The organism is Pararhodobacter marinus (assembly GCF_003122215.1).
Classification (GTDB): Bacteria; Pseudomonadota; Alphaproteobacteria; order Rhodobacterales; family Rhodobacteraceae; genus Pararhodobacter; species Pararhodobacter marinus.
In genome coordinates this window covers 282677-395114 of the sequence record NZ_QEYD01000003.1, presented here as the reverse complement: position 1 = coordinate 395114, position 112438 = coordinate 282677, and the positions used below count along the sequence as shown (strand labels likewise).

Annotated in this window: 109 protein-coding genes and 1 tRNA gene (2 of these 110 cut by a window edge); 49 read left to right on the top strand and 61 right to left on the bottom strand. The window is 67.0% G+C overall.

Going from position 1 to position 112438, the window contains the following annotated elements; translation table 11 throughout:
- The 4 genes in view from C4N9_RS06795 to C4N9_RS06780 are tightly spaced (each overlapping or abutting the next) and all read right to left on the bottom strand, a layout consistent with a single transcriptional unit that may run on beyond the window.
- On the bottom strand, positions 1-242 hold the 5' portion of the coding sequence (locus tag C4N9_RS06795; protein ID WP_109532528.1) for a MoaD/ThiS family protein. Its footprint begins 4 nt before the window's first position; only the first 242 of its 246 coding nucleotides appear in the window; it begins with the start codon at positions 240-242; its stop codon lies beyond the left edge, outside the window.
- Positions 242-2488 carry a xanthine dehydrogenase family protein molybdopterin-binding subunit gene (locus C4N9_RS06790; protein ID WP_109532527.1) on the bottom strand — a complete coding sequence of 749 codons (2247 nt, stop codon included), beginning with the start codon at positions 2486-2488 and terminating at the stop codon, positions 242-244. The genes C4N9_RS06795 and C4N9_RS06790 overlap by 1 nt, the downstream gene beginning before the upstream one ends.
- Positions 2488-2967 (bottom strand): (2Fe-2S)-binding protein, encoded by a 480-nt coding sequence (locus C4N9_RS06785; RefSeq protein ID WP_109532526.1) that lies wholly within the window; start codon positions 2965-2967, stop codon positions 2488-2490. The genes C4N9_RS06790 and C4N9_RS06785 overlap by 1 nt, the downstream gene beginning before the upstream one ends.
- The gene (locus C4N9_RS06780; protein ID WP_109532525.1) at positions 2964-3821 is read right to left on the bottom strand and encodes an FAD binding domain-containing protein; all 858 of its coding nucleotides are present in this window, start codon (positions 3819-3821) and stop codon (positions 2964-2966) included. The genes C4N9_RS06785 and C4N9_RS06780 overlap by 4 nt, the downstream gene beginning before the upstream one ends.
- A gap of 163 nt (positions 3822-3984) precedes the next feature.
- On the opposite strand from C4N9_RS06780, the gene C4N9_RS06775 reads away from it, so the two are divergent.
- The 8 genes from C4N9_RS06775 (at position 3985) to cybH (ending at position 14504) form a co-directional block, all read left to right on the top strand.
- The gene (locus C4N9_RS06775; RefSeq protein ID WP_109532582.1) at positions 3985-5319 is read left to right on the top strand and encodes a sensor histidine kinase; all 1335 of its coding nucleotides are present in this window, start codon (positions 3985-3987) and stop codon (positions 5317-5319) included.
- Positions 5316-6308, top strand: a complete 993-nt coding sequence (locus tag C4N9_RS06770; protein WP_109532524.1) for an NADH-quinone oxidoreductase subunit B family protein — start codon at positions 5316-5318, stop codon at positions 6306-6308. Before C4N9_RS06775 ends, C4N9_RS06770 begins: the two co-directional genes overlap by 4 nt.
- Entirely contained in the window at positions 6305-7732 is a 1428-nt protein-coding gene (locus C4N9_RS06765; RefSeq protein ID WP_245902479.1) for a nickel-dependent hydrogenase large subunit, read from the top strand. Before C4N9_RS06770 ends, C4N9_RS06765 begins: the two co-directional genes overlap by 4 nt.
- A 77-nt stretch (positions 7733-7809) precedes the next feature.
- Positions 7810-10029, top strand: a complete 2220-nt coding sequence (hypF, locus tag C4N9_RS06760; protein WP_109532522.1) for a carbamoyltransferase HypF — start codon at positions 7810-7812, stop codon at positions 10027-10029.
- A 213-nt stretch (positions 10030-10242) separates the two neighbouring features.
- Positions 10243-11343 (top strand): hydrogenase small subunit, encoded by a 1101-nt coding sequence (locus C4N9_RS06755; protein WP_109532521.1) that lies wholly within the window; start codon positions 10243-10245, stop codon positions 11341-11343.
- 3 nt (positions 11344-11346) lie between these two features.
- On the top strand, positions 11347-13140 hold the full coding sequence (locus C4N9_RS06750; RefSeq protein WP_109532520.1) for a nickel-dependent hydrogenase large subunit: 1794 nt from the start codon (positions 11347-11349) through the stop codon (positions 13138-13140).
- A gap of 13 nt (positions 13141-13153) precedes the next feature.
- Entirely contained in the window at positions 13154-13723 is a 570-nt protein-coding gene (locus tag C4N9_RS06745) for a HupE/UreJ family protein (protein ID WP_109532519.1), read from the top strand.
- 4 nt (positions 13724-13727) lie between these two features.
- The gene (gene cybH / locus C4N9_RS06740; RefSeq protein WP_109532581.1) at positions 13728-14504 is read left to right on the top strand and encodes a Ni/Fe-hydrogenase, b-type cytochrome subunit; all 777 of its coding nucleotides are present in this window, start codon (positions 13728-13730) and stop codon (positions 14502-14504) included.
- A gap of 59 nt (positions 14505-14563) precedes the next feature.
- On the opposite strand, the gene C4N9_RS21825 is transcribed toward cybH, so the two are convergent.
- Positions 14564-14716: a hypothetical protein gene (locus C4N9_RS21825; protein WP_168192140.1), complete on the bottom strand. Its 153-nt coding sequence runs from the start codon at positions 14714-14716 to the stop codon at positions 14564-14566.
- A gap of 112 nt (positions 14717-14828) precedes the next feature.
- A complete protein-coding gene (locus C4N9_RS06735; protein WP_109532518.1) occupies positions 14829-15110 on the bottom strand; it encodes a Cif family virulence factor in 282 nt (93 codons plus the stop codon).
- 418 nt (positions 15111-15528) lie between these two features.
- On the opposite strand from C4N9_RS06735, the gene C4N9_RS06730 reads away from it, so the two are divergent.
- Genes C4N9_RS06730 through hypE form a run of 12 tightly spaced genes read left to right on the top strand, consistent with a single transcriptional unit; the run spans position 15529 to position 25246 of the window.
- Positions 15529-16149 (top strand): HyaD/HybD family hydrogenase maturation endopeptidase, encoded by a 621-nt coding sequence (locus tag C4N9_RS06730; protein ID WP_109532517.1) that lies wholly within the window; start codon positions 15529-15531, stop codon positions 16147-16149.
- Between the two features lie 3 nt (positions 16150-16152).
- Complete coding sequence (gene hypC / locus C4N9_RS06725; RefSeq protein ID WP_109532516.1) at positions 16153-16464, top strand: HypC/HybG/HupF family hydrogenase formation chaperone; 312 nt, start codon at positions 16153-16155, stop codon at positions 16462-16464.
- A gap of 9 nt (positions 16465-16473) precedes the next feature.
- Entirely contained in the window at positions 16474-16863 is a 390-nt protein-coding gene (locus C4N9_RS06720; protein WP_109532515.1) for a thioredoxin domain-containing protein, read from the top strand.
- Between the two features lie 11 nt (positions 16864-16874).
- On the top strand, positions 16875-17702 hold the full coding sequence (locus tag C4N9_RS06715; protein ID WP_109532514.1) for a hydrogenase expression/formation protein: 828 nt from the start codon (positions 16875-16877) through the stop codon (positions 17700-17702).
- Positions 17699-18499: a [NiFe]-hydrogenase assembly chaperone HybE gene (gene hybE, locus C4N9_RS06710; RefSeq protein WP_109532513.1), complete on the top strand. Its 801-nt coding sequence runs from the start codon at positions 17699-17701 to the stop codon at positions 18497-18499. Before C4N9_RS06715 ends, hybE begins: the two co-directional genes overlap by 4 nt.
- A gap of 7 nt (positions 18500-18506) precedes the next feature.
- Entirely contained in the window at positions 18507-19910 is a 1404-nt protein-coding gene (locus C4N9_RS21820; protein WP_168192139.1) for a hypothetical protein, read from the top strand.
- Entirely contained in the window at positions 19903-20244 is a 342-nt protein-coding gene (gene hypA / locus C4N9_RS06700; protein WP_109532512.1) for a hydrogenase maturation nickel metallochaperone HypA, read from the top strand. Before C4N9_RS21820 ends, hypA begins: the two co-directional genes overlap by 8 nt.
- Positions 20244-21302: a hydrogenase nickel incorporation protein HypB gene (hypB, locus tag C4N9_RS22230; RefSeq protein ID WP_109532511.1), complete on the top strand. Its 1059-nt coding sequence runs from the start codon at positions 20244-20246 to the stop codon at positions 21300-21302. Before hypA ends, hypB begins: the two co-directional genes overlap by 1 nt.
- On the top strand, positions 21302-22771 hold the full coding sequence (locus tag C4N9_RS06690) for a sigma-54-dependent transcriptional regulator (protein ID WP_109532510.1): 1470 nt from the start codon (positions 21302-21304) through the stop codon (positions 22769-22771). Before hypB ends, C4N9_RS06690 begins: the two co-directional genes overlap by 1 nt.
- Before the next feature lie 2 nt (positions 22772-22773).
- Entirely contained in the window at positions 22774-23061 is a 288-nt protein-coding gene (locus C4N9_RS06685; protein WP_109532509.1) for a HypC/HybG/HupF family hydrogenase formation chaperone, read from the top strand.
- Entirely contained in the window at positions 23058-24212 is a 1155-nt protein-coding gene (gene hypD, locus C4N9_RS06680; protein WP_109532508.1) for a hydrogenase formation protein HypD, read from the top strand. Before C4N9_RS06685 ends, hypD begins: the two co-directional genes overlap by 4 nt.
- A gap of 11 nt (positions 24213-24223) precedes the next feature.
- Positions 24224-25246, top strand: coding sequence for a hydrogenase expression/formation protein HypE (gene hypE, locus C4N9_RS06675; protein ID WP_109532507.1), 1023 nt, complete (start codon positions 24224-24226; stop codon positions 25244-25246).
- 198 nt (positions 25247-25444) lie between these two features.
- Here the strand turns inward: hypE and C4N9_RS06670 are convergent, their stop codons facing one another.
- Entirely contained in the window at positions 25445-25717 is a 273-nt protein-coding gene (locus C4N9_RS06670) for a putative quinol monooxygenase (RefSeq protein ID WP_109532506.1), read from the bottom strand.
- Between the two features lie 105 nt (positions 25718-25822).
- On the opposite strand from C4N9_RS06670, the gene C4N9_RS06665 reads away from it, so the two are divergent.
- The gene (locus C4N9_RS06665) at positions 25823-27967 is read left to right on the top strand and encodes an esterase-like activity of phytase family protein (protein ID WP_109532505.1); all 2145 of its coding nucleotides are present in this window, start codon (positions 25823-25825) and stop codon (positions 27965-27967) included.
- Here the strand turns inward: C4N9_RS06665 and C4N9_RS06660 are convergent.
- Both C4N9_RS06660 and guaA read right to left on the bottom strand, forming a co-directional pair.
- A complete protein-coding gene (locus C4N9_RS06660; RefSeq protein WP_109532504.1) occupies positions 27948-28817 on the bottom strand; it encodes an endonuclease NucS domain-containing protein in 870 nt (289 codons plus the stop codon). The two genes, C4N9_RS06665 and C4N9_RS06660, sit on opposite strands and share 20 nt — an antisense overlap.
- Positions 28818-28885: 68 nt before the next feature.
- Entirely contained in the window at positions 28886-30469 is a 1584-nt protein-coding gene (gene guaA / locus C4N9_RS06655) for a glutamine-hydrolyzing GMP synthase (protein WP_109532503.1), read from the bottom strand.
- Between the two features lie 182 nt (positions 30470-30651).
- Here guaA and C4N9_RS06650 point away from each other — a divergent pair, with 182 nt between their 5' ends.
- Both C4N9_RS06650 and C4N9_RS06645 read left to right on the top strand, forming a co-directional pair.
- Positions 30652-30909, top strand: coding sequence for a hypothetical protein (locus C4N9_RS06650; protein ID WP_109532502.1), 258 nt, complete (start codon positions 30652-30654; stop codon positions 30907-30909).
- A 164-nt stretch (positions 30910-31073) separates the two neighbouring features.
- Positions 31074-32618, top strand: a complete 1545-nt coding sequence (locus C4N9_RS06645; protein ID WP_109532501.1) for a trimethylamine methyltransferase family protein — start codon at positions 31074-31076, stop codon at positions 32616-32618.
- Between the two features lie 132 nt (positions 32619-32750).
- On the opposite strand, the gene trpE is transcribed toward C4N9_RS06645, so the two are convergent.
- Positions 32751-34271 (bottom strand): anthranilate synthase component I, encoded by a 1521-nt coding sequence (trpE, locus tag C4N9_RS06640; RefSeq protein WP_245902478.1) that lies wholly within the window; start codon positions 34269-34271, stop codon positions 32751-32753.
- Positions 34272-34311: 40 nt separating this feature from the next.
- Positions 34312-36171 (bottom strand): SurA N-terminal domain-containing protein, encoded by a 1860-nt coding sequence (locus C4N9_RS06635; protein ID WP_109532500.1) that lies wholly within the window; start codon positions 36169-36171, stop codon positions 34312-34314.
- 164 nt (positions 36172-36335) lie between these two features.
- Between C4N9_RS06635 and xth the strand changes: the two genes are divergently transcribed.
- Positions 36336-37112 (top strand): exodeoxyribonuclease III, encoded by a 777-nt coding sequence (gene xth / locus C4N9_RS06630; protein ID WP_109532499.1) that lies wholly within the window; start codon positions 36336-36338, stop codon positions 37110-37112.
- Positions 37113-37146: 34 nt separating this feature from the next.
- Here the strand turns inward: xth and yghU are convergent, their stop codons facing one another.
- Positions 37147-37980 (bottom strand): glutathione-dependent disulfide-bond oxidoreductase, encoded by an 834-nt coding sequence (gene yghU, locus C4N9_RS06625; RefSeq protein ID WP_109532498.1) that lies wholly within the window; start codon positions 37978-37980, stop codon positions 37147-37149.
- A 207-nt stretch (positions 37981-38187) separates the two neighbouring features.
- Complete coding sequence (locus C4N9_RS06620; RefSeq protein WP_109532497.1) at positions 38188-39225, bottom strand: extracellular solute-binding protein; 1038 nt, start codon at positions 39223-39225, stop codon at positions 38188-38190.
- A 200-nt stretch (positions 39226-39425) separates the two neighbouring features.
- Between C4N9_RS06620 and C4N9_RS06615 the strand changes: the two genes are divergently transcribed.
- Positions 39426-41105 carry an ABC transporter permease gene (locus tag C4N9_RS06615; protein WP_109532496.1) on the top strand — a complete coding sequence of 560 codons (1680 nt, stop codon included), beginning with the start codon at positions 39426-39428 and terminating at the stop codon, positions 41103-41105.
- A gap of 197 nt (positions 41106-41302) precedes the next feature.
- Entirely contained in the window at positions 41303-41950 is a 648-nt protein-coding gene (locus tag C4N9_RS06610; RefSeq protein ID WP_109532495.1) for a L,D-transpeptidase, read from the top strand.
- Between the two features lie 85 nt (positions 41951-42035).
- On the opposite strand, the gene C4N9_RS06605 is transcribed toward C4N9_RS06610, so the two are convergent.
- The 6 genes from C4N9_RS06605 to C4N9_RS06580 all read right to left on the bottom strand — a co-directional run bounded on the left by C4N9_RS06605 (position 42036) and on the right by C4N9_RS06580 (position 47568).
- Positions 42036-42332, bottom strand: coding sequence for a hypothetical protein (locus C4N9_RS06605; RefSeq protein WP_109532494.1), 297 nt, complete (start codon positions 42330-42332; stop codon positions 42036-42038).
- A 235-nt stretch (positions 42333-42567) separates the two neighbouring features.
- Positions 42568-42642, bottom strand: a tRNA-Glu gene (locus C4N9_RS06600).
- 236 nt (positions 42643-42878) lie between these two features.
- The gene (gene recJ / locus C4N9_RS06595; RefSeq protein WP_109532493.1) at positions 42879-44621 is read right to left on the bottom strand and encodes a single-stranded-DNA-specific exonuclease RecJ; all 1743 of its coding nucleotides are present in this window, start codon (positions 44619-44621) and stop codon (positions 42879-42881) included.
- 10 nt (positions 44622-44631) lie between these two features.
- The gene (gene glpX / locus C4N9_RS06590) at positions 44632-45597 is read right to left on the bottom strand and encodes a class II fructose-bisphosphatase (protein WP_109532579.1); all 966 of its coding nucleotides are present in this window, start codon (positions 45595-45597) and stop codon (positions 44632-44634) included.
- A gap of 222 nt (positions 45598-45819) precedes the next feature.
- Positions 45820-47118 (bottom strand): homoserine dehydrogenase, encoded by a 1299-nt coding sequence (locus C4N9_RS06585; RefSeq protein WP_109532492.1) that lies wholly within the window; start codon positions 47116-47118, stop codon positions 45820-45822.
- Between the two features lie 141 nt (positions 47119-47259).
- The gene (locus C4N9_RS06580) at positions 47260-47568 is read right to left on the bottom strand and encodes a hypothetical protein (protein ID WP_109532491.1); all 309 of its coding nucleotides are present in this window, start codon (positions 47566-47568) and stop codon (positions 47260-47262) included.
- A gap of 119 nt (positions 47569-47687) precedes the next feature.
- Here C4N9_RS06580 and C4N9_RS06575 point away from each other — a divergent pair, with 119 nt between their 5' ends.
- Positions 47688-48281 (top strand): TetR/AcrR family transcriptional regulator, encoded by a 594-nt coding sequence (locus C4N9_RS06575; RefSeq protein WP_109532490.1) that lies wholly within the window; start codon positions 47688-47690, stop codon positions 48279-48281.
- Positions 48282-48317: 36 nt separating this feature from the next.
- Here C4N9_RS06575 and C4N9_RS06570 read toward each other — a convergent pair whose 3' ends face one another.
- The 4 genes from C4N9_RS06570 to rsmA form a co-directional block, all read right to left on the bottom strand.
- Complete coding sequence (locus tag C4N9_RS06570; RefSeq protein ID WP_146195131.1) at positions 48318-50162, bottom strand: TadE/TadG family type IV pilus assembly protein; 1845 nt, start codon at positions 50160-50162, stop codon at positions 48318-48320.
- Between the two features lie 8 nt (positions 50163-50170).
- Positions 50171-50707 carry a TadE/TadG family type IV pilus assembly protein gene (locus C4N9_RS06565; protein ID WP_109532488.1) on the bottom strand — a complete coding sequence of 179 codons (537 nt, stop codon included), beginning with the start codon at positions 50705-50707 and terminating at the stop codon, positions 50171-50173.
- Entirely contained in the window at positions 50704-51972 is a 1269-nt protein-coding gene (locus C4N9_RS06560; protein WP_109532487.1) for a pilus assembly protein TadG-related protein, read from the bottom strand. The genes C4N9_RS06565 and C4N9_RS06560 overlap by 4 nt, the downstream gene beginning before the upstream one ends.
- A 198-nt stretch (positions 51973-52170) precedes the next feature.
- Positions 52171-53028 (bottom strand): 16S rRNA (adenine(1518)-N(6)/adenine(1519)-N(6))-dimethyltransferase RsmA, encoded by an 858-nt coding sequence (rsmA, locus tag C4N9_RS06555; protein WP_109532578.1) that lies wholly within the window; start codon positions 53026-53028, stop codon positions 52171-52173.
- Between the two features lie 93 nt (positions 53029-53121).
- Here rsmA and C4N9_RS06550 point away from each other — a divergent pair, with 93 nt between their 5' ends.
- Entirely contained in the window at positions 53122-53730 is a 609-nt protein-coding gene (locus C4N9_RS06550; RefSeq protein WP_109532486.1) for a 3'-5' exonuclease family protein, read from the top strand.
- A 3-nt stretch (positions 53731-53733) separates the two neighbouring features.
- On the opposite strand, the gene pdxA is transcribed toward C4N9_RS06550, so the two are convergent.
- From pdxA to lptF, 5 genes are all read right to left on the bottom strand, one after another.
- Complete coding sequence (pdxA, locus tag C4N9_RS06545) at positions 53734-54699, bottom strand: 4-hydroxythreonine-4-phosphate dehydrogenase PdxA (protein ID WP_109532485.1); 966 nt, start codon at positions 54697-54699, stop codon at positions 53734-53736.
- Positions 54699-55982, bottom strand: coding sequence for a peptidylprolyl isomerase (locus C4N9_RS06540; RefSeq protein ID WP_109532484.1), 1284 nt, complete (start codon positions 55980-55982; stop codon positions 54699-54701). The genes pdxA and C4N9_RS06540 overlap by 1 nt, the downstream gene beginning before the upstream one ends.
- Positions 55983-56054: 72 nt before the next feature.
- Entirely contained in the window at positions 56055-58280 is a 2226-nt protein-coding gene (locus C4N9_RS06535) for an LPS-assembly protein LptD (protein WP_109532483.1), read from the bottom strand.
- Between the two features lie 11 nt (positions 58281-58291).
- A complete protein-coding gene (gene lptG / locus C4N9_RS06530; RefSeq protein ID WP_168192138.1) occupies positions 58292-59392 on the bottom strand; it encodes an LPS export ABC transporter permease LptG in 1101 nt (366 codons plus the stop codon).
- Complete coding sequence (gene lptF, locus C4N9_RS06525; RefSeq protein ID WP_168192137.1) at positions 59389-60522, bottom strand: LPS export ABC transporter permease LptF; 1134 nt, start codon at positions 60520-60522, stop codon at positions 59389-59391. Before lptF ends, lptG begins: the two co-directional genes overlap by 4 nt.
- A 195-nt stretch (positions 60523-60717) precedes the next feature.
- On the opposite strand from lptF, the gene C4N9_RS06520 reads away from it, so the two are divergent.
- Both C4N9_RS06520 and C4N9_RS06515 read left to right on the top strand, forming a co-directional pair.
- Positions 60718-62169, top strand: coding sequence for a leucyl aminopeptidase (locus C4N9_RS06520; RefSeq protein ID WP_109532480.1), 1452 nt, complete (start codon positions 60718-60720; stop codon positions 62167-62169).
- Between the two features lie 3 nt (positions 62170-62172).
- Entirely contained in the window at positions 62173-62646 is a 474-nt protein-coding gene (locus C4N9_RS06515) for a DNA polymerase III subunit chi (RefSeq protein ID WP_109532479.1), read from the top strand.
- A gap of 48 nt (positions 62647-62694) precedes the next feature.
- On the opposite strand, the gene C4N9_RS06510 is transcribed toward C4N9_RS06515, so the two are convergent.
- Entirely contained in the window at positions 62695-63027 is a 333-nt protein-coding gene (locus C4N9_RS06510; RefSeq protein ID WP_109532478.1) for a TraR/DksA family transcriptional regulator, read from the bottom strand.
- A 143-nt stretch (positions 63028-63170) separates the two neighbouring features.
- On the opposite strand from C4N9_RS06510, the gene C4N9_RS06505 reads away from it, so the two are divergent.
- The 4 genes from C4N9_RS06505 to C4N9_RS06490 all read left to right on the top strand — a co-directional run bounded on the left by C4N9_RS06505 (position 63171) and on the right by C4N9_RS06490 (position 65499).
- Entirely contained in the window at positions 63171-64034 is an 864-nt protein-coding gene (locus C4N9_RS06505) for an MBL fold metallo-hydrolase (protein ID WP_109532477.1), read from the top strand.
- 147 nt (positions 64035-64181) lie between these two features.
- Positions 64182-64610 carry a YeeE/YedE family protein gene (locus C4N9_RS06500; protein WP_109532577.1) on the top strand — a complete coding sequence of 143 codons (429 nt, stop codon included), beginning with the start codon at positions 64182-64184 and terminating at the stop codon, positions 64608-64610.
- A complete protein-coding gene (locus C4N9_RS06495; protein ID WP_109532476.1) occupies positions 64610-65050 on the top strand; it encodes a DUF6691 family protein in 441 nt (146 codons plus the stop codon). Before C4N9_RS06500 ends, C4N9_RS06495 begins: the two co-directional genes overlap by 1 nt.
- Positions 65051-65073: 23 nt before the next feature.
- Positions 65074-65499: a protein tyrosine phosphatase family protein gene (locus C4N9_RS06490; protein WP_109532475.1), complete on the top strand. Its 426-nt coding sequence runs from the start codon at positions 65074-65076 to the stop codon at positions 65497-65499.
- An 88-nt stretch (positions 65500-65587) separates the two neighbouring features.
- Here the strand turns inward: C4N9_RS06490 and C4N9_RS06485 are convergent, their stop codons facing one another.
- Together C4N9_RS06485 and C4N9_RS06480 are read right to left on the bottom strand one after the other, a co-directional pair.
- Entirely contained in the window at positions 65588-66610 is a 1023-nt protein-coding gene (locus C4N9_RS06485; RefSeq protein ID WP_109532474.1) for a hypothetical protein, read from the bottom strand.
- Between the two features lie 173 nt (positions 66611-66783).
- On the bottom strand, positions 66784-67344 hold the full coding sequence (locus C4N9_RS06480) for an LOG family protein (RefSeq protein WP_109532473.1): 561 nt from the start codon (positions 67342-67344) through the stop codon (positions 66784-66786).
- A 136-nt stretch (positions 67345-67480) separates the two neighbouring features.
- Between C4N9_RS06480 and C4N9_RS06475 the strand changes: the two genes are divergently transcribed.
- The gene (locus C4N9_RS06475; RefSeq protein ID WP_109532472.1) at positions 67481-69628 is read left to right on the top strand and encodes a LysM peptidoglycan-binding domain-containing protein; all 2148 of its coding nucleotides are present in this window, start codon (positions 67481-67483) and stop codon (positions 69626-69628) included.
- A 148-nt stretch (positions 69629-69776) separates the two neighbouring features.
- Positions 69777-71618 (top strand): ABCB family ABC transporter ATP-binding protein/permease, encoded by a 1842-nt coding sequence (locus tag C4N9_RS06470; RefSeq protein ID WP_109532471.1) that lies wholly within the window; start codon positions 69777-69779, stop codon positions 71616-71618.
- A gap of 120 nt (positions 71619-71738) precedes the next feature.
- Here C4N9_RS06470 and C4N9_RS06465 read toward each other — a convergent pair whose 3' ends face one another.
- The 8 genes from C4N9_RS06465 to C4N9_RS06430 form a co-directional block, all read right to left on the bottom strand.
- A complete protein-coding gene (locus tag C4N9_RS06465; protein WP_109532470.1) occupies positions 71739-71945 on the bottom strand; it encodes a YgaP family membrane protein in 207 nt (68 codons plus the stop codon).
- Positions 71946-72034: 89 nt separating this feature from the next.
- The gene (locus tag C4N9_RS06460) at positions 72035-72685 is read right to left on the bottom strand and encodes a Crp/Fnr family transcriptional regulator (protein WP_109532469.1); all 651 of its coding nucleotides are present in this window, start codon (positions 72683-72685) and stop codon (positions 72035-72037) included.
- Positions 72685-73554 carry a 3-hydroxyisobutyrate dehydrogenase gene (gene mmsB / locus C4N9_RS06455; protein ID WP_109532468.1) on the bottom strand — a complete coding sequence of 290 codons (870 nt, stop codon included), beginning with the start codon at positions 73552-73554 and terminating at the stop codon, positions 72685-72687. Before mmsB ends, C4N9_RS06460 begins: the two co-directional genes overlap by 1 nt.
- Positions 73555-73591: 37 nt before the next feature.
- The gene (locus C4N9_RS06450) at positions 73592-74617 is read right to left on the bottom strand and encodes an enoyl-CoA hydratase/isomerase family protein (protein ID WP_109532467.1); all 1026 of its coding nucleotides are present in this window, start codon (positions 74615-74617) and stop codon (positions 73592-73594) included.
- A complete protein-coding gene (locus C4N9_RS06445; RefSeq protein WP_109532466.1) occupies positions 74617-75762 on the bottom strand; it encodes an acyl-CoA dehydrogenase family protein in 1146 nt (381 codons plus the stop codon). Before C4N9_RS06445 ends, C4N9_RS06450 begins: the two co-directional genes overlap by 1 nt.
- Before the next feature lie 117 nt (positions 75763-75879).
- Positions 75880-76302 carry a hypothetical protein gene (locus C4N9_RS06440; RefSeq protein WP_109532465.1) on the bottom strand — a complete coding sequence of 141 codons (423 nt, stop codon included), beginning with the start codon at positions 76300-76302 and terminating at the stop codon, positions 75880-75882.
- A gap of 96 nt (positions 76303-76398) precedes the next feature.
- Positions 76399-76734 (bottom strand): cupredoxin domain-containing protein, encoded by a 336-nt coding sequence (locus C4N9_RS06435; protein WP_109532464.1) that lies wholly within the window; start codon positions 76732-76734, stop codon positions 76399-76401.
- Positions 76735-76929: 195 nt separating this feature from the next.
- Complete coding sequence (locus tag C4N9_RS06430) at positions 76930-78429, bottom strand: CoA-acylating methylmalonate-semialdehyde dehydrogenase (protein WP_109532463.1); 1500 nt, start codon at positions 78427-78429, stop codon at positions 76930-76932.
- A gap of 101 nt (positions 78430-78530) precedes the next feature.
- Between C4N9_RS06430 and C4N9_RS06425 the strand changes: the two genes are divergently transcribed.
- From C4N9_RS06425 to coaD, 3 genes are all read left to right on the top strand, one after another.
- Complete coding sequence (locus C4N9_RS06425; RefSeq protein WP_109532462.1) at positions 78531-79442, top strand: LysR family transcriptional regulator; 912 nt, start codon at positions 78531-78533, stop codon at positions 79440-79442.
- Positions 79443-79564: 122 nt separating this feature from the next.
- Positions 79565-79996 (top strand): CBS domain-containing protein, encoded by a 432-nt coding sequence (locus C4N9_RS06420; protein ID WP_109532461.1) that lies wholly within the window; start codon positions 79565-79567, stop codon positions 79994-79996.
- A 118-nt stretch (positions 79997-80114) separates the two neighbouring features.
- Positions 80115-80621 (top strand): pantetheine-phosphate adenylyltransferase, encoded by a 507-nt coding sequence (gene coaD, locus C4N9_RS06415; protein ID WP_109532460.1) that lies wholly within the window; start codon positions 80115-80117, stop codon positions 80619-80621.
- A gap of 6 nt (positions 80622-80627) precedes the next feature.
- Here coaD and C4N9_RS06410 read toward each other — a convergent pair whose 3' ends face one another.
- The 6 genes from C4N9_RS06410 to gap (C4N9_RS06385) form a co-directional block, all read right to left on the bottom strand.
- The gene (locus C4N9_RS06410; RefSeq protein WP_109532459.1) at positions 80628-83228 is read right to left on the bottom strand and encodes a cation:proton antiporter; all 2601 of its coding nucleotides are present in this window, start codon (positions 83226-83228) and stop codon (positions 80628-80630) included.
- 91 nt (positions 83229-83319) lie between these two features.
- Complete coding sequence (gene gap, locus C4N9_RS06405) at positions 83320-84324, bottom strand: type I glyceraldehyde-3-phosphate dehydrogenase (RefSeq protein ID WP_109532458.1); 1005 nt, start codon at positions 84322-84324, stop codon at positions 83320-83322.
- A gap of 179 nt (positions 84325-84503) precedes the next feature.
- Positions 84504-85022 (bottom strand): helix-turn-helix transcriptional regulator, encoded by a 519-nt coding sequence (locus C4N9_RS06400; RefSeq protein ID WP_109532457.1) that lies wholly within the window; start codon positions 85020-85022, stop codon positions 84504-84506.
- Complete coding sequence (locus tag C4N9_RS06395; RefSeq protein WP_109532456.1) at positions 85019-85558, bottom strand: cytochrome b/b6 domain-containing protein; 540 nt, start codon at positions 85556-85558, stop codon at positions 85019-85021. Before C4N9_RS06395 ends, C4N9_RS06400 begins: the two co-directional genes overlap by 4 nt.
- Positions 85559-85670: 112 nt before the next feature.
- Positions 85671-85919: a PepSY domain-containing protein gene (locus C4N9_RS06390; protein ID WP_109532455.1), complete on the bottom strand. Its 249-nt coding sequence runs from the start codon at positions 85917-85919 to the stop codon at positions 85671-85673.
- 229 nt (positions 85920-86148) lie between these two features.
- Positions 86149-87150 carry a type I glyceraldehyde-3-phosphate dehydrogenase gene (gene gap, locus C4N9_RS06385; protein ID WP_109532454.1) on the bottom strand — a complete coding sequence of 334 codons (1002 nt, stop codon included), beginning with the start codon at positions 87148-87150 and terminating at the stop codon, positions 86149-86151.
- A gap of 325 nt (positions 87151-87475) precedes the next feature.
- On the opposite strand from gap (C4N9_RS06385), the gene C4N9_RS06380 reads away from it, so the two are divergent.
- On the top strand, positions 87476-87760 hold the full coding sequence (locus C4N9_RS06380) for a DUF1294 domain-containing protein (RefSeq protein ID WP_168192136.1): 285 nt from the start codon (positions 87476-87478) through the stop codon (positions 87758-87760).
- Position 87761: 1 nt separating this feature from the next.
- Here C4N9_RS06380 and C4N9_RS06375 read toward each other — a convergent pair whose 3' ends face one another.
- The 5 genes from C4N9_RS06375 to C4N9_RS06355 all read right to left on the bottom strand — a co-directional run bounded on the left by C4N9_RS06375 (position 87762) and on the right by C4N9_RS06355 (position 91440).
- Positions 87762-88814 (bottom strand): threonine aldolase family protein, encoded by a 1053-nt coding sequence (locus C4N9_RS06375; protein ID WP_109532453.1) that lies wholly within the window; start codon positions 88812-88814, stop codon positions 87762-87764.
- Complete coding sequence (locus tag C4N9_RS06370) at positions 88814-89296, bottom strand: YcgN family cysteine cluster protein (protein WP_109532452.1); 483 nt, start codon at positions 89294-89296, stop codon at positions 88814-88816. The genes C4N9_RS06375 and C4N9_RS06370 overlap by 1 nt, the downstream gene beginning before the upstream one ends.
- A 40-nt stretch (positions 89297-89336) precedes the next feature.
- Entirely contained in the window at positions 89337-89918 is a 582-nt protein-coding gene (locus C4N9_RS06365) for a GNAT family N-acetyltransferase (RefSeq protein ID WP_109532451.1), read from the bottom strand.
- Positions 89919-89982: 64 nt separating this feature from the next.
- Complete coding sequence (locus C4N9_RS06360; protein WP_109532450.1) at positions 89983-90909, bottom strand: bifunctional riboflavin kinase/FAD synthetase; 927 nt, start codon at positions 90907-90909, stop codon at positions 89983-89985.
- Between the two features lie 45 nt (positions 90910-90954).
- The gene (locus C4N9_RS06355; protein ID WP_281260115.1) at positions 90955-91440 is read right to left on the bottom strand and encodes a MaoC family dehydratase; all 486 of its coding nucleotides are present in this window, start codon (positions 91438-91440) and stop codon (positions 90955-90957) included.
- Positions 91441-91674: 234 nt separating this feature from the next.
- Here C4N9_RS06355 and C4N9_RS06350 point away from each other — a divergent pair, with 234 nt between their 5' ends.
- Complete coding sequence (locus C4N9_RS06350; protein ID WP_109532449.1) at positions 91675-92883, top strand: MFS transporter; 1209 nt, start codon at positions 91675-91677, stop codon at positions 92881-92883.
- 17 nt (positions 92884-92900) lie between these two features.
- Here C4N9_RS06350 and C4N9_RS06345 read toward each other — a convergent pair whose 3' ends face one another.
- On the bottom strand, positions 92901-93464 hold the full coding sequence (locus tag C4N9_RS06345; protein WP_109532448.1) for an NADPH-dependent FMN reductase: 564 nt from the start codon (positions 93462-93464) through the stop codon (positions 92901-92903).
- A 111-nt stretch (positions 93465-93575) separates the two neighbouring features.
- Positions 93576-94457 (bottom strand): TIGR01459 family HAD-type hydrolase, encoded by an 882-nt coding sequence (locus tag C4N9_RS06340; RefSeq protein ID WP_109532447.1) that lies wholly within the window; start codon positions 94455-94457, stop codon positions 93576-93578.
- Positions 94458-94574: 117 nt separating this feature from the next.
- Between C4N9_RS06340 and C4N9_RS06335 the strand changes: the two genes are divergently transcribed.
- Positions 94575-95810 carry an aminopeptidase gene (locus C4N9_RS06335; protein ID WP_109532446.1) on the top strand — a complete coding sequence of 412 codons (1236 nt, stop codon included), beginning with the start codon at positions 94575-94577 and terminating at the stop codon, positions 95808-95810.
- Between the two features lie 164 nt (positions 95811-95974).
- Here the strand turns inward: C4N9_RS06335 and C4N9_RS06330 are convergent, their stop codons facing one another.
- Both C4N9_RS06330 and tkt read right to left on the bottom strand, forming a co-directional pair.
- Positions 95975-96433, bottom strand: coding sequence for a GNAT family N-acetyltransferase (locus tag C4N9_RS06330; RefSeq protein WP_109532445.1), 459 nt, complete (start codon positions 96431-96433; stop codon positions 95975-95977).
- Between the two features lie 171 nt (positions 96434-96604).
- Positions 96605-98617 carry a transketolase gene (tkt, locus tag C4N9_RS06325; RefSeq protein ID WP_109532444.1) on the bottom strand — a complete coding sequence of 671 codons (2013 nt, stop codon included), beginning with the start codon at positions 98615-98617 and terminating at the stop codon, positions 96605-96607.
- Positions 98618-98828: 211 nt separating this feature from the next.
- Between tkt and C4N9_RS06320 the strand changes: the two genes are divergently transcribed.
- Positions 98829-99356, top strand: coding sequence for a hypothetical protein (locus tag C4N9_RS06320; RefSeq protein ID WP_146195130.1), 528 nt, complete (start codon positions 98829-98831; stop codon positions 99354-99356).
- A 13-nt stretch (positions 99357-99369) separates the two neighbouring features.
- Positions 99370-99741 carry a cell division protein ZapA gene (locus C4N9_RS06315; protein ID WP_109532442.1) on the top strand — a complete coding sequence of 124 codons (372 nt, stop codon included), beginning with the start codon at positions 99370-99372 and terminating at the stop codon, positions 99739-99741.
- Positions 99742-99747: 6 nt separating this feature from the next.
- Here the strand turns inward: C4N9_RS06315 and C4N9_RS06310 are convergent, their stop codons facing one another.
- The 7 genes from C4N9_RS06310 to C4N9_RS06280 form a co-directional block, all read right to left on the bottom strand.
- The gene (locus tag C4N9_RS06310) at positions 99748-100437 is read right to left on the bottom strand and encodes a hypothetical protein (RefSeq protein WP_109532441.1); all 690 of its coding nucleotides are present in this window, start codon (positions 100435-100437) and stop codon (positions 99748-99750) included.
- A 140-nt stretch (positions 100438-100577) separates the two neighbouring features.
- Positions 100578-100937: a Grx4 family monothiol glutaredoxin gene (gene grxD, locus C4N9_RS06305; RefSeq protein ID WP_109532440.1), complete on the bottom strand. Its 360-nt coding sequence runs from the start codon at positions 100935-100937 to the stop codon at positions 100578-100580.
- A gap of 92 nt (positions 100938-101029) precedes the next feature.
- Positions 101030-101326 carry a hypothetical protein gene (locus C4N9_RS06300; protein WP_109532439.1) on the bottom strand — a complete coding sequence of 99 codons (297 nt, stop codon included), beginning with the start codon at positions 101324-101326 and terminating at the stop codon, positions 101030-101032.
- Between the two features lie 23 nt (positions 101327-101349).
- Positions 101350-101592, bottom strand: coding sequence for a BolA/IbaG family iron-sulfur metabolism protein (locus C4N9_RS06295; protein ID WP_109532438.1), 243 nt, complete (start codon positions 101590-101592; stop codon positions 101350-101352).
- Between the two features lie 76 nt (positions 101593-101668).
- Positions 101669-102175 carry a hypothetical protein gene (locus tag C4N9_RS06290; RefSeq protein ID WP_109532437.1) on the bottom strand — a complete coding sequence of 169 codons (507 nt, stop codon included), beginning with the start codon at positions 102173-102175 and terminating at the stop codon, positions 101669-101671.
- A gap of 151 nt (positions 102176-102326) precedes the next feature.
- Positions 102327-104489 carry a phosphoribosylformylglycinamidine synthase subunit PurL gene (purL, locus tag C4N9_RS06285; protein ID WP_109532574.1) on the bottom strand — a complete coding sequence of 721 codons (2163 nt, stop codon included), beginning with the start codon at positions 104487-104489 and terminating at the stop codon, positions 102327-102329.
- A 439-nt stretch (positions 104490-104928) separates the two neighbouring features.
- A complete protein-coding gene (locus C4N9_RS06280) occupies positions 104929-105834 on the bottom strand; it encodes a LysR family transcriptional regulator (RefSeq protein WP_109532436.1) in 906 nt (301 codons plus the stop codon).
- Between the two features lie 170 nt (positions 105835-106004).
- On the opposite strand from C4N9_RS06280, the gene C4N9_RS06275 reads away from it, so the two are divergent.
- The 5 genes from C4N9_RS06275 to C4N9_RS06255 all read left to right on the top strand — a co-directional run.
- Positions 106005-109418: an indolepyruvate ferredoxin oxidoreductase family protein gene (locus C4N9_RS06275; RefSeq protein WP_109532435.1), complete on the top strand. Its 3414-nt coding sequence runs from the start codon at positions 106005-106007 to the stop codon at positions 109416-109418.
- A 94-nt stretch (positions 109419-109512) separates the two neighbouring features.
- Positions 109513-110439, top strand: a complete 927-nt coding sequence (locus C4N9_RS06270) for a lysophospholipid acyltransferase family protein (protein WP_109532434.1) — start codon at positions 109513-109515, stop codon at positions 110437-110439.
- Positions 110440-110447: 8 nt separating this feature from the next.
- A complete protein-coding gene (locus C4N9_RS06265; protein WP_109532433.1) occupies positions 110448-111260 on the top strand; it encodes a glutamate racemase in 813 nt (270 codons plus the stop codon).
- A 95-nt stretch (positions 111261-111355) separates the two neighbouring features.
- Positions 111356-111853: a cytochrome c maturation protein CcmE gene (gene ccmE, locus C4N9_RS06260; protein ID WP_109532573.1), complete on the top strand. Its 498-nt coding sequence runs from the start codon at positions 111356-111358 to the stop codon at positions 111851-111853.
- 54 nt (positions 111854-111907) lie between these two features.
- On the top strand, positions 111908-112438 hold the 5' portion of the coding sequence (locus C4N9_RS06255; RefSeq protein WP_109532432.1) for a holin-associated N-acetylmuramidase. The gene runs 81 nt beyond the window's last position; only the first 531 of its 612 coding nucleotides appear in the window; it begins with the start codon at positions 111908-111910; its stop codon lies beyond the right edge, outside the window.

Sequence of the window (112438 nt, the reverse complement as noted above, 5' to 3'; positions counted from 1 at the left end):
CCGCCCTTGATCTGTTGCATCAGGAACACTTCGCTGTCGGGCTCGACCGGGGTGTTGCGGCCGCCGGTGATGACCTCGCCATCCACCGCGACCGAGATCCCGGACTCGATCACCGGCGCAAGCCCCGGATGGATCGCGACCAGACCGTCGAGCAATTGCCCGACGGTCCGGCCTTCGACTTCGACCACCTCGGCCCCGTCCGTGAACTTGCGCAGCCCGGACCAGAGATTGACCTCGACCATCAGGCCATGGCCTTGATCGCCGCCAGCACCGCGGGCGGGTTCATCGGCAGCGCCCGCAGGCGCGCGCCGGTTGCCGCGTGGATCGCGTTGGCGATGGCGGGCAGGGGGGGCGTGATGCCGGTCTCGCCCACGCCGCGCACGCCGAAGGGATGGCCCGGATTGGGCACTTCGACGATCACCGTGTCGATCATCGGCAGGTCCGACGCCACGGGCACCCGGTAATCCAGGAACACGCTGTTCTGCAGCTTGCCGTCCTCGCCGTAGATATAGCCTTCGTTCAGCGCCCAGCCTATGCCCTGCGCGGCGCCGCCCTGATACTGGCCTTCGACATATTGCGGATGGATCGCCCGGCCCGCATCCTGCGTGACCAGATAGCGCAGCACGGTGACGCGCCCGGTTTCGGGATCGACCTCGACATCCACCACATGCGTGCCGAATGACGGCCCCGCACCGGACGGCGTCGATTCGTGGTGGCCCGAGATCGGCCCGCCGGTCTTGCCCATCTCAGCGGCGATTTCCTTGATGCTCATCGGCTCGAACTGGCCGGCATTGTCGCCTGCGGGATGCGCCGCGCCGTCCTTCCAGGTGACGGCCTCGGGGTCGATGTCCCATTTCTGGGCAGCCCGCTTGCACATCTCCTTGATCGCCTGATTGGCGGCTTCCCACATCGCCTTGCCGCTGGCGAAGGTCGCGCGCGAGCCATGCGTGGGCTCGTTCACGCCCAGCGCGCCCGTCTCGACGATGTTCACGCGCACGTTTTCATAAGGGATGCCCAGCGTTTCGGCGGTCATCAGCGCGATCGAGGCGCGCGAGCCGCCGATATCGGGCGTGCCGACCGAGACCTGCGCCGTGCCATCCTCGGAAATCGCCAGCGAAACCGAGGTTTCGCCGCCATGGTTGAACCAGAAGCCCGACGCGACGCCGCGCCCTTGGTTCGGGCCAAGCTTGACCGCGTAATTCGGATGCGCCTTGGCCGCTTCCAGCGTCTCGGCCAGACCGATCGTCTTGAATTTCGGCCCGTAAGAGGCGCGCGAGCCTTCCTTCACGCCGTTCTTCAGCCGCACGTCGATCGGATCGAGCGACAATTCGCGGCACAGTTCGTCCACCATGCTTTCGACGGCATAGGCCGCCATGGGCGAGCCCGGCGCGCGGTAGGCCGCGCATTTCGGGCGGTTGGCCAGAACCTCGTAACCCACATGCATCAGGTTGGGGATGTCATAGCAGGCAAAGGCGCAGGACAGGGCCTCACCCACGGGCGAGGCGCCGGGGAACGGTCCGCCCTGCATGCGGAACGTCACTTCGGCGGCGGTGATCGTGCCGTCCTTCTTCATCCCCATCTTCACGTCCATCGACGCCGACGCGGTCGGCCCGGTGGCGCGCAAGACGTCCGAGCGGCTCATCACCAGCTTGACGGGACGCCCGCCCGCTTTCCTGGACAGCGCCAGCGGCAGCGGCTCCATGAAGATCGTCGTCTTGCCGCCGAAGCCGCCGCCGATTTCGGACGGCGTGACGCGCAGCTGCGCTGGATCGGTGCCCAGAACGGCCGAGCACATCTTGCGGATGAACCACTGGCCCTGCGTGCAGACCCACATCTCGCCCTTGCCGTCCGAACCCATCTGGCCCACGGCAGCATGCGGTTCGATATAGCCCTGATGCGTGGCCTCGGTGGTGTAGCTCTGCTCGTGGACGACATCGGCCTCGGCATAGCCTGCCTCCAGATCGCCGCGTCCGAACTCGATCATACGCGCCACGTTGGGGCCCATGCCTTCGGGCACGGTATGGTCGGCGCAATCGGGCAGGATGACGGGGGCGTCCTTGGCCATGGCCTTGTCCACGTCGGTGACATGCGGCAGGACTTCGTATTCCACCTCGATCAGCCTGGCGGCATCATTGGCCAGCAGCTGCGAGGTCGCGGCGACGGCGGCGACGGCGTGGCCGTCATAAAGCGCCTTTTCCCCCGCAAGCGTATTTTCCTGCAGATACAGGTCCTCGCCCGTCAGGCCGGTGGGCAGATCGGCGCGCGTCACCACCGCCTTGACGCCCTTCAGCGCCAGAGCCTTTGACGCGTCGATCTTCAGGATCTTCGCATGGGCATGGGGCGAACGGACAACGGCCGCGTACAGCATGTTGGGCAGGTTGAAATCGGCGCCATAGCGCGCGCGGCCCGTCACCTTGTCCAGCCCGTCGGGGCGGTCAGGGGTGGTGCCGATCCATTTGAAATCCTTGGTGATCTCGTCCTTCGCCATCACGCAGCCCCCCGCATTTCCGCCGCCGCGTCCTGAACGGCGCGAACGATCTTGTCATAGCCGGTGCACCGGCACAGATTGCCCGCCAGCCAATAGCGGATCTCGCTTTCGGACGGGTCCGGGTTCTTTTCCAAAAGCGCCTTCGCGGCGACCAGGAAACCCGGCGTGCAGAAGCCGCATTGCAGCGCGGCATGTTCGATGAACTTGCGCTGCAGCGGATGCAGCGCTCCCTCGGGCGCCATGCCTTCGATCGTCTCGATCGTCGCGCCGTCGGTCTCGACCCCCAGCACAAGGCACGAGGGCACCAGCCGCCCGTTCAGCATCACCGAACAGGCCCCGCAATCGCCGGTGCCGCAGCCCTCTTTCGAGCCGGTCAGGTCCAGATGGTCGCGCAGGCAGTCGAGCAGGGTCTCGCGCGGATCGGCGAGGAACTCGACCTCGTCGCCATTCACGGTGGCGGTGACATGCATCTTGCTCATTTCGCAGCCCTCTCATAGGCGATCTTCGCCGCGCGGCGGGCCAGCACGCCGGCCACCTCCACGCGGAATTCCTTGGTGCCGCGCTTGTCGCTGATCGGCTTCGCGGCCCGCGAGGCGGCCCCGGCCAGCGCGTCCAGCGCGGCGTCGTCCAGCGTCGTGCCGATGATGGCCTGCGCGCATGCCTCGTCGAGCAGCACGGTCGGCGCCACGGCGCCCAGTGCCACCCGCGCGGCGGTGATCGTGTCGCCCTCGCGCGTCAGGCTGACGGCGCAGCCCACGACGGCGATGTCCATCTCGGTCCGCGGGATGAAGCGCAGATAGGCGTCGCCGCCCTTCGTCCCGCGCGGCGGCAGGGTGATCGCGGTGATGATCTCGCCCGGCTCCAGCACCGTCTTGCCGGGCTTCACCGGCACCTGTTCCACCGGCACCTCGCGCGATCCGTTCGGTCCCAGGATCGTCACGGTCGCACCCGCCGCGACAAGGCCGGGCACGGAATCGGCGGCCGGAGAGCCGTTGCACAGATTGCCCGTCAGCGTGGCGCGCCCTTGCACCTGCGTCGATCCGACCAGCTCCATCCCCTCGACCACGCCGGGCCAGTCCGCGACCAGCTGTGCATGCGCGCCCAGCATCGCCCCAGAAACGGCGATGCCGATCCGCCAGCCGCCATCGGGCAGGGCGGTAATCTCATGCGTGCCGGGGATTTTCTTCAGGTCGATCAGATCGTCGGGCGTCACCGATCCCGCGCGCAATTGCACGAGAACATCGGTGCCGCCGGCCAGAAAGCGGGTCACGCCGCTTGCGGCTGCGGCGATGGAGACGGCTTCGTCGAATGTTGCCGGGGCGTGGTAGCGCATAAGGCCTCCTCTTCGCCAATCAGGTGCGCCCGAAGGTAACGGCCTTTTCGGGATTGTCGATGCCCGAATGCGCGTCGCGGGCTCGCCGGTCTGTCGGGGTCCAACGCGGCGGCTTTCGCCCTTCGCCCGGCTGCGCTATCGTGGCGCCGGAGGCGAAAGCGACATGACCGGCACCGCAGATCTGCCCAAGGATGGCCCGCAGGACGGCGACTTCTCGGATGCCGCCTGGCTCAACGTGCTGGCCGCTTATGACCGCACCTATACCGAACTGGCCAGCCATCACGAACAGCTTGAGCGCCAGAACCGCGAACTGCACCAGCTTCGCCATTTCATCGCGTCCATTCTGGGCGCGGTCAACGACATCATGGTCGTGCTGGGCCGCGATGCGCGCATCGAAGAGGCGAGCGCGTCCTTTGCGGCCTGCGTGCGCCAGCCGGTCAGCGCGCTCACCGGAACCGGCGTTACGGCGCTGTTCGACTCGGCCAGCGCCGCGCGGCTTGATACCGCGCTGGCCGATCTGCGCCTGCAGCGCAACGCCGCGCGCTTTGAAGCCAACGTGATGACCCCGGACGGGCCCGCGCCCTTCGACATCGCCGTGTCGCCGCGCGTGAACGACCGGGGGCGGATGATCGGCGCGGTGCTGATCGGGCGCCCCTTGGGCGAATTGCGCGCGGCCTATTCCGATCTGGAAGCCAGCCACAAGCAGCTCAAGGACGCCCAGACCCAGCTTGTGCGCAACGAGAAACTCGCCTCGCTGGGCCGGCTTCTGGCGGGCGTGGCGCACGAGCTCAACAACCCGATCAGCTTCGTCTATGCCTCGACCCATGCGCTGGAACGCTATGTCGGCCGGTTCGAAACCTATTTCGAGCGCGTGCAGGCCGGGGCGTCGCGCGATGAGCTGGTGGCGCTCCGCGCCGAGCTGAAGCTCGAACGCGATCTGAAGAACCTGCGCGAAGCGATCGTCGGCGCGCGCGACGGCGCCGAGCGGGTGCGCGACATCGTGGCCGACCTGCGGCGCCTTTCTGCCTCAGGGACGGGCGAGCGCGTGGTCTTCGACCTGGTCGATACCGCCCGCATTGCCGCCCGTTGGGTCGAGCGCGGCTCGAAAAGCGGGATCGAGACGCAGTTCGCGGGACTTCCCAGCCTGTCGGTGCGCGGCGTGCCCGGGCATGTCCAGCAGATCGTGATGAACCTTGTCCAGAACGCCATGGACGCGATGCAGGGGCAGGACGGCGCCCGGCTTGTCATCCGCATCGAGCGCGAGGGCGACCGCGCGGTGCTGAGCGTCGCCGATACCGGGCCCGGCGTGCCCGAGGATCAGGCGGCCTCGATCTTCGATCCGTTCTATACGACCAAGCCCGTCGGGCAGGGCACCGGGCTGGGCCTGTCGATCAGCCACAAGATCGCCGAAGAACATGGCGGGCGGCTGTCGCTGTGCCCGCCCACCGAAACCGGCGCCTGTTTCCGTCTCGAACTGCCGATGGATGATCCGCAATGAACCTTCTCTGGCTGCAATCGGCGGGCTGCGGCGGCTGCACGATGTCGCTTTTGTGTGCCGAGGATCCCAATGTCTTCGACCTGATGGCCGATGGCGGGATCGAAGTCCTGTGGCATCCCTCGTTCTCGGAAGCCACCGGCGCCGAGGTCACGCGCCTTCTGGCCGCGATCGAGGCGGGCGAACAGACGCTCGACGTGCTGGCCGTCGAAGGCTCGATCGTCACCGGCCCCAAGGGTACCGGGCGTTTCCACATGCTCGCAGGCACCGGGCGCTCGATGCTCGACTGGGTGCGCGCGCTTGCACCGCTTGCGCGCGACGTGGTCGCGGTGGGCACCTGCGCGGCCTATGGCGGGATTACCTCGGCGGGCGGCAACCCCGCCGGCGCCACCGGCCTGCAATTCGAGGGCCAGTTGGCGGGCGGCGCGCTGGCGCCCAGTTTCCGCGCGCGGTCGGGCCGTCCGGTGATCAATATCGCCGGCTGCCCCACGCATCCCGGCTGGGTGGCCGAGACCCTCCTCCTGATGGCCGAGGACCGGCTGGGCGAGGCCGATCTCGACGATTTCGGCCGCCCTCGGCTTTATACCGACCACCTTGTCCACCATGCCTGCACCAAGAACGAGTTCTATGAATACAAGGCCTCGGCCACCCGGCTCTCCGAGATGGGCTGCATGATGGAGCATCTGGGCTGCGTCGGCACGCAGGCAGTGGGCGATTGCAACATCCGGGGTTGGAACGGCGAAGGCTCGTGCACCCGCGCGGGCTATCCCTGCATTGCCTGCACGGCGCCCGAATTCGAAGAGCCCAACCACCCTTTCACCGAAACGCCCACGATCGCCGGCATCCCCATCGGCCTGCCCTCGGACATGCCCAAGGCATGGTTCATGGCGCTGGCCTCGCTGTCCAAGGCGGCCACGCCCCGGCGCATCGGCGTCAATGCGGTGTCGGATCGCATCCGCGTGCCGCCCGGCGCCAAAAGGAACGCGAAGTGACGCGCAAGCTGCTGGTCGGACCCTTCAACCGGGTCGAGGGCGATCTGGAGATCCGGCTCGATATCCGCGATGGCGCTGTCGCCTCGGCGCAGGTGAACTCGCCGCTGTTTCGCGGTTTCGAGATGATGCTGGCGGGCAAGGATCCGCGCGACGCGCTGACCATCGTGCCGCGCATCTGCGGGATCTGCTCGATCAGCCAGTCCGCCGCCGCCGCGCTGGCGCTGGGTCAGGCGGCGGGTGTCACGCCGACGCCGCAGGGGGCGCTCGCCACCGCGATCCTGCACGCGGTTGAAAATCTCGCCGATCACGTCACCCATTTCGCGCTGTTCTTCATGCCCGATTTCGCCCGTCCCGCCTATGCCGGGCGCGATTGGCACGGACAGGCTCTCGAACGGTTCACCGCCATGCAGGGCTCGGCTGCGCGGCAGTTGACCGAGGGGCGTGCGCAACTCTTGCACATCACCGGGATGCTGGCGGGGAAATGGCCGCATACGCTGGCCATCCAGCCCGGCGGCGTGACCAAGGCGCCCGATGCCCGCGACCGGGTGCGGATCCTGTCCACCCTGCGCAGCTTCCGCCGCACGCTGGAGGCCACGATCTTCGGCGCGAAGCTGGAAGAGTATGCGGCGCTGGCCACGCTGTCGGACCTTGACGGCTGGCAAACCGGCGACGCGGCCCTTTTCCTGCGCATCGCCGCCGATCTGGGACTTGCCGCCAGCGGACAGGGTCCGCGCCGCTATCTGTCGGCCGGGGCCTATCCGCTGGGCGCGCAGCGTCTGACGCGCGCCGGGCTGCTCGATCGCGGCACGCTCAAACCCTTCGATCCGGCCCAGATCACCGAGGATCTGAGCCACGCCTGGATGCTGGGCGACACCGCCCATCCCGCGCAGGGACAGACCGTCCCCGACGAGGACATGCGCGAGGCCGCCTATTCCTGGTGCAAGGCGCCGCGTCTCGGCGGGCAGGTCGTGGAATGCGGCGCGCTGGCGCGGCAGGCGGTCGACGGCCACCCGCTGGCATTGGCCTTGGCCGATGAGGGCGGCGTGCGTGCCCGCGTCGCTGCGCGGCTTCTGGAAATCGCGCGCACGCAGATCTGGCTGGAAGAGGCGGCGCAAGCGCTCGATCCCGCCGCCACCTTTCTCGAACCCTTCACGCTGCCGAAAAACGGGCAGGGGGTGGGGCTTGTCGAAGCCGCGCGCGGCACGCTGGGCCATTGGCTCAGGATCGAGAAGGGACGCATCGCCTCGTACCAGATCGTTGCGCCCACCACCTGGAACTTCTCGCCCCGCGACGCGCAGGGCGTGCCCGGCGCGCTGGAAGCCGCGCTGGTCGGCGCGCCCGTGGCCGAGGGCGAGGAGACGCCGCTTTCCGTCCAGCATATCGTGCGCAGCTTCGATCCCTGCATGGTCTGCACCGTGCATTGAGTGGGGGAGGGAGAGGATGCGCAACGCTGTAGGGTGCGTGATCTCACGCACCATTCCCCGCCGATGAGGGCCCGCCGATGACGGCCCGCCGTATCCGCATTAGGGGGCAGGTGCAGGGCGTCGGCTTCCGGCCTTTCGTCTGGCAACTCGCCCAGCGCTTCGGCCTGACGGGCGAGGTGCGCAACGATGCCGAAGGGGTGCTGATCCTCGCCGCCGGGCCCGATCTCGACGCGTTCGAGGCGGCCCTACTGGCCGAGGCCCCGCCGCTCTCTCGCATCGACGCGCTGGAAAGCGAGGCCACGACGCTCGACGCCACCGCCTTCATCATCGCCGCCTCGGGTGCCAAGGGCGCCGAGACCCGCGTCACTCCCGATGCCGCCACCTGTGCGGCCTGCGCCGATGAAATCCGCGCGCCCGGGCGGCGGCAGGGCTACGCCTTCACCAATTGCACGCATTGCGGCCCGCGCTTCACCATCCTGACCGGTCTGCCCTATGACCGCGCACAGACGACGATGGCGCCCTTCACGCTATGCGCCGAGTGTCGCGCGGAATACGAGAACCCCGCCGACCGCCGCTTCCACGCCCAGCCGGTCGCCTGTCCGGCCTGCGGCCCCCGGCTATGGATCGAACCCGAAGCGCCTGATCCGATTGCCGAAGCCGCGCGCCGTCTGCTTGCGGGCGACATTCTTGCCGTCAAAGGGCTGGGCGGTTTCCATCTGGCCTGCGACGCAACCAATCCTCGCGCCATCGACACCCTGCGCCAGCGCAAGCACCGCCCGGCCAAGCCTTTCGCGCTGATGGCCCCGCTCTCCCTGATCCGCCGCCACGCGGCGCTCAGCCCCGGGGCGGAGGCCCTGCTCACCGATCCCGCGGCGCCCATCGTGCTGTTGCCCGCGCGCGGAACGCTGCCCGACAGCCTCGCCCCCGGGCAGTCGACGCTCGGTTGGATGCTGCCCTACACGCCGCTTCACCACTTGCTGCTCGACGCCGTGCAGCGCCCCTTGGTGATGACCTCGGGCAACCTGTCGGGTGAGCCGCAGGTCATCGACAATGACGAGGCGCGCGCGAAACTCGGCCCCTTCGCCGACGCTTTCGTGATGCATGACCGCGCCATCGCCCGGCGTCTCGATGACAGCGTCGAGCGCGCCGATCCGCCGATGATCCTGCGCCGCGCGCGGGGACGGGTGCCCGGCACGCTGCCCTTGCCCGATGGCTTCGCGGATCGTCAGGTCGTGGCCTATGGCGGGCAGATGAAAGCGGCGATCTGTCTCGTGAAGAACCGGCAGGCGCTTCTGGGCCACCATCTGGGCGAGCTGGACGAGGCCCTCACCTGGCAGGCCTTCCTGCAGGCCGACGCGGATTACGCAGCGCTTTTCGACCATGCGCCCGAGGCCGTCGCGACCGACCTTCACCCCGACTACCGCGCCACGCGCCACGGCACGGAACGCGCCCGCCGCGACGGCCTGCGCGGGATCCCGGTCCAGCATCACCACGCCCATCTCGCCGCCTGTCTGGGGGAAAACCTCTGGCCCCGCGACGGCGGCGCGGTGGCGGGGATCATCCTCGACGGGACCGGGCTGGGCAGTGACGGTACGCTCTGGGGCGGAGAGATCCTCCTGGGCGATTACGACGGTTTCCAACGTCACGCCCACCTGACGCCGGGGCCGCTGATCGGCGGCGACCGGGCCGCGCGCGAACCGTGGCGCAACGCGCTGGTGCGGCTCGACGCGGCGGGGCAGGGCCCGCGTGCCGAACGGCTCTTTCCCGACGCGCCGCTGGCCATGGCCCGGATGGCCGCCGAGCGGGGACTCAACGCGCCCCTGTCCTCCAGCGCCGGGCGGCTCTTCGACGCCGTGGCGGCGATCCTTGGCCTTTGCCCGCAGGCGCAAAGCTATGAAGGCGAGGCGGCGATGCGGCTCGAAGCGCTGGCGTCCGCCGCGCAGGATGACGGTCATCCGGGCTATCCCTTCGGCCCCGGCCTGGACGCGGTCCCGCTGATCACCGCGCTTTGCGACGATCTCGACGCTTCGACGCCCGCGCCGCAGATCGCGCGGCGCTTCCATCGTGGCCTTGCCCGCGCCTTTGCCGCGCAGGCCACGGCGCTTGTGGAAGGCGGACAGGCGCGCGCCGTCGCGCTGTCGGGCGGATGCTACCAGAACCCCCTGTTGCTGGCCGAAACGCGGGCCGCGATCCCCTCGGCGATCCCCGTCCTGACGCAGCGGATCACGCCCGCCAATGATGGCGGGCTGGCGCTGGGACAGGCGCTGATCGCGCTGGCCGCGCTGGAAAGCGGGTGATCACCGCGCAACCGGGCTGGGTGGGAAGCTTCCGTTCGCAGCCGCAGAAACTGATCCGACGCTGCGTTTAGTGCTCTGATCTGAAAAGACAATCGTGATGCCGCGCAGCCGTGTCGCTTTTTCGGGCGAATACCGCGGCATACCGTCATCTTGGGACGCAGAGGGTGCGGGCCCGACTCCCGCACGGGTTTCCAGCGACGGGAGGGACGGACCTTGAGCCAGATCGAAACCTTTTATGAGGTCATGCGCAAACAGGGGATCACCCGGCGCAGCTTCATGAAATACTGCTCGCTGACGGCGGCGGCTTTGGGCCTTGGCCCCGCATTCGTGCCGCGCATCGCCAAGGCGATGGAGGAAATGCCCCGCACGCCCGTGATCTGGGTGCACGGGCTCGAATGCACCTGCTGCTCGGAGAGCTTCATCCGCTCGGCCCATCCGCTGGCCGGCGACGTGGTGCTGTCGATGATCTCGCTCGATTACGACGATACGCTGATGGCCGCCGCCGGGCATCAGGCCGAGGAAGCGATGCGCGACACGATCGAGCGCTACCGCGGCAACTACATCCTGGCCGTCGAGGGCAACCCGCCGCTGAACGAAGACGGCATGTACTGCATCGTCGGCGGCAAGCCCTTCGTCGATCAGCTGCGCGAGGCGGCGGAACACGCCAAGGCGATCATCTCGTGGGGGGCGTGCGCGTCCTATGGCTGCGTGCAGGCCGCGCATCCCAACCCGACCCGCGCCGTCCCGGTTCATCAGGTCATCACCGACAAGCCGATCATCCGTGTTCCGGGCTGCCCGCCCATCGCCGAAGTGATGACCGGCGTCATCACCTACATGCTGACCTTCGACCGCCTGCCCGAGCTGGACCGCCAGGGCCGCCCGGCGATGTTCTACGGCCAGCGCATCCACGACAAATGCTACCGCCGTCCGCATTTCGACGCGGGCCAGTTCGTTGAGGCCTGGGACGATGAGAACGCGCGCCGGGGCTATTGCCTGTACAAGATGGGCTGCAAGGGGCCGACCACCTACAACGCCTGCTCGACCGTGCGCTGGAACGAGGGTGTCTCGTTCCCCATCCAGTCGGGCCATGGCTGCATCGGCTGTTCGGAAGACGGCTTCTGGGATCAGGGCAGCTTCTATGACCGCGTGACCGACCTGACGCAATTCGGGGTCGAGGCCAATGCCGACCAGATCGGCGGCGTGGCGGCCGGGGCCGTGGCGGGCGGCATCGCGCTTCATACGGCGATCACCGCCCTGCGCTCGGCGCAGAAAAAGGTTCAGGACCGCCCCACAGCTGAGAAAGAGGAGGCGTAAGCCATGGTCATCCAGACCCCCAACGGCTTCGAGCTGGACAATTCCGGCCGCCGCATCGTCGTCGATCCCGTGACGCGGATCGAGGGGCACATGCGCTGCGAGGTCAATGTCGACGAGAACGGCGTCATTCGCAACGCGGTCTCCACAGGCACGATGTGGCGCGGGCTCGAGGTCATCCTGCGCGGCCGCGACCCGCGCGACGCCTGGGCCTTTACCGAGCGGATCTGCGGTGTCTGCACCGGCACCCACGCACTGACGAGCGTGCGCGCGGTCGAGGATGCGCTGGGGATCACCATCCCCGACAATGCCAACTCGATCCGCAACATGATGCAGCTGAACCTGCAGATCCACGATCACGTCGTGCATTTCTACCACCTGCATGCGCTCGACTGGGTCAACCCGATCAACGCGCTGAACGCCGATCCGCGCGCCACGTCGGAACTGCAGCAGATGGTGTCGCCCTCGCATCCGATGTCCTCGCCGGGCTATTTCCGCGACGTGCAGTCGCGCCTGCGCGGTTTCGTGGAATCGGGGCAGCTGGGTCTGTTCAAGAACGGCTACTGGGACAATCCCGCCTATAAACTGCCGCCCGAAGCCGACCTGATGGCGACGGTCCATTACCTTGAAGCGCTGGATCTGCAAAAGGAAATCGTCAAGGTCCACACGATCTTCGGCGGCAAGAACCCGCATCCCAACTGGCTGGTCGGTGGTGTGCCGTGCCCGATCAACGTCCATTCCACGGGCGCGGTCGGGGCGATCAATATGGAGCGGCTGAACCTCGTCTCGTCGATCATCCAGAAGTGCCAGGACTTCGTGAACAACGTCTATATCCCGGACGTCGTGGCGATCGGCGGCTTCTACAAGGACTGGCTCTATGGCGGCGGTCTGTCGTCGCAGGCCTGTCTGGCCTATGGCGACATCCCCGAGCATCCGAACAATTTCGATGCCAGCCAGCTTTACCTGCCGCGCGGCGCGATCATCGACGGCGACCTGACCCGCGTGCACGATGTCGACCCGCGCGATCCCGAGCAGATCCAGGAATTCGTGGACCATTCGTGGTACGAATACGGCCAGCCGGGGCAGGGCCTGCATCCGTGGGAGGGCGAGACAAGCCCGCGCTATGAACTGGGACCGAACGCGCGGGGCACGCGGACGAATATTGAAGCGCTGGACGAGGCCGCGAAATATTCGTGGATCAAGGCTCCGCGCTGGCGCGGTCACGCGATGGAGGTCGGGCCGCTCGCCCGCTACATCGTCGGCTATGCGCAGGGACACGAGGATATCTCGAACCAGGTGAACGGCTTCCTGCGGCGGATGGACCTGCCGGTCGAGGCGCTGTTCTCGACGCTGGGCCGCACCGCCGCGCGGGCGCTGGAATCCGAATATTGCGCGCGCCTGCAGCGGTATTTCTTCGACAAGCTGGTGGCCAATATCCGCAACGGCGACGAAAGCACCGCGAATGTGGCCAAATGGGACCCGTCCACATGGCCCTCGGAAGCGCGCGGCGTCGGCATGACCGAGGCCCCGCGCGGGGCGCTGGGCCACTGGATCAACATCAAGGATGCGAAGATCGAGAATTATCAATGCGTCGTGCCGACCACCTGGAACGGTTCCCCGCGCGATGCGCAGGGCAATATCGGCGCGTTCGAGGCCAGCCTGATGAACACGCCGATGGAGCGTCCCGACGAGCCGGTCGAGATCCTGCGCACACTGCACAGCTTCGATCCGTGCCTTGCCTGTTCGACCCATGTCATGTCGCCCGACGGTCAGGAACTGACGACCGTCAAGGTCCGCTGAGGAAGGGAAACCCATGAAACGTCTCGCACTTTCCGGCGCTCTCGCGCTTCTCGCCGCGCCCGCCATGGCGCATACCGGCCACGGGGCCGAGGGGCTGGCCCATGGTTTGGCTCACCCGTTTCTGGGCGCTGATCACCTGCTTGCGATGGTCGCGGTCGGGCTGTGGTCGGGTCTTGTCCTGCCGCGCCGCGTCTGGGCCGGCGCGGCGGCCTTCATGACGGCCATGATCACCGGCGCCGCGCTGGGCTTTGCCGGGGCCGCGCTGCCGATGGCCGAGGGGATGATCGCGCTGTCGGTGATCGTGTTCGGCCTGCTCGTGGTGATGGCGCGGCGCGGGCAACCGCGCGCGCTGACCGCCGTCTCGCTCGCTGCCATCGCCGCCTTCGGCACCGCGCATGGCTATGCCCATGCGGTCGAGGCCACGGGCAGCGCCGCTGCCTATGTCGCGGGGTTCCTGATTGCCAGCGCGGTGCTGCACGCTTCGGGCATCCTTGCCGCGCGCGCGCTGGTTACCGGGCGGCTGGCACAGATCCTTGCGGGCGGCGCGGTTGTGGCCGCCGGCGCGCTTCTGGTCGCGGGGTGAGGCCATGACCGACGCCACCCCCTATGGCAGCCGCGATCCCGCCGCCGGGCTGGAAGCGGCGCGCCTGACGGGCGACGCGACCGAGAGCGACCTCGCCTCGGTCCGCCGCCGGACCTCGGTCTATGTCTACGAGGCGCCCGTCCGGCTCTGGCACTGGATCAACGCCCTTTGCATCCTCGTGCTGATTGCGACGGGTTATCTGATCGGCAGGCCGCTGCCCTCGATGCAGATCGCCGAGGCCACGCATCAATTCGTTTTCGGCTATATCCGCTTCGCGCATTTCACCGCCGCGATGATCCTGACCGTGGGCTTCTTCGCGCGGATCTACTGGGCCTTCGTGGGCAACCATCACGCGCGGCAGATGTTCTACCTGCCCATCCATCGCAAGGTCTGGTGGCGCGAGGTCTGGCACGAAATCCGCTGGTACGCCTTTCTCGAGCGGACGCCGAAGAAATATGTGGGTCATAACCCGCTGGCACAGATCGCGATGTTTTTCTTCATGACGCTGGGGCTGAGCTTCATGATCCTCACGGGCTTCGCGCTTTATGCCGAGGGCGTGGGGCAGGGCGGCATCCTCGATGCGATCTTCGGGCCGCTGCGCGAATGGATCGGCAACAGCCAGATCCTGCATCAGCTGCACCGGCTGGGCATGTGGGCGATCGTCGTGTTCATGCTGGTGCATATCTACGCGGCCATCCGCGAGGATATCATGTCGCGCCAATCCATGGTGTCGACGATGATCTCGGGTCACCGCACTTTCAAGGACGACCGCGCCGATTGAGGGCTGCGGCTTGCGCCAAACGGAAACGGGCCCGCGTCACAGCGGGTCCGTTTCGCGTTTCAGCATCCCATCCGTCCGGCGAACCACGCCGCCAGCCCGGCATTGTTGCGCGGGCGCCTGTCTGGCCGCTTCGTGCGCGGCACGGGATGGGTGAAATTGGCCGCGATCAGTGGTTCTTCGAGAGGGGCGCTTTCCAGCTTTGCGATTGTCATCCTGGGTCTCCTGTGGGGTCCCTTTGGCAACAAAACGCATGGGCGACTCGCTGGGTTCCGATTTTTGACCGGTCATCGGGCGCGGTGCCCCCCGGGTTCGGCGAAGCTTTGCCTATTGCGCGGCAACGCTCGAATGCCGGTGGATCATCACCCAGTCGCCCGCGCCGTCGCGGCGGTAGACCTCGGTCACCTGAAGCCGCACGGGCACCATATGGCCGGAATTGACGATCACTTCGGTGCCGGTGCGATAGCCCAGCTCGCCCGTGAACGCTTCTTCCGAGACTTCAAATATCGGGACTTCAGGCGCTTGGGCCACACGCGGGGCTGGCCGCGCCGGAAGATCGCCGGGACCCGCAGAGGGCAGGGCCGCCCCGATTTCGAATCCATCGCGCATGGCGAAACTCCTTGTTCGGATACACACGCCCAACGCGTTTGGCGCCCCGGTGGTTCCTTGTTGCGGGCGCGGGTGTCCGGCGGTTGGAGAAAAGGCGCCGACGGAACGCCAGGCAGGCCTCGTCACGCACTGTCTGTCGCGCCTGCAAAGTGCCGAACCACAGTGGGCGTCAGCGCGGCCATCGAGGGAGTTGCGGGGTGGTAAGTGATCTACCATAGGGCGGGAAAAAAGGAAGGAAGCTATTCACATTGATAGACCGCGAAAAGCAGAGAAACACACAAAACGTTGGAAAATCAGGTCTCTAAATCCTGAATCCGTACGGTGCAAAAATCGCTGACCCAAGCCTGCGAAAGCTCTATTGTCAGTCGGGCCAGCCAGCGGAAACCCGAGAGCCGCTGCGCCAGCGAGGGAGGAAGTCATGCAACACCGTGCGCTCGTACTGGGCATCGGCAATGTCCTTTGGGCCGATGAAGGCTTCGGCGTCCGCTGCGTCGAGCATCTGGCCGATACGCTGGAATTCGACGCACCCGTGACCATTCTCGACGGCGGAACGCAGGGGCTCTATCTGCTGCCCTTCCTTGAAGACCACGATCTGATGGTCGTGTTCGACGCGGTGGATTACGGGCTGGAACCCGGCACGATGAAGGTGGTCGAGGGCGATGACGTCCCCACGTTCATGGGCGCCAAGAAGATGAGCCTGCACCAGACCGGCTTTCAGGATGTCCTAGCCACCGCCCGGCTGATGGATTGTCACCCCGATCAGATCGTCCTGATCGGCTGCCAGCCCGAAGAGCTGGAGGATTACGGCGGCGGGCTGCGCGCCCCGGTGGCCGCGCGGATCCCCGAAGCCGTGGCCATCGCCGCCGACTGGCTGGCCGCGCGTGGCATAACCGCGCGTCCAGGACGCACGCTTACCAACGATCTGGCCGACAGCGCCATCCGTCAGCGCGCCTACGAGGATGGCCGCCCCTCGGAAAAGGAGGCCTGCCGCATCGGGGATGCGCGCTTCCTGCCTGGCGACCTGCAGCAGGCGGACTGAGCCATGTGCGTCGGCATCCCGCTGCAACTGACCAAAGTCGTGGGCACCAACGCGCTGGCGCATGACGGCAGTCAGATCGACCTGTCGCTGGTCGGCCCGCAGCCCGAAGGCACCTGGGTGCTGGGCTTTCTGGGCACCGCCCGCGCGGTCATCGACGCCGAAGAGGCGCATCTCATCGCCAAGGCCCTGGACGGTCTGCGCGACGTGATGACGGGCGGCGACGGGGGCGATGCGTTCGCCGATATCGACGCGCGCGGCCCGCAATTGCCCCCCCATCTGCAGGCCGCGCTGGACGCGGGCCGCATCACCGGCTGAGGAGAAAACATGGGACATCCCCTGATCGACCGCCTGACGACCGAGTTCGGATGGCCGCGCATCGCCACCGAAGACGGCTTTCGCGCCTTCGTATCTGCCCCCGGCGCGCATGTCCTGTTCGTCCCGGGCGATGCCGCGCGCAATCTGGAAACGCCCGACGTGGCGGTGATCCTGCCCGAACTGAAAGCGGCCTTTCAACACGCCTTCGACTGCGCCGTGGTCGATGATGCGATGGAGAAAGCGATCCGCGAGGAAACCAAGGTGTTCAAGACCCCCTCGCTGATCCTGTACCGCGACGGGCGCTTTCTGGGCGGCATCCCCAAGGTGCGCGACTGGTCCGATTACGTCGCCCGCCTCTCGCATTACCTCGCTTCGTCCGACACGACCGAAACCGCCTGAGGAGCCCCGCGATGGTCTCGAATTTCCACCTGCCGCCCGCAGGCTTCGGCCCCGGCTCGCAGCCCGATCCCGCCGATGGCGAGGACCTGACCTATATGGACATGCCCACCGGCATGAACACGTATTCACCCCGCATCCCCGAGATCGAGGATCCGGCGGCGCTGGCCCCGGCGCTGGCGATCCTTGACCGGGTCGCCGATGCCGCCGAGCGGGTGTCGCGCACCGGGCGACCCGAAAGCTTCGATCTGGCGGGCCTCGATGCCGCCAACCTGCATCTGGTGGCCGAGGTCCTGCGCGAGGGCGAAGTCTCGATGAAGATCCGTGGCCTGCCGGCTTTGCGGGTGCAGGAGGGGGTTTTCGCCGGCATCTGGCGCGTCCGGGGCGCGGGCGAGGACCGGATCGAGGTCGGGCCCGTCCCCGCCATCGCCGTTCACCGCGCCTTCGAGCCGCTGCGCCCGCGCCGCGATCCCGAACCGGGGCAGGGCGTGGTCAACGCCCCGCCGATCTGGTCCGAACTGGCCGACAAGAGCGCGGGTTTTGACGGGACGCTGCATGTCGTCAACCTGACGCTTCTGCCGCATACCGAATCCGACCTTGCCTGGCTTGATGCCAAGATGGGCGAAGGCTCGGCCGACATCCTGTCGCGCGGCTATGGCAATTGCCGCATCCGGGCCACCGCCCTTGCCCATGTCTGGCGCGTGCAGTTCTACAATTCGCAGGATCAGCTGATCCTCGATACATTCGAAGTGACCGACATGCCCGAAGTCGTGCTCGCCGCGCCCGAGGACCTGTCCGACAGTGCGAAACGGTTGCGCGACGTGCTGGGGGCAGTGCGATGAGCGGTTTCGAGGGCTCGTATGGCGGCCATGCCGCGCGGATCTCGGATCAGGCGGTGATGGAATGCAAGATCTGCTGGTCGGTCTATGATCCCGCGATTGGCGACCCTACCCGTCAGATTGACCCGGGCACGCCTTTTACCCTGTTGCCCGACGACTGGTCCTGCCCGACCTGCTCGGCCGAGCCGCATCAGTTCATGGTGCTGCGCGACCCGGGCGCCGAGGCGCATCTGCAGGCCCAGCGGATCAAGGCCGCGACCGGGCGGCTCGAGGCCGATTTCACCGAGGTCTGGCACGCCAAGATGCGCGACGTGCCGTTGGTCAACAAGGCGCTCAAGGTGCAGGCCGTGGGCTTTCGCGCACATGAGGGGCAGTTCCTTGGCGTGCTGATCTCGCCCTGGTTCATGAACCTGATCCTGCTGCCCGACACACAGGACTGGTCGGCGCTGGTCACGGGCGAGAAAGAGGTCGTCGATTTCCCCTCGGGCGCCTATGAATTCATCCACAACACGCGCGAGATGACCGGCGGCTACAAGGCCTGTTCGCTGTTCTCGCCGATGGGCGATTTCACCCGTCAGCAGGACGCGGTCGACGTGGCGCATGCCGTCATGCAGGCGATCTTCGACCCCGCCAACCGGGCCGAGACCGACCGCCGCGCCGATATCCGCGCCCGGCGCGAGGCGCAGATCGCCGCCGAGACCGCGCCGGACGAGGCGGACGAGACCGCCGAACCCGCCGCGCCCACCCGCCGCGCATTGATCACGGCGGGTCTCGGCGCCGATCTGCAGCCCGGACCCTGAGCCGATGATGCCCGCCGCCCGTCCCACAGCACCCCTGCGCGCCCGGATCGCCCCGCAATTGCCGGTGGCCTCGTTCCTGGTGGGGCAGCCGGTGGCACGGGTGGCGATGCTTCTGCCCCGGCTCTTCAACCTGTGTCAGGCGGCGCAGGCACAGGCGCTGGCGGTGGCGCTGGGGACCGGCGCGGCCCCGGATTGCTGCGCCGAGATCCGGCGCGATCACCTGCTCAAGCTCTTCGTGACATGGCCCGGGCATCTGGGTCTCGGCGCGCGCGCGCTGCCGAAGGACTGGGCGCAGGACGCGGACAGCGTGCGTTTGTCGCTCTTCGGCGCGCGGCAAATCCCCGCCGCGCCTGCCGATTTCGACGCCTTCTTGGCCTCCGGCCGGGGCGTCGCGCCGGTTCTGCGCGCCATCGAAAGCCGTTTTGCCCCGCACGAAGCCGCCAGCGCGCGCCTGCCCTTCGTCACGCCCGGCACGCTCTGGAGCAGGGCGCCGGTCGAGAACTCCATCGCCATGCGCCACGCCGACTCGCCAATCGTCGCGGGGATTGAGACGCGATGCGGGCGCGGTCCCCTCTGGCGGGCGGTCGCGCGGCTTCTCGATCTGGTCGCGGTGCTCGACCGCGCATTGCCCCCGGCGCTCAGCCCCGAGCCGGGCCTCGCCATCGTGCCCGCGACACGCGGCGCCTATGGATTGCGGCTCGTGGTCCGCGACGGCCACGTGGCCGTCTGTGACAGGGTCACGCCCAGCGACAGCCTGCTGGCCCCCGGCGGCGTGCTCGATCAGTCTCTCGCCAGCCTCGACGCTGCGCGTGCCGGTCTCGGACCGCTTCTGCTTGATATTCTCGATCCCTGCGTGCTGGTCACGCTCGATCCGGTGACACCAGAGACCATCCCGGATCGCAGTGCACCCTCACCTGCAAAGGCTCCGGGCCCCTCAGGGACTCGCCGCAGCCATTCTTCCGCCATCGCGCCAGAGACCGCGCCATCCGAGCAGCCCGGCAGCGCCGGCGTCACCAGCTCCGGCGCTGCTGCTGCTGGCAACCCCGATCCCACCCGGTCCGCCGCAGCCGCCGCCCCTGACGTCACTCTCCGCCGCAGCCCGGTCGGTTCCGTTGCCGTCGCCCGGTCAGATCTGGCCGCCGGCCCCGCCATCGTGGCCAGGCCTCTCGCCTCTTCTGGCGTCGTCGCCACTGCAAGGACCGAACACGACACGGCGCCCGGAAATTCGCTCGGACCCGAGGCGTCCATCCCCGCCGTGCCGGACCCTCAACTCGCCCACGACGCCGGTTCCCTGCGGCAGTCCCGCCGGGCATCGCCCGATGGCACCCCCGTTGGCCGTCTCGGAGCCGCCCGCGCTGCGCGATGCGGGCCGTGCAAGGCCCCCGCCGTCACGGAGACGGATCATGCATGAAATGTCGCTGGTCGAGGGCATGCGCCAGATCATCGAGCGCGCCACGGCGGATCCCGGCATCGCGCAGGTCACGCGCGTCCGGGTCGAGATCGGCCGTTTCGCCGGGGTCGAGACGGCGGCGCTCACCTTCGCCTGGGACGTGGTGATGCGTGGATCGAAGGCCGAGGGTGCGGTGCTGGAAATCATCGATTTGCCCGGCAGCGCGCTGTGTTACGACTGCGGCAAGATTGCCCGGATCGACTCCCGTCTCGATCCATGCCCGCATTGCGGCAGCGGCAAGGTGATGCCCGAGCAGGGCGATGAAATGCGGATCAAGGATATGGAGGTGATCTGATGTGCAGCGTTTGCGGATGCAGCGACGTGGTGACGGCGGATGGCCGCCCGGTGGGTCACGCGCACGGGCATGACCATGATCATGACCACGGGCATGATCATCACCACCATCATGGCCACGATCACGATCACCATCACGGCCACCATCACGCGCACGGCCACGATCATGCGCACACCCACCATCATGCTCACGATCACCACCACCACCATGGGGCGCCGCATTCTCACGATCACGCCAATGCCGGATTCCCGACGGATCATGTCCATGGAGATCATAAGCATGGACACAATCCCCATGGGGATCATCTCCATGAACACGATCACACCCGCCCCGATGCGCAGGGCGACGCGCATTACGGCAACGGCGCAGCCGGTGTCTCGGTCCCCGGGATGACCCAGGCGCGGCTGATCGAGGTGGAAACCGCGATCCTGTCGAAAAACGACAGCTACGCCGAGGGCAACCGCCGGGTGCTGAACGCGCTCGAAGTCTTCACGGTCAACCTCGTCTCGTCGCCCGGATCGGGCAAGACGACGCTTCTGTGCGAAACGATCCGGCGGCTTGGCGATGTCCCGCTCGCGGTGATCGAGGGCGACCAGCAGACCGCCAACGATGCCGAGCGTATCCGCGCCACCGGCGCCCGCGCGGTGCAGATCAATACCGGAAAGGGCTGCCATCTGGACGCGCATATGGTGGGCCACGCGCTGGACCGTCTGCGGCTGCGGCAGGGCTCGTTCCTGTTCATCGAGAATGTCGGCAACCTGGTCTGTCCCGCCGCCTTCGACCTGGGCGAGGATTGCAAGGTGGCGATCCTCTCGGTCACCGAGGGCGAAGACAAACCCTTGAAATACCCCGATATGTTCACAGCCTCCCGGCTCGCCATCCTGAACAAGACGGACCTTGCGCCGCATTGCGACGTCGATCTGGATCTCTATGCCGCCAATCTGAAACGCGTGAATCCCGATATCGAGATCATCGCGCTCAGCGCCCGGACCGGCGAGGGCATGGACCGCTGGATCGACTGGCTGCAGGCGCGCCGCGACGCCAAGAGGGCGGTCTGATGGCCAAGTCGCTTCCGACCGTGCTTGTCGTCGATGACGAGCCGCATTCGGTAGCCGCCATGCGCATGGCGCTCGAGGACGATTTCACCGTGCTCGAAGCGCAGGATGCCGATCAGGCCTGGGCGCTGATGGAGGATAACTGGGTCCATGTCGTGGTCAGCGACCAGCGGATGCCGGGGCGCACCGGGATCGAGCTGTTGACCGCGATCCGCGATCGCTGGCCCGAAACCGTGCGCCTGATCGTCACCGGCTATACCGAAACCAACGACATGATCGAGGCGATCAACAAGGCCGGCATTTACCAGTTCATCACGAAACCCTGGCATCCTGATCAGCTTCTGATGGCAGTGCGCAACGCGGCGCGGTTGTTCGAGCTGAACCGCGAACACGAACGCATGACGCTCGAGATGCGCTATCTCGGTTCGACCGCCTCGGCGCGGCTCGAAGAGCGGCGGCGCGTGCTGCAGGCGGGGCTGGGCTTCGACAAGCTCCTGCGCAGCCCCAGCTCCGGCCTCAACGCCACAATCGCGCTGGCCCGCCATTTCGCCGCTTTTGACGTCCCCGTCCTGATCACGGGCGAGGCGGGCACCGGCAAGACCGACCTCGCGCGGGCGATGCATTACGGTTCTCTGCGCGGCGACCGGCCGTTCTTCGAGCTCAATTGCACCGGCCTGCCCGACGAGGTGCTCCTGACCGAACTGTTCGGTCTGAAACGGGGCGCCGCGCAGGGGGTGACGCAGACAAAGATCGGCCTGCTGCAGAAAGCCGATCGCGGGACGCTCTTTCTGAACGGGGTCGACAGCCTCAGCCCGGCGCTGCAGATCGCGCTTCTGCGCGTGGTGACCGAGGGCGCGTTCCAGCCCGTCGGCGCGCGCGAGACGCTGTCCTCGGGCGCGCGGATCATCGTCGGGGCGCATCGCGACCTGATGGATCTGGTCGCCGACGGGCTGTTTCGCGCCGATCTGTATTACGCGCTGGCGGTAACCACGCTGCAGGTTCCGCCGCTGCGCGCGCGCCAGGGCGACATCGCGCTGATGGCCGAGCGCTACTTGCTCGACCTGGCCGCCGAACACGGCAAGGCTGCGCGGGGTTTTACGCAAGCGGCCCTTGATTTTCTCGAAAATTACGACTGGCCCGGCAATCTGCCCGAACTCAGGAACGAGGTCACGCGGATGCTGATCCTCGCCCAGAACGTGACCATCGGCCCCGAGATCATCTCGCGCCATATCCTGATGTCCGCGCCCGGCGAGGACAGCGCCGACCGCACCGCCACGCTGGTGGGTAACCTTGAAGGCACGCTCAAGGAACGGGTCGAGGTGATGGAAATGCGCATCCTGCGAGAGACGCTCACGCGGCTCAAATGGAACAAGAGCCGCGCCGCCGCCGAGCTGGGTCTCAGCCGCGTCGGGTTGCGCTCGAAACTGGACCGCTACGGCATTGAGCCGCATGCGATGAGCGAGGAGGATTAACCATGTGCCTGGGAATTCCCGGCCAGATCGTGGCCATCACCGACCCGGCGCGCCAGATGGCGATGGCGGATGTCTCGGGCGTGCGGCGCGAGGTCTCGCTGGCGCCGGTGGCCGACCGGCCGCTCGAGGCGCTGGTGGGCGAATGGGTGCTCATCCATGTGGGCTTTGCGATGGCGGTGATCGACGCGCAGGAAGCCGCCGACACGCTGGAGGCCCTGCGCGGGCTGGGCGAGGCGCAGGAAACCCTGGACGCGATGGCGGAGGGTGCGAAAGCGCTGGAGGAACAATGAGATACGTCGAAGAGTTCCGCGATCCGAAAGCCGCGAAAGCGTTGCTTTCCGCCATCGGCCGCGTCGCCGACCAGATCGGCGCAAAGAAGGCACGACCCGTGCATATCATGGAGGTCTGCGGCGGCCACACGCATGCGATCTTCCGGTACGGGCTGGACAAGCTGGTGCATGAGGGGATCGAGTTCATCCACGGCCCCGGCTGTCCGGTCTGCGTGCTGCCGATGTCGCGAGTCGACGATTGCGTCACCATCGCCGAGCGCGAGGGCGTGATCTTTACCACGTTCGGCGACGCGATGCGGGTGCCCGGCACGCGCAAATCGCTCTTGCAGGCCAAGGCCGACGGCGCCGATATCCGCATGGTCTATTCGCCGCTCGACGCGCTGGAACTGGCCCGGCGCAATCCGGAGCGCGAGGTCGTGTTCTTCGGCCTGGGTTTCGAGACGACAACTCCGTCGACCGCGTTGTCGATCCAGCAGGCTGCGCGCGAGGTGCTGACGAATTTCAGCGTATTCTGCAACCATATCACCGTGCCCGAGCCTATCAGGGCGCTGCTGGACGATCCGCATATGGTGCTCGACGGGTTCGTCGGGCCGGGCCATGTGTCCATGGTGATTGGTGTCCATGCTTACGATTTCATCGCGCGCGATTACGGCAAGCCGATCGTCGTCGCCGGCTTCGAGCCGATCGACCTGTTGCAATCGGTGCTGATGGTGCTGGAACAGATCCGCGACGGACGGGCCGAGGTGGAAAACCAGTATGCCCGCGTCGTGCCCGAGCACGGCAACCCCGTCAGCCTTGCCGCCATCGCCGATGTCTATGAACGCCGCCCGCGTTTCGCCTGGCGCGGGCTTGGAGAGATCGACGCCTCGGGCCTGCGGATCCGCGAGAAGTATCTCGCTTTCGACGCCGAAGAGAAATTCGGCATCGGTTACGCCGCCTCGCCCGATGACGAGCCCGAGGGCTGTGCCTGTTCGGCGGTGATGACAGGGCGCATCAAGCCGACCGCCTGCCCGCAATTCGGTCTGGGCTGCAAGCCCGAGACGCCGCTCGGTGCGCTCATGGTCTCGTCCGAAGGGGCTTGCGCGGCCTATTGGACCTATGGGGGCGCGCGGGTGCTGCCACGGGTGACGCCGGAGGTCGCGGCGCAATGAAGGATACAGTCATGACCCTGCGCGAAGAGCGCGTCACGCTCGCCCATGGCGGGGGCGGCAAGGCGATGCGCGAGTTGATCGAGAGCGTTTTCCTCAGCGTCTTCGCCCCCCCGGGCATGGAGGATCAGGCCCGCCTGACCGAGGCGGCGCTTCAGGAACCCGGCGCGCGGCTGGCCTTTACCACCGACAGTTTCGTCGTCACCCCGGTCGAGTTTCCCGGCGGCGATATCGGCAAGCTCGCCGTCTGCGGCACGGTGAACGACCTTGCCGTGGGTGGCGCAAGGCCGCTCTGGCTGTCGGCCAGTTTCATCATCGAAGAGGGCTGCGAGATCGCCCTGCTGCGCCGGCTCGTCGCCTCGATGGCGGCCGAGGCAGCGGTGGCGGGCGTGCGCATCGTCACCGGCGACACCAAGGTCGTCAATCGCGGCGCCTGCGATCAGGTCTATATCACCACCTCGGGGATCGGTGTGATCGCGCCGGGGCGTGACCTTGATGCGCGGCGGATCCGGCCCGGCGATGTGGCCCTTGTGAACGGTGTGCTGGGCGACCACGGCGCCACGATCCTGGCCGCGCGCGGCGACATGATGCTTTCGGCGGATCTGCAATCCGATTGCCAGTCGCTGGGCGCATTGATGGAAGCCGTGCTTCGGGCTGCCCCCGATACGCGGTGCGCGCGCGACGCGACGCGCGGCGGACTGGCCTCGACCCTCAACGAGCTGGCCGAGGCAGCGGGCGTGTCGGTCGAGCTCGACGAAACCGCGCTGCCGCTGCGCCCCGAGGTGAAAGGCATGTGCGAGATCCTGGGCCTCGACCCGCTTTACCTTGCCAACGAGGGCACGCTCGTCACCTTCGTCCCCGCCGATCAGGCCGAGGCCGCGCTCGCCGCAATGCGCGCGACCAAGGCCGGGCAGGGCGCCTGCATCATCGGTCGCGCGACCGAAGCGGGGGCGGTCCCCGTCACCCTGCGCACGGCGTTTGGCGGCAGCCGGATCGTCGACATGCTGGTGGGCGAACAGCTGCCGCGGATCTGCTGAACGGGGACAAGACGGGGGCTGCGGGCGCGCGGCCTCTCCGTCTGTAGCCAGCCCCGCGCGCCGCCGAAGGCGGCGCGCCCGGTCGCGCAAGACCTGCATGCCAGCGGCATGCCGGGCGAGGGCGAAACCTGCGCCGGATCGGCTAATACAGCGCTCCCGGGCGTATCAGACCACAGGTATATTAACACCGGGTTAGCGTCAGCCCTCGCGGACCTCGTATTCCCTTGCGATCCCTGCCGTCGCCTGGCCCCAGGCGCTGGCCCCGGTCCGCGCCTGATGCGCCTCGAAAGCCGCGCGGTCGGTGAAACGCTCGGTCACGTCCCAGGTCATCGCACCCGCATGGCTGACCTCGAATTCCAGGCAGCCGGGCTCGGCCAGTGTCAGCCGCACGTGCTCGGGCAGGTATTCCCGCACGATGGCCGCCTGCGCCTCGGTGGCGCAGATCAGTTTCCCCGTCAGACGAATGCTCATCACCCTCTCCCCGTCATCGTTCCGTCACCGAACCGTGACGCGGCCGTGACGAAAGCGACGTAAGCCCGCGCGGACCAGGTAACAAGTCGTCAATCGGAGCTCCCCATGTCCGCCCGCCTGCTTTCCACCAGCGCGCTTGCGCTGATCTGCGCCACGCCCGCCATCGCGCAAGACGCGCATTTCAACCGCATCGCCTCGTTCCCCGTCGCGCAGAACCTGCCCGGGGCCGAGGAAACCTCGTCCGAGATCATCGCCGCTACCGAAGACGGGATGACGCTGGTCTATACCGACAGCCCGGCGGGCGCGGTCGGCTTCATCGACATCACCGATCCCGCCACCCCCGCGCCGCTCGGCGCGCTGACGCTCGAGGGCGAGCCGACCTCGGTCGCGATCGCCGGGGCGAGCGCTTTCGTGGCCGTCAATCGCTCGGCGGATTACGTCGAGACCGCCGGGGCGCTTCTGACGCTCGACGTGGCGACCCGCAGCGTCACCGAAAGCTGCGATCTGGGCGGCCAGCCCGATTCCATCGCCATCGCCCCGGATCAGAGCTTCCTTGCCGTCGCCATCGAGAACGAACGCGACGAGGACCTGAACGAGGGCGCGCTGCCGCAGATGCCGGCGGGCTTCGTGGCGATCCTGCCGATGACCGAGGGTGCAATCGATTGCGCCGGGATGATCCGCGCCGATGTCACGGGCCTGGCCGACATCGCGTCCGACGATCCCGAGCCCGAATTCGTCGCCATCAATGCCGAGGGCGAGATCGCGCTCACGCTTCAGGAAAACAACCATATCGTCATCCTCGACCGCGCCGGCACCGTGCTGAGCCACTTCTCAGCGGGTGAGGCGACGGCCGAGGGCGTCGACACGGCCAGGGACGGCCAGCTGGTCTTCGATCAGACCGTCACCCGCCTGCGCGAGCCCGACGCGATCACCTGGCTCGACGCGGACCATGTCGCCATCGCCAATGAAGGCGACTGGAACGGCGGCAGCCGCACCTGGTCGATCTTCGCGCAGGACGGCACGCTGGTCCATGACAGCGGCGCCTCGCTGGAACATGCGATCGTCGAGATCGGCCATTATCCCGAAGGCCGGTCGGGCAAGAAGGGGACCGAGCTGGAATCCATCGTCGCCGCCACCTTCGACGGCACGCCGATGCTGTTCGTGGGCTCCGAGCGCGGCTCTGTGATCGGCGTCTATGACGCGACCGATCCGTCGGCGCCTGTCCTGCGCCAGCTTCTGCCCTCGGGCATCGGGCCGGAAGGGTTGCTGCCGATCCCGTCGCGCGGGCTTTTCGTCACCGCGAACGAGACCGATCTGGGCGCCGATGGTGCCGCGCGCTCGCATGTGATTATCTACGAATGGCAGGACGCGCCCGCCGCCTATCCGCAGCTCACCTCGGCGGGAATGGAGGCGCTGACCGGCTGGGGCGCGATCTCGGGGCTCGTCGCGGGCGAGGACGGGATGCTCTATGCCGTGAACGATTCGGCCTATGGCGCGCAGCCGACGATCTTCGTGATCGACCCGTCGCAGCAGCCCGCCCGCATCATCCGCGCGATTCGCGTCGCCCGCGATGGCGCGCCCGCCGCGCAGATGGATATGGAGGGCATCACGCTGGACGGGCAGGGCGGTTTCTGGATCGCCAATGAGGGCCGCACCGACCGCGACATCCCGCATGCGCTTTACCATGTCGACGCGTCAGGCGCGATCACCGAAGAGGTGACGTTGCCCGAGGCCCTGCTGTCGCAAGAACGCCGCTTCGGCTTCGAGGGCGTAACGATGGTTGACGGCACGCTGTGGATGGCCGTGCAGCGCGAATGGGCCGACGATCCCGAGGGGATGGTGAAGCTGGTCGCCTATACGCCCGCCACCGGCGAATGGGGCGCGGTGCATTACCCGCTGGCCGCGCATGAGCGGGGCTGGGTCGGCCTGTCCGAGATCACGGCGCATGACGGCTATCTGTATCTGGTCGAGCGCGACAACCAGCTGGGCGATCTCGCCTCGGTGAAGCAGATCACCCGCGTGGCGCTGGCCGATCTGCAGCCCGCACCGCTGGGGGGCGATCTGCCGGTGGTGACGCCGGAAGTCGTCATCGACCTGCTGCCGTATCTGACCGCGACGGGGGGCTATGTGCTGGACAAGGTCGAAAGCCTTGCCATCACGCAGGACGGCACGATGTGGATCGCCACCGACAATGACGGCGTTGATGACCATTCGGGCGAGACGATGTTCTTCAGCCTGCCGCCGATGTAAGCGCTACGTCCGGCGCCTGTCGCATCCCGGAAGCCCCCGCCACGGCGGGGGCTTCCTGCGTTTCGGGTGGGGCACGCGCGATGGTGGCGCAGCCGGAATCGCCCGGCCCGGCGGCGTCGCGTCTCATGTCGCTGAAGCCGAAGCGGATCGCGTAGCGCTTCAGATCCAGCCCGTCGATCATCCGTGCGCCCGAGACGGTAGCGGGATGAAAATCGGGCGCGATGATCAGGCCGCGCGGCCGGGCGCCGGTTTCGGCTTCGATATCGGCCATGTAGCCCGCGATCTGGCCCAGCACCTCGCGCCTTGCGCAGACGGCTTTCAGTTCGATCACCACCAGCCCGCCCGCCGCGTCGCGGGCCAGTATGTCGATCCGGCCCGAGGGGACGATTTTCTCGCCCCCTTCATCCACCGCTTCCAGCCCCGGCTCCAGATCGCCCAGCGCGTCACGCAGCGCGCGCTGCAGATCGGATTCCATCGACAGAATCCGTCCGGGCGGTTCGCCTGGTTCATCGGAAGCGTCCGGTGCCATGCGGCGCAGCGTGGCATGCGCGGCTTCGCTTTCCATATCCTGCCGGAAACGCTGATATTTCGCGACCGCGCTTTTGTAGGACGCCAGGTTGTTGCGCAGATCGCCGGTGATTTCCAACCGCGAGGGATTGGGCCGGCCCCGGCGCGCATCCTCGCTGGAATAGCTCAGCGTGTCGATCAGCGCGGCGAGTTCGTCTTCGTCGTAAAGCGCGTCGAGATCGCCATAGGCGGCTTCGACGCGCCGCAGCTCGGACAGCTTTGTGCGAAAGGTGCTGTCCGTGGGCACCGCGTCGCGCAGCCAGTCCGGGTAGTCCAGATGCATGGGGCCATCCTCTCCGTGCGGACAGGATGGCCCCGATTTGTTGCCAAAGGGTTAACGACCCCTTGGCGTCATTCCATTTCGATCGTGCCCGGCGGTTTCGAGGTGATGTCATAGAACACGCGGTTGATGCCCTGCACCTCGTTGATGATCCGGGTCGAGGTTTCGCCGAGGAAATCATGCGTGAACGGATAGTAATCCGCTGTCATCCCGTCGACCGAGGTCACGGCGCGCAAGGCCAGCGCGTAATCGTAGGTCCGCCCGTCGCCCATCACGCCGACCGTGCGCACGGGCAGGATCGCGGCGAAGGCCTGCCAGATCTCGTCATAGAGGCCGTGCTTGCGGATCTGGTCGATATAGATCGCATCCGCCTTGCGCAGGATCTCGAGCTTGTCGCGCGTGATCTCGCCGGGGCAGCGGATCGCCAGGCCCGGTCCCGGGAAGGGGTGGCGGCCGATGAAGGACGCGGGCAGGCCCAGCTCTGTCCCCAGCGCGCGGACCTCGTCCTTGAACAGTTCGCGCAGCGGCTCGACCAGCTTCAGGCCCATCTTCTCGGGCAGGCCGCCGACATTATGGTGCGACTTGATCGTGACCGAAGGGCCGCCGGAAAAGCTGACCGATTCAATGACATCGGGGTAAAGCGTGCCCTGCGCGAGGAATTCGGCGCCCTCGATCTGGTCGGCGTATTTCTGGAACACGTCGATGAACAGCTTGCCGATCGTCTTGCGCTTGACCTCGGGGTCGGTGACCCCTTCGAGCGCGCCGAGAAAGAGCTCGCTCTCATCGGCGTGGATCAGGTTCAGGTTGTAGTTCTCGCGGAACATCTGCACGACCTGCTCGGCCTCGCCCAGCCGCAGCAGGCCGTGATCGACGAAGACGCAGGTCAGCTGATCGCCGATCGCCTCGTGCAGCAGGATGCCCGTCACCGAGCTGTCCACGCCGCCCGACAGCGCGCAGATCACCTTCTTGTCGCCCACCTGCGCGCGGATCTTGGCGATCATCTCTTCGCGATAGGCGCCCATCGTCCAGTCGCCGGTGAACCCCGCGAGACGCACGAAATTCTCGTAGAGCGTGGCGCCGTTCGGGGTGTGATGCACCTCGGGGTGGAACTGCACGGCGTAGAAGCGACGCTCCAGATCGGCGGTCATGGCGAAGGGCGCGCCGGTCGAGGTGCCGTAGACCTCGAAACCCGGGGCCAGTTTGGCGACGTGGTCGCCGTGGCTCATCCAGACCTGTTCGCGGCCCGTCGGGTCCATGAACCAGCCATTGAACAGATCGGTCTTCAGCTCGGTCGGCTTCACCCAGGCGCGGCCGAATTCGGCGGTGTGGCTTTGTCCCGCTTCAACCACGCCGCCCAGGTCCTGCATCATCACCTGCTGACCGTAGCAGATGCCCAGGATCGGCACGCCGAGGCTGTAGGCGGATTGCGGCGGGCGGGGAGAGCCCTCGCGCGTCACGCTGTCCGGGCCGCCCGAGAAGATGATCGCCTTCGGGGCGAAATCCTGCAGGAAGGCGTCGGTGACGTTCTGATAGGGATGGATCTCGCAATAGACGTTCAGCTCGCGCAGGCGGCGCGCGATCAGCTGCGTCACCTGAGAGCCGAAATCGATGATGAGAAGCCGGTCGTGACGGGTGGGAGAATTGTGCTCGGTCATGCCGTCGCGTAGCGTGGGTTGACAAAAATCACAAGAGGGATCGCGCAGCGCAGCACGGCTTGCCGGCGGTTCCCGCCATGGTGGCATCCGGCGCGTCGCGGGCCTATAAGCAGAGCATACGACCGTTCCCGCAACCCCGCGCGCCCGCCTTTCCTGCAGCCGGGCGCGATCCGGAGCCCGATATGAGTGACACCCAATCTTCCGTTCCCGCGACCTGGCGCATCGTGCTGGCGGCGATCCTCGATTTCCTGACGATCTTCGCGCTGGGCGGCTACGTCATCGCGCGGCTGACCGGCAACCTGACCGAAACGGGCTTTCAGCTGTCGGGCGCACCCGCCGTCGCGCTTTTCGTGCTGATCATCGCCTATTTCGTCGTGCTGGGACGGTATATGGGCGGCACGATCTGGCAGCGGATCCTGCGCGCGCGGCGTCCCCGCTGACGACCTGACGCGGAGTGTGAAGGCGGACGCGAAACCCGCCCTTTGCGCCCCTCCTTTGCATCCGGATGTCGCCTTTGGTCGCCAAAGGACGCTTCCCGGCCATCCCCGCCCGGTCCAAGGCAATATTGCTCTGCTCCATGACCCTCAACGCGGGAGAATGAGTGATGAGCGAAGTCAGGGCCGAGCGTCGGACACGGGGAGGCGGCGGCGCCGCCCGCCGGGCGGAGCGCACCGCCGTTTCGGTCGAGACGGCCAAGTTCATCCAGCGCAATATCCCGAATTTCGAGGTCCTCAACGAGGAAGCGCTCGAAATCATCGAATACAACGCGGAAACGGTGCTGGAAGAAATCGGCGTCAATTTCGTCGAGAATCCCGAAGCGCTGCAGCGCTGGCGCGAGGCCGGGGCCGATGTGCAGGGCGAGCGCGTGCGCATCCCCCGCGGTCTGGCCCGCCAGCTTTGCGCGACGGCGCCCTCCGCGTTCACTCAGCATGCCCGCAACCCTGAGCGCAATGTCGAGATCGGTGGCCGCAACCTGGTGCTGGCGCCGGTCTATGGCCCGCCCTTCGTGCGCGACAATGAAGGCGGGCGCCGCTATGCCACGATCGAGGATTTCCGCAACTTCGTGAAGCTGGGCTACATGTCCAAATGGCTGCACCATTCGGGCGGCACGGTCTGCGAGCCCACCGATGTCGCGGTGAACAAGCGCCATCTGGACATGCTGCTGGCGCATATGACGCTGTCGGACAAGCCCTATATGGGCTCGGTCACCGAACCCGTCCGGGCCGAGGATTCGGTCCGGATGTCGAAGATCCTGTTCGGCGAGGATTTCGTCGACCAGAACACGGTGATGACCTCGCTCATCAACATCAACTCGCCGCTGACCTTCGATTCGGTGATGATGGGCGCGCTAGAAGTCTATGCGCGCAACAATCAGGCCTCGATCATCTCGCCCTTCATCGTCGGCGGCGCCATGGCGCCCGTGACGGTGGCGGGCACGCTGACGCAGGTTCTGGCCGAAGTGCTGGCGGGCGTGGCCTATAGCCAGCTCATCCGCAAGGGCGCGCCGGTGATCATGGGCGCCTTCGTGACTTCGATCGACATGAATTCGGGCGCGCCCACCTTCGGCACGCCGGAAGCCGCGCATATCACCTATGGCGTGGGCCAGCTCGCCCGCCGCCTGAACCTGCCCTACCGGTCGGGCGGCTCGTTCTGCGGCTCGAAGCTGCCCGACGCGCAGGCCGCCTACGAGACCGCGAACTCGCTCAACATGGCGTTGCTCGCGGGGGTCAACTTCATGCTTCATGCCTGCGGCTGGCTGGAAGGCGGTCTGGTGTCGAGCTACGAGAAATTCGTGCTGGATGCCGATCAGCTGGGCACGCTGCATCACCTCGCCAAGGGCGTCTATATGGACGATAACGGGCAGGCCATGGACGCGCTGCGCGAAGTGGGGCCGGGCGGTCACTTCCTCGGCTGCCAGCACACGCAGAACAACTTCAAGACCGCGTTCTGGCGCACCGAGGTGCTGGATTACAAGCCCTACGAGACCTGGGAAGAAGAAGGCGCGCGCGATTCCTCGCAGCTTGCCAATGTGCGGGTGAAGAAGCTTCTGCGCGATTATCAGGCCCCGGCCATCGATCCGGCCATCGTCGAAGCGCTGCAGGCCTTCGTCGACCAGCGCAAGGCGAGCGAACCCGACGCCTTCGGTTGAGAGGGGCAGGGCGGTGCGTGCACAGCACGCACCCTACAGCCTGGCCGCGTCTGCAAGGGCGCGGCCTTTTTCATTCCGGGTGTCAGGCGCAGCCACGCGTTCGCGACGGTGCGGACGGGGACCGTCCGGCGCTCAGCCGTTCCCGCGCACGAACAGGCCGGCGCCCTCGGCGGCGGCGCGCAGGGCCTTGGCCTTGTTGACCGTTTCCTGCCATTCGGCTTCGGGATCGCTGTCATAGACGACACCGCCGCCGGACTGGATATACATCACCCCGTCCTTCAGCACCGCGGTGCGCAGCGCGATGCAGAAATCCATCTCGCCATCGGCCGAGAAATACCCGACGCCGCCGCCATAGACGCCGCGTTTCTCGGGTTCGAGTTCGTCGATGATCTCCATCGCGCGGATCTTCGGCGCGCCCGAAACGGTGCCCGCGGGAAGCCCGGCCAGCAGCGCCGACAGCGCGTCTTCGTCGTCGCGGATCTCGCCCACCACGTTCGAGACGATATGCATGACATGGCTGTACCGCTCGATGATGAATTTCTCGGTCGGATGGACCGTGCCGATCTTCGCCACCCGGCCGACATCGTTGCGGCCCAGATCCAGCAGCATCAGATGCTCGGCCAGCTCCTTCTTGTCGGCCATCAGGTCGGCTTCGAGCGCCTTGTCGGCTTCGGGCGTGGCGCCGCGCGGGCGGGTGCCGGCAATCGGGCGGATCGTCACCTCGCGGTCGCGCACCCGCACCAGGATCTCGGGCGAGGCGCCGACGACGTGAAACCCGCCGAAGTCGAAATACAGCATGAAGGGCGACGGGTTCGTGCGCCTGAGCGAGCGGTAGAGCGCGAAGGGCGGCAGGGGGAAATCCTGTGCCCAGCGTTGCGAGGGCACGACCTGGAAGATGTCGCCCGCGCGGATGTAATCCTTGGCCTTCTCGACCGCGGCCTTGTAGCCGTCCTTGGTGAAATTCGAGCGCGGCTCGCCCACCTGCGCCATGTCTCCCAGCGCGCGCCCGCCCGAGGCGGCCTCGCGTTCGAGATCGCGCAGCGCATCCATCACCCGCTCGGCCGCCTGCGCATAGGCAGCGCGCGCGCTGAGCCCCGAGGCCACCCAGGCGGGCGACACGACCGTCACCTCGCCCTTGACCCCGTCCAGCACCGCGACGACCGAGGGCCGCATCAGCACCGCGTCGGGCAGGTCCAGCGGGTCCGGGTTGGTCTGCGGCAGATCCTCGACCAGACGGATCATGTCATAGCCCAGATAGCCGAACAGACCGGCCGAGGCGGCTGGCAGATCCTTGGGCAGCGCGATGCGGCTTTCGGCCAGAAGCGCGCGGAGTTCCTGCAGCGGATGTCCCGGCAGGTCGACAAAGGCCGCCTCGTCGAACCGCGCCTCGCGGTTCAGGCGGCTGGCATTGCCCCGGCATTGCCAGATCAGATCGGGCTTGGTGCCGATGATCGAATACCGCCCCCGCACCTCGCCGCCGGTCACCGATTCCAGCATAAAGCTGTCTTTGCGGTTGCCGACGATCTTCAGCATCAGCGAGACCGGCGTGTCCAGATCCGCCGCCAGCCGGGCATAGACGACCTGATTTTCGCCCCGGTTCCAACCGGCTTCGAACTCGGCGAACGAGGGGGTCAGAAGGGCGGAATGGGTCACGGGCGGGGCCTTTCAAGACGGGTGAGGGCCGCGACGGGCGTCAGCGGAAATTGGCGTGGACGGCGTTGATCGCGTTCTGGTCGAGCGAGATCCCCGCCTCGGCCTGCAGCGCGCGGGCGAAGTACGTATAGACGTCCTGCGCCAGGGCCTGGCCGATCTGGCTGTCGATGCTCTGCATCAGCTGCGCGGTCTGCGGGTTCTCGGGGTCGGCGTCACCCACCGGGCCGGTCAGCGCCAGCAGCGCCCGGCCATCGGCGACGTTCAGAATCGGCGTGCCCGGCTCGGCGGACATCAGCGATTCCATCATCTCGTTCGGGATCTGCGCCACGCGGTCCAGCCGCGTCACACCCTCGAAGCTTTCGGCGGCGATCTCGTGCGTCTCGGCAAAGGCTTCGACGCCGTCCGAGGCCAGCTCGGCGCTCCATTCCTGACCCAGCGCCATCAGCGCGGCCTCGACCGCCTGCTCGCGCGCGGCAGCGGCGACCGCCTCGCGAACCTCGTCGAGCGGACGCGGCGCGGGCGGGATCACCTCGTCAAGACGCAGCGCGAACAGCCCGCCATCCGACAGCCCGCCCAGTTCGGGGAAATCGTCGGCGGACACGGCAGCGGCGGCATCGGCGAATTCGGTATAGGCGGCGATGCCCTCGTTCGACTCCGCGCTCCAGGTGATCGTGCCCAGCTGCATCTCGGTCTCGTCGGCCATGTCCTCGAGCGTGGCGCCTCCGGCCAGCAGGTCGTCGAGCGCCTCGCGACGGTCGGCAATCAGGCGGCGCGCGCCATCGGCGGCCAGCTCGTCGCGCAGCTCGTCGCGGGCTTCCTCGAAGCTGACTTCCTGCGCGTTCAGGATGGCATTCATGCGATAGAGCGCCGGCCCCAGCGACGAGGGCAGGGGACCCACCACCGCACCGGCCTCATCCAGCGCGAAGACCGTCTCGCCCGCGGCACCGAGCTGAGCCTCGCTGACATCGCCCAGATCGACGTCGTCAAGCGTCAGGCCACGCGCCTCGACCAGCGCGTCGAAGCTGGTTTCGCCCGCCTCGATCCGTGCCAGCGCCTGTTGCGCCTCGTCTTCGGTGCCGAAGACCAGCCGCTCGACCAGGCGCCGCTCGGGCTGGACGTATTCGTCGATACGCTGATCGTAGAGCGTGCGGATCGCCTCGTCGGACAGCACGACCTCGTCGCGCACCATTTCCGGCGTCAGCCACGCATAGGTGATGCGGCGCATTTCGGGCGCGGTGAAGTTCTCGATATTGGCGTCGTAATAGGCCTGCACAGCCTCGTCCGAAGGCGCGGCGACCGGCTCGGGCAGCATCTCTTCGGTCAGCGTGAAGACGTCGAAGCTGTGCGGCGTGGCGTAGTAATCCATCAGCGCGGCGCGCAGATTGGCGGGGGTTTCGATCCCCGCGGCGGTCGCGGTCTGCAAGAGGCTGCGCGCGGTGTCGCGGCGCAGCTCTTCCTCGAACTGCGCGGGCGTCTGGCCACTGTTTTCCAGCCGGAAGCGATAGGTCTCGCGGTCGAAGCCGCCGGTCGGCCCCTGGAAGGCGTCGATGCCTACCAGCGCCTCCTGCACCGCCGCGTCGCCGACCGAGATGCCGATCCGCTCGGCCTCGTTATCCAGCGCGGCCTGCACGATCAGCTGCGAGCGCACGCTTTCGTCGATGCGCAACTGCTGCGCGCGGGCCAGCGTGACCGGCTCGCCGATCTGCTGGCCATAGGCGTTCATTTCCTGCTGCAGGGCGTTGGCATAGGTCTGCGCCGGGATGCTCCGATCGCCTACCTGGCCGATCGAGGTCACGCGGCTTCCCAGAAAGCTGTCGATCCCGAAGCCCCCCAGACCGGCGATCAGGAGGATCATCAGGATCCACATAACGATATTCTGCGCGCTCGATTTCTTGGCCATCGAATGGGCTCCGATTGTCAATGCTGGCTGTTGTGTATTGGCTCAGGCGGCGCGGGGCAAGCCGGTTGCGGAGGGCGCGGCACTGCAATCGCTCCGGCGCGCCCGGGCGGTTGCCGTCCCCCCGCCGCAATGCCATTCTGGCGGCCCGCGCAGCAGGAGATCGCATGAAACTCGCCACCTTCAATATCAACGGTGTCAAGGCCCGGGCCGAGGTGCTTGGCCGCTGGCTTGATACCTCCGCCCCGGACGTGGCGGTGCTGCAGGAAATCAAGTCGGTGGACGAGGCCTTTCCTCGCGCCCTGATCGAGGATCGCGGCTATCATCTGGAAACCCACGGGCAGAAGGGCTTCAACGGCGTGGCGATCCTGTCGAAGCTGCCGCTTCACGATGTCACGCGCGGCCTGCCAGGGGATGAGAGCGACGAACAGGCCCGCTATATCGAGGCCGATATCGGCGAGACGGGGCTGCGCGTCTGCGGGCTCTACCTGCCCAACGGCAACCCGGCGCCGGGGCCGAAATACGACTACAAGCTGAGCTGGATGGAGCGGCTGCGCGCACGTGCTGCGGCGCTGATCGCGCGCGAGATCCCGGTGGCTTTCGCGGGGGATTACAACGTCATCCCCCAGCCCGAGGATGCCGCCCGCCCCGACGCCTGGCGCGAGGATGCGCTGTTCCTGCCGCAAAGCCGCGCGGCCTTTCGCCGGCTCGAAACGATGGGGCTCTACGACGCGCTGCGGCTGCGCCATCCCGAACCGGGGCTCTATTCCTTCTGGGATTACCAGGCGGGCGCGCGGCCGAAGAATGACGGCATCCGCATCGATCATTGGCTGTTGTCGCCCAAGGCGGCCGACCGCCTGACCGATTGCTGGATCGAAACCGCGCCGCGCGACTGGGAGAAGCCGTCGGACCACACCCCGGTCTGGGTGGAGCTCGCGGCCTGAGGAAAGGGCGGCCACCGGGGCCGCCCTTCTGCCGTCAGTCCAGATCCGCCGCGCTGTGGCGTTCGCGGATGCCGTCCTCGGGGCTGGGCTTGTTGACCCGCTTGCCGCGCGCGACACCCGGGCGCGCCGCCATGTCGGCCGCCCAGCGGACCACGTTCTTGTATTCGTGCACCGACAGGAACTCGCCCGCGTCATAGGCCCCGCCTTCGACAAGCCGCCCGTACCACGGATAGATCGCCATGTCGGCGATGGTGTACTCGTGGCCCGCGATCCATTTGCGGTCGGCCAGATTGCGGTCCAGCACGTCGAGCTGGCGCTTCACCTCCATCGCGAAACGGTTGATCGGGTATTCGTATTTCTCGGGCGCATAGGCATAGAAATGCCCGAAGCCGCCACCCAGATAGGGCGCCGCGCCCATCTGCCAGAAGACCCAGTTCATCACCTCGGTCCGCGCGGGACCCGAGGCGGGGAGGAAGGCGCCGAATTTCTCGGCCAGGTGGAACAGGATCGAGGCCGATTCGAACACCCGCACCGGCTCAGACCCCGAGCGGTCCATCAGCGCCGGGATCTTCGAGTTCGGGTTGATATCCACGAAGTCCGAGCCGAACTGGTCGCCCTCGCCGATATTGATCAGCCAGGCATCGTATTCCGCGCCCGCATGGCCCGCCGCCAGCAGCTCTTCGAACAGGATGGTGACTTTCACGCCATTGGGCGTGCCCAGCGAATACAGCTGGAACGGATGCTCGCCGACCGGCAGCTCCTTGTCATGCGTGGGGCCGGCGATGGGCCGGTTGATCGAGGCAAAGCGCCCGCCGCTCTCCTGTTCCCAGGTCCAGACCTTCGGGGGCGTGTAGCTGTCACTCGGCATCGGGTATCCTTGGCTAAATGAGATCGTCTTGGTGAACATGCGAACGGATCGCCCGAGGTCAAGGGCGCCCCGCCTCGGGGCATGACAAAAGGGGCCCCGCAGAGGAGGCCCCTTCATCTTTGTTCCGCAAATATCCTCGGGGGGTGAGGCCGCAGGCCGAGGGGGGCAGACAGCCCCCCTGACGACCCGGTCACCCGGGGCGTCGGATTACGGGAAGCCCACGCGGTCGAAGATGTCCGTCGCCTCGCCCGCGTTCAGCCCGTAGACCGAAACGTTGACGCCCGAATTGCGGAAATCGGTGAAGGGGGCGACGGGGCCGTGGATCTCGACGCCCGGGACGATCGGGAATTCGTTGTTGGAATCCGCAAAGATCGCCTGTGCTTCATCCGACACCAGGTATTCCAGGAAGCGGATCGCGTTCTCGCGGTTCGGAGCGTGCTGGGTCACGCCCGCGCCCGAGATGTTGACATGCGCGCCGCGCCCCGGCTCGTCCTCGGTCCCCTGGTTGGGATAGAAGAACTCGACCGCCTCGGCGACGGCGACATCATCGGGGTTGTCCGACGCAGCGAGCGCGCCCCAGTAATAGGTGTTCGACACCGCGACCGAGCATTCGTCGGCCGCCAGCGCGCGCAGCTGGTCGCGGTCGCCGCCCTGCGGCTGGCGGGCGAGGTTGTTGTTCACGCCCGCGGCCCATTCCTCGGCCCCTTCGGCGCCCAGGACCTCGATCATCTCGGCCATCAGCGAGATGTTGTAGATATTCGACGAGGACCGGATGCAGATCTCGCCCTCGAGACGCGGGTCGGCGAGGTCTTCGTAATCGTTCAGCCAGTCGGGACGCTCGCCCACACGGGTGAAGATGACCCGTGCGCGCGACGACAGGCCGAACCACAGATTGTCGGGATGCTGGAAATTCTCGGGCACGCGCTGTTCCAGGATCTCGCTCTCGATGGGCTGGAACACGCCCGCTTCGACCGCGCGGTGCAGGCGGCCGCCATCGACGGTGATGTACAGATCGGCCGGCGAGGCCTCGCCTTCGGTCTGGATCCGTTCGAGCAGCTGTTCGCCGGTGCCCTCGATCAGGTTGATGCGGATTCCGGTGGCCGCGGTGAAGTTCTCGTAAAGGCGCAGGTCGGTGTCGTAATGGCGCGAGGAATACAGGTTGACTTCCTGTGCCAGCGCGGCCGGCGCGGCGGCGGTCAGCAATGCGGTGAAAGCAGTACCAAGAGCCGTCAGATTGCGAAACATAAGGTCCTCCGGACGTAAGAAAATCGCCCCGGGCGGGGCGGGCGGGGGAAGGGTCGGTTCCGACCCGGACGCCCCGAGGCATAAAGGCTCGCGGCATTCCTGACAATAACAATCGGAATATAATCCGACAATAAGAATCGGAAAACTGGACAGCCCGGCGGCCATCCGCTAGGGGAAGAGCCGGATGTGCAGGACGCCACATGGCCACGACCCACGACACCCTTTCTTCGACCGCGCGGTCGCGGCGCTTCAGGCCCGGCGGCTGGACGCTGGGTGCGCTGGTGATCGCCGCCTTCATCGCGCTGCCGATTCTGGCGGTGGTGGCTCAGGTCTTCCTGCCCTCGGACGGCGCCTGGGCGCATCTGGCCTCGACCGTGCTGCCGCTTTACCTGCGCAATTCGCTGTTTCTGGTGATGCTGACCATCGCGCTGGCGGCGGCGATGGGGGTGGGCGCGGGCTGGCTGATCGCGGGCTTCGAGTTCCGGGGCCGGGGCGTGCTGCAATGGGCGCTGATGCTGCCGATGACGATGCCGGGCTATGTCATCGCCTATGTCTATTACGAGACCTTCACCTTCGCCGGTCCCGTTCAGTCGGCCCTGCGCGCGCTGTTCGGTTGGGGGCGGCGGGATTACTGGTTTCCGGACATCGCCAGCCTGCCGGGCGCGGCGATCATGCTGGCGCTGGTGCTCTATCCCTATGTCTACCTGTTGGCCCGCGCGGCCTTTGCCACGCAGTCGCTGCACCTGATCGAGGCGGCCCGGGCGCTGGGCCAGTCGGCGCGCGGGGCCTTCTTCCGCGTGGCCCTGCCGATGGCACGCCCGGCCATCGTCGCGGGCTGCGCCTTCGTGGGGATGGAGACGCTGGCCGATTTCGGCACCGTGCAGCATCTGGGCGTGCAGACGCTGACCTCGGGCATTTTCCGCACCTGGTTCGCGCGGGGCGAGCCGGTGGCGGCGGCGCAGATCGCGGCGCTGCTGATCGGGCTCGTCGGCGTGGCGCTGGTGCTGGAGCGGCTGTTGCGCGGCTCGCGGCGCTATGTGGGCGATCCGGGCGGACAATCGGCCAGCGCGGCGGCGCGGCGTCCGCTGACCGGCTGGCGCGCGGCGATCGTGATGGGGCTGTGCGCCTTTCCCATCGTCGCGGGCTTTGTCTTTCCCTTCGCCGATCTGGCGCGCCGTGCATTCCTGGTGGGGGATCCGATGTGGGGCCCGCGTTTCTACGCCTTTGCCGGGAATTCGCTGATGCTGGCCGCCCTGGCCGCGCTCGTGCTGCTGACGCTCGGGGTTTTCCTGGCCTATGCGCGGCGGCTCGATGGCGGGCCTGCGGTGCGTGGCGCGCTGGGGGTTGCGGGGATCGGCTACGCGATGCCGGGCGCGGTGATCGCCGTGGGGATCCTGCTGCCGCTCAGCTGGGTCGATCGCAGCCTCGATGCCTGGATGCGCGAGACCTTCGACATCTCGACCGGGCTTTTGCTGACCGGCTCCTATTTCGGGCTGATCTTTGCCTATGCGGTGCGGTTCCTCGCCATTTCGCTCAACACGATCGAGGCGTCTTTGCAGCGCATTCCGCCCTCGCTGGACGAGGCCGCGCGGGGGCTTGGTTCAGGGCCCGCGCGGACGCTGGCGACGGTGCATTTCCCGCTTCTGCGCGGCGGGCTTCTGTCGGCGGCGATCTTCATCTTCGCCGATGTGCTCAAGGAACTGCCCGCGACGCTGATCGTGCGGCCCTTCAACCTCGATACGTTGGCGATTCGGACCTATCGACTGGCGTCGGACGGGCGGCTGGACGAGGCCTCGACCTCGGCCATGCTGATCGTCGCCATCGGGATCATCCCGGTAATCCTGCTCAGCCGGGCGATGGACAATCCCTCGGCGCATTGAACCTCGCGACGCGTCCGAAACACCCCAGCCGGGCCGGAAACGCCCCGAAAGCATTCCGGGTTACGCATCTGTGAGCGCGAATCTGCCCCTAACAGGCCGCAACGGGTTTGCCACGCTTGCCCGTCGGCGCATATTTTGCTTATGACCACCGATAATCTGCCGGCGCTGCTCGCCCGGCCGACAAGAGGAACAGTTCCGTGACGTCCAGACGCTCTTTCATCGCCAAAAGCGCCGCCGCTGCCCTGGCCGCGCCCTTTGTCGCTGGCCCGCGCCAGCTCTTCGCCCAGACCGCTCAGGAAAGCCAGTGGGACAGCTGGGACGCGCAGGTCACGCCCGCGGGCTACGACCCGTCCTTTTCCAACCCCTGGGATCTGCATCCGCGCTTCCTGCCGCGCCGGGTCGAGGCCAATGACGGCCTGCGCGCGGGCGACATCCATGTCGACGCGGTGGCGCGCTATCTCTACCACATCCAGGGCGACGGGACGGCAATGCGCTACGGCGTCGCCATCGGCCAGGACGACCTGTACGAAGCGGGGACCTTCCGCATCGGCCGCAAGGCGCGCTGGCCCTCCTGGACGCCCACGGCGAACATGATCCGCCGCAACCCGGAATACCAGGAATTCGCCGGCGGCATGCCGGGCGGCCCCGAGAACCCCCTGGGCGCGCGCGCGCTCTATCTCTATGTGGGCAACCGCGACACCTATCTGCGCATCCACGGCACGCCGCAGCCCTGGTCGATCGGCTCGCGTGCCAGCTCGGGCTGCGTGCGGATGGTGATGCCGCATATCATCAACCTGTACGACCAGGTCGAGGTCGGCGCCACGGCGCATCTCTACGCGGCGTGACTGCGCAGACCGACCCCGCAGACCCGACATGCAGAAGGGCGCCGCAATCGCGGCGCCCTTTGTCATTTCCCATCCCCTGCCGGCGTTACGCCGCGGGTGCCCCGGCATTGGTGCAGATCATCCGCCCGTCGCGCGTGCGCAGCGGCACGAAGGTCGTTTCGACGACATTGCTGTGACGGTACCAGTAGCAGCCATCCGAAGGCATGATGCGCACGGCGGTCAGGTCCTGGTTCGGGGCCACCACGTTCATGATGCCTTCGGGCAGCTCCGGCAGGAACTGGGATTCGTTGGTCGGGTCTGGCGCGGTGGTGCTGACGCAGCCGGCAAGAGCGACGGAAAGCACCAGCAGCGAACCCGCTGAAAGTCTGCGATAGAGTGTCATGAAACCCCCGGTTCCGAAAAGGCAGTCTGGGACAATGGTTGCGCAAGTCCCGATCGGGTCAAGCAGTACACGGTTCTTTCACAGCGGAAAATACTCTCCGGATCGCTGCGCGCCGGGGGTGCCGATCTGCAACAGCTTGCCCGGGAAGGGGGCTCGACTGCGGGTGAAGGGGGCGCACGCATACGCAAAGGAGCGCCCCGAAAGGCACTTGAAAACGTGTCTGTATAAGGAAAAGTGGCAGCCCGTAGGGGAGTCGAACCCCTCTTTCCAGGTTGAAAACCTGGCGTCCTAACCGATAGACGAACGGGCCACCTTTGCGCTTTCTGCGATGCTTGTCAGCGTTTCGCTTCCGGCGTGAGGCGGTGTTTAGGCCAGCGTCCGGGCGGGCGCAAGGGGAATTTTTCGCCTTCGTGACAACTTTTTTCGTCGTGCACGACCGAGCGTTTCGGGCCGCCTCGTTTCACGGTTGTGACAGGCATCTCAGCGCCTTGAGAGGGCACTGACGGGCGGATTTCCAAAGCGTTTCAGGCCGTCCCGGGCGCCCGGTCAGGCGGGCGCGGCGTCGTCGAGGCGAAGCTGCACGCGGTTGCGGCCGCCCCAGGAATTGATCTCGACCTTGCCGGCGAGGTGCCAAAGGCCGGGCGTGCGCCGGGCCAGCGCCGCGCCCAGCGGGCCGTCATAGGCGCCGAAGGCAATGGCCTCGAGCGAGGCGCCCGCCGGGTCGCCGAATCGCAGTTTCAGGTGGCCTGTGCCGATCTGGCGGGCATCGAGAATCGCCATCGACGGGAAGGCGAATCGCGGGGCAGGGGCACCTTGTCCGAAAGGTCCGGCCTGTTCGAGCGTTTCGACCATCCCGACCGTCGCGGCGCCCGGCATCAACAGCCCGTCGAGCCGCAGATCGCCCGCGCCGCCCTGGCCGGCTCCCTGCTTGGCCAAGAGCTCGCCCAACCGTTCCATTGCCGACTCGAGTCGGTCGCGCGTCACGGTCAGGCCCGCGGCCATCCGGTGACCGCCGCCTTTCACAAGGAGGCCCTCCAGCGCGAGCCTTTGGATCGAGGCGCCCAGATCCACCCCCGCGACCGAGCGGCCCGAGCCCTTGCCCTCGTCCCCGTCGAGCGCGATCACCACGGCGGGGCGATTGGTGGCCTCTTTCAGCCGTGCGGCGACGATGCCGATCACGCCCGGATGCCAGCCCTCGGCGGCGGCCCAGACCAGCGGGCCGTCGAGGCCCCGGAACTCGGCTTGCGCGAGCGCCTCCTCGCGCACCGCCTGTTCGATGGCGCGGCGGTCGTCGTTGAGCTGATCGAGCTGGGCCGCGATCTTTTGCGCTTCGAACGCGTTGTCGGTCGACAGAAGCCGCGCGCCCAGATCGGCCGCGCCGATCCGTCCGCCCGCATTGACGCGCGGGCCCAGAACGAAGCCCAGATGGTAGGGGGTCGGCGCCTGGTCGATACGGCCCACATCACTGAGCGCGACCAGACCGGGACGCCCGCGCTGCGCCATGACCTTGAGCCCCTGCCGCACGAAGGCGCGATTGACGCCGATCAGCGGCGCCACATCGGCCACCGTCGCCAGCGCCACAAGGTCGAGATAGCCCATCAGGTCGGGGCCCCTGACGCCGTCGTCGCGCAGCTGGCGATTGGCTTCAACCAGCAGCAGGAAGACCACGCCCGCCGCGCAGAGATGGCCCAGATCGCCCGATTCGTCCTGTCGGTTGGGGTTCACCACGGCCAGCGCCTCGGGCAGCGTCTCGCCGCCGAGGTGGTGATCGAGGATGACCACGTCGGCGCCCTTGGCCGCCGCGACGGGGCCGTGCGAGAGCGTGCCGCAATCGACGCAGACGATCAGCCCGTGGTCGCGAGCCAGCGCTTCCATCGCCGGTTCGTTGGGGCCGTAGCCTTCGTCGATACGGTCGGGAATATAAAGCGTGGCGTCGTGGCCCATGGCGCGCAGCCAGCAGAGCAGAAGCGCCGAGGACGCGCCGCCATCCACGTCGTAATCACCGAACACGGCGATCTTCTCGCGCGATTTCAGCGCGGACAGAAGGCGGGCTGCGGCTTTCTCCATGTCGCGCAGAAGCCGGGGATCGGGCAAGAGCGCGCGCAGCGAGGGCGCGAGGAAACCGGCGGCCTCGTCGGGGGGGACCTGACGATGCGCCAGAACCGAACACAGCGCCAAAGGCAGGCGCGTGGCTTGTGCCAGCGCCTCGGCCTGTCGTTCCCTCTCGGTGCCCGGGCCGACCCAGCGTCGGCCCGTCAGCGATGTTTCAACGCCAAGATAGGCAGTCATGTCACCGGGTTCATTTCACCGGGTTGCGGTAGATCATGCGCCGCACCGAGCCGGTTTTCGAGCGCATCAGCAGGGTTTCGGTTTCGATCCAGCCGGGCTCGCGCTTGATGCCCTGCACGATCGAGCCATTGGTCACGCCGGTGGCCGAGAAGATCACGTCCGCCGTCACCAGTTCGTCGCGGCTATAGACGCGGTCGAGTTCGGTGATCCCGGCCTTGGCCGCGCGCCCGCGCTCGTCATCGTTGCGGAACAGCAGCCGGCCGAACATCTGCCCGCCCATGCACTTCAGCGCGGCAGCGGCCAGAACGCCCTCGGGCGCACCGCCCGAGCCCATATACATGTCGATGCCGGTCAGGTGCGGCTCGGCGCAGTGGATCACGCCCGCGACGTCGCCATCGGTGATCAGGCGGATCGAGGCGCCAGTCGAGCGCACTTCGCGGATCAGATCCTCGTGGCGCGGACGCTCGAGGATGCAGCAGGTGATGTCGGTGGTCTCGCAGCCCTTGGCCTTGGCCAGAGCGCGCACGCGCTCGGCGGGCTCCATGTCCAGCGTCACGGTGCCCGGGGCATAGCCCGGACCGATGGCCAGCTTGTCCATGTAGACGTCGGGTGCGTGCAGCAGCGTGCCGCGCGGCGCCATGGCGATGACAGTCAGCGCGTTCGGCATGTCCTTGGCGGTCAGCGTGGTGCCTTCGAGCGGGTCGAGGGCAATATCCACCTCGGGGCCGTTCCCGTTGCCGACTTCCTCGCCGATATAGAGCATCGGCGCCTCGTCGCGCTCGCCCTCGCCGATGACCACGACGCCCTTGATGTCCAGCAGGTTAAGCTGGTTGCGCATGGCGTTGACGGCCGCCTGGTCGGCCGCCTTTTCGTCGCCGCGGCCGATCCAGTCGGCGGATTCCATCGCCGCCTGCTCGGACACGCGGGCGAGGCCCAGCGACAGCATGCGATCGTGAAACAGGGGAGAGTCGGACATGATCATTCCTTGATTGAAACCGGGCGCGGGTTGCGCGACCTGCATAGCGCGGGCGGGGGAGCGGGACAACGCTGGTGCCGCTAACGCCCGCTTGGGAGGGCAAAAGGTGTCAAAACCCATGCGCCGCGCTTCAAGCAAGAGCATGGCGCGGATGCGGCGATTCAGCGGTGAGCGAGGGAGGGGGCGGCGGCCAGCCGCCCGACCCCCTCAGGGCGGTGACGCTCAGACCTCTTCGATGCGCAGCGCCACCGGGTCGCCCACGACGACCCCGGTTTCGGCGAATTTCGCCAGCGCGAAGCTGATATCGTCCGACGAGGCCTTGTGCGTCACGATCAGCACGGGCGCGTCGGTGCCGTCATGCGAATATTGCCGCATCCGCGCGATGGAGATCCCGCTTTCGCCCAGAAGCGTGGCGATCTTGGCCAGCGCGCCGGGCTTGTCCAAGAGCGTCATGCGCAGATACCACGGCGCGCCCGCGCTGACGACGGCGGGCGGCGCGTCGGTGAGCGTCGCGGCTGGCTGGCCGAAGACCGGCAGCCGCAACCCGCGCGCGATGTCGAGCACATCGCCCATCACCGCGCTGGCGGTCGGGCCTTCGCCCGCTCCGGCGCCCCGCAGGACGATCTGGCCGACCGAGTCACCTTCGATCACCACCATGTTGGTCCCGCCCTGAAGCTGGCCCAGCGGATGCGTTTCCGGCACCAGACAGGGCGTCATGCGCTGCTCCAGCCCCCGCCCGGTCATCTGCGCCACGCCCAGAAGCTTGATCGAATAGCCCATGTCGCGCGCCAGCCGGATATCGTCGAGCGAGATCGAGCCGATCCCCTGCAGAACGACATTGTCGAAATCGACCTCGGTGCCGAAGGCGATGGCCGACAGCAGGCTCAGCTTGTGACCCGCATCGATGCCGCCCACGTCGAGATTGGGATCGGCTTCCAGATAGCCCAGCTTGAACGCCTCGTCGAAGAGCACGTTATAGCCCTGTCCGGTCGCCTCCATCCGCGTCAGGATGTAGTTGCAGGTGCCGTTCATCACGCCCATCACGCGGGTGATACGGTTGCCGGCCAGCCCCTCGGTCAGGGCCTTGATCACGGGGATGCCGCCCGCGACGGCGGCTTCGAAGCGCAGCACGCGGTCGTGGGATTCGGCCAGCCGGGCCAGTTCGGTGCCGTGGCGGGCCAGCAGGGCCTTGTTGGCGGTGACGACATCCTTGCCGTTCTTCAGCGCGGTCTCGACAAGCGCCTTGGCCGCGCCGTTCTCGCCGCCCATCAGTTCGATCACGACGTCTATGTCGTCGCGCCGGCCCAAAGCCACGGGATCGTCTTCCCACGCATAGCCCGAGATATCCGCGCCGCGTTCCTTGGTGCGCGAATTGGCGCTGACCGCGACGATCTCGATAGGCCGACCGCCCCGGCGCATGATCATCTCGGCATGGGTCTGGACGATCTTGACCACACCGATACCGACGGTCCCGAGACCGGCGATGCCCAGACGCAAGGGGGCGGAAGAAGGGGACGACATGAAAAGCTCCGGATTACCTGCCCGCGCGGGGGCGCGGGCGTCGCGCTTGGATTATCCGAGAGCCGCCAGAGGCGCAATGCGCCGATGGGCGATGCGGGCCGCGCAAGGCCCGTGGTCCTGTCGTTGCCTCGCAAAGGCGGTTCAGTTGCTGCCCGCTTGCGCGTCCGTCGCCTGTTCATCAAGCGCCAGTGCGCGGCGGCGCATCTCGGCGTAATCGGCAAAAGACAGGCCCTGATAGCGCATTTGCTGGGCGCGGGCGCGCAGGCTGGCCGCGCGGGCGTTCAGCGCCGCGCTGCTGGCCTGTGCCCGGCTGGGATCCGCGGCTCCCTGCGTGCGGGCGTCGATCACCGATTGCGGCAGCAGGGCCGGGGCATCGGCCGCAACCGTCGCACAGGCCGACAGGCCCAGCAACGCGGCAAGGGCAAGGGAAGGGACGGAGATGCGGGTCATGCGGGCCTCGGGTCAGATCGCGGCATGGTAACAACCGCCCGGTTGGGTGTGAAGCGGCAAAGCGGCGGCGAGGGGCGCATCCGGGCTTGAATTGAACGGGCGTTCAGTGAAAATGCGGCATGGCTCGAAAACCCGGATCCCGCGCCGAGATCACCGGCCCCAAACTGCGCGAGACCGCCTTGCGGCTGTTTGCGCGCGACGGCTACGCGGCGGTCTCGATGCGCCAGATCGCCGCCGAGGTGGGGGTGCAGGCCGGTGCGCTCTATCTTTACACCGCCGACAAGCAGAGCCTTCTGTTCGACGCGATGTCCGACCACATGGAAGCCTTGCTGGCCGCGTGGCGGGCCGAGGCGCCCAAGGGCGATGCGCGCGACCGGCTCGAGCATTTCGCGCGCTTCCACATCCGCTTTCACGCCGCGCGCGCGGATGCGGTCTTCATCGCCTATATGGAGTTGCGTAACCTCACCCCCGAGAATTTCGCGCGGATCGGTGCCCTGCGCTCATGCTACGAGGCCGAGCTCGAGAGCATCCTGCGCGCGGGTCAGGACGAAGGCACGCTGACCGTGCCCGACACCAAGCTTGCGACGATGGCGCTGATCGCCATGCTGACCGGGGTGAATACCTGGTTCCGCGAGGGCGGGCGGCTCAGCCGCGACCGGGTCGAGGATATCTATGTCGATATGGTGCTGAACGCGGCGGGCGCCCGGGTCTGACCCCGCGCGCCCCTGTCCCGATCCGGGTTGCCCGGCTCAGCGGTTGGTCCACTCATCGATGATCAGGTGGGCATTGCAAGCGGTGCTGCTATAGCCTCCGGTGAAGATCACGTATTGACCCGACGGCGCGTTGGTGATCCGCAGCCCCGCGTTCCAGCCCGAGTAATCGTCATTGAAATACCACTGGCCGTTCGGGTCGCGCACCGCGAGCGTGGTGTCGCAGGTATAGCCGCTGTTGCCGTCATCCAGACGCAATTGCAGCGCCGTGCTGGTCGAGCTGATATTCTCGTTGTCGTAATTGAGGATCAGGTGGGGCGAGGCATTCATCCAGCCCCATCCGCGCAGCGTGTTGCCACAGGCGCTCAGGTTGGTCGACGTTCCGGTGCGCTGCGGCATGCGAATGCCGGTGGCCAGATCCGAGCGTCCCATGGACAGCCACGGCGCGGCGATCCGGTAATCGGGGCAGCCTGAATAGCGCGGGAAGCGGGTGTTGGGATCCGCGCCGAGCGCACGGGCCGGGTCGGCGATGAAGCTCGGCGCCGTTCCACTGCCCGCCGACGCGATCGTCAGGTTGTCGAGGCCCCAGGCCTCGTTGTTGATGTCCTCGCTCAGGGTCGAGGAAAAACCCAGCTGGAAAGTCTGCGGCGCGTTGTCGATGGTCAGCACGACATGCCAGGTCTGGTCCTCGTAATACTGGCCGGTGACGTTTTGCAGCGGGCTCGTCGGGGTCATCGTCATGCGGTAGGTCATCGACCGCAGGTATCCGGCCGAGGCGCGGCTCCGGGGATAGGGCGCAAGCGTGGAATGCACGAAGGGATCCATCGAGATCGGTGTGCCGTCGATCATCACCGTGAAACTGTCGCCCAGCGTCCCGCCCCATGTCGCGTCGAACCCGTCCCAGCTGTCGATCCTGAGAAAATCGAACTCGATCGTCGCGACACTGCCCGCTTGCGGCAAGGACACGTTCAGCGTGACCGGCGCGTTGCGCGTTGCCTGCCCGAACGGCCCGAGATAGGCGCCGTTGGGGCCGTTCTGGGTGATCGTGCTTTGCGAAAAGCCCGTGGTGACGCCGTCGTCGAAGCCGAAGCTCGCGACCTGCCCGGTATCGGGATCGGGCTCGTCGACCTCGTCGCCGGGATCGGGCAGTTCCTCGTTGCCGCCGCCGGTCCAGGCGATCTCGTAATCGGTTTCGGGATAGATCGGCTCGATCCCGTCGAAATTGATCCAGGGCGCGAAGCGCGGGCGCACCACGATGACCGGAGAAAACCGAAGCTGGCCGATCCCTACATTGGCGAAAGGCTCCCACAGCGAGAACGCCTCGACCAGGAGCAGCGCCTCGCCGGGCAGGACGGGCGGGATACGGTCGGCAAGGTCTTCGACCGGCATCTGGTAGACGGCATTGGCGAAGGTGACGGACTCGTCTTCGCCGAAGGCTTGCTGCAGGCCCGCATAATCGCCGTTATCGAGCAGCTCGAACACGTCGGCGGGCAGCTCGGACAGATCGCGGGTCGCATAGGACCATTGCAGCCGGTTCCGCTCGTTCGCGGAATCCCAGATCACCGACGACACGCGCAGCCGGGTTTCATAGGTGTTATCGGCAAGGAAATCGTAGACGTCGTTCAGGCCCTCGATGTAATTGGCCGTGAACAGGTTGGTTTCGCGCGACATGATGTCGGCCACGGTCTGCGCGGCCATTTGCGCGTGATAGCGCGCCTGGTAGCCGTTGAAGAACACCACCATCGCGGCGAGGCCCCACAGCATCAGCGGCAGGGACAGGACGAACTCGATCGACACCGAGCCCCGCGCGCCGGTGACGAAACCCCGCGCCCGGCGGCGAACCCGGTCGAAGCCGGCGGCGTACACTCTGCACTGGTCAAGCATGGCGGACCTCATGTGGGTTCGTTGGCGAAAGCGGCGTGGGACACCAGAAAGAAGCCGCCGGATTCGTCTTCGGGCATCCCCATGACCAGCCCGGTCAGCCTGATGAAGGGATCGGCCACGGCGCAGACGCGGATCAGCATCAGCTCCTGCGCGCCGTTGCCCGGGCGGAAGGAGACGACGGGATGCAGCTCGAGCTCGCGGTTGACGCATTGGGCGTCGGTATCGAGCCCGGTCCAGGTCGCGGTATCGACGGGATGCATCTCGACCGCCATCGAGTTCACGCAATCGGCGATCAGGAAGGTGTTGTCGCAGATGAGCTGGCGGAAATTGTCGTATTGCGCACCCGTCACGTTGCCCAGCCGCACCTGCCGCACGGCGATGTCGACGGCGCGGTCCAGAAAGACCTGCCGCAGCATGACGATGCCGTAATCGATGGACGAGAACAGCAGCGCCAGCACCATCGGCAGCACGATCACGAATTCGACCGTGGTCGTGCCGGCCTCGCGGCGCGCGAAACGGCGCAGAAGGCGTGGCAGGGCTGTCACAGCGTCAACCGCAATTGCTGCGTCTGGATCGACGTGGTGATGCCTTCGAAGACGCTGATGATCTCGTCGGCCGAGGTGTTGAAGTAATGGCTGGGCGACGAGGCGCAGCCCTGCATCAGGGCGGCCCCTGCGCTGGGCGCCTGGTAGGCGATGGCGTAGATCAGGACGCCCTGATCCTTCAGCGCGTTGCACACGCTCAGCGTGTTGTCGTCCTGGGTCTGCGTGCCGTAGCGCTCGCCGCAGCAATTGGTGCCGTCGGTCAGCAGGATGAGGGCGCGCACGACATTGGGTTCGTCCCAGTCATAGGGCCGACCCTCGAAGGCAGGGTCGACCTCGCCATTGGCGATCAGTTCGCTGATGACGGGGCGCAGGTCCGGGTCGAAGAACATCGCCCCGAAACGCACGCCCAGATCGATCGAGGTTGTCCCCGCCGCGCGGAGATCCTGAATGTACTGCTCGGCCAGGGCCGGGTCGCTGACATAGGGACGCGCCATGCGCCAGGGATCGGTCGCGCAATTCTGCCGGATGCTGAGCAGGCTCAGCGTGTTCGTGATCGTGTTCCAGTTGCTGAAGTCGTTGCACGCCCCCGTGCCGATCACGTTGACGAAGCTGTTGAGAAACCCGGTCGGCGGCAGAACCCAGGTGTCATAGGGAACCAGCGTGATGCCGACATCCCCGACTTCCTCGGCGTCGTTGAGAAGCGTGGTCGCCAGCTCTGCGGCGGCGTCGCGCATCGCGACGATCTTCTGTTGCCCGTTCATCGACCCCGAAACGTCCAGCACCATCACCAGCTCGACATCGGGTCCGCCGTCGAATTGCTCGGCGGCGCGGGCGGGGGTGGTCATGGCGAAGTTGTCGACGCCCACGAACTGGGTGAACAGCGAGGGCACGGTGCCCGAGGGGAAGACGGTGACGACGCGCCCGTCCTCGTCATCCTGTTCGATCCGGAAATTCGAGCCGAGCTGGTCGCTGAACCCTTCGGCGGCGAAATAGGCGCGCAGGATGTCTTCGGGCGTGGCGTCGGAATTGTTCTCGCGCAGCATCGTCGCGGCCAGAACCGCGCGATCCGCCGCGTTCTGCATCCGCAGGCGTTCGTTTTCGTAGCGCATCATGTCCACCGCGATGCCGCCGACGAGGATCATCGCGACAAGGATGAACAGGCTGAACACGACCACCGTCCCGCTTTCCTGGCGGGAAAAGCGAAAGAGACCGGCAATGAAGGGATGATTGGCCCAAAGAGCCCTGGGCTGGCGCGGGGACAGCATTCGGATCACCTTTTACAGATATGCACGGCGGCACGATACCCGGATTACCTAGGCCCGGGCGGTGGCCGAAATACGGCGCGGCGGCGCCCGATTGTGGCAAGGATCGGGCGCGAAAAGCGGTAATCCGGAAACGGACTGTTTCAGAGGGGCGTTTGCGACCGCGCGGGTTGTGGCCGGGTTGGCCGTTGCCGCGAAAGGTTAACGCCCGTTCGTCCCGGGCGAGGCCAGATCGCGCGCCAGGGCACAGAACGATTCCAGCCCGATTTCCTCCGCCCGCGCCGTCGGAGCGATGCCCAGCCGTTCCAGCCGCGCCTCGATCTGCGGATCGAGGCCCTTGAGCGCGGCGCGCAGCATCTTGCGCCGCTGGTTGAACGCCGCGGCCACGACCCGTTCGAGCATCTTGGCCGGCGCGGGAAAGCGCGGCTCGGGCAGGGCGGTCAGATGCACGACGGCGCTGTCGATCTTGGGCGGCGGGGTAAAGGCCGAGGGCGGCAGCGTCAGCACGATCTTCGCCTCGCAGCGCCATTGCGCGAGCAAAGCGAGACGCCCGTAAGCCTTGGAGCCGGGTTTCGCCACGATCCGCTCGGCCACTTCCTTCTGGAACATCAGCGTCAGCGTCGACCAGACGGGGGGCCAGGCGGCGGGGGTAAGCCAGCGCACAAGAAGCTCGGTGCCGACATTGTAGGGCAGGTTCGCCACCACCTTGATCGGCGGTGTCAGATGGGCCAGCGGGTCGATCTCCAGCGCGTCGCCATTGATCACCTGCAACCGTCCGGGATAGGCGGCTTCGATCTCGGCCAGGGCGGGCAGGCAGCGCGCATCCTTCTCGATCGCCAGCACCCGGCGCGCGCCCTCGGCCAGAAGCCCGCGCGTCAGCCCGCCGGGACCGGGCCCCACTTCCAGCACGTCCGACCCCGTCAGATCGCCCGCCGACCGCGCGATCCGCGCCGTCAGGTTGAGGTCCAGAAGAAAATTCTGCCCCAGCGCCTTCTTGGCCTGGAGATCATGCGCGGCGATCACCGCGCGCAGGGGGGGAAGATTGTCGATCTGCGCCATCCCTTTCCCATCGGGGAAAAACAGCCGCATGGCAAGAGAGCGCGGGTTGCCGTCCCGCCCTGAGCGGTTAGTCTCGGGCTGGGAGGAGCCGCCATGCCCCACGCCGTTTTCTACGATTGCGAGTTTCTGACCGCGCCCGGCGCGCCGATGCGGTTTTGGAACGGGCCCGCCGATCCCGACCCGCTCATCGCCCAGATCGGCGCGGCGAAACTGTCGCTCGATGAGCCTTACGAGATCCTCGACACGCTCTGCCTGCATGTGCTGCCCGTCGGTCGCAATGGCAGGCGCGTCGCCCTCGATCCTCTCTTCACCCGTCTGACCGGCATCGACGAAGCGGTGCTTGACCGCGACGGGATCGCGCTGGGCGCGGCGCTCGACTGTCTCGATGCGTTCAGCGAGGGCGCATGCCTGTGGTCCTGGGGCAAGGACGAGCTGAACATGATGGGTGTCAGTTGCTGGATCGCGGGCATCGCACCGCCGCTGGCGCCCGCACGGTTCCGCAATGCCTGCGACCTGACGCTGGCCGCCGGAACGCCGCTGGACGCGGTGCACAAGCTGCGCTCGAACACGATTTCCGACTATTATGGCGTCACGCATCCGCCGCTTCAGGCGCATGACGCGCGCGACGATGCCTTGTGCGTGGCCTATGCGATGCAGGCGCTTCTGCGCGACGGGCGCTTGCCGGTCGCGGCGTTCGATTAGGGCTCAGCGACGGCTGGCCGCCATCTCCCACGCCATCGCCATCGCCGCGCGCATCGAGGTCGGATCCGCCACGCCTTGCCCGGCGATGTCATAGGCGGTGCCGTGGTCGGGCGAAGTGCGGATGAAGGGCAGGCCCAGCGTCACGTTCACGCCGCCCGCGAAATCCACCGTCTTGATCGGGATCAGCGCCTGATCGTGATACATGCAGATCGCCGCGTCGTAACGGGCGCGGGCGGCGGCGTGGAACATCGTGTCGGCGGGCAGGGGACCCGCGATCCGCATCCCCGCATCCCGGTAGCGGGCGATCAGCGGCGCGATGAAATCCAGCTCTTCGCGCCCCATCGCCCCGCCTTCGCCCGCATGGGGGTTCAGCCCGGCCACGGCGAGGCGCGGCTCGGTCAGCCCGAAATCGCGTTTCAGCGCGGCATGGGTGATCTCGATCGTGCGGGCCAGCAGGTCGGGGGTCAGGACGCCGGGCACATCGGCCAGCGCGATATGGATCGTCGCCGGGACGACGCGCAGCTCGGGACAGGCGAGCATCATCACCACGTCCGCATCACCCGCCAGATGGGCCAGGAACTCGGTATGGCCGGGAAAGGCGAAGCCCGCGCCGTCCTTCAGCGCCTTCTTGTTGATCGGCGCCGTGACGACCGCGCTGCAATCGCCGCCCTGGACCAGCGCCACCGCGCGTTCGATGGCGGCGATGGTGCCGGCGGCGTTTTCGGGCGTCGGCTGGCCGGGCTGCGCGGTCGCCGCGAAGGGCAGCGGCAGTACCGCCAGCGTGCCCTCGGGGACCGCCTGCGCGGGGTGATCGACCACCTGCCAGCGCGTCCCCCCGGGCAGGTGCCGGGGATCGCCGATCCAGGCCATGGGCGCGGGGGGCCCGTCAGCTGCGATGCGCGCGGCCAGTTCGGGGCCGATCCCCGCAGGGTCGCCGCAGGTGACGGCCAGAGGCGCGGGAGCCGCCATCACGGATACCGGATATCGGCCTCGGCGCGCAGCCGTTCCAGGTAGAGCATCGCCTGGCCTTCGAGAGCGCGGTTCAACAGGCCCCGGCGCACGTCTTCGCGCGAGGGGGCGCCTTCACCGGCGACGATGCGGCGGCACAGGATGCGCACGACCAGCGCTCCGTTCTCGACCGTTTCGGCCGAGATCTGACCGGCATTCAGCCGCTCCAGCTCGGTCCGCTCGGCCGAGGAAAGCTCGCTTTGCGAGACGGTGATCTGCTCGACCGAGCCGGTCGGCAAACCGGGGAATTCGCGATAGACCACGGCGTCGAAATCGACGCAGGAATCGACGTTCTCGCGGATCCGCTGCAGATGCGCGAGATTGGCCTCGCTGCGCCCGCCGGGCAGGGCCACGCGGCGGAATTCGACCTGGATCTGGTCGGGCGGGACCTGCCGGGCCTCACGCCGGGCGCGAAGCTGGAAGAAGGCATAGGCGCCGGGCATCTCGATCGGGCCGATGACGGTGCCGACCGGGGCCGTGGCCATCGCCGCGCTGACCTGCGGCGGCATGGCCTGAATGTTGACCCAGCGGTCGATGCGCCCGCCCGAGGGCCCCGACGGCGCGGCCGAGACCTGCCGCGCGGCGTTCGAGAACTCGGTTTCCGACCGCATGCGCTGGATCTGCGGGATGATCCGCTCGACCTGGGCTGCGAATTGCGGGTCCGAGGGCAGGAAGATTTCCGAGAGCAGGATCTCGGTCGTGGGCTGCAGCCCTTCGAGCGACAGCGCCTGATCGATCTGCGCTTCGGTGATGCGGATCTGCGAGGCGTAAAGCGTGCGCACCAGTTCGCGCCAGATCACGCCGGCGCTGATGAAACTGACCAGCGTTTCTCGGTCCACCCCGGCCTGCGACAGCCGCGAGACCAGCTCTTCGCTGCTGATCTCGGCCCGCGCGGCGAATTCGGCGATGCCCGCTTCGATGGCGTCCGGGGGAACCCGGCCACCCAGCCGGCGGCCCTCCTGCATTTGCAGGCGGTCTTCGATCAGCCGCTCGATCGCGCGCTCGCGCGGGTTGTCGCCCGCCGCGCCGATGAATTGCAGGAACCGCATCTTCTGCGTGATGTCGTAATTGGTGATCGGGTCGTCATTGACGTAGAGCGCGGCGGCGAAAGGCGATTGCGCCTGCGCCGCGGGGATCAGCGCCGAGCCGGTCAGGACGGGCGCCCCGACAAGGGCTGTGGCCAGCGCCGTGCCAAGCGAAAGGGCAAGCGACCCGAGGGTCTTCCGAAGGCGCGACTCGTTCATAACTGCGATCCGTTCTGTTCGTCGTGCATGGCCCCGGACTAGCCGGTCGGGGGCGGGATGAAAAGGGGGCGGTCAGGTCCGGCAGGTGCGCCCGGCATCGCTTGGCGCGGCTCCGCCGATGCCCAGCAGCTCGACACGCATGTCGAACCGGGTCGAAGAGGACGGGTTCGTCGCCGTCACGAAGCGGCGCGCCATGGTCAGCTCGAAGGACAGGCATTCGTTGACGAAGGCAAAGCCCGCGCGCGCGGTCGCGAACAGGTTCTGGCCGATGTCGTAATCCCAGCCCAGCGTCGTCGACCAGCCATTGCCGAAGCGCCGCCCGATATCGACCGACCATTCCGACAGATCGACGGCGCGGTCCTCGAACCGGCTGGCGGGCACGTACAGATAGGTGGTCGACAGATCGGTGCGCCCCCGCGTCCACGACAGGTTCGTCTCGCCACGCGACAGGTTGCGCGTTTCGGGGTCGATGGCCATGCGCAGGGTAAAGGCATAGCCGTCCGTATGGCTGACCCGGCCCGCCAGCAGCCAGTCCGAGGTCGCGCGGCCCAGGGGTTGCAGATGCGCCGGATGATAGCCCGCAAGCGGCTCGCTGCGCCAGATCCGGCCGATCAGCGCCTCGGTCGACCAGCCGCTGGTCGGGTCGTGACGCGCCCAGCGCAGGCCGGCATTCACGCGGCTGCCGTCATCGGGCGCGTCGGTGCCGACATAGCGATGAAAGGCGAACAGGTTGCCGGCATCGAGTTCGGGCATGGTGTGGTCGTCATTGGGCAGCCGTTCGCCCGAGCGTTCGGAACCGATCACCTGCACGACCGGCTCGATCACGTGCCGCGCGCCGCCGGAATCGACCCGCATCCACGGCCAGCGCAATTCGACCATCGCCTGCGCGACGCCGCGTGTGACCGGGTCGAGATAGCGGATGTCGTCGTCGATGCGGACGTGATCCACGCGTCCGTTCAGCGCCGCCGTGGCCAGCAGCCCGCCGGGCAGCACGCCGCTGCGCCGCCAGCCCAGTTCGACATGCGCGCGGGCCACGTCGCGCCCGGCGCGACCGTCCAGCGTCGAGGCCCGCTCGAAGCCGCGCGCGCCATAGGACAGGGCCAGATCGCCGCCGCCGAGCGTATAGTGATGCTCGCTCTCGGCCTGCAGGGCGACATTGGGCTGCCGGGCGTTGATGTCGCCCGCGCGCAGCGAATAGAAGCCCAGCGCGCGCAGGCGCTGCGCCTCGTTGCGGCGGATGCGCTCAAGCGTGACGTGGCCATGCAGGCGCGCATCGTCGGTGATGCTGTAGGTTTCGAGATAAGTCCGGTCCGACGCCGCCAGCACATCGGCGGTCAGCACCCAGTCGTTCTGCAGATGGAACAGCGCGCGCACATAGCCGTAGCCGCGCAGGTCCGCCGCCGTGAGGTCATCGCGCGATACCTGTCCGCCGATCTCGATCCCGCCGCGCCGGCTGGCGTGCCGCCAGCGGAAACCGAGCGAGACCATGCCCTCGGTCGAGACGCGCGGCGTCAGCGTCAGGTCCTGCCGCTCGCCCAGCGGGATGAAATAGGGGATCCCGGCGGTGAAGCCCAGATCGCTGTCCATGGTGAATTCTGGCCGCAGGAAACCGCGCAGCCGGTTGGTGCCCGGTGCCGGCAGTACGAGGCGCGGCAGGTAGAACACCGGAACGCCGGCGATGCGGAACTGCGCATGGTCGAAAGCCAGACGTCCGCCGGGTTCGTCATGGATCACGCGCTCGGCACGGATTTCCCAGAGCGGGGTCGGGTTGGTGGCGCAGACCGGGCAGCTGGAGGCCAGCACCTGATCCATCTGGCTGACCCGGTTGGTGCCGCGCTCGATCCGCGCGGCCGAGATCTGGAATTGCTGGTCCAGCACCAGACGCGCGCTGGTGACGATGCCCGCCCGCAGCGAGGGCGACAATTCGGCCGCGTCGGCCAGAAGCACGGTATCGGGGCCGTCCGAAATCGTCAGTGGCCCGTTCAGGATGAGGGAATCGTTCGCGCGGTCGTAGCTGACACGCTCGGCGGTCATGCGAATCGAGCCGTGCCAGATCTCGACCGCGCCGGTGGCGATCAGGCGCCCGGCCTCGTCGACATAGACCTGGTCGGCCATCAGCGTGGCGGGAACCTGTGCTGCGGCGGGCCGGGCGCTGGCCACGAGCGCTGCGGTCGCCGGGACGATGGCGGGCGTGGCCATCAACGTGGCGCCGATCAGGGCAAAGCTCCGCAAGCCCGCGCCCGTCGCGCGGTTGCCGATCCTGCCCCCGATCCTGTTCATGGCGCGTGCAATGCGCATTCTGCCAGCCACTATCCGTCTTCCAGGTTCAGCAATACCCCAAGTGCCAGCAGCATGGAAGCTATCGGTGGTGTCCAGATTGCCAGCGACACCGGGATTTGCCCGTTCTCCCCCAGAACTTGCGCGAAGTTGCGCAGAAAGAACAGCGCGAATCCGGCCAGAACGGTGATCAGCACGCGACTTCCGGTGCCACCGGTGCGGCTGTGCTTGAAGCACAGAACCGCGCCCACCAGCAGCATCGCCGCCATGAGCGTGGGCAGGGCCAGTTCGGACTGGAACTGCGCCCGGTAAAGCCGCGAGGACAGGCCGGCCCGGTCCAGAGCACGGATGAAGGCGGGCATGTCCCACACCGACAGCATCCCCGCGCGGCTGACGCTTTCGCGGATGCGCTCGCCGGTGAGGTCGCTGTCGAGTTCCAGCGTGGGATAGCGCCGCGCCTCCTGCTCGGGATTCGAGGCGCGCAGATCCCAGCGTTTCGCCTCGGTCAGGATCCAGCGCCCGGGGACCAGCCGGGCTTCCTGGGCTTCGATGCGGATCAGCGGCACGCCGCTGTCGCGCTCGAACAGCATGAAGCTGACCTCGCCGAAACCCAGCCCGTCGGGCGAGACCGTGCGCGCGCGGATCACGGTCTGGCCCTGTTCGTCGCCCTGCCGCAGCCAGAGGGCCGAGCCCTCCAGCGAAATCTGGGCCAGCAGATCGGGCGAGGCCAGGCGTTGCAGCCGGTCCTCGTAGGTGCGGCTGGCCGCGGCGACCAGCGGATTGAACGCGCCGACGACAAGGACGCCGAACAGAAGCGTGGCGATGAAGGGTTCGCGCAGCATCCGCATCGCGCTGCGCCCGGCCGAGCGGATCACCACAAGCTCGCTGGAGCGGGCAAGGCCCAGGAAGGCCGCCATCGATGACAGGATCACCAGAAGCGGCAGGATCTGGTAGAAGGTCGAAGGCACCTTCAGCGCTGCCAGCCACAGGATCTCGGGCATCGGCACATCGCGCCCGCCGAAACGGCGCACCATCTCGACCGTCTCGAACAGCATCAGCATGCCGAAGAACACCGCCGCGATCATGGCAAAGCTCAGCGCCACCCGGCGGACAAGATACAGGCCCAGCGTCATCCGGCGATCTCCGGCGAGGAGGGCTCGGATCTGCGGACCCGCCGCGTGCGGGCGCCCCAGGCGATCAGGGCCAGGGCCGTTCCCAGCGCAAGGAACAGCGGCGCGAGCCCCAGCCATGCCAGCGAGACCTGGCGCATCGCCGTGCCCGCCACCGCGTTGTTGAGCATCTGCGCCACCGCCATCAGCGCCACGGCCAGCACCACCTCTTTCCAGAAGCCCAGCCGGCTGAAGCCCCCCGCCACCAGCGACCCGAAGCCAAGGAGCGCCGCCGCCAACGCGGCAAAGCCGTCGATGAACCGCGAGGCCAGTTCGAAGGCGAAGCGCGCCTCGTCCGCGCCGGTCTCGGCCAGGAGGGCCGGGGTGGGGTTCATCAACTCGCCCGACGACAGCTCCTGCACCGAGCGTCCGCCGCCCGCGGGTCCTGCGATGCTGCTCAGGTCATAGGTGAAGTCGCCGAACCCCGTGACCGACAGCCGGCCCGACTGCGCGTCGTAGATCTGCGCCTGACCGTCGATCATCACCAGCTTCGGCCCCGTCGCCTCGGGCACGATCAGTGCCGTGCGCGCGGTATAGTCGATCCGGGTCATCTGGCTGCGGGCATCCGACAGGTAGATCCCGCGCATCGCGCCCTCAGGCGTGATCTCGGTGATGAAAAAGGTGATCCCGTCGGTCGGATGCTGGAACACGCCGTCCTGCAACAGGCTGGCGGTCAGGTTCTGCGCGATTTCCGAGCGCCGTTCGGACAGCATCGTGCGCGCCTCGGGGATCAGGAAATGCATCAGCACGATCAGGAAGGCGCTGACGATCAGGCCGAAGACGGCAATCGGGCGGGCGATGCGATAGGGCGAGATCCCTGCCGCCGTCATCACCGTGATCTCGCTGTTCTTCAGCAATTGCAGCGTCACGTAGGTCGCGGCCACGAAGGCCGAGATCGGCAGAACCGTGCGGATCAGCATCGGCAGGCTGAGCGCGGTGAATTCCAGGAACACCGACATCGGCTGCCCGTCGCTGATGAGCTGATCGAACAGCCGCACCGCGCGGTTGACCCAGTAGACCGAGACAAGCACCAGCGAGAAAAAGCCGAACACCCACAGAAGCTGTGCCAGGATATAGCGATCCAGCCGCGTCACGCGTCCTCCGGGGTCTGCATACGATTGCGCGCAACTTAGCCAGAACCTTGCGTCAGTGAAACCGTCAATCCGCAGGCCCCGGCATGGCGGGCGCCGGCCCGCCGGAAAGCGGCGGATCCACGGCCCGCGCGGTGCACTTTCCAATCGGCCGGGCGCGGGCTAGGTTTCGCGCGACACAGATCAGGACGCATCACCATGGCCCTTCCCGACATTCGCTTCACCGCCCCCGATCCCGCCGAGATCGCTGCCCATCCCGGGCTTGTCGCCGTGTTCGGCGATCTGGCGCTTGATGCCGAGGCGCGGCGCGTCGACCGGATCACCAAGGGCGCGCTGACGCGGGCGCTGACCTCGGATGCCTGGGACAGCGTGCCCGAGGGCGAGGCGATGGTGCTGGCCTATCCGTCGAACATGGCGGCCAGCGCGATCCTGTTAATCAAGCTGCCGCGCCGGGCCGAGGCCTCGGTGCTGCGCAAGGCGGGGGCGAGCGTCGGCAAGGCGCTGAAAACCGAGGGCGCGCTGGTTCTGGCCAAGGCGGTCAAGTCGATCGCGCCCCTGGTCGAGGGCGCCGCGTTGCGCGCCTACAGCTATGCCCGCCGGGCCGAGGCGCCGAAAGCCCCCGGCGCGATCACTTTCTGCGTCAACGATCCTGACCATGCCGTGGCAGCGGCCAGCGAGGTGCTCGCCGTGGCAGAAGGCGTGCATTTCACCCGCGACCTGGTCAACGATCCGGCCAATATCCTGACGACCACGGAATTTGCCGAGCGTCTCGTGGCGCTGCGCAAGCTGGGGCTCGAGGTCGAGGTGCTCGACGAGCCCGCGCTGGAGACGCTGGGCATGCGCGCGCTTCTGGGCGTGGGGCAGGGGTCGGACAGCCCGTCCAAGGTCGTGGTCATGCACTGGAAGGGCGCCGAGGGCGCGCCTTTCGCGCTGGTGGGCAAGGGCGTCGTGTTCGATACCGGCGGAATCTCGATCAAGCCCGCGAGCGGCATGGAAGAGATGATCATGGACATGGGCGGCGCGGGTACCGTCGCGGGCACGATGATGGCCCTCGCGCTGCGCAAGGCGAAGGTCAATGTCGTGGGGCTGGTCGGTCTGGTCGAGAACATGCCCGACGGCAAGGCGCAGCGCCCGGGCGATGTCGTCACCTCGATGAAGGGCGACACGATCGAGATCATCAACACCGACGCCGAGGGGCGGCTGGTTCTGGCCGATGTGCTCTGGTACGCGCAGGAACGCTTCAAGCCGTCCGGGATCATCGACCTTGCCACGCTGACCGGCGCCTGCATGGTGGCGCTGGGCTATGAAAATTCGGGTGTGTTTTCCAACGACGACGATCTGTGCAACGCGCTGGTGAAAGCCGCGCAGGCGCAGGATGAAGGGGCATGGCGCCTGCCGCTGGGCCCGGCTTACGACCAGCTGATCAAGAGCCGCATGGCCGACATGAAGAATACCGGCGGGCGCTGGGCGGGCGCGATCACCGCGGCCCAGTTCCTTCAGCGCTTCATCAAGAAAGACCAGCCCTGGGTGCATATCGATATCGCGGGCACCGCCTATCCGGCCTCGGACACGACCTTCGCGCCCAAGGGCGCCAGCGGCTGGGGCGTGCGCACGCTCGATGCGCTGATCAAGGCAAGGTTCGAAAGCTGATCCATGGCCGTCGCCCGGTTCTATCACCTCACGCGCGATCCTGTCGAAGCGCTCTTGCCGCTTCTGATCGGCAAGGCGAACGAGATCGGGCTCAACGTGGCGCTGCGCGGGATCGACAAGGCGCGGATGGAGATGCTCGACCGCATCCTGTGGCAGGGCGACGGTTTCCTGCCGCACGGCATGGCGGGCGGGCCGCATGACGCGGATCAGCCCTGTCTGCTGGTCTGGGAAGACACGCCCGCCTCGGGGCTCGCCAATCGTCCCGGCTGTCTGGTGACGCTCGACGGGGCCGAGATCGGGCCCGACGAGGCGCAGGCGGTGGACCGGCTCTGCGTGGTGTTCGACGGCATGGACGAATCCGCCGTGGCGCGCGCGCGCGATCAGTGGCGCGCGCTGACCGGCGCCGGGATCGCCGCGGAATACTGGAGCCGCGAATCCGGGCGCTGGGAGTGCAAGGCCAAGCACCCGCGCGAATGACGCGCGGGTGTTCTTCCTGTATCGGGCGGACTTACGGTCGCCCGCCTGTCACGGGGCGCAATCGGCGCAGAACGGTGTTGCGGGCAGCACGTCGAGTCGCTCTTCGCTGATCTTCGTGCCGCAGGTGACGCAATAGCCGTACTCGCCCTCGTCAATGCGCTTGAAGGCCGCCCGGATCGCGCGGATCTCCTGCTGGCCCTCTTCGCCCATCGAGGTCAGCATCTCGTCCTGCTCGCGTTCGGTCGCAAGCTCTTCCCAATCCTTCGAATCGTGGGTCAGCAACTCGTCCTGAATGTCGTGCAGGCGCGAATCGAGCTCGCGCAGGCGGGCCAGAAGCTGCGTCTTGCGCTCCGCAACCGGGCGTTCGGGTGTGCCGGACATGGGCTTCTCCTCTCTGATTTCAGGGTTATTCTAGGATCTGGCGCGGGATACTGCATGATCCACATCAAATAATCACATTCAAAACTTGAAATGTGTTTCGGAACGTGTATGTTGCATTCAGCAAACGGAATATGGAGCCTGCCATGAAACCCGAAGTCTACGGCTTCTTCGACGAAGCGACCTTTACCATCACCTACGTGGTGCGCGACCCCTCGAGCAGCAAATGCGCGATTGTCGACAGCGTTCTGGACTTCGATTACGCCTCGGGGCGGACCGATACCCGCTCAGCCGATGCCGTGATCGCCTTCGTGAAAGAGAAGGGGTTCGAGGTCGAGTGGCTGCTGGAATCGCATGTCCATGCCGATCACCTGTCCGCCGCGCCCTATATCCAGCAACAGCTGGGCGGCAAGATCGCCATCGGCGAGAACATCGCCGTGGTGCAGGACACGTTCGGCAAGGTGTTCAACGAAGGCACCGAGTTCCAGCGTGACGGCTCGCAATTCGACGCGCTGTTCAAGGAAGGCGACAGCTTCCATATCGGCCAGATGCGCGGCGACGTGCTGCACACGCCCGGCCACACCCCCGCCTGCCTGACCTATGTCATCGGTGACGCGGCCTTCGTGGGCGACACGCTGTTCATGCCCGATTTCGGCACCGCGCGCTGCGACTTCCCCGGCGGGTCGGCCGAGACGCTCTATGCGTCGATCCAGAAGATCCTGTCGCTGCCCGACGAAACCCGCATCTTCGTGGGCCACGATTACAAGGCGCCCGGTCGCGACGAATACGCCTGGGAGACCTCGGTGGCCGAGCAGAAAGCGTTCAACATCCATGTGGGCGCGGGCAAGCCGGCCGAGGAATTCGTGTCGATGCGGACCGCGCGCGATTCCACGCTGGCCATGCCCCGGCTGATCATCCCCTCGCTGCAGGTCAACATGCGCGCGGGACAGATGCCGCCGGCCGAGGACAACGGCGTCAGCTACCTGAAAGTGCCGGTGAACGGGCTTTGACGGGCCTATTCTGGAAATTCAGGAAGGCAATATAAATCAAGGTTCTGGCGTAAGAACTTGAAGTCACGCCAGAGCTTTTCGACCAACATGCCGGACCCGGACAACAACGAAGCCGGGCCGGTCGCCATGCAAACGGGAAACACTGACATGCCAATGGATTGGATTTGGGGCCTCGTCGGGGGCCTCATGATCGGCAGCGCGGCTGCCTTCTACCTGCTGGTCAACGGCCGGGTCATGGGGGCCTCGGGGATCGTCGGGGGTCTTGTGGACAGGACCGGGTGGAGCACCTGGACCGAACGTCTGACATTCGTTGCCGGGCTGGCGCTGGTGCCTGCGGTTCTCAAGCCGTTCTTCGAGGCGCCGGTCAGCACCAACATTACCGACAATGTGCCCGCCATCGTCCTGGCCGGTCTTCTGGTCGGGGTAGGCACGCGGATGGCCAATGGCTGTACCTCCGGCCACGGCGTCTGCGGCATCTCGCGCTTCTCGCTGCGCGGGATCGCGGCCACCATCTTCTACCTCTTCGCCGGCGGCCTGGCCGTCATCGTCTTCCGCCACCTGTTCGGATCCATCTGATGCTGCGCAATCTTACCGCTTTCATCGCCGGCGGCCTGTTCGGGGCCGGCCTTCTTGTCTCGGGCATGACCGACACCACCAAGGTGCAGGGCTGGCTGGATATCTTCGGCGACTGGGACCCGACGCTGGCTTTCGTTCTGGGCGGAGCGATCCTGCCGATGATCGTCGCGTGGAACGTCGCCGCCCGGCGCGCGCGCTCGGTTCTGGGCTCTCCGCTGCCGGAAAAGCCCGGCTCGCAGATCGACCGCAACCTGATGATCGGTTCGCTGATGTTCGGCGCCGGCTGGGGCCTTGTCGGCTTGTGCCCGGGACCGGCCATGGCCTCGATCAGCTGGGGCGGCGTCGGCGGCGCGGTCTTCCTGTTGTCGATGTTTGCCGGTATGTATGTCGCACCGGCCTTCAAGATCCGTTTCAACCGGATGGCCGAGGCAATCAGCTGACCTAAGGCCAAGGAACGCCCCGCATGGATATCCGCCCGCTTTCCGACACATACAGCGTCACGCCGCAGATCGAGCCCGAGGATATCGAGGCGATCAAGGCGGCAGGCTTCACCACGGTGATCTGCAACCGCCCCGATGGCGAGATCCCGCCCGAGCTTCAGGCCGACGCAATGCGCGGGCTGGTCGAGGGGGCGGGGATGGCCTTCGTGGTCAACCCGGTGATCGGCGGTGCGCTGACGCAGGAGAATGTCGACGCGCAGCGCAGCGCCATCGATGCGGCGAGCGGCCCGGTTCTGGCCTATTGCGCCTCGGGCAACCGGTCGTCGATCGTCTGGGCGCTGGCCAATGCCGGGCGCAAGCCGACCGACGAGCTGATTTCGGCGGGCGCGCAATATGGCTACCAGGTCGCGCAGTTCCGCGAACTGATCGACCGGCTGGCAAAGGGCTGAGCGTCAGAGCCTAAAGCCAGACAATTATCAACAAAAGGCGCCCTCCGGCGCCTTTTATTTTATTAAACAAGCAGATGTCACGCGTTCTTCAGTTGAAGACGCAGTCGCGCCTTTGTGCCAGTCGGGTCTCGGCGCCTGTTGCAAGCAGGCGGATGTCGAAATGCGCCTCCATCCGTGCCAGTGTCTCGCGGTCGTAAACTTCGTGCCCCGACAACGCGAAGCGCACGGTTTCGGCTTCTGCCAGCCCCTCTTGCGGGCGGTCGAAGGCGAGCTGTCCCACATACTCCACCACCAGCCCTTCGCGCTTGTTCACCCGGTATTGTCCGCTCACCGCCGAGACGATGTCGATATCGCTGAATGCGGTGCCCGAGCCCGTGAAGGGTTCGATCAGGGCCGTGACCTGCGGCAAGGCGGTGTCCCCGGCCTCGACCCCCAGCCAGGGCTGGCCGAGCGTCACGCGGGTCGTTTGCAGGAACCAGGTGGGATTGCCCGCGACCACGGCAAGCAGCGTGTCGTCGATCACCTGTCGGTGCGGCTGCTGCGGCGACAGGACAGCCCGGCTGATGTCGTCGCGATAGAGCACGCCCCGTCCGATCGGCACCACGTCCATTCGTCCCTCGGGCCCGCTATAGCGCCAGCGCGCCAGCGCCGATTGTGCACCGTTCGAGCGGCCATCCAGTCGCAGATGGGTCGCCGCGCCCGAGGTGCTGACGGAAAAGTCGATGACCTCGGGCGTGAGACGGTGCAATTCCACCCGCTCACGGGTGCGGATCGGGGCAGAGCTTGGCGGACCGATGTCGACAACGGTCTCGCAGACAAGCGCGTAATCGCCGCCCTCGTTCACCGTGACGGGCCCGGTCAGCGGTGCCAGCGCGCCGGGAAAGGCGCCCAGGGACAGGGTGCCGCCAGCGCCGTCGCGCCCTTCGTCGATCAGCGCCCGCATCCGCGCCAGCCGCTCCGCCGCGCCGGGTTCCGTCACCTGGTCGAGAAAGGACTGACCCAGCCTTGCCAGCTCGGTCTGCTCGGCGACCGTCAGATCGGCGCGGGCCGGAGCCGGGGCCAGCCCCAGCATCAGCGGGAGGGCGGTCGCGGCGAACAGGCGAAGCGTCATGACTTTCTCCTGGCTGGGACCGGCCTTGCGGCGCCGCGGAGAAAGGGCAGAGGGCACAACACGGCCCGCTCCGGCGTCCTGCGGCGTCGGTCGATCCTGTGACGGATGGGTTACGGCTTCACCCTGCCGTCATGGCGCATAGGCGTAAAGACGGCGTTGACGCGAAGCCGGCGTCAGGCGGGCAAGTGTGCTGCAAGTGCCACTTCAAGCATCCCGATATCGGGCACGATGGTGACAAGATCGCGCAAACCGGCAGGAGCGAAGCCCTGCTCGATCACATGGTCGATGAGCGCGATCAGCGGCTGCCAGAACCCGTTCGTATCGACCAGGATCACGGGTTTGCCGTGCAGGCCGATCTGCGCCCAGGTCACGACCTCGAAGAATTCGTCCAGCGTCCCCGCGCCGCCCGGCAGCACCACCGCCGCGTGTGAATTGGCGAACATCACCTTCTTGCGCTCGTGCATCGTCTCGGTGATGACCAGCGCATCGAGGCTCGCGCGCGCCAGTTCGTCATGGATCAGGTGCGTGGGGATCACGCCGAAGGTGCGCCCGCCCGCTTCCTGCGTAGCCTGCGCCGTGGCCCCCATCAGCCCGACATCGCCCGCGCCGTAAACCAGCCGCCAGCCGCGCCTGGCCAGCATCGCCCCGGTTTCGCGCGCGGCCTGCATCATCGCCGGGTCGGTGCCCGGACGCGAGCCGCAGAAGACACAGACCGAGGGCGGGACAGGCGACATGGCAGACCTCTTGCTAGACCTTGGGGATGATAATTCTTTTGCCCATAGATACAGGCGTTGTTACAAAGGAAGTCACACGGGAACAAGGGCGCGGGCCTTTGCGGTCCGGCTGGTTTGACCCAAGGGTGACGGCACGATGATCAAGGGGCTCGTTTGGTGGTTGGGGGGCGGTGCGATCGTCGCGGCGGGGGTCGTGGCGTGGGTCATCCTCTCGGGCCGCCCGGCCGAGCTGGACGCGCCGGTCCCCGCCAATGACATCGCGGCCACAGGCGAGGTCGCGCCGCCCGCCGACACGGCTGCCTCCGCGCCAGAGCCGCGCGCGGATGTGGCCGAAGATGGGACCGAAAGCGCTGACCAAGATGCCCCGGTGACCGACGCCGACGCCGGGATGGCCGAGGCGCCGGTCGTGCCCGCCTTCGACGTCGTCCGGGTGGCGCGCGACGGGGCGGCACTGGTGGCGGGCTCGGCCAGCCCGGGGGCCGCGATCAACCTGCGCGTCGATGGCGCGGTGGTCGCGCAGGCAATGGCCGACAGCGCCGGGCAATTCGTGGCGATCTTCTCGCTGGGCAGCAGCGATGCCGCGCAGATGATGACGCTTGAAATGGAGGACGGCGCGGGCAACGTCACGCAGGCGGTCGATACCGTCATCCTGACCCCGCGTCCTCAGGCACCCGAGCAACTGGCCGCGCTGGCGCCGGAGGGGGACGCAAGCGGTGCCGAGACAGCGCGCCAGGCAGTGGCCGAGACGGGGGACACTCCCGGGGACGCAGGTCAGTCCGACGATCAGGGGGCCGGGCAGGCGGCGGTAGAGGGGCTCTCGGACGCGCCTGTCTCCGAGATGGCGCCTGCCGGCGATACGGCGGCAGACACTGGCCGCGAGGCGGCGACAACGGAAGACGCTGCAGGCGACGAGGCGCTGGCCTTGGATCTCGGCGCCGAGGAGCCTTCATCCGAAGAAACGGCCCCACGTCCTGCCGAGACCCCCGAAACGGCCCCGGATGGCGCGGCACCCGAGCAAGCGGGTGCCGCCGAGACGCCCGAAATCGCGTCCCCGCGCGAGGATTCGGCACCGGAAGCGCCGCGTGACGCCGAGATTGTCGCTGAAGCCCCGTCGTCCGACGCGCAGACCGAGACGCCCGATACGTCGCCCGCCGGTAGCGCGCCCGATACCTCAGTCGTGGAGCAGGCCGAAACTGCCCTGGCGCAGGCTCAGGCCGCTGCGCCGGGTGACACGGCCGAACTGCCGACCGCGTTCCTTCTGCGGGGCGACGGGCAGGTCGAGGTGCTCGATCCCGGTCCGAATGTCATGGATAACGTCGTCATCGACACGATCAGCTATTCCGACAGCGGGGACGTGCAGATCTCGGGTCGCGCGGCGGGCGTCGATCCGCGGGCGGATCTGCGGATCTACCTGGATAACCGCGCCATCGCGACGGCGACCGCCGAGGCCGGGGACTGGCGGCTTGATCTGCCCGCCATCGCGCCGGGCGTCTACACGCTGCGCGTCGATCAACTGAGCGACGGGGGCGGCGTGACCTCGCGCTTCGAGACCCCGTTCCAGCGCGAGGATCCGGCCCGCGTGGCCGAAGCACAGGCTCAGATCGACGCGCAGAACGCGGCGCTGGCACAGGCCGAGGCGCAGGCGCCGGGCGGCGACGTCCCAAGCGCATCGCCGGTCCCGGACATCGCGCAGGCCGAGGGGGGCGACGCGCCCGCCAGCACGACCGAGCCTGCAACGACGTCCGGCGAGCGTCCGGCCCCCGATGCGGAAGAGCCGGCGCAGATCGCTTCGGTTGACGCGGCCGGAACCGGGACGCAGGGCAATGGCCAAGCCGACGGCGAGAGCCGCCCGGCGTCGCAAGGCGACAGCCGGGTCTCGGCGCCGGTTGCGACGGATGCGCAAGCCAGTGCCTCCGCCGTCCCGCCGCCATCCGCGGACCCGACGCAAACCCGGACCGAAACCGCCGAGGCACGCGCGGTTTCGTCCGCCGATGCTGGCCGCGCGGCCGACGGGGAAGCGCCCGCAAACGGCACGCGCCCGGCGTCCGTCGAGGGCGACGCTTCCGACACTGCAAGCTCGCCCGTGCCGTCACCAATGCCGGCGCCCCCGACACCCAGCGTGTCGCTGATCACCGTCCAGCCCGGACACACGCTTTGGCATATCTCGCGCGAGCGCTACGGGCAGGGCGAGCAATACGTGATCATCTACCGCGCCAATCGCAGCCAGATCCGCGATCCCGACCTGATCTATCCGGGGCAGATCTTCACGCTGCCGGACCGCTGATCCGGTTCGCCGCACCGCGTCATTTCGCAGCCCATGCGGCCTTCGGACTGGCCCCGGCGGCGCGGGATGGCTATCTGTGTCCTCCGCGAGCCCTGTCGACGGATGCGTTTTCGCGCCCTTCCGCCGCTGCCGCCAGCCCGGAGCCTGAATGAGATACCGCCCCAGTTCGAACGCGCTGCCCTCCGATCCCAGCGAACCCCGCGCCTCGGGCTGGGCGACGATCGCCAAGGTCGCGCCCTATCTGTGGCCCGAGGGACAGACTACGTTGCGCGCGCGCGTGGTGCTGGCGATGCTGGCGCTTCTGGCCTCGAAGCTGATCGCGGTGGGCACGCCCATCCTGTACAAGAGCGCGGTCGATGCGCTGGCGCCGAGCGAGCTGGATGCGGGCTGGCTGGTGGGGATCGGGGCGGTCGGGCTGACGGTGGCCTATGGCCTTGCCCGGCTGATGAACAACGGCTTCCAGCAATTGCGCGACGCGCTGTTCGCGGCGGTGGCGCAACGCGCGCTGCGCCGGCTGGCGCTGGAGACCTTCACGCATGTCCACCAGCTGAGCCTGCGCTATCACCTGACGCGCAAGACGGGCGGGCTGAGCCGGATCATCGAGCGCGGCGTGAAGGGCGTCGAGTTCCTGCTGCGCTTCCTGTTGTTTTCCATCGGGCCGCTGGTGCTGGAATTGTTGATGATCGGCGTGGTCATGACGATCCTGTTCGACATCTGGTACATGGTGGTGATCCTGGGGGTGATCACGCTTTACGTGGCCTTCACCTTCATCGTCACCGAATGGCGGGTGAAGATCCGGCGCGAGATGAACAAGCAGGATACCGACGCCAACCAGAAGGCGATCGACAGCCTGCTGAATTTCGAAACCGTCAAGTATTTCAACGCCGAAGCGCGCGAGAGCCGGCGCTATGACACCGCCATGGCGGGCTATGAACAGGCGGCGCTGAAGACGTCGTATTCGCTGGCGATCCTGAATTTCGGCCAGACCGCGCTGATCACCTCGGGGCTGGTCGCGGTGATGGTGATGGCGGCGCGCGGCGTGCAGGCGGGGACGCTGACGGTCGGAGATTTCGTCATGGTCAATGCCTACATGATCCAGATCACGATGCCCCTGGGTTTCCTGGGCACGGTCTATCGCGAGATCCGGCAGGCGCTGGTCGATATGGGCGAGATGTTCGGCCTGCTCGAACAGCCGCCCGATGTGCACGAGAAGCCGGGCGCCCACGCGCTGGCCCTGCGGGGCGGTCGCGTCGCGCTGAAGGATGTGCGTTTCGCCTATGATCCGGCGCGGCCCATCCTCAAAGGGATCACGCTGGACGTGCCCGCCGGTCAGACACTGGCGCTGGTCGGGCATTCGGGCAGCGGGAAATCCACGATCGGGCGGCTGCTGTTCCGGTTCTACGACGTGACCGGCGGCGCGATCGAGATCGACGGGCAGGACATCCGCGACGTGACGCTGGACAGCCTGCACCGGGCCATCGGCGTCGTGCCGCAGGACACGGTGCTGTTCAACGACACGATCTATTACAACATCGCGTACGGCAAGGACGACGCCACCCGCGCCGAGGTCGAGGCCGCGGCGAAGGCGGCGCGGATCCACGATTTCATCATCGGGCTGCCCGAGGGCTATGACACGCAGGTGGGCGAGCGGGGGCTGAAACTGTCGGGTGGCGAGAAGCAGCGCGTGGGCATCGCGCGCACGCTTCTGAAGGATCCCGCGATCCTGCTTCTGGACGAGGCGACCTCGGCGCTGGATACGCAGACGGAACGCTCGATCCACGAGGCGCTGGCGGCGGCCGGGCAGGGCCGCACGGTCATCACCATCGCGCACCGGCTGTCGACCGTGGTCGATGCCGACCGGATCGTGGTGCTGGAAGCGGGCAAGGTGGTCGAGGCGGGCAGCCATGCCGAGCTTCTGGTACAGGGCCAGCGCTATGCGCAGATGTGGGCGCATCAGGCGGCCGAGCGGCTGGTCGACGCGGCGCAATAAGCCCCGTCGTGGCCCGGCGGAGCGAGAGCAAGGGCAAGGCAAACGCCGCGCTCAGGCCCCCGCAAGGGGAGCCTTCGCGCGGCGTGTCGGGGCCCTTCGGGCCCCTCCGGTCCCGGCCCGTTACGAGCGCTTGACCGGGCAGGTGCTGATGCCGAGGATCGAGTAGAGCGGGCAGGTGCCGGCGAGCCCTGTCACCAGCGGCACGATGCCCAGAAGGAAGGCCCAGCGATAGGCCGCGTCAGGAAAGAGGAAGAAGCAGGCGATCAGGGCGAGACCTGCAACGATCCGGAGGGCGCGGTCGAGACCGCCTTCATTGCGCGCGAACATGGGGTGCTCCTTTGGGGCCAGCGGGATAATCTGCTCTGACGCTACATCCCCTTTGTCCTTGCCGTCTGTGACATGGTCACATCGGATCGTCACCCGACCGAGGCAAGCTGTCGCAGCCCCGGCAGGTCGCGCAACAGGATGCGTCCGCGTTCGGTGCCGACCAGTCCGCGCCTTGCCAGCGCTTCGAGCCGGCGCGACACCACCTCGCGCGCGGATCCGATCCGCGCGGCGAGCTCCGCATGGGTGGCCGTGACCAGGCCCTCGGGCCCCAGATCCAGCAGCGCCTGCGCCAGCCGGGCCTCGACCCGGGTGAAGGCCACGCGTTCGAGGAGTTGGGTCATCTCGCTCATTCGGGTGGCGAAGGCGTGGAAGACCTGCGCGCGGAACGGTCCCGAGCGATCCATCAGCGCGCGGAAGAGCGGCGCGGGGATCAGCGCGAGGCGGGTGTCGCGGACGGTGATCGCCTCGCCGGTATAGGGCTCGTCGCCCATCAGGCCCAGCGTGGACTGGATGCAGCTCTGGCCGGGTTCGATGGCGTAGAGCAGGATCTCGCGCCCCGAGGCCCCGGTGAGCGAGACCTCGACCCGGCCCGACAGGATCACGGCGAAACCCTGCGCCTGCTCGCCGGGACCAAAGAGCCTTGTTCCCGCCGGTAGCGCGTGAACGGGCAGGGCGTCGAGACGGGCGATATCGGGGGCATCGAGCCCCGCAAAGGCCGCCGCCGCCCAGCCCGCGCCCATCAGCCGCGCCCGCGTTTCTCGAAGCGCGGCAGCATGGCCGAGAAATCCATGCCCTTGCCGTTCTCCTGCTCGACGAAATGCTCGTAGAGCGCGGCGGCAAGCTGGCCCATCGGCGTGTCGGCATCGGCGCTTTCGGCTGCCTGTTGCGACAGGCGCAGGTCCTTGAGCATCAGCTCGGCGGCGAAACCGGGCTTGTAGCCGTTATCGGCGGGGCTGGTCGCGCCGACGCCCGGCGCGGGCGTATAGGCGTTCATCGTCCAGCTGTAGCCAGACGAGGTGCTGACGACATCGTACATCTTCTGCCGGTCGAGCCCCAGCTTGTCGGCCAGTGCGAAAGCCTCGCAGGTGGCGATCATCGTCACGCCGAGGATCATGTTGTTGCAGATCTTGGCCGACTGGCCCGCCCCGGCCGCGCCGCAATGGACGGCTTTCTGGCCCATGATCTCGAACAGCGGCTGCACGGTGGCAAAAGCCGCGTCGCCACCGCCCACCATGAAGGTCAGCGTGCCCGCCGAGGCCCCGCCGACCCCGCCCGAGACCGGTGCGTCGAGCGCCCCCAGCCCCGCCGCTTCCGCCTGTTCGGCCACCGCTTTCGCGCTGTCCACGTCGACGGTCGAGCAATCGCACAGCACGGCGCCCGGTTTCATGGCCGGGATCACCAGGTTGGCGACCGAGCGCAGGATCGCGCCGTTGGGCAGCATGGTGATGACCACATCGGCCTCCTGGACGGCCTCGGGCGCCGAGGCGGCCATGGGGATGCCCTCGGGCGCGGCGGCGGTGTCGAAGCCGGTCACGCTATGGCCGGCCTTGATCAGGTTCTGCGCCATCGGCGCGCCCATATTGCCAAGGCCGATAAAGGCGATGTTCATTGCGGGTCCTCCTCTTGATCCGCGGACGCTGGCTGCGTCAGGGAAATGTCAGCTCGTTCTCGCCAAGGCTTTCCAGCATCGCCGCGACATCGGCCTCGGGCACGGCGTCGGGGGCGTCGTGGCGCCAGCGGGGATTGCGGTCCTTGTCGATCAGGAGCGCGCGCACGCCCTCGATGAAATCCGACCGCTCCATCGAGCGCCACGTCCAGCGGTATTCCTGCTTCAGCGCCTCGGCCAGGCTTGCCGGGGCAGGGCGCAGCATCGCCAGCGTGGAGGCCATCGACAGGGGCGAGTTATGGCGGATCGCCTTGAGCGTGCGCGCGGCCAGATCCGAGCTGTCGGCTTCGAGCGCGGCGACGAAATCGGCCATCGTCTCGCCCGCGAAAAGCGCGTCGATATGGTGCTGCTGGGCGGCCATTGCGCTTTCGGGCGTGCCATGGGCGGGCAATTCGATCACGTCACCCGTCTCGCACAGCCGCGCCTTCACCGCGTCCCACTCGGCCTCGGGGATGAAACGGTTGGCAAAGCGCGCATGGATCGCGTCGCCCGGCCCCATCCGTGCCGCCGTCAGCGCCAGATACAGGCCCAGCTGCCCCGGGGCGCGGCCCAGAAGCCATGTGCCGCCCACATCCGGGATCATGCCGATGCCGCATTCGGGCATCGCCATCTGTGTCGATTCGCCCACCACACGGAAGGGAATATGGCAGCCGTAACCCACGCCGCCGCCCATGACGAAGCCCTGCATGAAGCTGACGACCGGCTTGGGATAATGCGACAGCAGCAGGTTCATGCGGTACTCGTCGCGCCAGAAATCCCGGCCCATCGCGTAATCGCCTGCCTTGCCCGCCGCCGTGACCTGCGCCACGTCGCCACCCGCGCAGAAGGCGCGGTCGCCCGCGCCGTCCAGGATCACCAGCGCCACGTCGGGATCGTTGCGCCACGCTTCCAGCGCCTCGGTCGTTTTCAGGCAGATGTCATGCGTCAGCGCGTTCAGCGCCTTGGGGCGGTTCAGGGTCAGGCGGCCGGCGCGGCCCTCCTTGCGGATGAGGATTTCGGGTTCCATCAGCCTCTCTCAGCCAGCAGCGCCCGAACGGTGATCAGACGCATGATTTCGTTCGTGCCCTCAAGGATCTGATGCACGCGCAGGTCGCGCACGATCTTCTCGATCCCGTAATCGGCAAGATAACCATAGCCTCCGTGAAGCTGAAGGCACTGGTCGGCGATGCGCGAACCGGCTTCGGTGACGAATTTCTTGGCCATGGCGCAGAACTTGGTCGCGTCGGGCGCCTTCTGGTCGAGCTTCCACGCGGCCTGCCGCAGGAATATGCGGGCCGCCTGCAGCTCGATCTCCATATCGGCCAGCCGGAACTGCAGCGCCTGGAACTGGTCGATGCTTTTGCCGAAAGCCTTGCGCTCGCCCATATAGGCCAGCGTCTGGGTCAGCGCGGCCTGCGCACCGCCCAGCGAACAGGCCGAGATATTGAGCCGCCCGCCATCGAGCCCGATCATCGCGTATTTGAACCCGTCGCCTTCGGTCCCCACAAGGTTCTCCAGCGGCACGCGGCAATCGTCGAACTGCACCTGCCGCGTGGGTTGCGACCGCCAGCCCATCTTGTCCTCGAGCCCGCCATAGGACAGGCCCTCTGTCCCGTGCTCGACCACCACGGTGGAAATGCCCTTGGGCCCGTCATCGCCCGTGCGGCACATGACGACATAGGCGTCCGAATAGCCGCCGCCCGAGATGAAGGCCTTGGTCCCGTTCAGCCGGTAGCCGTCATTGCCCTTCGCCGCGCGCGTCTTCAGCGCCGCCGCGTCCGAGCCCGCGCCGGGTTCGGTCAGGCAGTAGGACAGGACTTTCTCCATCGTCACGGCGGGGGCAAGGATGCGGGCCTTCACGTCGTCCGAGCCGAATTTGTCCAGCATCGCCGCGCACATGTTGTGGATGGACAGGAAGGACGCGACCGAGGGGCAAGCCATGCTGAGCGCTTCGAAGACCAGCACCGCGTCCAGCCGCGACAGCCCGGTGCCGCCGTTCTCTTCGCTGACATACAGCCCGCCAAGGCCCAGCTCGGCCAGCTTCGGCCACAGATCGCGCGGGATCGTGCCCTTGGCTTCCCATTCCCGCGCATGGGGCGCGATATGCTCCTGCCCGAAGGCATGGGCCATGTCGAAAATGGCGATCTGCTCGTCGCTCAGCGCGAAATCCATGCGCGTCCCTCCCTTGGCTCATGGAATTGAACACTCGTTAAATTCCGATTGTTTCAGGAGTTTTGCAACCGCGTGCAAGTGCGACGCTGCGGCGCGAGCGTTCACGCCGAGGGCGGATTACTGATCGTCTGACACCAAAGCTTCGACGTCCCGTTCCGGCAGGCCCAGAATGTCGAGCGCATCGGTTTCGCGCCGCTGGATGGTCGAGATCACCGAGGCCACGCCCTGCCACGAGCGCATGATGAGCTTGGCCATCTCGAAGCCTTCGTCATGCGGCGCGTAATAGACCAGCAGGGTCTGCGTCCCGTCGGTGGGGCGGAAGATATCGGCTTTCTGAGCCTGTATTTCCATCAGCCGGACGATATCGGATTCGAACCCGCTGACATCCGACAGGTCGATCAGTTGTTTCTGTCCCGGCGAACGGTCGGGATGGGGCAGGTATTCGCGGATCAGCCGGACGCTGTCGTCGATGGTGACGAAACCCCAATAGCGGACATAGACCAGTCCACGCGCGGGCAAGATCCGGAAACTCGCAGGCAAGGAACCCTCGAAAACTCTGTTCAGACGGTCAGGTTAGGCGGGAATCCGCTTGGTTACCACAAAGTTCTTGCCTGCCAGTGCTTTTGGCCTCCGGCGTCAGCCGGTCACGATGACCTGCCCCCGCATCGAGGGATGGATCGCGCAGGCATATTCATAGCTGCCCGGCGTGTCGAAGGTCAGCGCGCCGCTGTCGCCGCGGTTGAGGCGCCCGGTATCGGCGCCCGTCGCGCGGAAGGTCGCGGTATGGGGCGCCGCGTCGCTGTTGGTCCAGCGCACGCTGTCGCCGGCGGCGATGGTGATCGTCGCGGGGGCAAAGGCCATGCCCTGGATCGTGACCTCGGCGGTGGCGGCTTTGGCGCGCGTTGCAAGGCCAAGCGCGATCGGGGCGCCGGCGGTCAGGATCAGGGCTTTGCGGCGGGTCAGGTCGGTCATCGGTTTCTCCGGTTTCGCGGTTTGGACGTCCTGTGTGCCATGTTCGGGCGGTGCGGGCTGTTCCCGGCGGAACAGGGAACGACCGGGGCGCCGGCGGATGATGCGCCCGCCGCGCCCGCCGGTCAAAGACCAAGTGAGGCAAAAGCAAACGGCCGCCCAGAAGGGCGGCCGCGTGTCGGGCTCTGTGGCAGCGGGTCAGTCCATCGCCTTGAAGGCAAACTCGCCGCCTTCCTTGATCCCCGAGAACCAGCGCGCCGTGACGGTCTTCGTCTTGGTATAGAAGCGGAAGGCGTCGGGGCCGTATTGGTTGAGATCGCCGAAGGCCGATTTCTTCCAGCCGCCGAAGGTGAAATAGCTCAGCGGCACGGGGATCGGGAAGTTGATGCCGACCATGCCGACATTCACCTTCGCCGCGAAGTCGCGCGCGGTGTCGCCGTCGGCGGTGAAGATCGAGGTGCCGTTGCCATACTGGTTGTCCATCACCAGCTTCAGCGCCTCGTCATAGCTGTTGCGGCGCACCACCGACAGGACCGGGCCGAAGATCTCTTCCTTGTAGATGTCCATCTCGGGCTCGACGCGGTCGAACAGCGACGGGCCGATGAAATAGCCGTTCTCATAGCCCTGCAGGCTGAAATCGCGGCCGTCGATCTTCAGATCCGCGCCCTGTTCCACGCCCGAGCCGATCAGACCCTTGATCCGCTCCAGCGCCTGGCCGGTGATGACGGGGCCGTAATCCACGTCCTCGCCCGCCGTGTAGGGGCCGACTTTCAGCTTCTCGACGCGCGGAATCAGCTTTTCCATCAGCGCGTCGGCGGTCTTCTCGCCCACCGGCACCGCGACCGAGATCGCCATGCAGCGCTCGCCCGCCGCGCCGTAGCCCGCGCCCACCAGCGCATCGGCGGCCTTGTCGAGATCCGCGTCGGGCATGATCAGCATGTGGTTCTTGGCACCGCCGAAGCACTGCGCGCGCTTGCCGTTATTGGCGGCACGGCCATAGATGTATTGCGCGATGGGCGTGGAGCCGACGAAGCCCACGGCCTGAATCGTGTCGTTGTCGAGGATCGCGTCGACCACTTCCTTGTCGCCGTTGACGACCTGCAGCACGCCGTCGGGCAGGCCCGCTTCCTTCAGCAGTTCGGCCAGCGCCAGCGAGGTGGACGGGCAGCGCTCGGACGGCTTGAGGATCATCGCGTTCCCCGCGGCCAGCGCCGGGCCCATTTTCCACAGCGGGATCATGGCAGGGAAGTTGAAGGGCGTGATGCCGGCCACGACGCCCAGCGGCTGGCGCATCGAATACAGGTCGATGCCGGGGCCGCCATCGTTCATGTACTCGCCCTTGAGCATATGCGGCGCGCCCATGCAGACCTCGATCACCTCAAGCCCGCGCTGCACGTCGCCGCGTCCGTCGGGCAGGGTCTTGCCGTGTTCGACCGAGACCAGCTCGGCGAGCTTGTCCATGTCGCGGTTGATCAGGTCGGCGAACTTCATCATCACCCGCGCGCGGCGCTGCGGATTGGTGGCGCCCCAGGCGACCTGCGCCTCGGCGGCGCGCGCAACGGCGTCATTGAGCTCGTCGACCGTGGCCAGCGCGACCTTGCCCTGAACCTCGCCGGTAGCGGGATTCATCACGTCGGCGCTGCGGCCCGAGGTGCCGGCGACCATCTTGCCGTCGATCCAGTGTCCGATATCCTTCATGGAACGCTCCTCCTGAAACTCTCGGCGCAGAATAGCCTTGCAGAAATGCCCTGAACAGAGGCAGTTTCCCAAAAGTGATTTTGCAAAATTGCAGGGGTGACGTGGCCGACTGGGACGATCTGAAAGTGTTTCTCGCCGTGGCGCGCGGGGACAGCCTGTCGCGGGCGGGGCGCGTTCTGAAAATGGACGCGGCAACCGTCGGCCGGCGCGTGACGCGGCTGGAGGCGGCGCTGGGGGCGCGGCTCTTCAGCCGATCGCCGCAGGGCTACGGGCTGACGGACGAGGGCGCGCGGCTTGTGCATCATGCCGAGGCCATCGAGGCCGAGATGGAGCGCGCGCGCGAGGCGTTGTCCGGTCCGGGCGAAGGGATCAGCGGCCAGATCCGCATCGGCGCCCCGGATGGCTGCGCGAATTACCTGCTGCCGCAGGTCGTGGCCGGAATCGTGGCCGAGAACCCGGCGCTGGAGGTGCAGATCGTGGCTCTGCCGCGGGTCTTCAGTCTGACCCGGCGCGAGGCGGATATGGTCATCGCCGTCTCGCGCCCCGAACAGGGCCGTGTCATCGCCACGCGGATCGCCGATTACCACCTGTCGCTGGCCGCCAGCACCGCCTATCTGGCCGATGCCCCGCCGCTGGACACGCTGGACGATCTGCGCACGCATCGGGTGATCGGCTATATCCCCGACATGATCTTCGACCGGGAACTCGATTACCTTGCCGATCTGGGGGTCGAGCAGGCGCCCGTCACCTCGAACTCGGTCTCGGTGCAGCTTAACCTGATCCGGCAGGGCGCGGGGGTGGGCGTCGTGCACGATTTCGCGCTGCCCGCGACGCAGGGCATTACCCGCGTGCTGACCCGGACTTTCCGGCTGACCCGCGCCTTTCATCTCGTGCGCCATGCCGATGACCGCAAGGTTCCCCGGATCGAGCGGTTCTCGCAGGCGCTGGTCGCCGGGATGCGCGCCGAGATCGCGCGGCTCGAAGCGCAGGTCCACCAGCAGGCGACGGCGTGAAGGGTGGCGGAAACGCGCCGGGCGGCGCTTCGTCGCGGACGGATTATCGCCAAATGAAATCTTGACAGGGTCGCGGGCGCGGTGTCCGATTTCAAGGACATACATGGAAGCGGGAGGTGCCCATGCTTGTTAGCCAGATCCTGAAAAACAAGGCCGCCGGAATCGTCACCATCGGCCCGAAGGCCACGCTGCGCGAGGTCGTCGACCTGTTGTCGACCCGGCGGATCGGCGCGGTCGTGGTGTCGACGGATGGCAAGAAGGTCAAGGGCATCGTGTCCGAGCGCGACATCGTGCGCGAGCTGGGGCGCGCGGGCCCCGAGGCGCTGAACCAGCCGGTGGAAAAGGTGATGACCCGCGCGATCTATGGCTGCGCACCGGGCGACAATACCGACACGGTTCTGGAAACCATGACCACGCGGCGCTTTCGCCACATGCCGGTGATGGAGGACAACGTGATGGTCGGCTTCATCTCGATCGGGGACGTCGTCGCCGCCCGGCTGAGCGAGCTGCAGATGGAGAAAGACGCCCTGACCGGGATGATCATGGGGAACTGAGCCCCGTCCCGGTCCCCCGCCGTCCCTCGCGCGCCGCCGCGATCTGAATTTCTGCGCTTGCATAATCCGGCGCAATATTGTTGCGTGACGCGGACATGACATCCGGAAGGGGGACGCGATGCGCATCGGCCTTTATCCTGGCACTTTCGATCCGCTCACGCTTGGGCATATGGACATCATCACCCGGGCTTGCGCGCTGGTCGACAGGCTGGTGATCGGCGTCGCGATCAACCGCGACAAGGGACCGCTTTTTTCGCTCGACGAGCGCGTGGCGATGGTCGAGGGCGAAACCGCCGCCCTGACCGAGCGCACCGGCACCGAAATCATCGTGCATCCGTTCGAAAACCTGCTGATCGACTGCGCGCGCGACGTGGGCGCCGGGGTCATCATCCGCGGCCTGCGTGCGGTTGCGGATTTCGAATACGAGTTCCAGATGGTCGGCATGAACCGCGCGCTCGACGACCGGATCGAGACGGTGTTCCTGATGGCCGATGCCCGGCGTCAGGCGATCGCGTCGAAACTGGTCAAGGAAATCGCCCGGCTGGGCGGCGACGTCACCAAGTTCGTGCCGGCTCCGGTGAACACCGCGCTGCGCGGCAAGTTCGGCCCCAAGCTGGAACGCTGAGCGCGCTCAGGCGTCGCTTCGGACCTCAGGTTCACGGGGCGCGGCCTTGATCTCGGCGGTGCCCTTCTTCTTTGGCGCGGTACCGGGATCGGCGGGCGTGCTGACCCCCGCCACGACCGCCACCTCGTCGAGCGGCACGCCGCGCGTGCGGGCCGAGTTGATCACCGCGTCCCGCAAGGTCTGGTCGGAGTTCAGCAATTTGACGAAATGCGCCTCGTCCAGCGTCAGCAGGGTGGAATGGGCGATGGCCGTCGTCTGGCCCCGCCGCAGATTGCGCTTGAGCATGGCGAGGTGGCCGAACATCTCGCCCGGGCCCAGCCTGAGCACCTGTCCCGCGCGCACCTGCTCGACCGCGCCCGAGGCGATGAACCACACCCGGCGCGGCGCCTCGTCGCGGCGCAGCAGGACGGTGCCGGGCGCCGCATAGACCGTCCGCATCTGCCGCATCAGCATCTTGCGACGGTCGGCGGGCATGTCGGCGAAAAGCGGAAAGGCCGCCACCAGCGCCTTGCGCTGAATCGCCAGATCCAGAGGCGGGCGCTTGGCCAGTTGCTTGCGCCGGCGGGCGATCCCGGCATCCAGCGCGTGGCGCAGCTCGGGCCCGATCAGGCCGTCATCGACCAGCGCGGCATATTCCCGCTCTTCCTGCGACAGCACCATCTGCCGGATCAGGCGGCGTTCCAGCTCTTCGGCATAGCCGGGGAATTGCAGCCGCAGACCGTCGAGCGCGCGGTCGGCCTCGTCCATGCGGCGCTCCAGCAGGTCGTGCAGCAACTCGGCTACGCGCTTGCCGTGGATGCGGCGAATGCGGGTGTCGATGAAATCGTGAAGCTCGCGCAGGATCGGCGCTTCGGCCACCAGATATTCGAACCGGTCGGCGGTCTGCCGCGCCAGCGGCGCCGAGATCCGCAGCCGGTTGTGCAGGAAGCTTGCCACCCGGTGCTCGCGCCCGGATTTGTGCACCCGCCGCGCGGTGCTGAGATAGGCCAGACGCCCGCCGGTGCGCGTGCGCTCGATCAGGCGGTCGGCATCGGAGACCATCCGGGTGGCCAGCCGAGCAGGCAGGACACCATCGCGGAACGCTTCGAGGATCAGGTCGCGTTCGCGCCCCGCCAGCGCCACGAGGCCCAGCGTGATGCGGTCGCGGTCGGGGATGCCTGCACCCTCGTCGGCATGGCTGACGGCCAGATCGACGCGCTCGGCGAAGCGCTTGGCCTCGTCGCGCACGGTCTCGCGGGCCAGCCCGAAATCGCGCGCGGTATCGGCCACGTTTTCGCGCACGCTCTGCAGCGCCACGGCGACGACCTGCGCCGACAGCGCCAGATCCAGCGTCGACAGCTTGTCCAGCCCCAGCCGGTGGATGACCCAGCGCAGCGTCGTGCCCTGCACGATCAGCGTGTACAGCGTGAAGCCCGTGGCGACGATGCCGACGGTGCGCTTGATGTCGGCGGGAATGCGGAAGCTTTCGGTCACCGCCAGCGCCAGCGCCAGCGTCACCGCCCCGCGCAGGCCGCCCCACAGGATCGCGGTACGCTGATGCGTCTCGACCTTGGGCGACAGCTGCATCCGCGTGAGCAGCGGCAGGAGCGCGAACAGTACAAGCGCCCGCGCCGCCAGCGAGGCCAGCACCGTGATCACCACCAGCACGATGTCCCAGGGCTGCGCGTCCGAGACCAGACGCGGGATCAGGATCGCCGCCAGAACGAAGATCAGCCCCCCGGCCCAGTAGCCCAGCAGGTCCCAGGTATCCTGCAGCTTGGCCTGATTGGCGGGCGACAGCGTGCCGGGCGCGTTGAAATTCAGCGACAGCCCCGCCGCGACCACCGCGATCACGCCCGACGTGCCAAGGAACACCTCGGCCACGACATAGGTCAGATAGGGCAGGGCCACGCTGAGCGAGACCTGCCCCATCGGGTGATTGTCGAACCGCGCCATCGCCGCCAGAGCCAGCCGCCCGGCCAGCCAGCCCGTCACGCTGCCGCCCAGCACCAGCCACGGGAACTGGACCACGACGTCGGACAGTTGCGGATTGGGAATCCCGAAGGCCACGAAGGCGAAGAACAGCGAGAACAGCGCGATAGCGGCGGCGTCGTTCAGCAGGCTCTCGCCCTCGACGATGCGCGCCAGCCGCAAGGGCGCGGGTGTCGCGCGGAAGATGCTGACCACGGCCGAGGGGTCGGTTGTGGAGACGATGGCGCCGATCATCAGGCAGGCCATGAGCGGCAGCCCCGCCACCGGATACAGCGCCCAGCCCACGGCCATGGTGCTGAGCACGACGGCCACCACCGCCATCATCAGGATCGGCACCCAGTCGTCCAGCATCCGCCGCAGGTCGATGGTCAGCGAAACCTGGAAGATCAGCGTGGGCAGGAAGACGTAAAGGAAGAAATTCGACCGGATCGGCAGGTTGTGGATCAGCTCGGCCGCGCTGGTCAGCATCTCGGAATCGCGGAATACCAGAAGCGAGGTCGAGGCCGCGCCGATCAGGATGCCCAGCAGGGCCAGGATCACCGTCGCCGGCAGCCGCGTGCGCGAGGCCAGCGGCTCTGACAAGCCGATGACGACGAACAGGGCGGCGGTGACCGCGACGATAGTGACGATATCCATCTGTCTAGAATAAAAACAAAAACTCCCGGCGCACAGGGGGGCAGGCGCGCCGGGAATGCAACTTTACGACAGAGTTTGAAACAATTGGCACTCAGCCCAGCTTTGCGACCTCGGCAGCCGTGTCGAGCATCCGGTTGGAAAAGCCCCATTCGTTGTCATACCACGCCAGCACGCGGACCATCGTGCCGCCCAGCACCTTGGTCTGGTCCAGCGCCGCGATCGACGAGCGCCGGTCATGGTTGAAGTCGATCGACACGTTCTTGTCGCCGGTCACGCCCAGAATGCCCTTGAGCGGGCCTTCGGCCGCAGCGGCGGAAAGGGCCGCGTTGATCTCGTCCACCGTGGTGTCGCGCGCCGCCTCGAAGGTCAGGTCGACCGCCGAGACATTCGGCGTGGGCACCCGGATCGCCACGCCGTCGAGCTTGCCGTCGAGTTCCGGCAGAACCAGCCCCACGGCACGCGCGGCGCCGGTCGAGGTGGGGATCATGCTGAGCGCGGCGGCGCGGGCGCGGTACATGTCCTTGTGCATCGTGTCCAGCGTCGGCTGGTCGCCGGTATAGGAATGGATCGTCGTCATGAAACCTTTGACGATGCCCACGCTGTCATTGAGAACCTTCGCCACCGGCGCAAGGCAGTTGGTGGTGCAGGACGCGTTCGAGATGACCCGGTGCGCGGGCTTCAGCGTGCCGTGATTGACGCCGTACACGATCGTCGCATCCGCACCTTTGGACGGCGCCGAGACCAGCACCCGCGTGGCGCCGTTTTCAAGGTGGATCTTCGCCTTTTCCGCATCGGTGAAGACGCCCGTGCATTCGAGCACCACGTCGACATCCTTCCACGGCAGTTCCGCCGGGTTGCGCAGCGCGGTGACGCGGATCTCGCCGCCGCCGACATTCATCCAGGACTCGCCCGTCGTCACCTCGCGGTCGTAGCGGCCATGCACGCTGTCGAAGCGCATCAGGTGGGCGTTGGTTTCGACCGGGCCGAGATCGTTGATGGCGACGACTTCGAGATCACTGCGGTTCTGGTCCATCAGCGCGCGCAGCACGAGGCGTCCGATGCGACCGAAGCCGTTGATGGCAAGCGTGGTGGTCATGGAGGCTCCTTGCCCCGGGGTTGCTGTGGCCGAGGCGTATGTTTGCGCTAACAGCACATATTGCGCGAAAAGTCAACGTTTCGCGTGTCAACGGGGCCCGCGTTGCGAAAAATTCATCCGGGCGGCCCGCCATTTCCGCACGGCGCCGGGACCCCTGGTGCAGCATTGTGCAGGGGCGCTCAGGCCGGTGCGGCGGTGCCCGGTTCGATGCCGGTCGCGACCAGATCTTCGATCAGCAGGCTCAGAAGTTCACCGCGATTGCCGACCCCGGCCTTGCGATAGATCGCGTTGAGTTGCGATTTCACCGTCCCGGTGGCGGATTGGCGCAGGGCGGCGATCTCGCTGATCGACAGGCCCTTGACGGAGAAATGCGCCACGTCCCGCTCGGCCGCGGTCAGACCCCATTGCAGGAAGCGCGCATCGACCACGTCGTGAAAGGCGCGGGCGGCAAGGCTCACCTGGTGTTCCAGATGCGCCTTGCGCTCGAGCAGCCGGAACAACACCCGGATTTCGAAGGCGATCCCCGCGATCAGTGCCAGCGTGGCGACGGATTCGGCCAGAAGGAAGGCTTCGAACGGTCCGTGCCCGCCGGCCTGCACATCGTGCAGCACGTCGACAAGGAAATACGCCGCGCAGAGCGATTGAACCGCGATAAGCACGGCGACGACGGCGGGGCGGTCGGGGGCGGGCTGGGTCATTCCTGAGTGGTTAGCGTATCGGGAACGATCTTGTCACCGCTGATCATCGCGCGCGGCAGATTGACGCCCGTGCGGCGGCTTTCCCACAAGACCGCGCCAATATGGACAAGGATCGACACCTCGGCCCAGGTCACCAGCACCTCGTGCAGTTCCTCGACCCATTCGACGCCCCAGAAGGCGTTCGTGGTCATCATGTAGCCGCTGGCGCCGATGGCAAGGATCGTCAGCAGCAGGTTGTAGATCATCAGCGCGCCCAGCGGCGTATGGCCCAGATGCGCCTGCCGCCGCCCGGTGGCGATGTCGGAGACCTGGTGCATCGCCCCTCGGATCGAGGGCGGAAAGCTGGAGAACCGCGCATAGCGCGTGCCGACCAGCCCCCAGAGCAGGCGGAAGCCGATCAGCCCGACCGCGACATAGCCGATCCAGACATGGATCGCGCTTTCGGGATCGGTCAGCAGGGCATTGGCGGCAAAGGCGATGACGAGGCTCCAGTGAAAGAGCCGGATGAGCGGGTCCCAGACCCTGACGCGGCGCATGGTCGTGTGTTCCTTCGGTTCGGTGGACGGGCGGTTCGATGGACGGGCGGTTCGGTGGACGGGGCGGGCCGCGCGTCTAAGGCGCGGCCCATTTCCGGCGAGGAGCGCGCGATCAGTCGTCGCTATCGGCGCCGCGCACGATGTTGAGCGCGGAATCGAGATAGATCTCGAAGCGCTGGCCGTCTTTCAGCGCATAGGCTTCGTACATCCCGTCTTCGGTCTGGACCGAGCGGACTTCATAGCCCTGATCGGTCAGCAGGGTGCGGATCTGCGCTTCGGTCTCGGCGGGAACGGCGCCGCCCGAGGCCAACGCGGCGGTGGCGGGCAGAAGAAGAGCGGCGGCGAGGGCGAGGTATTTCATCGGAGTTGTCCTTTGCTTGGGTTTCGTCAGCGCGGCGGATCGGCGGGGCCTGCGGTCGCGCTGTGCTGTTCAGAAAGGACGGAATCGGCGCGGGCGCCATGGGTCCGGGGTTGAGACGGCGGGTGTCTTGCCCGCGGTTCAGCGGCCTCAACCGCGGTTCATGGCCTTGCCGCAACGCAAAACGCCCGGCCATGGGCCGGGCGTTTCGACAATCGGATGTCGGAAGGGCTCAGATCAGGCGGCCCATCGCGCCGGCCACATCGGCCATCCGGCACGAGAAGCCCCATTCGTTGTCGTACCAAGCCAGCACGCGCACGGTGCGGCCGCCCACGACCTTGGTCTGTTCGGGCGCGAAGATCGACGAATGCGAGGTGTGGTTGAAGTCGATCGAGACCTTCGGCTCGTCGTCATAGGCCAGCACGGCACCCATCGCGCCGGCGGCGGCTTCGCGCACGACTTCGTTCACGTCCTCGACCGTCACGTCCTTCGAGGCGACGAAGGTCAGGTCCACGGCCGACACGTTCGGCGTCGGCACGCGCATCGAGGTGCCGTCCAGCTTGCCCGACAGTTCCGGCAGCACTTCGCCCAGAGCCTTCGCGGCGCCGGTCGAGGTGGGGATCATCGCCATGGCGGCGGCGCGGGCGCGGTACAGGTCCTTGTGGCGGCGGTCCAGCGTCGGCTGGTCGCCGGTATAGCTGTGGATCGTGGTCATGATGCCCGATTCGATGCCGATGGCGTCGTTCAGGACCTTGGCCAGCGGGGCCAGGCAGTTGGTGGTGCACGACCCGTTCGACACGACCAGATGCTCATTGGTCAGCATGCGGTGGTTGACGCCGTAGACGATGGTCTTGTCGGCATTCTTGGCAGGCGCCGAGACCAGCACGCGCTTGGCACCGCGGCCCAGATGCACGGCGGCTTTCGAGCGGTCGTTGAACTTGCCGGTGCATTCCAGAACCACGTCGACGCCTTCCCAGTCCAGCTCGTCCGGGTTGTAGGTCGACATCACGCGGATCGGACCGCGGCCCAGATCCATGGTGTTGCCTTCGACCCGGATCGTGCCGGGGAAGCGGCCATGGACCGAATCGTATTTCAGCAGGTGGGCATTGGTTTCGATCGGGCCGGTCGCGTTGATCGCCACGACCTCGACATCGTTGCGGGCCGCTTCGGCGATGGCGGCGAGGGTGCAGCGGCCAATGCGGCCGAATCCGTTGATGCCGAGGGTGATGGTCATGTGTCTGTCTCCGTCTGGGCTCGGAACGAGGCGGAAGGCAAGAAGGGCACGGCGGGGGCACGCGCCCGCGGGGAGGGGCCTGACGTTCTGTCTGCGCCGGATATACAGTTTCGACTGTGGCAGAGAAAGGGCGAAAACTGCTATTTCGCAAGACGTTAGCGCAAACCCTGAAAGGCTGCGCGGTGTTTGCGATAACGTTGTGCGCCCCGCCTGCCGCGCGGGCGGCATTGCGTTACCCGGCGGCGCGTCCTAAGAGGGCGGAACCGGGTCGCACGCCGACCCCGCATCCGCCGCAACCGATTGTCGTAACCGACCTCAGCGCCCCTTGTTCCAGATCCTTGCCCTTGTCTATCTCGTTGTCGTGAACGTGGCCGCGTTCGCGGCTTTCGCGCGCGACAAGCGGCTGGCCATCGAAGGCCGCCGCCGCGTGCCCGAGGACCGGCTTCTGGCGCTGGCCTTCCTGGGCGGTTCGATCGGCGCGAAGATCGCGCAGATGAGCCTGCGTCACAAGATCCGCAAGGAACCGTTCCGCCAGCAGCTCAACGGCATCATCTCCGTGCAGCTCGTCGCGCTGGCCGCGGCGTTCGCCATCGCCTATCTGGCGCGCTGAGTTACAGCGCGCCTTTCAGGATCTCAACGAAGTCAGCCACATGCGCCTCGGTCGTCGACCACGAGGCGACCAGCCGGCATTGATGCGGATGGTCGGGGCCGGCGCCTTCGGGCGGCGGGGCGGGCCAGTCGTAGTAAACCGCACCCGCCTTGCGCAGGGCTTCATGCGCCTTGAGCGGGAACTCGGCGAACAGGATATTGCCGCCCCTCGGATGCACCAGCCTTGCCCCGGCCTCGCGCAGGCCCGCTTCCAGCGCCGCGGCGCGGGCATTCGCGGTGATCGCCAGATCGCGCCACAGATCGTCGGTCAGATAGGCGTCCATCTGCGCGCTCAGATAGCGATGCTTCGAGAACAGGTGCCCGCCGCGCTTGCGCCGCAGCTCGAATTCCCAAGCCTTGGCGGGATCGAAGAAAACCACCGCCTCGACGCCCATCAGGCCGTTCTTGGTGCCGCCGAAAGACACCACGTCCACGCCCGCTTTCCACGTCATCTCGGCCGGGCTGCAGCCCTCGGCGACGATGGCGTTGGAAAAGCGCGCGCCGTCCAGATGCACGGGCAGGCCATGCGCCTTGGCGATGGCGCAAAGCCGCGTCACCTCGGCCACCGAATAGCGCGCACCGCGCTCGGTGATGTTGGTCAGGCTCAGCAGGCCTTTCTGCACATGGTGCACGCCCCCGGGCGCGCTGGCGAGACCCTGTTCCAGCTGGTCGGCGTCGATCTTGGCATCCGGCCCGTCCAGCAGCGTCAGCTTCGCGCCGCCCGCGTAGAATTCGGGCGCGCAGCATTCGTCTTCCTCGATATGCGCGTGGCGGTGGCAATAGACCGTCTGCCATGGCTGGATGTAGCTGGCGATCGCCAGCGAATTGGCGGCGGTGCCGGTGGCAACCAGATAGACGGCGGCCTCGGGCGCCTCGAACAGCGCGCGGATCTTGTCGCGCACCCGGTCCATCAGCGCATCGGCGCCATAACCCAGCGCAAAGCCGTCATTCGCGGCCGTCAGCGCGGCCAGAACCTGCTCGGGCACGCCCGAAGTGTTGTCAGAGGCCAGGTACATTACAGCTCCTCGTCGATGATATGGTCTTCCCAATCGTCCTCGGGGACGTCGAATTCGGGTACGGTGCGATCCTTGACCGAGATGCCCGCGCGGTGCACCGATTGCGGATCGCCCGAGATCAGCGGGTGCCACTCGGCCAGTCCGCGCCCTTCGTTCAGCCGGCGATAGGCGCAGCTCCGGGGCATCCAGTAGGTGACCTCGTCCAGCGTGTCGGGCGTCAGCACGACGCATTCGGGCACGATGGTCTTGCGGATCTCGTAATTCGCGCAGCGGCAGGTGGAATCGTCGAACAGGCGGCAGGCGATATTGGTGAAGAACACCTCGCCGGTATCGGCATCTTCCAGCTTGTTCAGGCAGCATTTGCCGCAGCCGTCGCAGAGCGCTTCCCATTCGGCCGGGGTCATGTCGGACAGCGAGACGGTTTCCCAGAACCGGGGGCGCAGGGCGGGGGCGGCTGGGTCGGAAGGGGGGGCCTTTGTCATGGCGCGACCCTGTACCTTTCGCCGGCGAAAGGGAAGAGGGTCACAGCGCCAGGCGCATCAGCGGGCGATTGGGTTTGTGGCGGGCCACGGTCTCGAAGCCCGCCGCTTCGAACACGGCGGTCGATCCGACGAACAGGCCCACGGATTTCGACTGCTTGGCGTGGTCCATCGGGCTTGATTCCAGCAGCCTGGCGCCGTTCGCGCGGGCATGGTCGATCCCGGCCTTCAGCAGAACCCGGCTCAGTCCCCGGCCCCGGTAGGGCGCGCGCAGGAAAAAACAGGTGACCGCCCAGACCCCTGGATCGTCGGCCGGACCGTCAGGCAGGGGCGTGGACGAGCGGCGCGGGTTGTTCCACTGCGGCACTTGGGCGCGCGGGCCGATCTGCATCCAGCCCGCCGGGGCATCGCCGATCCACAGCAGCAGGCCGGGCGGCGGGCCTGCTGCAATCCGCGCCATCATCAAATCATGCTTGTCGCCCGCGCTCATCGCCGCGCGCTCCTTGGGGGGCAGCAGGAAATAGGTACACCAGCAGCCATAGCAGGCGCCATTCGGGCCCATCACGGCCTCGAAGGCGTCGCTGTGTTCGGGGGTGAGCGGTCGGGTGACGGCGTCGGCCTGCATCGGGAACTCCTGCGGATGTTCCGCAAGTGTTCTCGCTTCGCGCGGGCCTGTCAACCGCAGGTCGTCACTCGCGCGCCAGAATCGCGCGGGCGCGCTGGCTGTCATGGTCCATCTGGTCGATCAGCGCGGGCAGCCCGTCGAATTTCATCTCGGGGCGCAGATACTCGACCAGCGCGACCGAGAGGTGCTGATCGTAGAGATCGCCCGCGAAGTCGAACAGGTGGACTTCGAAATTGGGGGTGTTCTCGCCGAACATGGGCCGAACGCCAAGGCTGGCGACCCCGTCGTAAAAGCCCCGCTGCGGCCCGCCCAGAATGGCGACCTTCACCGCGTAGACACCGAGCTTCGGCAGGTGCAGCCGGTCGACCGCCATGTTGGCAGTAGGATAGCCAAGCGCGCGCCCACGTTTCTCGCCATGCACGACGGCGCCGTCGATGCGGTGGTAATGGCCCAGCATCTCGGCTGCGTCACGCGGTCGCCCCTCGGCCAGAGCGGTGCGGATCGCGGTCGAGCTGATCGCGCCGTCCTCGCCGCCGATGAGCGACTGTACGCTGACGGCAAACCCCATCTCCTGCCCCAGATCGGCGAGCATCTCGGTCGTGCCGGCGCGCGCCTTGCCGAAACGGAAATCCGAGCCGACGACGACATGCTTGATGCCGAGCCCCTCGACCAGAACCTCGCGCGCGAAGGCTTCGGGCGGAAGGGCCGCCAGCTCAAGCGAGAAGGGCAATTCGTACAGGATGTCGACGCCGATCTTCTCCAGCCGGTTGCGGCGGGATTCGGCGTTCATCAGCCGGAAGGGCGGCGCGTCGGGCGCGAAGACCTCGCGCGGATGGGGTTCGAACGTGATGACGCCCAGCGGCAGGCCCGGACGCCGTGCCCCGTCGATCACCGCCTGATGGCCCAGATGCACGCCGTCGAAATTGCCCATCGCCGCCGAAGCACCCCGTTGGGTGTCGTCAAGGCCGGTCCAAGAAGTGACTATCTGCATTCTGCCCCGCGGCGCGTGCCGCGGCTCCCGCAGGGGAAAGCGGCCTCAGTCGAACTTGCGGCTGGGCGCCAGAACCAGCGCCTCGCCCTTCAGGACGGTGGTATTGCCCACCGAGCAGCGACATTCAAGGGTGACGCGGCGCTTGGCATACTCGATCTCGCGCACCGTGACCTCGGCCAGCACCACGTCGCCTGGGCGCACGGGGGCCAGGAATTTCAGCGACTGGCCCATATAGATCGTGCCATGGCCCGGAAGCTGTTCGCCGATCACCGCGCTGATCAGGCCCGCGGTCAGCATGCCATGCGCGATCCGGCCCGCGAAGATCGTGTCCTGCGCATAGGATTCGTCCAGATGCACCGGGTTATGGTCGGTCGAGACCTCGGCGAACAATTCGATGTCGCGGTCGGTGATCTCTTTGCGCAGATAACGCGAGAGACCGATTTCCAGATCCTCGATGCAGATCGTGCCGCGGGGCAGATTGTCGTTCGGACGGCTGTCAAGCATGGCGCGGGTTCCGGTCTGATGTCCCATGGGGCTCACTCTTGTGCTGCGGTGCAACATAGCGCTACGGCGACACATTGGCAACATGGCTTTGTAATATTAGGTCGTTTGTTGCCATAAAGTCGAAACTAAATTGCGCACACGGTTGCCGAATGGCGCGGTATGACCCGGAAATATTCCTGAACAGATGTAGCATCCATCTGCGAACCGCGTTACCGATGGCGCAAGGGACGGAAGGGCCGCGAAGGGCCCTGAGGAGGGGCAATGAGCGAGCGCGCGAAGACCGCATGGCTGGCGGTGGGAGTGATGACCTTTGCCGGGGCGATGTGCTCGGCGCATGTCGGGAAACTGCCGCCCGCGCTGCCGCTCATTCGCGCCGATCTGGATTTCGGACTGGTGGCGGGCGGCTTCGTGCTGTCGATGTTCAACGCGGTCGGGATGACGCTGGCGGTGCTGTTCGGCGGGCTTGCCGACCGGACGGGCCGGTTGCGCATGGTGGGCTTCGGCTTTGCCTGCCTGGTCTTGGGCGGGATCATCGGCGCCACGGCGCACAGCGTCGAGGCCATGCTGGCGAGCCGCTTCATCGAGGGCGTGGGCTTCGTTTCGGTCACCGTCTGCCTGCCTTATGCGATGGTCGCGGCTTCGGCCCCGCGCGATCAGGGCATGGTTCTGGGGATCTGGAGCATCTACCATCCCAGCGGCATGGCGATGACCATGCTGGCCGCGCCGCTTCTGCTCTGGGCCTTTGGCTGGCGCGGGACGTGGTGGTTCCTGGCCATCGTTTCGCCCTTCGTGGCCTGGGCGGTGCTGCACCAGATGCGCAGGCTGGATTTGCCGAGGCCCTCAGGCGCGCCGTTCCTGCATCTGGCGCTTGATGCCCTGCGCACGCGGGGCTTCCAGCTGATCGCGCTGGTCTTCTGCGCCTATGCGTTCCAGTGGGTGACGCTGATGTCGTGGCTGCCCACCTTCCTGACCGAAAGCTTCGCGTCGGACCTGTCCTTTGCGGCGCTGGTGACCGCGCTGGTGGTGCTGATCAACGCGCCGGGTTGTCTGTTCGGGGGGTGGGTGATCCGACGCGGAGGCCGGACGGGTCCGATGATCATCACGGGAACGGCGATCATGGCTTTGTGCACGCTGGGCATTTTCCTGCCCGGGCCGCCCGTCTGGCTGAGGATCGCGCTGGCGCTGGTCTTTTCCTTCGCGGGCGGGCTGATCCCGCCGGCGCTTTTCACCTGTGTGCCGCGCTTCGCGCCCTCGCTGCGCCATGTCAGCGCGGGCAACGGCATGCTGATGCAGGGCTCGTCGATGGGGCAGTTCATCGGCGCACCGATGGTTGCGGCCGCGGTTTCGCTGGGCGGGGGCGAGTGGGTCTGGGCGCTGGGTCCGATGCTTGTCTTCTGCGCGATCACCGGGATCGCAGGCCACCTTCTGGGCAGGCAGCCCGCGCCCGGCGGTTCTCCGGTCGGCGGATAGGCGTCAGCGACGGGTCGTTAGCGCAGGGTCTTGAGGGCGGTGCCCCATTTGACCAGTTCCGACAACATGCCCTCGGCGCCTTCGACCATCTTGTCATTGGCCACGAAAACGCCGTCCTCGTTGATGCTGTCGGCGAACATCGGCAGCGGAACGACCTGCTGGATCGGCATCACGCCGTTATTGACCAGGAGCATCCGCAATTCCTGGGACGAGCGCAGCCCGCCCGAGATCCCGCCATAGCAAACCACGCCCGCGACCTTGTATTTCCATTCCTGGCTCAGGCACTGGATCGCGTTGACCAGCGAGGCGGGGGCGAAGAAATCGTATTCCGGCGTCACGAAGATCAGCGCGTCGGCATCCTCGATCGCGGCGGACCAGCGCTTGGTATGCTCGTGCTCGTATTTCTTCATCGCCGGGTGGTGCGGCTCATCAAGCAGCGGCAGCCCGATCTCGGCCAGATCCACCAGCTCGACCTTGAACGCATCGTTCTTGCGCGCCAGCCCGTCGATCCATTTGGCGACGGCCGGGCCTTTGCGGGTGGGGCGCGTGGACCCGATGATGATTTTCAGCGTGAGCGTCATGATCTCTCCTTGTCTGTCCGGAAAAAGGCCCGGCGCGCAGGGGGCCGGGCTTTTCGCAATGTCGTGTTTTCACAGGTCAGGTAGCCCGCAGCGCCCCGCAGGCAAGACCGCTCAGCGCAGCCGGCCGATGGCGTAGCGCGGATGCAGATCCTCGGAGGCCAGCCAGCTGTCCAGAAGCCCGGCATCGGGAGCCGCGACATCCGCGCCGAAGCGCGTGGCCTCCAGCCCGCCGGTGACGAACAGCGCGTCGATCCCCTCGGCCTGCGCGCCGCGAATATCCGTGCGCACGCCGTCGCCGATGGCCAGCACCGCGTCGGGCTCGTAGGAGAGGCCCTTCTCGGCGAGGATGCTGCGGGCAAGGTCATAGATCGGCGGGAAGGGCTTGCCGAATTGCAGGACCTCGCCGCCCATCTCGGCGTAAAGCTCGGCCAGCGCGCCGGCGCAGGGAATGCGGGTTTCGCCGAAATCGACCATCAGGTCGGGATTGGCACACAGCATCTTCAACCCGCGCGTCTTGGCGCTCAGGAAACGGCCGCGATAATCCTCGGGCGTTTCGTTGAACTCGTCGAAGGGCCCGGTGCAGATAATGCCCTCGGCCTCGTCCAGCTCGACGCGCTCGATCGGCGGCTGGTCCTGCAGCCAGTCGGGGATGATGGCGAACAGGTCTTCATCCTTGCCCGGCCCCAGATGCCACAGCTTGCGCCCGGCCGCGCCCTGCAGCATCGCCACCTGCGTCGCATCGCCCGAAGCGGCGATGGCGTCATAGGCATCCTCGGGCAGACCCATCTGGTCGAGCCGCTTCTTCACCGAATGCCGGGTGCGCGGCGCGTTGGTCATCAGCACGACGGTGCCGCCCTTGGCGCGGAAGGCCTGCAGCGCGGCCACGGCCTCGGGGAAAAGCGCCTTGCCATTGTGCAGGCAGCCCCACAGGTCGCAATAGAGGACATCATAGGGCGCCGAGATCTCGGCAAGCGATGCGATCAGCTGGGTCATAGGGGTCCTTTCGTGACGCCGTTCCGCCGTGAAGGGGGACACGCATTGACGGGGGGCAGGGCGGGTTTATCCTTCCCCTGATGCCGGGGCAACGCCCGGACGAAAAAAGGTAACGCAATGCAAGATCCGATCGATCCCGTCAAACTCGACCGCCTGGCCGAAGTCGCGGTCAGGGTGGGGCTGAACCTGCAGCCCGGCCAGGACCTCGTGCTGACCGCGCCGGTCAGCGCCCTGCCGCTGGTGCGCCGGATTACCGCGCATGCCTACAAGGCGGGCGCGGGCGTGGTGACGCCGATCCTGTCGGATGACGAGGTGACGCTGGCGCGCTACCGCCATGCACGCGACGAAAGCTTCGACAGCGCCGCGGGCTGGCTCTATGACGGCATGGCCGCGGCCTACGACAAGGGGGCCGCGCGGCTGGCCATTGCCGGGGGCGACCCGATGCTGCTGGCCAACGAGGATCCCGACAAGGTGGGGCGCGCCAACAAGGCGATGTCGATGGCCTATACCCCGGCGCGCGAGCGCATCACCCGCTTCGCCACCAACTGGAGCATCGTCGCCTGGCCCGATGCCGCCTGGGCGCGGCTCGTCTCGCCCGACCTGTCCGAGCATGACGCCCAGCGCCGGCTGGCGGAGGCGATCTTTGCCGCCTCGCGCGTCGATGACGGGGATGCGGTCGCGCGGTGGGAGGCGCATAACGCCGAACTGACGCGCCGCTCGTCATGGCTCGATGCGCAGAATTTCTCGGCGCTGCATTTCACCGGGCCGGGCACCGATCTGCAGGTCGGTCTGGCCGAAGGGCACCGCTGGCTCGCCGGCGCGACGGCCAGCACCAACGGCATCACCTGCAACCCCAACATCCCCACCGAAGAGGTCTTCACCACGCCCGATTGCCGCCGCGTCTCGGGCCATGTCTCGGCCACCAAGCCGCTGTCGCATCAGGGCACGCTGATCGAGAATATCCAGGTCCGGTTCGAGGAAGGCCGCATCGTCGAGGCCAAGGCCACCAAGGGCGAGGCGGTGCTGCAGAAGGTGCTCGATACCGACGAAGGCGCGCGGCGGCTGGGCGAGGTGGCGCTGGTGCCGCATGGCTCGCCGATCTCGCAATCGGGGATGCTGTTCTACAACACCCTGTTCGATGAAAACGCGGCCAGCCATATCGCGCTGGGCCAGTGCTATGCCACCTGTTTCCAGGGCGGCGAGACGATGCCCGCCGAGGAAGTCGCGCGCCGGGGCGGGAATGCCAGCGCGATCCATATCGACTGGATGATCGGCTCGGACCAGATCGATGTCGACGGCATCACCCAGTCGGGCGAGCGCGTGCCGGTGATGCGCAAGGGCGAATGGGCGTGACGATGACCTGAGTTGAGGGGGCGGTGCGTGCCAAGCACGCACCCTACACCGTCGCCTATCGGGGCAACGGATCCGCCCTGTCCCGAGGCTGTAGGGTGCGTGCTTGGCACGCACCGCACCGGCCCGCAAAGCCGCCCCGGTCGGGGCGGCTTTGGTCATGGTTGTCAATCGAGGCGCATCCGGATCGTGGCGTGGGGCAGCCCTTCGTCGTCATGCGCCCGCCGCGAGACCGCGCGAAAGCCGTAACGCCGGTAAAACCGCAACGCCCCGGCATTCTCGGCATAGACCTCGAGTTCCAGCGCCCCGCGCCGTGCCCGGGCGTGGTTCAGAAGCGCCCGACCGATGCCGTGCCCCTGGGCCCCGGGTGCGACGAAGAGCGCGGCGACAAAATCGCCCAGCAGGCTGATGAAGCCCAGCCGAGTGCCATCGACGGCTTCGGCCACGAAGGTTTCCGCCATCGGCAGATAGCGCGTTTCGATCAGCCCACGCTGCGCTTCAAGCCGCGCGCGGCCCAGAAAGCCATGCGCCCCGAGCGAAGCCGCGAGCCACAGCGCCGACAGCGCCGCGGGATCGGTTTCCGGGTCATGGCCCGGATCGTCTGGATAGGATTGGTCATGTTTCATCCACAGAAAATATCATTCCGTCGGCGCGCCCTTGGGGCGGCCGGGTTCTCAGCCGTCTGACGGCTCAGCGCTGAATTCTGTGCATGAAACTCCTTCTTCCGGCCCCTCGCTTTCCGAGGGGGCAGGGCACCCGGCCCGAAAGCCGGGTGCCCGAACTGTCTGGCCGTGCGCTTACAGCAGCGCCTTGGCCTTGGCCACCGTCGCCTCGGCAGTGATGCCGAACTTTTTATAAAGCGTCTCGGCGGGCGCCGAGGCGCCGAACGACTCCATCCCCACGAAGTCCGATTTCTTCGCCCGCTCGCCCAGCAGCCAGCGATCCCAGCCGCCGGCGCGCATCGCGGCTTCGATCCCCACGCGGACCGGACCCGCCGGCAACACGCGCTTGCGATACGCTTCGTCTTGCTGCGCGAACAGTTCCATGCAGGGCATCGAGACGACCCGCGTGCCGATGCCTTCGGCTTCCAGCATCGTGCGCGCCTTCAGCGCGATTTCGACCTCGGAGCCGGTGGCGATCAGGATCACGCGGCGCTTCGCCTCGGCCTCGGCCAGCACATAGGCGCCCTGGCTCACGAGGTTCTTCGAGGTGTTCTGCGTGCGCGCCTGCGCCACGCCCTGCCGCGAAAGCGAGATCACCGAGGGCGTCGTCTTCTGCTCCAGCGCGCATTCCCAGGCCTCGGCCGCCTCGACCACGTCGGCGGGGCGGAAGACCAGCGTGTTGGGCGTCGCGCGGCTGATCGCCAGATGCTCGACCGGCTGGTGGGTCGGGCCGTCCTCGCCCAGCCCGATGCTGTCATGGGTCATGACATAGACCACCGGCACGCCCATCAGCGCCGACAGGCGCATCGAGGGGCGGGCGTAATCGGTGAAGGCCATGAAGGTGCCCGAATAGGGCCGGATGCCGCCATGCAGCGCCAGACCGTTCATCGCCGCCGCCATGCCATGCTCGCGGATGCCCCAGTAGACATAGCGGCCCTTGCGGCTGGTCACGTCGAAGGCGCCCAGATCGTCGGTCCGGGTGTTGTTCGACCCGGTCAGGTCGGCCGAGCCGCCCATCGTGTCGGTCACGATCGGGTTGATCGCCTTCAGCGCCACTTCGGATGCCGCGCGGGTCGCCATCTTCTTCGGTGTCTCGATCGCGTCGCGCTTGACCTTGCGGATCGCGGCGGTCAGGCGCTTGGGCAGATCGCGCGCGAAGATACGCTCGAACTCGGCCTGCTTGGCGGGGGCGAGGGCCGCGATGCGCGCTTCCCAGGCCTTGCGCTCTTCGGCGCCTTTCGCGCCGATGGCTTCCCAGTCGGCCTTGATGTCGGCGGGAATGTCGAACGCGCCGTGCTCCCAGCCATAGACCTTGCGGGTATCGGCGATCAGCTGCGCATCGGTCAGCGCGCCGTGGCCTTTCGAGGTATCCTGCGCCGAGGAGCCCACGGCGATGTGCGTGGTGCAGGCGACCATGGCCGGGCGGGGCGAGGCCTTGGCCTCGGTGATCGCGCGGTCGATATCGGCGGGGTCATGGCCGTCGCATTCGAACACGTCCCAGCCCGACGCCGCGAAGCGCGCCTTCTGGTCGGTCACGTCCGACAACGAGACCTTGCCGTCGATCGTGATGCCGTTGTTGTCCCACAGCACGATCAATTTCGACAGCTGGTGACGCCCGGCAAGGCCGATCGCTTCCTGGCTCACGCCCTCCATCAGGCAGCCGTCGCCCGCGATGACATAGGTGTAATGGTCCTGAACCTTCGCCCCCCAGCGCGCGCGCAGGTGCTCTTCGGCCATGGCGAAACCGACCGAGTTGGCCAGCCCCTGACCCAGCGGTCCGGTGGTCGTCTCGATGCCCTTGGCATGGCCGTATTCCGGGTGCCCGGCGGTGATCGCGCCCCATTGGCGGAAATTCTTCACCTGCTCGAGCGTCATGTCGGCATAGCCGGTCAGATGCAGCAGCGCATACAGCAGCATCGAGCCGTGGCCTGCCGACAGGATGAAGCGGTCGCGGTCGGCCCAGTCGGGCGCCGAGGCGTCGAACTTCAGGTGGTTGCGGAACAGCACGGTCGCAACATCGGCCATGCCCATCGGCATGCCCGAATGCCCGGAATTGGCGGCGGCGACCGCATCCATGGCCAGAACACGGATGGCGGTGGCAAGGCGCCAGTGATCGGGGTGCGTGTCTCGAAGCGTGGCGATTTCCAAGGCAGCGTTCCTTCACGGTGGGGAATGTTAGCGCAGGCTCATAACAGGGATCGGACCAAGATCAAGCTTGGCGGGCGGGAAGTGGCGCGCTCGGGGCGCTGATCGGTTGGAAAGGCGCGATTTTCAACCTATTCTCGGTCAAAACTCTCCCGGACCTGCGGGGAGCATGATTCGTGCGCTGCAGGAACCGGGCTGTCTCGAGGAGAAGCACATGAGCGATCTGGCTCCCGTTGAACGCAGGCTATCGGCGGCGCTCGACCGGATTGCATTCCAGTTGGAAAAGGGCGCCGCGAAAGCGGCGAAGGGCTCGGTCTTCGGGCTGGGCCGTCCGGCCGAGGCCGCGCCCGATCCCGAACAGGCGGCCACCATCGCCAGCCTGCGCGAAGCGCTGGAAAAGGAACGCGCGGCCAATTCCCAGCTTTCCGAGCGGGTGCACCAGGTCAAGCAGCGGCAGGAAACCACGATCGGGCAGCTTGAACGCCGTCTTGCGCGCCTGACCGAGCAGCTGGATCTGCAAAGCCTCGAAATGCTGCGGCTGAAAAAGGCCAATGCCAAGCTGATGGAATCGAACACCGCCCTGCGCGAGGCCCAGATCGAGGGTTTCCCCGACGCCACGCTGATCAACAAGTCGATTTCGGCCGAACTGGAAGCGCTGCAGGCCGAACGCCGCGCGGAAATGGCCGAGATGGAAGAAATCCTGTCGGAATTGAAGCCGCTTCTCGCGGCGGATGCGCGCTGAGCCGGAGGCCCCCATGCCCAACGAAACCGTCACCATCGGCGGCAAGAGCTTCGATGTCGCCTGCCAGCCGGGCGAAGAGCATTACCTGCGGGCCGCCGCGGCGCTTCTGGATGCCGAGGCAACGACGCTGATCGGCCAGATCGGCCGCCTGCCGGAATCCAAGATGCTGCTGATGGCGGGGCTGATGCTGGCCGACAAGACCGCCGGGGCCGAGGACCGTGTCAAGCAGCTGGAGGCCGAGCTGGCCGATCTGCGCGCCGAGGCCGAGCGCCTGCGCGCCACGCCGGCCTTTGCCGCGCCGGCCCTGCCCGAAGGCACGCTCGAACGCATGACCGACCTTGCCGACCGGGCCGAGGCCATGGCCGAGGAGCTCGAGAACCGCTGAGCGGTCTCAGCGCCGGATCTCGGCCTTCAGCCGCCGCGCGGTGTCGATCAGCCGGTCCAGCGCCTCTGGCGCGGTCACCTCGCGCGCCAGCCGCAGCTGCAGCCCGTTCCCGGTGATCATCACCATCGGCTGTTCGCCCTCGCTGAACGGCGCCAGCGCCCGCTCTGCGGCGGCGGCATCGAACCACGGCGCGGGATCAACGCTGGCCAGGATCGTCAGATCCAGCCCCGGCGGCACCGGCTGTTCGTCGACCTCGCCCAGATGGGCGCCGATATCGTCGCCCAGAAGCCGCCCGACCAGCCTCTTGCCGATCTTGTTGTCCAGAAGACCAGCGAAGGTGCTCGCCGCCTGCGCCATGCCCTCTTGCATTTCCCGCGTATAGATCACGATCCCGCCCGGCAGGCGCGGATCGTCGAACTGCACGACCGCGTTGCCCCCCGAACGGCTGCGGCTGTTGCCCGATTGCTTCGCGTGGCGGCGCTGGACGATCAGTGTCATCCCCTGCTGCGGATCGGCAAACGCCGCCTCAGCGCCCTTGCCCCGGACCTTGCGGTAATCATGGGTCAGGCCCTGTGCTTCGGCATAGGCCCGGAAGCCCGCCCTGATCTCCCGGTCGCGCCGCACCGAGCGCGCGATCAGGACGCCCATGATGACGAACATGGCGCCAAGGCCGATAAAGGTGATCGTCGCTTCCATTGTTGTCTTGCCTCTCCCTGTAGCCGGCCGGACCCATAGGTAGCCGGGGCAGGGGGCAGGGTTCAATCCGCAGGGCGCCGGATAAGAAAAGGGCCGGTGCAACGCACCGGCCCCGGTTTCCTGATCCGGCCGCGCCGATCTCAGGCATTCGCCTCGCGGATCTTGTTCGCGGCGTCCTTGTCATAGGTCACGCCCTTGGCGTCGAACAGCTGGTCCAGCTCGCCCGACAGCGTCATCTCGGTGATGATGTCACAGCCGCCGACGAACTCGCCCTTGACGTAGAGTTGCGGAATCGTCGGCCAGTCCGAGAAGTCCTTGATGCCCTGGCGCAGATCGGGATCGGCCAGCACGTCGATATCGGTATACTCGACCCCCATGAAGTTCAGCACGCCGGCGACGCGGCTGGAGAACCCGCATTGCGGCATGGTTTTCGAGCCTTTCATGAACAGCACGACATCGGTGCTGTCGACTTTCTCGCGGATCTGGTCCTGAACGCTCATCTTGGGTCCTTTCCTCGGTGCGCCGTCGGGCGCAAGTTGTCGGGCGCGTGTTTCGGTGCGGGCCGGAACGGGTGACCGGCGCGGTTGTCGTCTCAGATAATCCCGAAATCGCGGGCGAGAAGCCCCGATCCGGCAAAGATTGCAAGCCCCAGCACGAAAGCCGTGAGCGGTTTGCGGGTCTCGCGCCCCTCGGTCAGCGGGCCCAGCCGCCACAGCCAGAAGATCGCAAGCCCGGTCAGCGCCGCGTGAAAGATCCGCGCCATGGCAATCTCGGGCGGCGTCATCCCAATTTCGGGACCGGTCAGCGCCGCGTGAAGCGCCAGCCCGACCAGCGCGGCCGAGGTCAGCATGGCCAGCCGCCAGCCCGCCGGATCGCGGCTTTCGCGCATCGCCCTGCCGCCCCGGCTGCCGGTCAATCCGGGGCCTTGGTGGTCAGCGCCAGCGCGTGCAGGTCGCCGTTATGGCCGTCCATCTTGCCCTTCAGCGCGGCATAGACCGCGCGCTGCTGCTGGACCCGGTTCTGGCCCTTGAAGCTGGGATCGATCACCTCGGCGGCGTAATGGTTTCCGTCGCCGGCAAGGTCGGTGATGGTGATCTGCGCCGAGGGAAAGCTCTCGCGCAGCAGGGTTTCGATTTCGGTCGCCGAGATGGGCATGCGCGTCTCCTTGAATTGAGACAGATGTAGAACCCGGGCGGTTCGGGTGCAAGTCCCGGCGCCGGGATGCGCGGTGTCAAACATGGGGTCGCAGCGCGGTCAGAAAGCTTCTGAGCCGCGTTTCCAGCCCCGATGCCGCAACGGCGCGCAGCCGCTCCGGCGTCCAGCGCTCCGCGGGGGCATAGAGCGTCATCAGGGCGTCCCTCTCGGCGGTCAGATCCCGGGGCAGAACCATCCGCTCCGTCGCCTTCAGCAATTCCAAAGCCGCATGGATCCGCCGCATCAAGAGCAGCGCCTCGCCCATCGGCGCCCTCAGCGCGGCGTCCTGGCGCCAGTCCGCGCCGTCGAAGACCTCGTGCACCACGCGCTGCCCGGCGCCCAGACAATCGTAGAGCGTGCAGCCGCGAAACCCCTCGGCGTCCAGCCGCTCATGGATCGTGCAGGCATGGCCCGACAGGTTGGGGCAGGGATGCAGCGCGGGCTTGTCGAAGGCGAAGTCCTCGCCCGCATCGAAGGGCAGCGCCATGCAGCACAGCGCCGCGCAGGACGCGCAATCGGGGGTGAGATCGGGAAGATCATGCATGACCTCCCCCTGCCGCGCGCCGCAGGACGAAACAACCCCCATTTTCACTTTGCCGGAAATACTCACGGGGATTTCCAAGGGGGGCGTGCCCCCCTTGGAGCGGGGGGTGCGGGGGGCTCGCAGCCCCCCGCTTTCTTCGGGAATTCCGGGATCAGGAAATCGCCGCCTCGAAGGCGCCGCGATAAAGCGCCGACAGCTCGGCCAGCGGCGCCGACGAGGCCCCCATCGACACCGTGTCGCCGCCGAACTTGCCGACCGAGGTCAGCGTCACGCCGGCGGCGCTGGCCGCGACCATCAGCGCCTCGGCCCGGTCGAACGAGCAGGCGACGAGATAGCGCGCCTGATCTTCGCCGAACAGAAACTCGGTCGTCGCCGCGTCGAGGCTCACGCCGATCCCGGCGGCTTCGGCCATCTCGAAGGCCGCGAGCGCAAGGCCGCCATCGCCCAGATCCGTCGCCGCGCTGACAAGCGCGCGGTTCGCACGCAGGAATTCGCCATTGCGCTTCTCGGCGTCCAGGTCCACCTGCGGCGCGTCGCCGTCCTCGCGGTTGAACACTTCGGCCAGGATCGCGGACTGGCCCAGATGACCCTTCGTCTCACCGATCACCAGCGCCACATCGCCCAGGACCGGCTGGCCTGCGATCAGCTCGTCAAGGCTGTCCAGAAGCCCGACCGCGCCGATGGTGGGCGTCGGCAGGATCCCGGTGCCGTCGGTTTCGTTGTAGAGCGAGACATTGCCCGACACGATCGGCATGTCGAGCGCCGCGCAGGCCTCGCCGATGCCTTTGATGGCGCCCACGAACTGGCCCATGATCTCGGGCTTCTCGGGATTGCCGAAATTCAGGTTGTCGGTGGTCGCAAGCGGCCGCGCGCCGACGGCGGTCAGGTTGCGATAGGCCTCGGCCACCGCCTGCTTGCCGCCTTCGACCGGGTTCGCCTTGACGTAGCGCGGGGTCACGTCCGAGGTGAAGGCAACGGCTTTCTGCGTGCCATGCACGCGTACGACGCCCGCGCCCAGACCCGGCACGCGCACCGTGTCGCCCATGACCATGTGGTCGTATTGTTCCCAGACCCAGGCCTTGTGGGCGTAGTTGGGGCTGGCGATCAGCGCCTTCAGCCCGTCGATCGGGTCGATCTGCGCGACCGGCTCCAGCGCGGCGGGGGCGGGCGTCTCGATCCAGGGGCGGTCGTATTCCGGCGCTTCCGAGGACAGTTTCGACAGCGGCAGGTCGGCCTTGATCTCGTTGCCATGCAGGATCAGGAAGCGGTCTTCGGCGATGGTTTCGCCGACAATGGCGAAATCGAGATCCCATTTCTCGAACACCGCGCGCGCTTCGGCTTCCTTCTCGGGATGCAGCACCATGAGCATCCGCTCCTGGCTTTCCGACAGCATCATCTCGTAGGCGGTCATCGCCGTTTCGCGCTGCGGCACGGCATCGAGCTGCAGCTTGACGCCCAGCTTGCCCTTGTCGCCCATCTCGACCGCCGAACAGGTCAGGCCCGCGGCTCCCATGTCCTGGATCGAGATCACCGCGCCGGTCTGCATCAGCTCCAGCGTGGCTTCCATCAGGCGCTTTTCGGTGAACGGGTCGCCCACCTGCACCGTGGGGCGCTTTTCCTCGATCGTGTCGTCGAATTCCGCGGACGCCATGGTCGCGCCGCCGACGCCGTCGCGCCCGGTCTTGGCGCCCAGATAGACGACCGGCATGCCGACGCCCGAGGCGGCCGAGTAGAAGATCTTGTCGGCATCGGCCAGTCCCGCGGCGAAGGCGTTCACAAGGCAGTTGCCGTTATAGCTGGCATGGAAGCGGACCTCGCCGCCCACGTTGGGCACGCCAAAGCAATTGCCGTAGCTGCCGATGCCCTCGACCACGCCCTTGACGATATGGGCGGTCTTGGGATGGGACGGCAGGCCGAAGCTCAGCGCGTTCATCGCGGCGATGGGGCGCGCGCCCATGGTGAACACGTCGCGCAGGATGCCGCCCACGCCCGTCGCCGCGCCCTGGTGGGGCTCGATATAGGACGGGTGGTTGTGGCTCTCCATCTTGAAGATCAGCGCCTGACCGTCGCCGATATCCACGACGCCCGCATTCTCGCCGGGACCGCAGATTACCTGCGGGCCGGTGGTGGGCAGCGTGCGCAACCATTTCTTCGAGGATTTGTACGAGCAATGCTCGTTCCACATGGCCGAGAAGATGCCCAGCTCGGTGAAGCTGGGTTCACGGCCGATGATCTCGAGGATGCGATCGTATTCGTCGGGCTTCAGGCCGTGGGCTGCGATCAGGTCGGGGGTGATGGCGGGCTCGGTGGTCACGGGCGAGGTCTCCAATGCTTGGGGGCGTCATAGGCCAAGCGATGCGCAAGGAAAAGCGCCGCCTGTGGCCGATCCCGTCCGCCACGGCATTTTTTCGGGTTTTTCTGCCGGAAGGCGACCGGTGATCGCGCCTGCATCCCGTTTCGGCGCCGACCCCCGGCGGCAGGCCGGCGGGCTTGGGGGCGCGGGTGGCGTTCTCAAACTGCCCGCTTGTTGGGCGCCTGGCCGAGTCGGCTGCCCGATGCGCCAAAAAAAGGCCGAGCAAAGCTCGGCCCAAGTCCAACAGGGAGGTAAAGATACATGACAGAGCCATGCATCTTGACACTTCAAATAGTCGAGTCGTTGCATGCGTTCAATGATTTCGTTGCTGCGCTTGCATCATAGCCGTGATGCGTTGCATGCATGCCTCACTCGGCGGGCGCAACCTGAGGGCGATCGATCAAAGGTCGGATGCCGTCACGCGTTGCTTGCGATAGGCGATCACGCCCTCCAGCACGAAGTCGCGGAAGGCCGCGATCCGCTTGGAGTGGCGCAGTTCCTCGGGATAGGCGAGGAACACCGGAACATCCGCGCTTTCCACGTCCGGCAGCACGCGGACCAGTTGCGGGAAGTCCTCGGTCAGGTAGTCGGGCAGAACGCCGATACCCAGATGATTGATGACCGCCTGCAAGACGCCGAAATAGTTGTTCACCGTAAAGGTCGTGCGGATCGCGTGGGTCATCAGCTCGCGCACCAGAGCGGCGCCGGCCGAGACCTGATGCGCGTTGGCGTTCTGGCAGACCAGCCGGTGATGCGCCATCTCCGGCAGCGTCTGCGGCGTGCCGTTTTCCTTCAGGTATTCGGGCGACGCGTATAGCCGCATCTTCACACCCATCAGCCGCTTGCGGATCAGGTCCGCCTGGCTGGGCTCTTTCATGCGGATGGCGACATCGGCCTCGCGCATGGGCAGGTCGAGAACCCGCTCTTCCAGCATCAAGTCGATCTTCAGCTCAGGATACTTGGCATAGAGCGAGGGCAGGCGCGGCGCCAGCCACAGGGTGCCGAAGGCGGTGGTCGAGGTCACGCGCAGCTCGCCATACACCTCTTCTTCGCTGTCGCGGATCCGCGCGGCGGCGGTGTCGAGCCGCTTGCTCATCGCGCGCGTGGCGTCAAACAGCAATTCGCCCTGCTCGGTCAGGATCAGCCCGCGCGCATGGCGATGGAACAGCGTCGTGCCCAGCGATTCTTCCAGACCCCGGATCTGGCGGCTGACTGCCGACTGGCTCAGCCCCAGCGTGTCGCCGGCATGCGTCAGGCTGCCCGCGTCCGCGACCGCGTGAAAAATTCGAAGTTTGTCCCAATCCATCGCGGCGTAATCTGTTCTGAGGCCCGGTCCGAGCGTGCAGGGATGTGTCTATCGGATCGATGTGAACGGCGAAAGCCAAGATTTCGCTAACAAGGGGGTGGAAGGTCAGCAATTTTGACCTATAATCCCAGACAGGCCAGCAAATCGGCAAGCGCTTGGGAGGGTGCACGATGGGTAAGCAAACGGTGTCTCTGAACGACCGGTTCGACCTCGAGAAGTCTCCGGTATTGCTTAATGGTACACAAGCCCTTGTTCGGCTGATGCTCGCGCAATCGGCGCGCGACCGGGCGGCGGGACTTAACACGGCAGGCTTCGTCACCGGGTATCGCGGCTCGCCGCTGGGCGGAGTCGACCTGCAGATGCAGCGCGCGAAGCCGTTTCTCGACAGCGCCCAGGTAAAATTCCAGGAAGGCCTGAACGAGGACCTTGCCGCGACCGCCATCTGGGGCACCCAGCAGGCCGAGCTTCGGGGCGAGGGCGCCTATGACGGCGTCTTCGCACTGTGGTACGGCAAGGGGCCCGGCGTCGACCGCTCGGGCGACCCGATGAAACATGCCAACATGGCCGGAACCTCGCCGCATGGCGGGGTCATCATGGCGATGGGGGACGACCATACCGGTGAATCTTCGACCGTGCTGCACCAGTCCGACTGGGCCATGGTCGATGCCTACATGCCCATCGTCTCGCCTGCCGGGGTTCAGGAAATCCTGGATTACGGGCACTATGCCTATGAACTCAGTCGGTTTTCCGGGCTCTGGGTGGGCTTGAAGACGATGAAGGACACGATCGAGGCCACCGCCGTGGTCGATGCCGATCCGCATCGCATGACCTTCGTTCGCCCCGATTTCCAGATGCCCGAGGGCGGGCTGAACATCCGTTTGCAGGACACGCCCGTCGCGCAGGAAGCGCGGATGATCGACTACAAGCGCTTCGCCGCCGAAGCCTTCAGCCGCGCCAACCGCATGGACAAGCGGATCTGGGGCAAGCCGGGCGCGAAGATCGGTCTGGTCGCTGCGGGCAAGAACTGGCTCGACCTCGTGCATGCGCTGGGACTCTTGGGGCTGGACGAGGAAAGCTGCGAGCGGCTGGGCATCACCACCTACAAGGTCGGTCAGACCTGGCCACTGGACATGACCTCGTTCCACGAATGGGCCGACGATCTGGACCTGATCATCTGCGTCGAGGAAAAGCGCAAGCTGATCGAGGTGCAGATCAAGGAAGCCATCTTCGACGACCGCCGGGGCCGCCGGGTCTATGGCTGGTACAAGGGTGGCGCCGGGGGGATGCATTCCGAAGAGCTGTTCCCCACGCGTTATGCGCTCGATCCGGTGATGATTGCCGAAAAACTGGGCGGCATCTTTCTGGAAGAGGGCTGCGACAGCGAAACGATTCGCGCGGGCCTGGAACGGATGGCCGAGACGCGCCGCGCCGACAACGCCCCCGATATCGCGCAGCGCACGCCCTGGTTCTGCTCGGGCTGCCCGCATAACAGCTCGACCAAGCTGCCCGAGGGCAGCCGCGCCTATGCCGGGATCGGCTGTCACTACATGGTGCAGTGGATGGACCGTTCGACACAGGGCTTCACGCATATGGGCGGCGAGGGCGCGAACTGGATCGGCGAGAGCCTGTTCTCGCATCGCGGGCATGTTTTCCAGAATCTCGGCGACGGGACCTATAACCATTCAGGCGTGCAGGCCATCCGCGCCGCGTTGGCGGCCGGTACCACCATCACCTACAAGATCCTGTTCAACGACGCCGTCGCCATGACCGGTGGCCAGAAGAATGAGGGCGGGCTGACCGCTTATCAGATCGCGCGCGAGATCGTCGCCATGGGGGTCCGCCCGGTCGTGGTGGTCTATGACGAGAAGGAAGATCTGGACCTGTCGCAATTCCCCTCGGGTGTCGAGAAGGTCGAGCGCGCGGACCTGATGAGCGCGCAGGAGAAACTGGCCGAGACCAAGGGCGTCTCGGCGCTGATCTATGTCCAGACCTGCGCCGCCGAAAAACGCCGCCGCCGCAAGCGCGGGCAATTCCCCGACCCCGACCGTCGGGTCTTCATCAACACCGATGTCTGCGAGGGCTGTGGCGATTGCGGTGTGCAGTCGAACTGCGTGTCGATCGTCCCGGTGGAAACCGAACTGGGCCGCAAGCGCGCGATCGACCAGTCGTCGTGCAACAAGGATTTCAGTTGTCTCAAGGGCTTCTGCCCGTCCTTTGTCACGCTGGAAGGCGCCACGCTGAAGAAAGCCGCGACCCAGGCGCTGGACTTGCCGGACCTTCCCGACCCCGCATTGCCCGCGATCACCGGCACCCATAACGTGGTGATCACCGGTGTCGGCGGCACCGGTGTCGTCACCGTGGGCGCCGTGATGGCGCAGGCCGCCCAGATCGACGGCAAGGGCGCGGGCATGATGGAGATGGCGGGGCTCGCCCAGAAGGGCGGCGCGGTGCATATCCATCTGCGGCTCGCCAACAGGCCCGAGGATATCAGCGCCGTGCGCGTTGCCGTGGGCGAGGCCGACGCGGTGATCGGGGGCGATCTGGTGGTGACGGCGGGCGCGAAGACCGTGGGCCTGATGACCACGGGGCGCACCGGCGCCGTGGTCAACAGCCATGAAATCATCACCGGCGCGTTTACCCAGAACACAGAATTCAGGCTTCCGGTCAAAGACTTGCAAGTCTCTCTTGAGGCCCGCCTGCGCGACGGTCTGACGATGTTCGACGCGTCGGAACTGTCGCGTCTGTTGCTGGGCGACTCGATCTATTCCAACATGATGGTGCTCGGGGGCGCGTGGCAGATGGGGCTGATCCCGCTGTCGGGCGACGCGATCCGCGAGGCGATCCGTCTCAACAAGGCGGCCGTCGAGGGCAACCTTCGCGCCTTCGAGATCGGTCGTTGGGCCGCGCTGCATCCCGACGAGGCCGCGCGCGTGATCGCGCCCGCCGACACTGCCAGCCTGCCCGCCGATCCGGTCGCCTATCGCGAGGCGCGGCTCGTCGAGTATCAGGGCAAGCGGCTGGCCAGACGCTTCCGCAAGCTCGTCGACGGGATCGAGGACAAGCCGCTGCGCGAGGCCGTCGCCAAGGGGTATTTCAAGCTGCTGGCCTACAAGGACGAATACGAGGTCGCGCGGCTGCACCTGGCGACCGAGGCCAAGGCCCGCGAGACCTTCGAGGGCGATTTCGTGATGAAGTTCCACCTGGCCCCGCCGATCATGACGGGCAAGGATTCACAGGGCCGCCCGAAAAAACGCGAATTCGGGCCCTGGATGATGTCGGGTTTCCGGATGCTGGCGAAGATGAAGGGCCTGCGCGGCACGCCGTTCGACCCCTTCGGCTATTCGTCCGAGCGCAAGATGGAACGCAGCCTTATCAAACAGTTCGAAGGCGACATGCAGGAAGTTCTGCCCAAACTGACGCCCGCGACCCGCGATCCGATCCTCGAGCTGGCGATGCTGCCCTTGTCCATTCGCGGCTATGGCCCGGTCAAGGAAGCGAACGAGCGCGCAGCGGCGAAACGGCGCGAGGAGCTGCTGGCGGCCATTGCCTCGGGCGGGACGCCCACGCGGATGGCTGCCCAGTAACATCCGGTCTGGGACGACGGAAACGGCGGCGCTGCGGCGTCGCCGTTTTGTCATTCTGCGCTGCTAGGACGGGCCAACCGCACGAGGTCCGCCCATGTCCTTCGCCATCATCGACCCGCCGCTGCCGTCAACGCCTCGCCCGCGTCGCCCCAGGGGCGTCACGCGTGAGATCACCTATGCCCATTCCGCCGCCTCGCCCCTGGGCCGCGCGGTGATACGCACGGTCGAGAACGCTACCGGCCGCCTGTCGCTTATGCGCCGCGCCGAAGGTTACGCCGACGAGGTCGCCTCGGGGCGCGATTTCTGGCGCGTGATGATGGAGCGCTTCGGCCTGCGGCTGGATGTGCTGCGCGGCTCGCTCGACGCGATCCCCCCGTCCGGGCCGCTGGTCGTGGTATCGAACCATCCGTTCGGGATCCTCGACGGGCTGGTCATGGGGCATATCCTGTCGGCGGTCCGGGGCGGGGATTTCCGCATCGTCGCGCATCAGGTCTTCGACAAGGCCCCCGACGTGGCGCGCGCGATCCTGCCCATCGATTTCTCGGGCAGCCGCGCGGCGCAGGCCCGCAACATCGCCACCCGGGCCGAGGCGATCCGCTACCTGAAGGCGGGCGGCGCGGTGGGCATCTTCCCGGGGGGCACCGTGGCAACCGGGGCGACGCCGCTTGCGCCCGCGCGCGATCCGGTCTGGCGCAGCTTTACCGCGAAGATGGTTACGCAGTCGGGCGCCACCATCGTTCCGCTGTGGTTCGACGGTCAGAACAGCGCCCTGTTCCAAGTGTCGAGCCACCTGCATTACACCCTGCGCATGGCGCTTCTGGTGCGCGAATTCGCCGCGCGGACGGATCGCCCGGTGCGGCTGGCCGTGGGCAGGCCGATCCCCCATCAGGAAGTCGCGAGCGCGGCGCAAACCCCTAAAGAGGTGATGGATTTCCTGCGCCGCAGGACGTATGACTTGTCGCCAGACCCCTCGGACTGGGCCCGTCTGGGCCACGAATTCGAGGAGACCTATCGGCGATAGAGGCACAGATGGCAGTAGGCGTGTTCGATTCAGGGCTGGGCGGGCTCACGGTTCTGGATGCGCTGAACAGGCGCCTTCCCGATGTGCCCTTCGTCTATTACGGCGACAATGCCAACACGCCCTACGGCACCCGCGACGCCGAGGACATCTACCAGCTGACCACCAAGGGCGTGCAGCGGCTTTTTGACGAAGGCTGTGACCTGGTCATCCTGGCCTGCAACACCGCCTCGGCGGCGGCGCTCCGGCGGATGCAGGAGACGTGGATCCCCAAGGACAAGCGCGTGCTGGGCGTGTTCGTGCCGCTGATCGAATCGCTGACCGAACGGCAATGGGGCGACAACTCGCCGCCGCGCGAAGTGGCGGTAAAGCATGTGGCGCTGTTCGCCACCCCCGCCACCGTGGCCAGCCGCGCCTTCCAGCGCGAACTGGCCTTCCGCGCGATCGGCGTCGATGTCGAGGCGCAGCCCTGCGGCGGCGTGGTCGACGCGATCGAACAGGGCGACATGATCCTGGCCGAGGCGCTGGTTCACAGCCATGTCGAGGCGCTGCACCGCCGGATGCCGAAGCCCGAGGCCGCCGTGCTGGGCTGCACCCATTACCCGCTGATGGAAGACGCGTTCCGCGCCGCTCTGGGCCCCGACGTGTCGGTCTATTCCCAGCCCGAGTTGGTGGCGGCAAGCCTTGACGATTACCTCAAGCGCCATCCCGAGATGGTGGGCGAGGGGCGCGAAAGCGCGTTCCTGACCACGGGCGACCCGGCGGCGGTGGGCCGCAAGGCCACCCAGTTCCTGCGCCGCCGGATCCCGTTCCGCGCGGCCTGATGCGGCATTCGGCCCGATTGCGCTTCGGGCCGCGAGAGCCTAGCTGATGCCGCAATGACCCCCGAGCGAGCGATCGGAGCAATCCCATGGCCGGCATGAAGAGCCTCAAGAAGACCCGCCGCGTGCAGATCATCGTCGTGGCCGTCGCGGCGCTGGCGCTCAGCACCGGGCTGATCGGCTTTGCCATGCGCGACGGGATCAACTTCTTCCGCTCGCCCAGCCAGGTGATGGCCGAGCCGCCCGCCGCGAACGAGGTGTTCCGCCTTGGCGGCATGGTCGAGGTCGGGTCGATCACGCGCGGGCAGGGCGAAACCGTCAGCTTCCGTGTCACCGATTTCTGCGAATCCGTACCGGTGACCTTCCGGGGGATCCTGCCCGACCTGTTCGGCGAGAACGAGGGCACGGTGGCGACCGGCCGGCTGGTCGACGGCGTGTTCGTGGCGACCGAGATCCTCGCCAAGCATGACGAGACCTACATGCCGCGCGAGGTCGCCGATGCGGTGGGCGTTCAGGGCAGCCCCAACGCTGCGGCCAACGCGCAGGAATGCGAGTATCACGGCGAAAACTACGCAACGTCCGGTCGCGATACCTGATTTCAGCCTTTCGGTCGCAACTCTCCCCTCCGTTTGCAGCGACGGGAGAAGGCGATGCGCGATGTGCGAGAGCTGGCCGAAGAGATCGTCGCCCGCGAGGGCGGCTTCGTGAACGACCCCGATGATCCGGGCGGCGCCACGAATTTCGGCGTGACCATCCATACGATGCGGCGGCTGGGTCTGGACCTGAACGGGGACGGGACGGTCGACGAAGCGGATGTCCGCGCGCTCGGCCGTGAACAGGCGGTGGCGATCTTCTTGCAACATTACTATCACCGCCCCGGCCTTGCGGGGCTGCCCGCCGCGCTGCAGCCCGGCGTGTTCGACATGTATGTCAATGCGGGCAGCAACGCCGTGCGCATCCTGCAGCGGCTTCTGAATGCGATGGGCTACGACCTGGTCGTCGACGGGGCGATCGGTCCGCTGACGCTTGCGGCCGCGCGCGCGGCGGCCGAGATCGCCCCCGACCACATCGCCGATGCCTATGGCATCGCCCGCCGCGATTACTATTACGCGCTGGCCGACCGGCGTCCGGCGTCCCGGCGCTATGCGCGACGGCGCGACGGCGGCAAGGGCGGGTGGATC

Bases quoted from the DNA above. Each gene is read 5' to 3' on its own strand.
- lptG (WP_168192138.1), bottom strand. From the start codon at position 59,392: ATGACGCTGGGCCTGTATCTTGTCCGCCGGGTGGCGCTGAGCTTTGCC.
- recJ (WP_109532493.1), bottom strand. From the start codon at position 44,621: ATGACTGCCTATCTTGGCGTTGAAACATCGCTGACGGGCCGACGCTGG.
- C4N9_RS06505 (WP_109532477.1), top strand. From the start codon at position 63,171: ATGAAACCCGAAGTCTACGGCTTCTTCGACGAAGCGACCTTTACCATC.
- C4N9_RS06370 (WP_109532452.1), bottom strand. From the start codon at position 89,296: ATGACAAAGGCCCCCCCTTCCGACCCAGCCGCCCCCGCCCTGCGCCCC.
- C4N9_RS06265 (WP_109532433.1), top strand. From the start codon at position 110,448: ATGGCAGTAGGCGTGTTCGATTCAGGGCTGGGCGGGCTCACGGTTCTG.
- C4N9_RS06480 (WP_109532473.1), bottom strand. From the start codon at position 67,344: ATGTCGCCTGTCCCGCCCTCGGTCTGTGTCTTCTGCGGCTCGCGTCCG.
- xth (WP_109532499.1), top strand. From the start codon at position 36,336: ATGAAACTCGCCACCTTCAATATCAACGGTGTCAAGGCCCGGGCCGAG.
- C4N9_RS06465 (WP_109532470.1), bottom strand. From the start codon at position 71,945: ATGTTCGCGCGCAATGAAGGCGGTCTCGACCGCGCCCTCCGGATCGTT.
- C4N9_RS06660 (WP_109532504.1), bottom strand. From the start codon at position 28,817: ATGCATCTGGACTACCCGGACTGGCTGCGCGACGCGGTGCCCACGGAC.
- C4N9_RS06410 (WP_109532459.1), bottom strand. From the start codon at position 83,228: ATGGATATCGTCACTATCGTCGCGGTCACCGCCGCCCTGTTCGTCGTC.
- C4N9_RS06275 (WP_109532435.1), top strand. From the start codon at position 106,005: ATGGGTAAGCAAACGGTGTCTCTGAACGACCGGTTCGACCTCGAGAAG.
- hypB (WP_109532511.1), top strand. From the start codon at position 20,244: ATGTGCAGCGTTTGCGGATGCAGCGACGTGGTGACGGCGGATGGCCGC.
- C4N9_RS06350 (WP_109532449.1), top strand. From the start codon at position 91,675: ATGAGCGAGCGCGCGAAGACCGCATGGCTGGCGGTGGGAGTGATGACC.
- C4N9_RS06720 (WP_109532515.1), top strand. From the start codon at position 16,474: ATGGGACATCCCCTGATCGACCGCCTGACGACCGAGTTCGGATGGCCG.
- C4N9_RS06685 (WP_109532509.1), top strand. From the start codon at position 22,774: ATGTGCCTGGGAATTCCCGGCCAGATCGTGGCCATCACCGACCCGGCG.
- C4N9_RS06620 (WP_109532497.1), bottom strand. From the start codon at position 39,225: ATGTTTCGCAATCTGACGGCTCTTGGTACTGCTTTCACCGCATTGCTG.
- C4N9_RS06495 (WP_109532476.1), top strand. From the start codon at position 64,610: ATGCTGCGCAATCTTACCGCTTTCATCGCCGGCGGCCTGTTCGGGGCC.
- C4N9_RS06290 (WP_109532437.1), bottom strand. From the start codon at position 102,175: ATGCATGATCTTCCCGATCTCACCCCCGATTGCGCGTCCTGCGCGGCG.
- C4N9_RS06320 (WP_146195130.1), top strand. From the start codon at position 98,829: ATGAGCGATCTGGCTCCCGTTGAACGCAGGCTATCGGCGGCGCTCGAC.
- hypA (WP_109532512.1), top strand. From the start codon at position 19,903: ATGCATGAAATGTCGCTGGTCGAGGGCATGCGCCAGATCATCGAGCGC.
- C4N9_RS06635 (WP_109532500.1), bottom strand. From the start codon at position 36,171: ATGGCCAAGAAATCGAGCGCGCAGAATATCGTTATGTGGATCCTGATG.
- C4N9_RS06775 (WP_109532582.1), top strand. From the start codon at position 3,985: ATGACCGGCACCGCAGATCTGCCCAAGGATGGCCCGCAGGACGGCGAC.
- pdxA (WP_109532485.1), bottom strand. From the start codon at position 54,699: ATGGCGGCTCCCGCGCCTCTGGCCGTCACCTGCGGCGACCCTGCGGGG.
- C4N9_RS06750 (WP_109532520.1), top strand. From the start codon at position 11,347: ATGGTCATCCAGACCCCCAACGGCTTCGAGCTGGACAATTCCGGCCGC.
- C4N9_RS06770 (WP_109532524.1), top strand. From the start codon at position 5,316: ATGAACCTTCTCTGGCTGCAATCGGCGGGCTGCGGCGGCTGCACGATG.
- C4N9_RS06745 (WP_109532519.1), top strand. From the start codon at position 13,154: ATGAAACGTCTCGCACTTTCCGGCGCTCTCGCGCTTCTCGCCGCGCCC.
- mmsB (WP_109532468.1), bottom strand. From the start codon at position 73,554: ATGAACATCGCCTTTATCGGCCTTGGCAATATGGGCGCGCCGATGGCG.
- C4N9_RS06785 (WP_109532526.1), bottom strand. From the start codon at position 2,967: ATGAGCAAGATGCATGTCACCGCCACCGTGAATGGCGACGAGGTCGAG.
- C4N9_RS06510 (WP_109532478.1), bottom strand. From the start codon at position 63,027: ATGTCCGGCACACCCGAACGCCCGGTTGCGGAGCGCAAGACGCAGCTT.
- C4N9_RS06540 (WP_109532484.1), bottom strand. From the start codon at position 55,982: ATGAACGAGTCGCGCCTTCGGAAGACCCTCGGGTCGCTTGCCCTTTCG.
- C4N9_RS06550 (WP_109532486.1), top strand. From the start codon at position 53,122: ATGCCCCACGCCGTTTTCTACGATTGCGAGTTTCTGACCGCGCCCGGC.
- C4N9_RS06475 (WP_109532472.1), top strand. From the start codon at position 67,481: ATGATCAAGGGGCTCGTTTGGTGGTTGGGGGGCGGTGCGATCGTCGCG.
- C4N9_RS06650 (WP_109532502.1), top strand. From the start codon at position 30,652: ATGAGTGACACCCAATCTTCCGTTCCCGCGACCTGGCGCATCGTGCTG.
- yghU (WP_109532498.1), bottom strand. From the start codon at position 37,980: ATGCCGAGTGACAGCTACACGCCCCCGAAGGTCTGGACCTGGGAACAG.
- C4N9_RS06280 (WP_109532436.1), bottom strand. From the start codon at position 105,834: ATGGATTGGGACAAACTTCGAATTTTTCACGCGGTCGCGGACGCGGGC.
- C4N9_RS06535 (WP_109532483.1), bottom strand. From the start codon at position 58,280: ATGCGCATTGCACGCGCCATGAACAGGATCGGGGGCAGGATCGGCAAC.
- C4N9_RS06345 (WP_109532448.1), bottom strand. From the start codon at position 93,464: ATGACGCTCACGCTGAAAATCATCATCGGGTCCACGCGCCCCACCCGC.
- C4N9_RS21820 (WP_168192139.1), top strand. From the start codon at position 18,507: ATGCCCGCCGCCCGTCCCACAGCACCCCTGCGCGCCCGGATCGCCCCG.
- C4N9_RS06300 (WP_109532439.1), bottom strand. From the start codon at position 101,326: ATGCGCGAAAGCCGCGATCCGGCGGGCTGGCGGCTGGCCATGCTGACC.
- C4N9_RS06735 (WP_109532518.1), bottom strand. From the start codon at position 15,110: ATGCGCGATGGATTCGAAATCGGGGCGGCCCTGCCCTCTGCGGGTCCC.
- C4N9_RS06730 (WP_109532517.1), top strand. From the start codon at position 15,529: ATGCAACACCGTGCGCTCGTACTGGGCATCGGCAATGTCCTTTGGGCC.
- C4N9_RS06570 (WP_146195131.1), bottom strand. From the start codon at position 50,162: ATGCTTGACCAGTGCAGAGTGTACGCCGCCGGCTTCGACCGGGTTCGC.
- C4N9_RS06670 (WP_109532506.1), bottom strand. From the start codon at position 25,717: ATGAGCATTCGTCTGACGGGGAAACTGATCTGCGCCACCGAGGCGCAG.
- cybH (WP_109532581.1), top strand. From the start codon at position 13,728: ATGACCGACGCCACCCCCTATGGCAGCCGCGATCCCGCCGCCGGGCTG.
- C4N9_RS06500 (WP_109532577.1), top strand. From the start codon at position 64,182: ATGCCAATGGATTGGATTTGGGGCCTCGTCGGGGGCCTCATGATCGGC.
- C4N9_RS06295 (WP_109532438.1), bottom strand. From the start codon at position 101,592: ATGCCCATCTCGGCGACCGAAATCGAAACCCTGCTGCGCGAGAGCTTT.
- coaD (WP_109532460.1), top strand. From the start codon at position 80,115: ATGCGCATCGGCCTTTATCCTGGCACTTTCGATCCGCTCACGCTTGGG.
- gap (WP_109532454.1), bottom strand. From the start codon at position 87,150: ATGACCATCACCCTCGGCATCAACGGATTCGGCCGCATTGGCCGCTGC.
- C4N9_RS06450 (WP_109532467.1), bottom strand. From the start codon at position 74,617: ATGGAACCCGAAATCCTCATCCGCAAGGAGGGCCGCGCCGGCCGCCTG.
- C4N9_RS06400 (WP_109532457.1), bottom strand. From the start codon at position 85,022: ATGACCCAGCCCGCCCCCGACCGCCCCGCCGTCGTCGCCGTGCTTATC.
- C4N9_RS06330 (WP_109532445.1), bottom strand. From the start codon at position 96,433: ATGAAACATGACCAATCCTATCCAGACGATCCGGGCCATGACCCGGAA.
- C4N9_RS06665 (WP_109532505.1), top strand. From the start codon at position 25,823: ATGTCCGCCCGCCTGCTTTCCACCAGCGCGCTTGCGCTGATCTGCGCC.
- C4N9_RS06690 (WP_109532510.1), top strand. From the start codon at position 21,302: ATGGCCAAGTCGCTTCCGACCGTGCTTGTCGTCGATGACGAGCCGCAT.
- C4N9_RS06365 (WP_109532451.1), bottom strand. From the start codon at position 89,918: ATGCAGGCCGACGCCGTCACCCGACCGCTCACCCCCGAACACAGCGAC.
- C4N9_RS06310 (WP_109532441.1), bottom strand. From the start codon at position 100,437: ATGGAAGCGACGATCACCTTTATCGGCCTTGGCGCCATGTTCGTCATC.
- C4N9_RS06430 (WP_109532463.1), bottom strand. From the start codon at position 78,429: ATGAAGGATATCGGACACTGGATCGACGGCAAGATGGTCGCCGGCACC.
- guaA (WP_109532503.1), bottom strand. From the start codon at position 30,469: ATGACCGAGCACAATTCTCCCACCCGTCACGACCGGCTTCTCATCATC.
- hypF (WP_109532522.1), top strand. From the start codon at position 7,810: ATGACGGCCCGCCGTATCCGCATTAGGGGGCAGGTGCAGGGCGTCGGC.
- C4N9_RS06605 (WP_109532494.1), bottom strand. From the start codon at position 42,332: ATGACACTCTATCGCAGACTTTCAGCGGGTTCGCTGCTGGTGCTTTCC.
- C4N9_RS06270 (WP_109532434.1), top strand. From the start codon at position 109,513: ATGTCCTTCGCCATCATCGACCCGCCGCTGCCGTCAACGCCTCGCCCG.
- ccmE (WP_109532573.1), top strand. From the start codon at position 111,356: ATGAAGAGCCTCAAGAAGACCCGCCGCGTGCAGATCATCGTCGTGGCC.
- C4N9_RS06490 (WP_109532475.1), top strand. From the start codon at position 65,074: ATGGATATCCGCCCGCTTTCCGACACATACAGCGTCACGCCGCAGATC.
- C4N9_RS06515 (WP_109532479.1), top strand. From the start codon at position 62,173: ATGGCCGTCGCCCGGTTCTATCACCTCACGCGCGATCCTGTCGAAGCG.
- C4N9_RS06460 (WP_109532469.1), bottom strand. From the start codon at position 72,685: ATGGGCGCGGGCTGGGCGGCGGCGGCCTTTGCGGGGCTCGATGCCCCC.
- C4N9_RS06390 (WP_109532455.1), bottom strand. From the start codon at position 85,919: ATGAAATACCTCGCCCTCGCCGCCGCTCTTCTTCTGCCCGCCACCGCC.
- C4N9_RS06560 (WP_109532487.1), bottom strand. From the start codon at position 51,972: ATGCTGTCCCCGCGCCAGCCCAGGGCTCTTTGGGCCAATCATCCCTTC.
- C4N9_RS06485 (WP_109532474.1), bottom strand. From the start codon at position 66,610: ATGACGCTTCGCCTGTTCGCCGCGACCGCCCTCCCGCTGATGCTGGGG.
- C4N9_RS06340 (WP_109532447.1), bottom strand. From the start codon at position 94,457: ATGACCCAGCTGATCGCATCGCTTGCCGAGATCTCGGCGCCCTATGAT.
- C4N9_RS06360 (WP_109532450.1), bottom strand. From the start codon at position 90,909: ATGCAGATAGTCACTTCTTGGACCGGCCTTGACGACACCCAACGGGGT.
- C4N9_RS06315 (WP_109532442.1), top strand. From the start codon at position 99,370: ATGCCCAACGAAACCGTCACCATCGGCGGCAAGAGCTTCGATGTCGCC.
- C4N9_RS06780 (WP_109532525.1), bottom strand. From the start codon at position 3,821: ATGCGCTACCACGCCCCGGCAACATTCGACGAAGCCGTCTCCATCGCC.
- C4N9_RS06615 (WP_109532496.1), top strand. From the start codon at position 39,426: ATGGCCACGACCCACGACACCCTTTCTTCGACCGCGCGGTCGCGGCGC.
- C4N9_RS06790 (WP_109532527.1), bottom strand. From the start codon at position 2,488: ATGGCGAAGGACGAGATCACCAAGGATTTCAAATGGATCGGCACCACC.
- C4N9_RS06395 (WP_109532456.1), bottom strand. From the start codon at position 85,558: ATGCGCCGCGTCAGGGTCTGGGACCCGCTCATCCGGCTCTTTCACTGG.
- C4N9_RS06575 (WP_109532490.1), top strand. From the start codon at position 47,688: ATGGCTCGAAAACCCGGATCCCGCGCCGAGATCACCGGCCCCAAACTG.
- C4N9_RS21825 (WP_168192140.1), bottom strand. From the start codon at position 14,716: ATGACAATCGCAAAGCTGGAAAGCGCCCCTCTCGAAGAACCACTGATC.
- hypD (WP_109532508.1), top strand. From the start codon at position 23,058: ATGAGATACGTCGAAGAGTTCCGCGATCCGAAAGCCGCGAAAGCGTTG.
- C4N9_RS06420 (WP_109532461.1), top strand. From the start codon at position 79,565: ATGCTTGTTAGCCAGATCCTGAAAAACAAGGCCGCCGGAATCGTCACC.
- gap (WP_109532458.1), bottom strand. From the start codon at position 84,324: ATGACCACCACGCTTGCCATCAACGGCTTCGGTCGCATCGGACGCCTC.
- C4N9_RS06335 (WP_109532446.1), top strand. From the start codon at position 94,575: ATGCAAGATCCGATCGATCCCGTCAAACTCGACCGCCTGGCCGAAGTC.
- C4N9_RS06715 (WP_109532514.1), top strand. From the start codon at position 16,875: ATGGTCTCGAATTTCCACCTGCCGCCCGCAGGCTTCGGCCCCGGCTCG.
- C4N9_RS06520 (WP_109532480.1), top strand. From the start codon at position 60,718: ATGGCCCTTCCCGACATTCGCTTCACCGCCCCCGATCCCGCCGAGATC.
- C4N9_RS06585 (WP_109532492.1), bottom strand. From the start codon at position 47,118: ATGTCGTCCCCTTCTTCCGCCCCCTTGCGTCTGGGCATCGCCGGTCTC.
- C4N9_RS06645 (WP_109532501.1), top strand. From the start codon at position 31,074: ATGAGCGAAGTCAGGGCCGAGCGTCGGACACGGGGAGGCGGCGGCGCC.
- C4N9_RS06580 (WP_109532491.1), bottom strand. From the start codon at position 47,568: ATGACCCGCATCTCCGTCCCTTCCCTTGCCCTTGCCGCGTTGCTGGGC.
- hybE (WP_109532513.1), top strand. From the start codon at position 17,699: ATGAGCGGTTTCGAGGGCTCGTATGGCGGCCATGCCGCGCGGATCTCG.
- hypE (WP_109532507.1), top strand. From the start codon at position 24,224: ATGACCCTGCGCGAAGAGCGCGTCACGCTCGCCCATGGCGGGGGCGGC.
- C4N9_RS06445 (WP_109532466.1), bottom strand. From the start codon at position 75,762: ATGGATTTCGCGCTGAGCGACGAGCAGATCGCCATTTTCGACATGGCC.
- grxD (WP_109532440.1), bottom strand. From the start codon at position 100,937: ATGAGCGTTCAGGACCAGATCCGCGAGAAAGTCGACAGCACCGATGTC.
- rsmA (WP_109532578.1), bottom strand. From the start codon at position 53,028: ATGGCGCAGATCGACAATCTTCCCCCCCTGCGCGCGGTGATCGCCGCG.
- C4N9_RS06355 (WP_281260115.1), bottom strand. From the start codon at position 91,440: ATGGGACATCAGACCGGAACCCGCGCCATGCTTGACAGCCGTCCGAAC.
- C4N9_RS06470 (WP_109532471.1), top strand. From the start codon at position 69,777: ATGAGATACCGCCCCAGTTCGAACGCGCTGCCCTCCGATCCCAGCGAA.
- glpX (WP_109532579.1), bottom strand. From the start codon at position 45,597: ATGTCCGACTCTCCCCTGTTTCACGATCGCATGCTGTCGCTGGGCCTC.
- C4N9_RS06375 (WP_109532453.1), bottom strand. From the start codon at position 88,814: ATGTACCTGGCCTCTGACAACACTTCGGGCGTGCCCGAGCAGGTTCTG.
- hypC (WP_109532516.1), top strand. From the start codon at position 16,153: ATGTGCGTCGGCATCCCGCTGCAACTGACCAAAGTCGTGGGCACCAAC.
- C4N9_RS06435 (WP_109532464.1), bottom strand. From the start codon at position 76,734: ATGACCGACCTGACCCGCCGCAAAGCCCTGATCCTGACCGCCGGCGCC.